Below are 114,047 nucleotides of genomic sequence, written 5' to 3'. Positions count from 1 at the left end.
CTGGTGTGCGCTGCGCCAGTCGCGCCGCCGCGCGTCAGCCGACAGCGGCCTGCCCGCGTACCTGCTCAACACGCGGCGGCTCCAGCTGTTCTCGACGCTCGCGCGGCACCGGCACATGCCGAGCGCCGCGCGTGCGCTCGGCGTCACGCAGCCGGCCGTCAGCAGCGCGATCAGGATTCTCGAGAGCGGCGCGGGTTTCGCGCTGTTCCATCGACATCCGCGCGGCCTGCTGCTGACGGCCGACGGCGAGACGTTCCTGCTGCACGTGCGGCGCGCGCTGAACGAACTGCGGCACGTCGCGGACGACGTCGCTGCGCTGCACGGCAGCATCCAGGGCATCGTGACCGTCGGTGCGCTGCCGCTCGGCCGCACGCTGATACTGCCCGAAGCGGTCGCGCGCGTCGTCACGCGCTTTCCGAAGGTGCGCGTGATCACCGACGAAAGCGCCTACGAGGCGCTCGTTGCCGGCGTGCGCGCGGGCGACGTCGACTTCATCCTCGGTGCGCTGCGCCCGAGCGATCCGGCGAGCGACCTCGAAAACGAGCGGCTGATGTCCGAGAACCTCGTCGTGCTCGCGCGACACGATCACCCGCTCGCCGACGTCCGGAACCTCGGGCTCGCGAGCCTCGCCGGCGCGCAATGGATCCTGCCGCGCAGCCACTCGCCCGCGCGCGGGCTGTTCGAATCGCTGTTCCGGCGCATGAAACTCAAGCCGCCGATGCCGACGGTCGAAAGTGCCGACCTCGCGGTGATTCGCGGCCTGCTGCTGCATAGCGACATGCTCGCGGTGCTGTCCGCGCAGCAACTGCGCTACGAATGCGACGCGGGGTTGCTGGCCGTGCTCGACGTGCCGATGCGCGAAACGGCCCGCGACATTGGCCTGATGACACGCACCGGCAGCCCACCGTCGCCGGCGGCACGCGCGTTGATCGATGCGATCCGTGTGGTCGCGACCGAAGTCGCGCGCACGCCGCACGCTACGACCGCTGCGCGATAACGAAAGCGCATGGCTGCCGCGCCGGATTCGCATCGCACCCACCCCATGCGTTGCCGCACAATTCGATCGATATACGCTGCGGCTACCGGCCGAAGCGCGACGCTGCCATCACGCGTCGCGATACCGGACGCCCAGCCCGCGCCTCACCTTCATCAGGAGCGACACGCATGATCGACCCGACGATAGCGTTCATCGGTTTCGGCGAAGCGGGCAGCCTGCTCGGACGCGCACTCGCCGCGCGCAACGTCCGCGTGACGATGTACGACCGGCAGCTCGACGATGCAAGGACGGCGAGCGCGATGCGCGACAAGGCTACGCGCGTGCAGGTCGAAGCCGCGTCGACGGTCGCCGCCGCGATCCGCGACGCGCAATGGATCGTGTCGGCCGTGACGGCATCGTCCGACGCGGAAGTCGCCGCCGCGGTCGCCGCGCACATCCGGGCGGACCAGACGTTCATCGACATCAACTCGGTATCGCCGGCGCGGAAGCAGCACGGCCAGCGGCTGATCGAATCCGCCGGCGGCCGTTACGTCGAAGCGGCGGTGATGGCGCCCGTGCCGCCGCACGGCCTCGCAGTACCGATGCTGCTGGCCGGTCCGTCGGCCGACGCGGTCGCACGCGAGCTGACCACGCTCGGCTTCGCTGCACAGGCCGTGTCGACACGCGTCGGCGCCGCATCGGCCGCGAAAATGTGCCGCAGCGTGATGATCAAGGGAATCGAAGCGCTCACCGTCGAATGCCTGAGCGCGGCCCGCGCGTATGGTGCGGATGCGCTGGTGCTCGCGTCGCTGCGGCAGACCTTCGACACGTTCGCGACGCGGCCCGACCTGCCCGGCTACCTGATCGGCCGCGTCGCCGAGCATGGCCGCCGGCGCGCGGCCGAGATGCGCGAAGTGTGCGACACGCTGCGCGAAGGCGGCGTTGCGCCGGAGATGAGCGAAGCATGCGCTCGCGTGCAGGACGGATTCATCGACAGGATGGCCGCCCGCGGCCTCGACTACCACGCGCTGCTGCCGTTCGACTGGAAGGCGGTGCTCGACCGGCTGGGTGATCGGCCGGTGTCGGCGCCGACACCGCCCAGGTACGGCGCCGGTCGCGATGACTGACCGGCGGCAGCGTGGCATCGCTCGGGCTCAACGCGTTGGGGCAAGCTAACGGGGGACCGCGTGGCGCCCCCCCTGGCAGCGATTCGGCGCCGCACGCATGATCGTGCCGCGCCGGCGCACTAGCGTTCGCGCAACGCCTCGGCGGCCCGGTTCAGCGGCTTGACGAGGTAGTCGAACACGGTGCGGCGCCCGGTGCGGATCTCGGCGGTCGCGACCATGCCCGGCAGGATCGGATGCCGCTTGCCGTCGCGGGTTTCCAGATACGCATGCTGCGTGAGCACGTAGACGCGGTAGTAATACACGCGCCGGTCGACCTGGTCTTCGATCGTGTCGGGCGAAATCCGCTCGACCTTCGCTGGCAGCGAGCCGTAGATCGACGATTCGAACGCCGTGATCTTCACGGTCGCGTCCTGCCCCGGATGAACGAACGCGATGTCGCGAGGGCTGAGGCGCGCCTCGATCAGCAACTGATCGTCGAGCGGCACGATTTCCATCAGCATGCCGCCCGGCGCAATCACGCCGCCGACCGTCGACACCCGGATGTCCTTCACGATGCCGCGCGCCGGCGCACGAATCACGGTTCGTCGCAATTGATCGGCACGGCCTTCGCGAACCTTGAGCAACGGTTCGAGATCGGCCATCGTCTTCGAGTAGTCGGCTTTCAGCGCGACGTAGTACTCGCTCTGCGCCGCCGCGAGCTTCGTCGAGAATTCGGCGGCCTTCTGCCGCAGCCGGAGCACTTCCACCTCGTTGGTCGCGCCGGTTTTCAGCAGCGGCAACGCAATCCGGAGCTCGTCCTCGGCGAGGCGCAACTGTTCGCGCAGGTTGGCGACGTTTTCGCGAAACGCGCGCCGGTTGGCGACGAACAGCTGACGCTCGCGCGCGGTCACGGCCTTCTCGTTCGCGAGTTCCGCCGGGAAGTCGATGCCGGGCAGGTCGTTCATCTCCGCATACAGCCGCGCGGCGCGGCCCTGCAATGCGGTGATCCGCTCCAGCGTTTCCTCCATCGACGCGCGCGCGAGCACCGGATCGAGCGTCGCGAGCCGCTGGCCCGCGTCGACGACGTCGCCCTCGCGCACCGCCAGCTCCAGCAGGATGCCGCCTTCGAGACTCTGGATGACCTGCCCTTTCGATGCCGGCGTGACCTTGGCTTCGCCGACCGCGACTTCGTCGAGGTTCGCGAACACGGACCACACCAGGAAGATCGCCAGCGCGGCGACGATCAGCCACAGCATCCGCCGGGCGGGTGCCGCTTCGCGCACGCGGTGCGCCGACCACGGAAAATCGCTCATTGCGCCTCTCCCGCCATCTGCGCCGCCACCGGACGCGAGCCGCCGGCCGCCGGCGCCGGCGTGCCGGCGCCGCGCAACGCGGCCAGCACCTCGTCTTTCGGACCGTCGCGCACCACGCGCCCGCCATCGAGCACGATGATGCGATCGACGATCGACAGCACCGGATAACGATGCGTCGCCACGATCAACGTGCGATTGCCCAGCCATTGCTGCAGGCGCTCGACGATCGCCCGCTCGGTCGCCTCGTCGAGCGAGGCGGTCGGCTCGTCGAGCAGCAACACGTTCGGCGAGCGCAGAATCACGCGGGCCAGCATCAGCGCCTGCTTCTGGCCGCCGGACAGGCCAAGGCCGCTTTCGCGCAGCTTCATGTCGAGGCCGTGCGGCTGCCGCAGCAGCAACTGGTCCGCGCACGCGACCTTCATCGCGGCGAGCATCGCGTCGTCACTGGCGAGCGGATTCGCGATCAACAGGTTCTCTCGCAGCGTGCCGTAGAAGAGGCTCGATTCCTGCAGCAGCATCCCGACGTCGCGACGGACATCGGCGACGTCGATCAGCGGCATCGGCGTGTCGTTGAACAGGATGCGCCCCTGCACCGGCGTCGCGAGCCCGCCGAACAGCCTCAGCAACGTCGACTTTCCCGCGCCGACCCGGCCGAGAATCGCAACCCGCTCGCCGGGCTCGATCGACAGATTCGGAATACTGAGCACGGGTTTTTCCTGCGGATCGAAGCTGTATCCGACCTGCTCGAAGCGATATCGGCCGACGAGCGCCGGCTTGTGATACGCATCGACCGCCGGATCGTGGTCGACCGGCAGCGCGAGCAGGTTGTCGAGCCCCTTCTTGCCCGCCCGTACGTTCTGGATGCGCGACAGCACGGCGGGAATCTGCCCCAGCGGCGCGATCGTGCGGCTCGTCAGGATCGAACAGGCGAGCACGGCGCCGAACGACAGGCTCGAGTCGAGGATGCCGTACACGCCGGCGACCAGCACGCCGGCGTAGGCAAGCTGCTGCACCGTCTGCGCGAGATTGACCAGCAAGCCCGCCAGCCGGCGCTGCTGCAAGCCGATATCGGCATTCACGCGATTCGTATGCGCCCACACCTGCCGGAATCGCGGCTCCGCCTGCAACGCCTTGATGTCTTCGGCGCGATAGATCGCTTCCATCAGGATCGCGTTGCGCAGCGCCGATTCCTCGAGCCCCCGGTTCGACAGCTTCGCCAGCGGGATCTGTGCAAGCACGCCCGGCAGGATCAGCAGCGGGATCGCCGCGAGCGGCACGAACGCGAGCGGCCCGCCGAGCAGCCAGATGATGAACAGGAACGTGACGACGAACGGGATGTCGATCAGCACGCCCATCGTGCTCGACGTCAGCAGCTCGCGCAGCTGTTCGAGGTCCCGAAGCTGGGCGACCAGCGTGCCCGGCGAGCGCGGCCGCGCGTCGTTGCGGATGTCGAGCACGCGCGCGAAGAACATCGCGGACAGCTTGAGGTCCGCCTGCTTGCCGAAATGATCGGCAATCGACACGCGCGCGGTACGCAGCAGCAGTTCCAGCGCGAGCGCGAGCACGACACCCGACGCCAGCACCCACAGCGTATGCGTCGCCCGCGCCGGGACCACGCGATCCCACACCTGCATCGCGAACAGCGACGTCGCGATCGCGAGCAGATTGCCGAACAGCGAGCCGGCGCCGAGATCGAGCAACACCTTCCATTGCGCCGAGAACAGATCGTGCAGCCAGGTGTCGGGTTTGACGGACAGGTAGCCGTCGACGCGCTCGTCGCGCCGCGCGACCCGCTCGTGGACGATCAGCACGCGGGCCGGCCACGCGGGCGGCGGCGCGTCCAGCTCGATCGCGCGTTCGAGCGGCTTGCCGTCGAACACGAACTGAACGACCGCACGCCCCGCCGCGACCGACACGATCACACCGACATGCGCATCGTCGAACACGGCGAGCGCCGGCAGCATCGCCGGCGTGAGCCGCGCCGGCGGCAATGCGACGAACTGCGCGGCCAGGCCTGCGGACGCGGCGACTTCGACGACGGCCGCGTCCGGATCTGCGACGCTCGCCCACGATGCCGCGCCGCGCACCTGCTCCGGCGAAACGGCGAGGCCGAGATGCCGCGCCGCGAAAATCAGCGGGTCGGCCCATCGGGCGATGTCGGCGCCGGCATCGCGGCCGGCGCGAAACGCATCATTCATGACGACTCCCCTCGTGTTCGCGCAGCAATTCGACGAACTTGCCGACTGCCACGTATGCCTTGATGCGCGCAATCGCGCCGTCGGCCAGCGCGTTGATCGACTCGACTTCCGATTCGAAGATGTCGCGCTCCGGATTCACGACATCGGTCAACGTACGCTTGTTCAGGATGTATTCCTGCCAGTACAGGTCGCGCGACGCCCGCGACAGCGCGGTCACCTTCTCGTAGCTGTTCAGGCGCGCCGCGGCGCCCGATGCTTCGATCTCCGCCGACTTGAGCGCGCTGCGCGTGACGAGCCGCCGGTTCTCGAGGCTTTCGCGGTTCGCGCGCAGTTCGGCTTCGGCGGCCGCGATCTGGTGTCTCGCCAGGCCGCCCAGCGAGTAATTGCCGCTCACCGCGAAACCGATCCACGTGTCGTTGGTGGCGTTCGGGCGGCCGCTCGATATCGAACGGCTCGCGCCGATACCGATCGACGGGAAGCGCTCCGACTGCGCGACCCGCACGCGCGCATCGGCCGCATCGACGGCCGCCGCCGCGGCAAGCACCGACGGCGTGCGCTCGATGTCGCCGCCGGCATAGCCGAGATCGCCGACGAAATCCACCGTGCCGCCGAGATTCGCCACGCGCCGCGGGCGCGCGCCGATCAGTTCGGTGAGCTTCGCGGCGGCGACGTCGAAACGCGTGTTGGCCTTCAGCACTTCCGCCTGCGCATGCAGGATCGCCAGTTCGACCAGGTTGCGGTCCGACGAAACCGATAGTCCGGCCCGTACGCGATCGAGGATCTTCGTGCGCGTGTCGCTCAGCGCGACGACCTGGCGCCGCGCGGCGGCGACGACGTCCTGGCTGGCGGCCAGTTCGACGAACGTCGACGCCGTCTGGTACGCGACCGTCTCGATCGTGTCGGCCAGCTGATACTGCTTCTGGCTGCGCGTCGCGTCCGCCGCGGAAATCCGGCCCGACGTGCGGCCGAAGTCGTACAGCAACTGCGACACGCCGATCGATGCGCGCGTGCCGGTACGGTTGCCGTTGCTGCCGAAGCTGCCGCCATAGCCGGGACGCACGCCGTAGTCGATCTTCGGGTACCAGGCCGCCTTCGCGACCTCGACCTCCGACACGCTTTGCGCCACTTCCGCATGCGCGCGGCCGATGTCCGGATGGCGCGCGATCGCGACGCCGACCGCGTCGCGCAGCGTCAGGCGATCGAGCGCGATGCGCAGCGTCTCGCCCGAGGCGCCGGCGGCATCCTCGGCATCCTCGGCGTGCCCGGCAGCGGGGACATCGAACGCGTCCGGTCTATCCGGCGTGATCGTCGTCACCCCTGCCGTCATCCCGTCATGCAGCGGCGAAACCGGCGCTTGCGGATCGATCGGCGCCATCGCGCGGGACAGGTTCGCGAGGACGATGCGCCGCGCCGGGTCCGCGGGCGGCAACGGCGGCGCCACGTGCCGGCGCGGTGCGGCAGCGGGCATGCCGGCCGGCAGCGGCACGAACGACGCCGTCGCCATCGCCGTCCGCACTGGCGCAGCGGCCGGCCTGGGCGGCGCGGGTGGCGATGAATGCGCTGACGGCGCCGCGGCCGCATGGACCGTGTCAACCGGTGCGCGCGCCGCGATCTCGAACGAATCGGTCAGCCGGCCGCTCGGCAGCGGCGACGACGACGCGAACGCCGCCGCTGCGGTGTCGAGCAGCGCGATCGCGAACAACACATGGCCTGGATGGAAAACGGCGCGCGCCGCGCAAACGGCGCGACGCAAGGTGTAGCTGAAACGAGCGGTTGTCTTGAGCATCATCGGGACGCCGGCGGCGAGCCGTCCGGCAAAGCAGACCCCGCTTGCCGCGGGGATGGATATGCGTCGGGCAAGCCCGCGTCGCGATGCGACGGGGGCTCGCCGTGTCGGAGAGGCAGGCCGGCCTCCCCGTTGCGCTACGGTCAGACGATGATCTGCTGGTTCGCGAGCAGGGTCTCCAGGTTGGTCGTCACGTTGTTCAGCGTGACGAGGGTTTCGGAACCGAACGCCGTCCCGGCGCCGTCGCGGTCGATACTGATCACCGTATCGGCGCCGACGTTCGTCACCGACAGGAACTGCCCGATCGTGTCGCCCGCATCGATCGTGGGCACGCCGTCCACGTAGTGCGCGGGGCCGTCCGCATCGGCCGTGTAACCGACCAGCAGCTTCGACAGATCGATCTTGTCGCCGCTCGTATCGTTCGGGCCGCTGGCCAGCTGAAAGTCGGTGATGACGTCCTGGCCGTTGCCGCCGGTGTTGTCCGCGCCGACGACTTCCCACAGGAACACGTCGGTGCCGGCGCCGCCCGTCAGCGTGTCGTTACCGGCGCCGCCGATCAGGATGTCGTTGCCGTTGCCGCCGTTGAGCGTGTCGTTGCCGGCACCGCCGCGCAGCAGGTCGTTGCCGTCGCCGCCGTTCAGCACGTCGTCCCCGCCGTAGCCGTACAGGCGGTCGTTGCCGGACGTGCCGGTGACGGTGTCGCTGCTCGACGTACCCTCGATGATCGACGCCGACTGCGTCGAGCCGAGCAGGTTCGCATTCAGCAACTGACCGGCCGTGGCCGACGCCGACAGGCCCGTCTTGTCGGTCGCGGAGATCGTCACGCTGTCGAGCGCACTGACGCTGATCAGCCCGCCGTTCAGCGTGATCGAACCGAGAAACTCGTTGAGCTTCAGGTTGTCGATCGTGCCGCCGTCGCTCGCCGTGATCGTCAGGTCGGACGACGGCCCGATCAAGCCGAGGATCCCGGGGTTGTTGACGACGTTGAAGTGCAGCCCCAACTCGTTCGCCAGCGCCTGGTTCGCGTTGAATTGCAGCGCGCCGAGGCCGATCAATCCGCCGTAGTGCAGCGTCACGTGATCGATGTTGTTGTTGTAGTCCGATGCGGCGAACGCCTGCTGCGTGCTGAAATCGATCAGGTTGAGCAGATTCGCGCCGATGATCCCGAGCAGGTTCCCCGACGACTGCGCCGATACGACCGGCGCGACGTTCGGATCGATCGTGAAGAGCTGCGAGGTCGTCGGGCCGAGGTTGCCCGCCGCATCGACGACGCGCACCGTCGCCGTGTAGTCGGCCGCGGACAACACGCCCGGTGCATACCAGGTCCAGTTCGTGCCGTTGACGGTCGCGTTGGTCCAGTGTGCGCCGCCGTCGAGGCTGACCTGGACGACCTCGCCCGCGCCGAGCGCCGCGTTCAGCGTGCCGCCCAGAGTCGGGGTCGTGTCGCCGGTGATCCAGTCGTTGGGCACGCCGGTGTTGTCGGTCAGGGTCGTGAGCGTGGCCGTCGCGGTCGGGGCGGTCGTATCGACCGTGATCGCGAACGATGCGCTCGGTACGCTGACGTTGCCTGCCGTGTCCGTTGCGGTGACGGTCAGATTGTGTGCGCCTTCACCCAGGCCGGTGGTCGGCGTGAACGTCCAGTTTCCGGACGGGTCTGCCGTCGTCGTGCCCAGCAACGTCGTGCCGTCATAGACGCTCACCGTGCTGCCTGCTTCCGCCGTACCTGCAAGCGTCGGCGTCGTGTCGTCCGTCGTTGCGCCAGTCGTCAGCAGGCCGACGATCGAACCGACGTCGTCCGTGACGGTGGCGATGATCGGTGCAGCCGGTGCCGTCAGGTCTGCAACCGTGACCGATGCGGACGGGCCGGTGTTGCCTGCCGCGTCGGTCGCGGTCACGCCGATCACCGTGCCGATCGGCAACGGGGTCGATGGCGTGTACGTCCATGCACCGCTCGGATCGGCCGTCACGGTGGCGTCCGGGGTGCCGTCGCCGTTCGTGTCGATGTTGACCGTTGCGCCCGCTTCGGCTGTACCCGACAGCGATGTGCCGTCCGTTGGGTTCACCGTCGGAATCGCCGGCGCCGTCGTGTCCACCGTCAGGTTGAATGCCGTGCTCGGCGTGCTTACGTTGCCTGCGGTGTCCGTTGCGGTGACGGTCAGGCTGTGTGCACCTTCACCCAGTGCCGTGCTCGGCGTGAACGTCCAGTTTCCGGAGGGGTCTGCCGTTGTGGTGCCCAGCAATGTCGTGCCGTCGTACACATTGATCGTGCTACCCGCTTCTGCCGTGCCAGCGAGTGTCGGCGTCGTGTCGTCCGTCGTTGCGCCAGTCGTCAGCACGCCGGCAATCGAACCCACGTCGTCCGTCACGCTAACGACGATCGGTGCCGAAGGTGCCGTCGTGTCGCCCGTTACCGTGACCGAAGCAGACGGACCCGTATTGCCTGCCGCGTCGGTGGCCGTCACGCCGATCACCGTGCCGACCGGCAGCGGGGTCGACGGCGTGTACGTCCATGCACCGCTCGGATCGGCCGTCACGGTGGCGTCCGGCGTGCCGTCGCCGTTCGTGTCGATGTTGACCGTTGCGCCCGCTTCGGCTGTACCCGACAGCGACGTACCGTCCGTTGCGTTCACCGTCGGAATCGCCGGGGCTGTCGTATCGACTGTGATCGCGAACGATGCGCTCGGAGCACTCACGTTGCCTGCCGTATCCGTTGCAGTCACCGTGATCGCATGTGCACCCTCTCCCAAACCCGTGCTCGGCGTGAAGGTCCAGTTTCCGGAGGGGTCCGCTGTTGTGGTACCCAGCAGCGTCGTGCCGTCATAGACGCTCACCGTGCTGCCCGCTTCTGCCGTGCCAGCAAGAGTAGGCGTTGCGTCATCCGTACTGCCGCCTGAAACGATCGCACCAACAACGGAACCCACATCGTCCGTCACGGTACCGATGATCGGTGCGGCCGGTGCCGTCACGTCACCCGTCACCGTTACCGATGCAGACGGACCCGTATTGCCTGCTGCGTCGGTGGCAGTCACGCCGATCACCGTGCCGACCGGCAGCGGGGTCGACGGCGTGTACGTCCACGCGCCGCTCGGGTCGGCCGTCACGGTGGCGTCCGGCGTGCCGTCGCCGTTCGTGTCGATGTTGACCGTTGCGCCCGCCTCGGCTGTACCCGACAGCGACGTACCATCTGTTGCGTTCACCGTCGGAATCGCCGGCGCCGTCGTGTCGACCGTCAGGTTGAATGCCGTGCTCGGCACGCTGACGTTGCCGGCGGTGTCCGTTGCGGTGACGGTCAGGCTGTGTGCACCTTCACCCAGTGCTGTGCTCGGTGTGAACGTCCAGTTTCCGGACGGGTCTGCCGTCGTGGTACCCAGCAGCGTCGTGCCGTCATAGACGCTCACCGTGCTACCTGCTTCTGCCGTGCCAGCAAGAGTAGGCGTTGCGTCATCCGTACTGCCGCCGGAAACGATCGCGCCAACAACGGAACCCACGTCATCCGTGACGCTAACAACGACCGGTGCGGCAGGTGCCGTCGTGTCGCCCGTCACCGTTACCGATGCAGACGGACCCGTATTGCCTGCCGCGTCCGTGGCGGTCACGCCGATCACCGTGCCGATCGGCAACGGGGTCGATGGCGTGTACGTCCACGCGCCGCTCGGGTCCGCCGTCACGGTTGCATCCGGTGTACCGTCGCCATTCGTGTCGATATTGATTGTTGCCCCTGCCTCCGCCGTTCCCGACAGCGATGTACCGTCCGTCGCGTTCACCGTCGGAATCGCCGGCGCCGTCGTATCGACCGTGATCGCGAACGACGCGCTCGGTGCACTGACGTTGCCCGCAGTGTCCGTTGCAGTGACGGTCAGGCTGTGTGCGCCTTCACCCAGCGCGGTGGTCGGCGTGAAGGTCCAGTTTCCGGAGGGGTCCGCTGTTGTGGTACCCAGCAGCGTCGTGCCGTCGTAGACGCTCACCGTGCTGCCTGCTTCCGCCGTGCCAGCAAAAGTAGGCGTTGCGTCATCCGTACTGCCGCCTGAAACGACCGCGCCAACAACAGAACCCACATCGTCCGTCACGGTACCGATGATCGGTGCGGCCGGTGCCGTCACGTCACCCGTCACCGTTACCGATGCAGACGGACCCGTATTGCCTGCTGCGTCCGTGGCGGTCACGCCGATCACCGTGCCGACCGGCAGCGGAGTCGATGGGGTGTACGTCCACGCGCCGCTCGGATCAGCCGTCACGGTTGCATCCGGCGTACCGTCGCCATTCGTGTCGATGTTGACCGTTGCGCCCGCTTCGGCCGTTCCCGACAGTGACGTACCGTCCGTCGCGTTCACCGTCGGAATCGCCGGCGCTGTCGTGTCGACCGTCAGGTTGAATGCCGTGCTCGGCGCGCTGACGTTGCCTGCGGTGTCCGTTGCGGTCACCGTGATTGCGTGTGCGCCCTCTCCCAAACCAGCGGTCGGCGTGAACGTCCAGTTTCCAGACGGATTCGCCGTCGTCGTGCCCAGCAGCGTCGTGCCGTCATAGACGCTCACCGTGCTGCCGGCTTCTGCCGTACCGCTCAATGTCGGCGTCGCATCATCAGTAGCACCACCAGAAGTGATCGCACCAACAACGGAACCCACGTCGTCCGTGACACTAACGACGACCGGTGCCGCAGGCGCCGTCGTGTCGCCCGTCACCGTTATCGATGCGGACGGACCCGTATTGCCTGCTGCGTCGGTGGCTGTCACACCAATCACCGTGCCGACCGGCAGCGGGGTCGACGGCGTGTACGTCCATGCACCGCTCGGATCGGCCGTCACGGTTGCATCCGGTGTGCCATCGCCGTTCGTGTCGATATTGACCGTTGCGCCCGCTTCGGCCGTTCCCGACAGCGACGTTCCGTCCGTCGCGTTCACCGTCGGAATCGCCGGCGCCGTCGTATCGATCGTCAGGTTGAATGCCGTGCTCGGCGTGCTTACGTTGCCTGCGGTGTCCGTTGCGGTGACGGTCAGGCTGTGTGCGCCTTCACCCAGTGCCGTGCTCGGCGTGAACGTCCAGTTTCCAGATGAGTCTGCCGTCGTCGTGCCCAGCAGCGTCGTGCCGTCATAGACGCTCACCGTGCTACCTGCTTCTGCCGTGCCAGCAAGGGTAGGCGTTGCGTCATCCGTACTGGCGCCGGATACGATCGCACCAACAACGGAACCCACATCGTCCGTCACGGTGCCGATGATCGGTGCCGCAGGTGCCGTCACGTCACCCGTCACCGTTACCGAAGCAGACGGACCCGTATTGCCTGCTGCGTCGGTGGCCGTCACGCCGATCACCGTGCCGACCGGCAGCGGGGTCGACGGCGTGTACGTCCATGCGCCGCTCGGATCGGCCGTCACGGTTGCATCCGGTGTGCCATCGCCGTTCGTGTCGATATTGACCGTTGCGCCCGCTTCGGCTGTACCCGACAGCGACGTACCGTCCGTCGCGTTCACCGTCGGAATCGCCGGCGCCGTCGTATCGATCGTCAAGTCAAAGGCCGCACTCGGCGCGCTCACGTTGCCTGCCGTATCCGTTGCAGTCACCGTGATCGAGTGCGCGCCCTCTCCCAAACCAGTAGTCGGCGTGAACGTCCAGTTTCCGGACGGATCTGCCGTCGTCGTGCCCAGCAGCGTCGTGCCGTCGTACACATTGATCGTACTACCCGCTTCTGCTGTTCCAGCGAGTGTCGGCGTCGTGTCGTCCGTCGTTGCACCAGTCGTCAGCACGCCGGCGACCGAACCCACGTCGTCCGTGACGCTAACGACGACCGGTGCCGCAGGCGCCGTCGTGTCACCCGTCACCGTTACCGAAGCCGACGGACCCGTATTGCCTGCCGCGTCGGTGACCGTCACACCAATCACCGTGCCGACCGGCAGCGGGGTCGACGGCGTATACGTCCACGCGCCGCTCGGGTCGGCCGTCACAGTGGCGTCCGGCATGCCGTCGCCGTTCGTGTCGATGTTGACCGTTGCGCCCGCTTCGGCAGTGCCCGACAGCGACGTTCCGTCCGTCGCGTTCACCGTCGGAATCGCCGGCGCCGTCGTATCGATCGTCAGGTCGAAGGCCGCGCTCGGCGCACTCACGTTGCCCGCCGTATCCGTTGCAGTCACCGTGATCGAGTGCGCGCCCTCTCCCAAACCCGTGCTCGGCGTGAAGGTCCAGTTTCCGGACGGATCTGTCGTCGTGGTACCCAGCAGCGTCGTACCGTCGTACACATTGATCGTGCTACCTGCTTCCGCAGTACCGCTCAGTGTCGGTGTCGCATCATCAGTAGCACCACCAGAAGTGATCGCACCAACAACGGAACCCACATCGTCCGTCACGGTACCGATGATAGGCACGGCCGGCGCCGTCGTATCCCCCGACACCGTCACCGAGGCAGACGGCCCCGTGTTGCCTGCCGCATCTGTAACCGTCACCCCAATCACCGTGCCGACCGGCAGCGGAGTCGACGGCGTATACGTCCACGCGCCACTCGGATCGACCGTCACCGTGGCGTCCGGCGTGCCATCGCCATTCGTATCGATGTTGACCGTCGCGCCCGCTTCCGCCGTCCCCGACAGCGACGTACCATCCGTCGCGTTCACCGTCGGCGCCGCCGGCGCTGTCGTATCGATCGTCAAGCCGAATGCCGCGCTCGGCGCACTCACGTTGCCTGCCGTATCCGTTGCAGTCACCGTGATCGAGTGTGCGCCCTCTCCCAAACCCGTGCTCGGCGTGAACGTCCAGTTTCCGGACGGATCTGTCGTCGTGGTACCCAGCAATGTCGTGCCGTCATACACATTGATCGTGCTGCCCGCTTCCGCGGTACCGCTCAATGTCGGTGTCGCATCATCAGTACTGCTTCCGGATACGATCGCGCCAACAACGGAACCCACGTCGTCCGTCACAGTGCCGATGACCGGAGCCGCAGGCGCGGTCGTGTCACCCGACACCGTTACCGAGGCCGACGGCCCCGTATTGCCTGCCGCATCGGTGACCGTCACCCCAATCACCGTGCCGACCGGCAGCGGAGTCGACGGCGTATACGTCCACGCGCCACTCGGATCGGCCGTCACCGTGGCGTCCGGCGTGCCGTCGCCATTCGTATCGATGTTGACCGTCGCGCCCGCTTCCGCCGTCCCCGACAGCGACGTACCATCCGTCGCGTTCACCGTCGGCGCCGCCGGCGCTGTCGTATCGATCGTCAAGCCGAATGCCGCGCTCGGCGCACTCACGTTGCCTGCCGTATCCGTTGCAGTCACCGTGATCGAGTGCGCGCCCTCTCCCAAACCCGTACTCGGCGTGAACGTCCACTTCCCGGACGAATCCGCCGTCGTCGTCCCCAGCAACGTCGTGCCGTCATAGACGCTCACCCTGCTACCCGCTTCCGCCGTACCGCTCAACGTCGGCGTCGTATCGTTCGTCGCACCGCCGATCGCAACCGGATGTTGTGCATCGTCGTTGACGGCCGTAATCGCAGGCGCTTCCGGCACGATCGTATCCACCACGATCCCGACCGTGCCCAGCTCGTTCGTATTGCCGCTGCTGTCGGTCTGCGTCACGGTGATCTGATGGGCGCCGTCGGGCAACGTACCGGGCGTGTACGACCAGTGCCCGTTCGCGTCCACAGTCACCGTACCGACCGTCTGACCATCGATCTGGATCGTAACCGTCGCGTTCGGCTGAGCACCCGAACCCGCGATCGTCGGCGACGCGCGCCCCGTGACGACATTGCCGTTGCCGCCAACCGGCTGCCCATCGATCGAGTCGATCGTCGGTCGCGCCGGTCCGGTCGGCGTTCCGCCGCCGCTACCGCTACTGCCACCATCCCCGCCGCCGCCGCTGGCCGCGGCCGCCGCAATGCCGCCGGCCGCGGCGACGCCACCGAGTATTCCGAGCAGGGCACCGGTCGACAACCCGTCGCCGATCGGCGCATAGACGAGCGCCGAATCGACGATACCGTCGCCGGTCGCCTGCAACCCGGGGCCGAACTGCACGAGAAACCGCCCGTCGTCCTGGACGAAGACGAGATTGTGATAATCCGCGCCGTTTTCGAAGAACGCCTGCACGCGTACCGTTCGGCCGTCCTTGAATTCGACGACCAGGTCGTTCCCGGAACGCGCGTAGTTGGCCACGTCCTCCTTGTGCGCCGACAGCAGGAAATTGGCTGGACCACCGGGCGACGCGACGACCTGCGAACCATTGGCGACCGGAACATCGACGTGATTGCTCAATACCGACGAGGAAACCATTGCCCGACTCCTTGTAGATAGGGATGACAAACCTGGCCCGTCGCCGACGGGCAAACGTTCAACCAAACGGGCGCGACGGGGCACGACGCGATTTCGCGCCGCTGCAAATCGGGTATCCGGCTCGCGCGGGACGCAACGAGCCGCTAGCCCACCCGAGGCGGTCTATAACGGAAAAGGAAGAAAGGAGCCGGGGCTGCTATGGAATCAGGGGCGAGTCCAGACGGCCGGAACAGCCGTTCGCCCTACGTGCCAGGCAATGGCCCGACACGGCGCGCCACCCCGCCGGACGTAAGTGTCTGATGGCCCTCGTGCCGCGGATTTTCTCCGTACGGCGATTTTTTGTTTGATATTGGATCTGCATCTCTACCGCCCTCGCCATATTAGTTATTTCCTTTTATCGCGAATAACCAACGATTCGCTTGATCAGAGCGAATTGTCGCGGTGCACCATTACTCTCTTTTATGTTACTGCTCGTGCCTGCATTTAGATTACACCGGTCTTTCACGTACATGATTGCACTCCGCTGCAGCTTTTACAAATATTTTCAGTCTTTCGTGCATATATTTTTCTCTCATCCTAAAAAGATGAACAATTTTCAGGATTGATTCGCCGAATTCGTTGCCATGACAATGATTCATCCAGACCGGGTTATCTCGAAAAGCCCGGCCCGCGCGGGTCTGCGCCCACTTCAGCGGAATGAAAGCAAGAGCAGATTTCGGTATGCAACTGTATTGAGACTGCGCATCCCGACGCATCGCATCCACCTATAAACCTCGTCGGCAAAAAGGATTTTCCGGAAAACCCAGAGACATCCCCGGCATCTCCGAATCCGACACCTATTTCTGCCGAGCACTGGCATCCAATTCGGCCTTCGCCGTAACGATATTCATTCACACCGAAAACCAGCCTCCCCAAACCGACCCGGCGGCCTCGAAAAGGAAACAAATAATGAGTTTTTGCCGAAATTGAATCCTCGTTACGAATAATCGATGCGCATTTTGTCCGCGCACCGGCCATCGCCGGCATCGCGCGGACACGCGTGCGTGGACCGCAGTCCTGAATTACCATCGTGCATCCTCACGCGGCGGGCTTGGCCGTCGTCGGTTCAAGGTCGGATATCCCGGATCAATCGATCGTGCTCGCTCTCATCATCGTCGCCGGCCTGTGGGCCGGCCTCCAGAACGCGCTCGCGGGCGGCGGTTCGTTCGTCACGCTGCCCGCGTTGATCGTGTCGGGAATGTCGCCGCTCGCGGCCAACATCACGTCGACGGTCGCACTGTTCCCCGGCCAGGTCACCACGGGCTGGGCTAGCCGGAACATGGTGAGCGGCGTGGGCAAGCTGCCGTTTCGCGCACTGTTCGCGATCAGCGTGGCCGGCGGCGCGCTCGGCGGCCTGCTGCTGCTGAAAACGCCGTCGTCGATCTTCTCGCAGCTGGTGCCGTGGCTCGTGATGTTCGCGACGGTCGTGTTCGCATGGGGCAGTTTCTTCCGCAAACCGGACACTGGCGCGCAACATCTCGGCCCCGTCGCGACCGGGGTCTCGCAGTTCCTGATCGCGGTCTACGGCGGCTACTTCGGCGGCGGCATCGGGTTCCTGATGATGGCCGCGCTGACGATGGCCGGCCTGCCGCCTCGTCGCGCGACGTCGACCAAGAACGCGCTGGCGGGCGTGATGAACGCGTCGGCGGTCGTGCTGTTCCTCACGTCGCCGCACCTGCACTGGCGCGCGGCGATCGCGCTCGGCGGCGGCGCGATCGTCGGCGGCCTGCTCGGCGCGTGGGCGCTGCATCGCGTGAACGAACGCGTGCTGCGGATCGCGATCGTCTGCATCGGCGCGCTGCTGACCGTCGGGTTGTTCGTCAAACCGATCTGAGCCCACGCTCGTCCCTGCCGCGATCGCGGCAATTGATGAGCAAACCGCAAGACGTCGTTCGCATATCTCGTTTGCCGTTGCGGCGGTGCCCGACCACAATCCCGGTTGTCGCGATCATCGCCCTCTCGCGGGCGCCGACCGGCACACCGTGGCCGTCATTTCGATTCACCGCCGTCGGTCCGGCACATCGCGTCACCCCACGCTCCCTCGACATCGGCGCCCGTGCGGCAGAACGCTTGCCGACGCGCCGTCCGATACGTTCCCGGCCAACAATAACTAGAGGTAGGAGATGCAGGACAACTCGTTGAGGCAAAGCCTCAAGCAACGGCACATCACGATGATCGCGCTCGGTGGCGTGATCGGCGCGGGCCTGTTCGTCGGCTCCGGCGCGATCATCGCAACGGCCGGCCCCGCGGCGATCCTGTCGTACCTGATCGGCGGCGTGATCGTCACGCTGGTCATGTTCATGCTCGGCGAAATGGCGTCCCGCAATCCCGACAGCGGCTCGTTCTCCACGTACGCGAGCAGCTATCTCGGCGAATGGGCCGGCTTCGCGGTCGGCTGGCTGTACTGGTTCAAATCGATGATGACGATCACCGTCGAAGCGATCCTGCTCGGCGCGATCCTCCACGATTTCCTGCCGTGGCTGCCTGTGTGGGGCGGCGCGCTGTTCATGCTCGTCACGCTGATCGCGAGCAACGCCTACTCGGTGCGCTCGTTCGGCGAAGCCGAATACTGGCTGTCGTTCGCGAAGGTCGCGACGATCGTCGTGTTCATGGCGCTCGGCGCATCGATCCTGCTCGGCTTCCAGCCGCGTATTCCCGCACCGGGGTTCGTGAACCTGACCGAGCACGGCGGCTTCATGCCGAACGGCATCTCGCCCGTGCTCGCCGGCGTGATGGTGGTGATCTTCTCGCTCGGCGGCAGCGAGATCGCGGCCGTGGCCGCGGGCGAATCGGAAAACCCGCGCAGGAACGTGATCCGCGCGATCAAGAGCGTGATCGTGCGCGTGATGGTGTTCTACGTCGGCTCGGTGTCGATCCTGATCCTGTGCATGCCGTGGACCGACAAGGTCAACCTGAAATCGCCGTACGTGTCGCTGTTCGGCATGGCGGGCTTCACGGGGGCGGCCGTCGCGATGAAGATCGTGCTGTTCGTGTCGTTCATGTCCGTGATGAACTCGTTCCTGTTCTCGAACTCGCGCATGCTGTTCTCGCTGAGCCAGCGCGGCCACGCGCCCGCGATGTTCGGCCGCACCAACGCGAAGGGCGTGCCGATGAACGCGCTCGTGCTGTGCCTCGCCATCTGCGTGTCGATCCTCGGCATTCACTTCGTGAGCGGCGGCGATCTGTTCCTGATGCTCGCGAAGAGCAGCGGCGCGTTCGTGATGATCGTGTGGATCTTCATCGTCGCCGCGCACTTCGCGATGCGCCGGCAGACGCGGCACGAGCAACGCGACCCGACGGCGTTCCGCGCGTGGTTCTATCCGGTGTCGAACTGGGTCGCGCTGCTGGCGTTGGTCGCCGTGCTGGGGTCGCAGGCGTTCAATCCGGATTCGCGCTTCCAGTTCTGGTTCACGGTGCTGACGGCGCTCGCGATCGTCGCGGCGTACTTCTTGCGGCGCAAGCAGCCGTCATTCGGGCAGGCAGCCGGCGCGAAGAGCCGCTGACGAGCGGGACGCCGACCGGCGCGCGCGCTCCGTTCAGCCGAACGGCCGCACGCCGATCAGCGGGCCGTGCAGGAACAGCGCGAACACGGCCCAGGCGACGAGCCCGGCGGCAACGGCCGCGACGTCGCCGGCCAACCCGCCGGCCGGATAGCGGACACCGTCGCGGCGATCCCGCGCACGCGACACGACAAAATCGACGATCGACCACACGAAGAACGCCCCGAACAGCACGACCGCGTGCACGGTGCCGTTCACGAGCAGATGCGCCACCGCCCAGACCATCACGCCGGCCAGCATCGGGTGCCCGACGAGCGTCTTGATCCGGTTGCGCGGCACATACGACGCGGCAATCAGCACGAACGCGACTGCGGTCAGCATGCCCGTCAGGTGGCGCACGCCGACCGGCGACACCCACAGCAACGTCGCGCCCGTACGGGCGATCCCGTACCCCCAGATGATCAGCGCGAAGCCGACGATCGACGCGATCGCGTAACCGCCCTTCCAGCCCCGCTCGCCGATCCGCTCGATCGTCGCGGACCGCCAGCCGTCGGCGACGATCCGGATCGAATGCACACCGAGGAAGATCGCTAAACCGAGAATCAGGACGAGCATCGGCTGTCTCCGTCTGGAATGATGAGTGGGGAAGCGTTCCGCGCGGCGTCCGGTGCGCCGTTCGCGGGGCCGGCGGCGAGGCCGGCGCAGGTCGCGCGAGGCACGGGCGCAACCCGCGCCGATCATAAACGCCGGGGCCGTCGTTGTGAAGCCTGCACGATGTGCGGTGCGTCAAGCTCGGTGCATGTGTGCGCCGGGTCGTGCGGGTACGCCCGAAAGAAAGGAAAACGAAAAATCGCGAGGCTGTCGCGCCGCGCGGTCGGTACTACGTCTGCTTGCGCTTCGTCGCGGGCTTCGCCGCCGGTGCCCGTGACGATTTCGACGCCGGTTCCGCTTTGCGCGCCGACGCCGGTTTCGATGTGGATTTCGCCGCTGGACCGGTCACCTTTTTCGACGCCGGTTTCGATGCGGGCTTCGCTGCAGCTTTCGGCGCGGCTTTCGCTCCTGCCGCGGATACCGTCTTCGACGCCACCCTCGCCTTGCGCTTCGGCGGCCCGGCCAGCAGCGCCGCGCGATATGCGCTGCGGCACCAGTCGAACAGCGCGCCCGCGTCCTCGAGCACGTCGGCCGGCGTTTCGTAATAGCCCTCGAGCGAGACGGTACGCGTGGGCCGCGCATACGAGAACGGCCCCATCCCCGCCGCGACGAACGCCGGGCGGTTCACATCGTCGACGCGCAGGAACAGCGACCCGCGCGACATGAAGCCGAACATCACGCCGTCGAGCCGCAAGGCCGCACCGCTGAAGAACCGTGCGACGGCGACCGTACCGAGCGGCGCAAGCTGATACGCGATTTCCTCGCCGTGCGCCTTCTCCGCCTGCCAGCTCATGCGGAAGCCTCGCAGCGCTGCGTCCATGCATCGAGCTCGGCCGCGTCGAAACCGACGGCCGCCGCGCTCTCGCGGATCTGCCGCCACGTCGCGCGGTCGACCGGAATGCCGGCCGTGCCGCGTACGGCGCGGCTCGCCTCTTCCGGCTCGCCGGGCACCTGCACCGGCGCATCGCCGGCCCGCGGCGACGCCTTCGCCCATGCGACGAAGGCATCGGCTTCGCGTTCGGCGTCGGCCGCGTCGAACGCTTTCGGATCGATCAGCACCGACAGCATCCCGTTGACGATCGCGCTCGTCTTCTGCAGCGTATCGCCGTACGTCGTATGCCCGCCCACGAGCGCGCCGCCGAAGATCTCGCACATCGCCGCGAGCGCATACCCCTTGTGCAGCCCGAACGGGAGCAGCGCGCCGAACGGCTGCTCGTGCATCACGGCCGGATCGTCGGTCGGCTGGCCGCGATGGTCGATCAGCGCCCCGGCCGGCACGCGCTTACCCTGGTTGTAAGCGACGCGCGTCTTGCCGTACGCGATCGCGCTCGTCGCGAAATCGAGCAACAGCGGCGGCTTGCCCACCCGCGGATACGCGGCGCAGAACGGGTTCGTGCCGAAACGCGGATCGGTGCCGTGCAGCGGCGCGACCAGCAGGTCGCCCGGCACGTTGACGAAATGGAACGACACGAGCCCCGCGCGCGCGCATTGCTCGGCCCAGTGCCCGATGCGGCCGAGATGATGGACGTCGCGCAGCCCGATCGCGCAAATGCCCATGCGCCGCGCGCGCTCGATTCCTTCGACCATCGCCTCGAACGCGATCACCTGGCCGAAGCCGCGGCCGCCGTCGATCGTCAGCACCGCGCCGCCGTCGCGGACGATCGACGCGTGCCCGTTCAGTTGCAACTGCCCTTCCCGCCACGACGCGACATAGTTCGGGATCATTCCGACGCCGTGCGAATCGTGGCCCGCGAGATTCGCGCCGACCAGGTGATCGGCGACGAGCGTCGCCTCGCGCGGATGGCTGCCGGCCCGTTCCCAGAGCGCCGCGACGAACGCATGCAGCGGTTCGGCGCGCATGCGCAGCGGTTCGGTATCGGGCGTCGGCAGTGCGGTCATCGGCAACACTCCATCAAGTCGGTTCGGGTCAGGCAGTCGGCGCGTCGGATATCGCGACGATCAGCGCGCGGTCGCGATCACGTCGGCCACGGCCGCCGTGAGCTTCTTCGCGTACGGCACGTGCAGGAACTCGTTCGGGCCGTGCGCGTTCGACTTCGGGCCGAGCACGCCGCACACCATGAATTGCGCTGCGGGGAAGCCCTCCTGCAGCACGTTCATCAGCGGGATCGTGCCGCCCAGGCCCATGTACGCGCAGTCGGCGCCGAAGTGGCGGCGCGACGCGGCGTCGAGCGACGACGCGAGCCACGGCGCGAGGTCCGGCGCGCTCCAGCCGGTCGCGGCGCCCGCGTCCGGCTTGAATGTGACCTTCGCGTTGTACGGCGGATCGAGTTCGAGCAATGCCTTCAGCTGCTGCACGGCCTGCGCGGCGTCGACGAGCGGCGGCAGCCGCAGCGACAGCTTGAACGCGGTGCGCGGACGCAGCACGTTGCCCGCATCGGCGAGCGCCGGCATGCCGGCCGCCCCGGTCACCGACAGCGACGGGCGCCACGTCGAATTCAGCAGCGCCTCGCGCGGATCGGTCGTGGTCGGCAGCACGGGTTTGCCGTCGGCGCCGCACGCCCACGGCAGCCCCTTCCATACCGTATCGCCGAGAATCGCGGCGGCCGCTTCGGCTTCGCGTACGCGGCTCGACGGAATCTCGCAATGAAACGCGCCCGGCAGCAGGTTGCCGTTCTTCGCGTCTTCGAGGCGTTCGAACAACTGGCGCATCACGCGGAAGCTCGACGGCGCGATGCCGCCGTAGACGCCCGAATGGACGCCTTCTTCCAGCACCTCGACCTGCAGGTCGCCGGACACGAGGCCGCGCAGCGACGTGGTCAGCCACATCTGGTCGTAGTTGCCGGCGCCCGAATCGAGGCACACGACGAGCGATACCTGGCCGAGCCGGTCGCGCAATGCGTCGACGTACGGCAGCAGGTCGTAGCTGCCCGACTCCTCGCAGGTCTCGATCAGACCGACGCAGCGCGGCCGCTCGATGCCCTGCTCGTCGAGCGCGCCGAGCGCCGCGAGGCTCGCGTAGATCGCATAGCCGTCGTCCGCGCCGCCGCGGCCGTACAGCTTGCCGTTCTCGAACTTCGGCGTCCACGGGCCGAGGTCCGCGCGCCAGCCGTCGAATTCGGGCTGCTTGTCGAGGTGGCCGTACAGCAGGATCGTGTCGGTGCTGCCCGAACGCGTCGCGGGCGTCTCGAAGAAAATCACCGGCGTGCGGCCGGGCAAGCGCACGATCTCGAGCTTCAGGCCCTTCACGGGCTGCCGTTCGGCCCACTGCGCGGCATCGGTGACGACGCGCTCGAGATACCCGCGCTTCGCCCAGTCGGGGTCGAATGCGGGGCTCTTCGCCGGAATCGCGATGTAGTCGGTCAGGGCGTGGAGGATTTCATCGTTCCACTTGCGCTCGATGAAGGTCACGAGCTTGTCATGGTCGAGGACGGGGGTAGTGTCGACGGAGGTCATGGTGGGGATGCCTGGATAGGGCTGACGAAAATCCAGATCATACGCCGATGCTCCCCTGCCGGCGCCCCCTTCCGCGCCGTTCAGACCGCCTTCGGAAACGCGTCGCGCAGGCGAGCGAACCGAGCCACCGGCTTCGCACACGGCAATCGCGAGCGGGCTCGACGAGCCGACCATCGGCGCCTGGATCGACGGCAAACGGGAAGGCGGCATCGGCCTCTTTTTTCGGAATGCGTGTCCGTCGCCACCGGTTGCGCTTTTCATCGTCGCGCAGCGAGCGCTCCCGCCCGGCGCCCGCTACGTGCCGCCGCGATCCATCCCGCGCCGGTACGCGGCCGGGCTCGTCGCCGCGACGCGCCGGAAATGCCGGCGCAGCGATTCCTCGGATCCGAACCCCGCGCGCGCCGCGACCTGCGCCAGCGACAACGCGGGCTGCGCTTCGAGCATGTCCTTCGCGACGTTCACGCGTTCGCGGATCAGCCACGCGAGCGGCGACATCCCCGTCGCGTCCGCGAACCGACGCTGCAACGTGCGCGTGCTCATCGCGGCCTGCGCGGCGAGCGATGCAAGCGTGTGCGGCTCGGCCGCATGCGCGCGCATCCAGTCGATCAGCTTCGCGAGCCGGTCGGTGCCGCCCGGTGCGACCGGACGCGGCACGAACTGCGCCTGGCCGCCGTCGCGATGCGGCGGCAGCACGAGGCGCTGCGCGACGCGGTTCGCGATCGCACCGCCATGATCGCGGCGCACGAGATGCAGCAGCATGTCGAGCCCCGCCGCCGAGCCGGCCGACGTGACGATCTGCCCTTCGTCGACGTACAGCGCATCCGGATTCACGCGCAGCGCCGGATAACGCGCCTGCAGGCGTTCCGCATACCGCCAATGCGTCGTCACGGTGAGGCCGTCGAGCACGCCGGCCGCCGCCAGCACGAACACGCCCGAACAGATCGAGCAGAGCCGTGCGCCGCGCCGGTGCGCGGCCCGCAGCTTCTTCAGCAACGGCTCGGGCGGCAGCTCGTCCGGATCGCGCCAGCCGGGAATCACGATGGTATCCGCGCGATCGAGCGTCGCGAGCCGGTAAGGCGCGGCAACGGTAATGCCGCCCGCCGCACGCACGGGCCCCGGCTCGCTCGCGCATACCGCGAAGCGATACCAGTCGACGCCCAGCTCGGGGCGCTCGAGCGCGAACAGTTCGACCACGCAGCCGAATTCGAACGTGCAGAGGCGATCGTAGGCGAGTGCGACGACGAGATGATTGTGCATGGCGCGATGTTACCGGAACTTGTCGATCGCGCCACTGCCGCGACGTGCGCCGAACCGCGATACTGCCCTCCATTGCGGCGCGTTCCGTGCCCGTTCAACCAGGAGAGCCTCACCATGTCCTATGTCACCGACGTCCCCGCCGCCGACAGCGTCGCCGCCCTCGCGCATTTCGAGGCATCGCTGCGCTTCGAGACCGATTGCTGGGACGTGCACGACGCACTGGCGTCCGGCGCGCCCGATTTCGTGCTGCTCGACGTGCGCGGCCCCGAGCAGTTCGCCGCCGGCCACGTGCCCGGCGCGCGCAACCTGCCGCACCGCAAGATCGTCGAAAGCAAGCTCGCCGGTTACCCGGCCGGCACGCTCTTCGTCGTCTATTGCGCGGGGCCGCACTGCAACGGCGCCGCACGTGCGGCGATCCGGCTCGCGCGCCTCGGCCGCCCGGTCAAGCTGATGATCGGCGGCGTGACGGGCTGGCTCGATGAAGGTTTCGCGCTGAGCAACGAAGTGCAGCCGGCGGACGCCGAAGCCGCCTGATCGTCACCGAAAGCGCAACAATCAATTGCCGGCACATAAACGGAAAAAGCGCGACAATCAGCCTCATTGCAGTTCGGACGGAGCAGCACCATGCATGATGCAGTCCTGATTCAAGTGGCCGGTTCAGTCGCAGCGATCGCGCTCTATTTCCTGCCGGCCGTCATTGCGGACCGGCGCGCCCGGCACGACAAGCTGACGATCGCGATGTTCAACGCACTGTTCGCGTGGACGGGCATCGGCTGGCTGATGACGCTGTACTGGGCGTGCCAGCCGAACCCGCGCACCGACGTCGCACAAACGATCCTCGCGAAGCGCCGCGGCGTCAGCATGCGGACCTTCTCGACCGGCCTCGTCGAACGCGTGCAACGCCGCGTCGCCGCCCAGGAGCAATGGGCGGAAAAGCAAGGTTGCCGTTGAGCCCCGCTTTCCCCTTCACCGTATCGCGTCGAACTTCGGCATCCTGACGTTGGTCGACGCGCGGTAATCCCATTTCAGCGCATCGCGCGGCGGCCAGCCGCCCGCGCGCAAGCGCGCCGCGAACGCCCCCGCCGTCACCGCCCGTGCGACCCGCTCGCCCGGACACCCGTGCGGCCCCGTGCCGAAGCCGAAATTCGGCCCCGTCGTGCGGCCGGGCATCAGCCGGTGCGGATCGCGATGCACGGCCGGATCGCGGTTCGCCGCCGCCAGCACGACGAGAATCGCATCGCCGGCCTCGACGCTCACGCCTTCGATCGTCGTGCGCGCCGCGACGAAACGGCGCGTGTTCTGTACCGGCGAATCGAAACGCCCGACCTCGGCGACGAATGCGTCGAGCGCGGCGGCGTCCGGCATCGCGCCTGCTTCGCCGTTCCATGCCACGAGGGCATTGCCGAGCCATGCGGCGCTCGCCTCGCACGTCTGCGACAGCAATCCGACGAGATTCGCGACCCGCGCGCCGCTCGCCTGCCAGCCCGACGCCCGGGCCGCCTGCTGCACGGCGGCGACCAGCGTGCCGTCCTCTGCATGCGACTGCGCGACGCGTTCCGTCATCCGGTCGAGCAGTTGCCGGGCGGCGTCGCTCGCGCGCGCCAGCGCCGCGGCATCCGACAGCGGCGACAGCGCGGCGACGAACTCGACGACCCGCGCCGCGATGTCGTCGAGCTGCGTTTCGTCGAAGCCGAGCAGATCGGCGACCGCGCACACCGGCACCGTCATGCACCATGCGTTCAGCGCGTCGGCATCGCCCGGCGCCGGCAGTCGCCGCGCGGCAAGCGCCTCGGCGCGATCGCGCAGCGCTTCCGTGTCGATCGGCGCAAACGCCGCGCGCAACGCCTGCTTCGGCACATCGTGTCGCGACGCGCCGTCGTTCATGCGCACCAGCTCGCCGAACAACGCGCCGGCCGTCGTGCCACGCAATGCGGGCGGCACCGGCGCGTCCAGCGGGCGCACCCGGCAGGCCGGATCGCCGAGCACGGCCGTCACGGCCGCCGCGCGGCTCGCGACCCACAGGCCGAGCGTGGCGTCGAACGCGAGCGGCGGCCCGTCGACGAGCGCTGCGTAATAGGGATAGGGATCGCGGTGCGTGACCGCTGCAATGGGATCGATCGGGTTCATGCGTCCAGTATCGGCGCAGCGCGCCGTCGCATGTTTCGGGGTGACGTGAAATGTCGTCGCACGGACGCCGCGCGCCGCGGCATCGCAGCGGCCGGCCGGCGTCAGGCCGCCGACCGGTCGCGGTGCGACTGCATGCGCAGCCGTACCCGCCCGGCCGAAATCGCGCGCGGCTCGGGCACCACCGTGTCGTGATGAAACATTTCCTGCCGGAACTCGCCGCTTTCGTCGAACCACTGGCAGATCAACCAGTCGCCGTCGTCGAACACGACCGGCCCGGCATACGTGATGGTCATGCGCGGCCCGCCCGTTTTCAGCGTCACGACGTCGCCCACGCGAAACCTGACGCGGTGATTTTCTCGGATCGTCATCGCTCTCTCAGCTTTTTATATATTGAATATATTGATATTCCCGGCGGCCCACTCACCGGTCATTGGAACGTGCCGCAGATTATCAATCAAATAATCATCCGGCAACTCCCGCGCACGGCAACGCGCTGAGCGGGAACCTGCAACAATGCGCGGGATCGTCGCGTATGACGACCCGCCGAGCGTCAGCGCCCGCGCGGCTTGCATGCCGATTGCGACCGATCGGGCGGAATGCGGAGAATAGACGACGATTTTTGCGCCGTCACCGACGATTAATTCCGACGCGAAACCGGTTGATTATTGTCAATCAACGTTATGCCGTAAACGGTTCCATCTTTTATTGGGGCTCATTCGTCGAACAAAATCGGCGAATTATCCGGTGCGGCAAACCAGCGGTTGATATCGCGCCCCGGCACGGCCGTCCGGGTAAAGGTGAACGTGCCGTCGCGCCTCATCTCCGTCGCCGCGCGCAGGAATGCGCCGAGCGCGGCCCGCGCCAGCGCGCCGCCGACGCTGACGCGCTTCACGCCGAGCGCCGCCAGTTCGTCGACGCTCAGCAACTCGCCCTGCAGACCCATGACGACATTGACGGGCGCGCCGACCGCCCGGGTCACCGCCGCGATCTCGTCGGCGTCGGTGATGCCGGGCGCATACAGCACGTCGGCGCCGGCGTCGCGATAGGCGACGAGCCGCGCGATCGTGTCGTCGAGGTCGCGCCGCCCGTGCAGGTAGTTTTCGCAGCGCGCGGTCAACGTGAACGGAAACGGCAGCGCACGCGCCGCGTCGACGGCCGCCGCGATCCGCTCCACCGACGCGTCGCGCGCGTAGATCGGCGTATCGGCGCGGCCGGTCGCGTCCTCGATCGAGCCGCCGACCGCGCCCGCCTCGGCCGCCAGCCGGATCGTTTCGGCCACCGTGTCGGGTGCGTCGCCGAAGCCGTTCTCGAGATCGGCGCTCACGGGCAGGCCGCCCGCGGCGACGAGATCGGCGATGTGAGCGAGCATCGCGTCGCGGTCGATCGCGTTGTCGGGTCGCCCTTTCGAAAACGCGTAGCCGGCGCTCGTCGTGGCGAGCGCCTCGAAACCGGCCATCGCGAGGAGGCGCGCGGTGCCGGCGTCCCACGGGTTCGGGATGATGAACGCGCCGGGGCGCGTGTGCAGCGCGCGGAAGGCTTCGGCGTGGCGGGCTTGCAGGTCGGAACGGGTCATCGCGAACTCCGGGGAAGGTGTTGACGAGTGAGCATACGCCGGTCGTGCACGCGACGTTTCAGCGTTCGCCGAAATGTCGTCGCGCAACAGGACAAACGCGCCGATGCCGAATGCAGGCCGCCACGCACGGCCGCCCGCGTCGGTTCACGTCGATGCGGACAGCCCGACGTCGACGCCGAGCAACACGTCGGTGACCGCCTCGGAGAACCGCATCGCGCGACCGTCGATCAGCACGCCATCCGGATTCGACGGATCGCGCACCGCCGGCGGCACGCCGTGCGCGACCAGCACGCGCGCGCACGCTTCCCAGTCGGGATCGCCGACGCCCTCCGGCTCGTTGACGGACGCCCAGGACAACGTACCGAGCGCATCGCTGCCGAAGCCGTGCAGGTCGCGCCAGCTTGCGCCGTGCGCGAGCAGGAACGCCAGCAGTTCGGCATCGCCGCGGAACACCGCGTGGTTCAGCGCACTCGCGTCCCAGTCGCCGCCGCGCGCGGCGATCGGCCAGCCCAGTTCGACCATCACCTTCACCGCATCGCGCGAACCCCATGCGGCGGCGTCCGGCAGCAGCCGCAGCCGGTCGTCGGACAGCGCACCGGGTAGCTCGCGATGGCGCGCCTGGATGCGTCGCGCTTCGTCGGCATCGGCGCGCGCGCAGGCCGCCACGAACGCGTCGTGTGCGTCGAGCACCTCCTCCGCGCCGGCCGCGCGCAACAGCGCCGCGACGTCGGACAACCCGGTCTGCATCGCGAGCCGGTACGCGCTCACGCCCGCGGCGGTCCGCGCGCGGGGATCGGCGCCGGCCGCCAGCAGCGCGGCGACATGACGCGCCGTACAACGCACGGCGATCGCGCGCAGCAACGGCGCACCCCACATCTTCGTCGGCCCGTCGCCGGCCGGCTCGTTCGGGTCGCCGCCATGCGCGAGCAGGCACTCGAGCGCGGCAGCGTCCGGCACGTCGAGCGCCCGCCGCAACGCATTCGTCCCGTTCATCCGGGCGCCGTGCTCGAGCAGCAGGCGCGTGCATGCCGGGTTCTCCACCGAGTGATACAGCGATTCGCCGTCGTTCGGATCGGCGCCGGCTTCCAGCAGCATCGCGGTGAGCGCCGGATCGCGATTGACGCCGGCGGCGCCATACAGCGCCGACAGCGGCGCCGACTCGTCGGGCTCCGCAAGCGAGGCCGGCGGCGTCCGGTTGCCGATCCGCTGGTTCGGATCGGCGCCCGCGTCGAGCAGATAGCGCGCGCACGTACGCAGCCGGGCCGCGAATTCGGGAAGCTGGCCGAGCCGCGAATGCGTGACGGCGACGAGCGGCGGCAACTTCAGCGCACCGCCGGCGCGCGCGATCCAGCCGGGATCGGCGGCCAGCGCCGCCTTCACCGCGTCGAGATCGCCCGACGCGCACGCGATCGCCGGGTCCGCCGATACGAGATCGGGACGATCGCGCAGCAATTGCGCGGCGACGCGCGGCCGGGCCGCGTCGAAGCCGCCGGTCACGTCGGCGCCGTACGCGAGGTCGAGCCAGCGGCGAATCAACGACGACCGCGGTTGCCGCGCGAGCGCATGCGTTTCGACGAACACGCCGAGATCGGCCCATGAAGCAAAACCGTACTCGCGCGCGATGCAGGACTGCGCGTCGTGCAGGCGGAGCCCGAGCGCGAGCGCCTCGTCATGCGTGCGATTCGCGGCCGCCGGCAGGGACTGGACGAAGCGCGCGACGGCCTCGGCGTCGCCCTGCCGGTACAGGCGCAACAATGCCTTGGCCTGCTTTTTCAGATGATCGGGATGGGCGTTGGAAGGCAGCTTTTTCATGCGGATCCTCGTGCGTGGATGGCCGAAGGTCCGCAATACCGCCAGCACAAAGGATGGGGGAAGACTGGATTTGCCGCGACAGGTGGGTTGAACCCTTTCCGCGGACCCGGAAGCGACCTGCATCGCTGGCCGGTATCGTAGGCGACGGCCGCCGGCGTCGTCAATCGTGCGGCGCGGCGGCGCTCAGCCCGCGAGTTTCTTCGTCAGGAAAATGCGGCTGTGCCCGACCGGGTAATCGTGGAGCTCGCCGAAGCGGACATAGCCGCGCTTCTCGTAGAACGGCCGCGCCTGGAAGTCGAACGTGTCGAGCCACGCACTGTGGCAACCGCGCGCGACGGCCTCCTGTTCGGCCAGATCCATGATGCGCGTGCCGGCGCCTTGGCCGCGCGCGGCCTCGGGCACCACGAGCAGGTCGACATGCAGCCAGCCGAACGCCGTGCCGCCCCACAGGCCGCCGACCACCGCGCCGGCCTCGTCGGTCACGATCACGGCCAGCGGCCGGGAGTCGACCGGGCCGGCCTGGCTTTCGTTGAAGCGGATGAGCGGCGCGACGATCTGCTTGCGCACCTCCGGGTCGCCTGCATCGGTCACGGCATAGGTCAACGTCATCGGTTGCGTGGGGTCGTGGATGAAAGTGGCCGGAAACCGTGCATGCCGCGCCCGTCAAACGACGTATGCGCCCTTCGCGTGCAGTTCCGCTTCGGTCCGCTCGAGCGCCGCGATCGCATCGCTGCCTTCGAGCGCCAGCAACTGCGCGACCAGCGCCTCGGCCATCGCATGCGCGGCCACCAGCGACGGAAAGAACGACGGGCTGTCGTGCGTGAAGATCAGTTGCGCGTCCGCGTGCAGCGCGATCGGCGACACCGCGCTGTCGGTGATCGCGACGATCCGGCTGCCCTGCGCCTTCGCGGCCTGCGCAACGCGCGTCGCTTCGGCCGAATACGGCGCGAAGCTGACGATCACCGTCACGTTCTGCTTCGCGATCGTGCGCAACTCCATTTCGAGGGAACCGGCGACGCCGTTGAGCAGCGACACGGTCGGACGAAACAGCCGGTAGCCGTAGACGAAACCGAAGGCCACCGGGTAGCACGAGCGAAACCCCGCCACGTGCACGTGCGACGCCTTGCGGATCAGCCTCGCCGCATCCGCGAGCGCGTGCTCGTTCTGCGCGGCGGTCGCCGACAGGTTGTGCTGCTGCGCGGCGAGCAGATCGTGCGCGAGCGACGCCTTCGCGTCGGGCCGCACGAGCGAGCGCGCACGCTGCGTGAGCGGTTCGGGACGCGTGCGCACGCGCGCGACGCACAGGTCGCGCAGCTCGTTCCAGCCGGGGAAGCCGAATTGCTGCGCGAGCCGCACGAGCGACGCAGGCTGCACCTGCGCGCGCTGCGCGACCTTGCGCATCGACGACGTGGCGACTTCGTCGGGATGATCGAGCAGGAAGGCGGCGCCCGCCTGAAATTGCGGGCTCAGCTCGGAAAATTGCGCCCGGATCCGGGACGCGAGTTCGTCGAAATTGGCGGCCATCTTGGTGGGAACGGAAACCGGTCGCCCATGGTATCACCGGCCCCGCGCCCACCGTCAGCGCAGCACTTCGACGTGATCGGCGTCGACCTTCACGCGGCCCGACCATTTGCGCTCGAATTCGCCGGTCAGCTTCACTTCGTGCTTGTCGCTGACGGGCTGGCCCGCGGCCCACAGCTTGGGGTCGATCTCGACGCGGATCGTGCCGGTCGCGTCGGCGAACTCGTAATCCTCGCCGCCGACGTGCTTGACGATGCGCCCCTGCAACTGCACGTGCTGGTCGTCGCGGCCGTTGGCGAGCAGCTCCTTCACGGTCGTCGTGGTCAGCGCGGACGGCCCCGTGTATTGCGCGTAGACGGCGGCAGGCAGCGCGACGAGCGCGACCGCCAGGATTCTGGCCAGGTGTTTCATGATCTCGGTCCTCTTCTTCGATGTGGCGCCGCGCTCCGTTGAACGCGACGGCGCCAGCTTACGGACCGTAAGATTAAGCAAACCTGAAGGGCATGCCGGAGCGACACGGTGCCGCATTGGACCAGTACGAACGCGGGCCGTGCACGGCGCGTATTTAAGCTCGGCCTAAGACGCGTGCGCTTATCATGAGAACCCCGGGCGCCGCGGCGCCCCCGTCGGAGAGACACGAATCCATGCGCGTACTGCTCGTCGAGGACGATCCGCTGATCGGCAGCGGGCTCGAACAGGGCCTCAAACAGGAAGGCTTCGCGGTCGACTGGGTGAAGGACGGCGACGCCGCGTCGCTCGCGTTGCGTGCGACCGGCTACGGGCTGCTGCTGCTCGATCTCGGGCTGCCGAACCGCGACGGCCTGTCGGTGCTCGCCGCGCTGCGCCGCCGCGACGAAAACCTGCCCGCGATCATCATCACCGCGCGCGACGGCGTGCCCGACCGCATCGCAGGCCTCGACAGCGGCGCGGACGACTATCTCGTCAAGCCGTTCGCGCTCGACGAGCTGCTCGCCCGCATTCGCGCGGTCAGCCGCCGCCATGCAGGCCGCGCGCAGACGACGCTCGCGATCGGCCCGCTGCGGCTCGATCCCGTCAAGCACCTCGTCTGGCTCGACGACGACGAAGTGCCGCTGTCGCCGAAGGAATTCGTGCTGCTGCACGAGCTGATGCGCGAACCGGGCGCGGTGATTTCGCGCGAACAGTTCGAGGAACGGCTGTACAGCTGGGGCGAGGAAATCGAGAGCAACGCGGTGCAGGTGCATATCCACAACCTGCGCAAGAAACTCGGCCACGACATGATCCGCACGGTGCGCGGCGTCGGCTACCGGATCGGTGACGGCACGTGACGCGCCTGCAACGCGCGGTCGCGGGCTGGCGCAACGCGTCGTTGCGGCGACGCCTGCTGACGTGGCTACTGCCGGCCGCGTGCGTGATCGGCCTGGTCGCGAGCGCCGGCACCTACTGGGGCGCGCTGCGCGAACTCGACGATCTGCTCGACGACCAGATGCGCAGCATGTCGAAACAGATCGTCGTCGGCCCGAACGGCGAGCTGTCGTTCAGCAACCACGCCAAGGGCAAGCACGGCTTCGAAGCGAGCGACCCCGATGCGGTGCTGTTGCAGGTATGGCGCAACGGCGCGCTCGTGTATTCGACCGACCGCGACTCGAAGCTGCCACCGCCCGCGCAGCAAGGCATCGCGAGCGTCGACGTCGGCGGCCAGCCGTGGCGCACCTATGTGACCGAGCGCGGCGGCACGACGATCCGGCTCGCGCAGGCGCGGCATGCGCGCTGGGAGGCGATCGCAGGCATCGCCGTCCACCTGCTGTGGCCCGTGTTCTCGATGCTGCCGCTGCTCGCGCTCGGCCTGTGGTTCGGCATCGGCGCGGGGTTGCGGCCGTTGCGGGCAATCGCGTCCGGCCTGAAGCGCAGGAATGCGAACAACCTCGAGCCGGTCGACGTCGCATCGATGCCGAACGAGGTCCGCCCGCTTGCCGAGGCCATCAACGACCTGCTCGCCCGCCTCGACCGCTCGTTCACGTTGCAGCGGCACTTCATCGCCGATGCCGCGCACGAGCTGCGCACGCCGATCATGGGGCTGTCGATCCAGTCGCAATTGCTGCAACGTGCGGCGACTGCCGAGGAACGCGAGCACATCCTCGCGCAGATCCATGCGGGCACGACGCGCCTCGGCCACCTCGCCGAACAGTTGCTGACGCTCGCACGCCTCGAGCCCGACGCGCAGGCGGCCGCCGGCGCGTCGGCGCCGGTCGATCTCGCCGCGCTGTGCCGCTCGGTGGTGTCGGACCGCGCGCGCGTCGCCGACGCGCACCGGATCGATCTCGGTGCGATCGTCGGTGCGCCCGTGACGACGGCGGGCAACGCCGACACGTTGCGCGTGCTGCTGAACAATCTCGTCGACAACGCGATCCGCTATGCGGGCGAAGGCGCGCGCGTCGACGTGTCGGCGCGCATGGACGGCGCGACACCCGTACTCGAAGTCGCCGACGACGGCCCCGGCATCCCGGAGGCCGAACGCGCGGACGTGTGGGAACGCTTCTATCGCGGCGAAGGCGCGCAAGCCGCCACGTCGTCGGGCAGCGGGCTCGGGTTGTCGATCGTCAAGCGGATCGCCGAACAGCATCGCGCGACCGTCGCGCTCGGGACCACGCGCGGCGGGCGCGGGCTGACCGTCACGGTGCGCTTCCCGCAGCCGAGCTGATACGCGGGCGGCTTGTCCACAGATTATGTTGGCAAGCGTGTGGACAACCGTCCAGCAACGGCAACAAGCCATTGATCGGAAAGGGTTTGTCGTGCGTGCGCGGCAAATGCGCCGGACCGGGGCAAGCGCGCGCCCGCGTTGGTTCTCGTCGCCGTCTGGCAAGCCGACGCGGAATTCATGAAGCGTCAGCCGGGATTCATCTCGACGCAGCTTCATCGCGCGCTCGGCGACAGCCCGATCTACCTGAACTACGCGGTCCGGGATTCGACGCGAAGCCGTCGGCCTGTCCGTCGTCCGCCGTCTCCAGCCCGCACCTGTTCCAGAAGGTCGGCGTGGCCGGTATCTGCACGGCGTGAGCCGGCGTGCGAAGCGTGGCAGCGCGTGGCATCGGCCGAATCGCGAATGCGGACTTCTCCACAGAAAATGTTGGCAAGCTTGTGGATATCCTGCGCACCGCGGCGCTAAACCCTTGATCCGATGGACTTTGGCACGCGTGATGCAGACAAGGCCCGGACAATGGCCATCGCCTTCACCGCTTCGCCGCACATCGCATCACGATGCCACGACGATGTACGTCAGATGGGCGTCGTAACCACTGCACGCATACCGGACCGGCGCTGCGCCACTTACCCACAAATTTTGTTGGCAAGCTTGTGGATATCCTGCGCAAGCCTGCGCTAACCCGTTGATCGGCCTGCGATTCGTGCCGCGCGTCACGGTTTCGGCAATGCGCGGCATCGGCATGCGCGAACACGGACGATCGGGCGCCCGCGCAGCGCCCTGCCGATGCCTTGACGCCCGTGCCCGCAGCGCATCAAGATCACGCAAGCCGCACGCGGGCCGCGCATCGTCGGCCATGCGTGTGGCCGCCCCGGGCCGGCCGTGCCGCCGGCACCGTATCGCGACACCTCACTCCGAGGAAGACCATGGAACACTTCACCGCGTGGCAATGGCTCGTCTCGCTCGTGCTCGTCGCCATCGTCGTCTATCCGTACGTCCGCATCGTGCGGCGCACCGGGCATTCGGGCTGGTGGATCCTGACGATGTTCGTCCCGGTGCTGAACTTCATCATGTTGTGGGTGTTCGCGTTCGCGCGCTGGCCCGCCGTCGACGATCGGCAGCCCTGAGCGTTGCGGTCGCGGCCGCGCGCGAGCTTGTCCACAGATTGTGTTGGCAAGCATGTGGATAGCCCGCGCATACCGCGATCAAGCACTTGATCCGAAAGACTTTGTCCGCGCCGCCTCGAAAACGGCACGACGACACCCGATCGCTCGTTGCAGGCCGCGCCGGCACGTGACGCGCCGGCTGCCGTGCTTGTCCACAGATTGTGTTGGCAAGCGTGTGGATAGCCTGCGCATACCGCGATCAAGCGCTTGATCCGAAAGACTTTGTTCGCGCCGCCTCAAATACGGCACGACGGCGCGCGTCGCGCCGGACGCCGCGGCGCGCGGGCTTGTCCACAATTTTTGTTGGCAAGCATGTGGATATCCTGAGCATGCGCGACCTAAGTCGTTGATCCCACAACGTTTGATCGTGCGGGTCACGACTGCGGCACGGCGCGCCCGCGGCGCTCGCCACGCGCCGTGCCGCGCCGCTCAACCGAACGTCCGCGCGACGATGCGCGCGACCGACGCGATCACGTCGTCCTTCGCCCGTGCGTCGGCTCGCGTCTGCGTGTAGTACACGACCAGCACGATCGGTGCGCGCGACGTCGGCCAGATGACGCCCGCGTCGTTGGTCGTTCCGTAATCGCCGGTACCGGTCTTGTCGCCGACCGTCCATCCGGCGGGCACGCCCGCGCGAATTCGCTTGTCGCCGACCTTGTTGCCACGCAGCCACGCGACGAGCTGCGCACGCTGCGCCGCTGGCAGTGCGTCGCCGAGCGTCAGCACGCGCATGCTGGCGGCCATCGCGGCGGGCGTCGTCGTGTCGCGCGGGTCGCCCGGCAGCGCGGTATTCAGTTCGGTCTCCCATCGATCGAGACGGAACATGTCGTCGCCGATCGAACGCGCGTAGGCCGTTACCGCCGACGGTCCGCCGATCAGCTTCATCAGCAGGTTCGCGGCCGAGTTGTCGCTGTACTGGATCGCGGCCTCGCACAGCGCGGCGACCGTCATGCCCGCGCCGACATGCTTCTCCGACACCGGCGAATAATTGACGAGATCGGCCTTGGTATACGTCACGCGCTGTTGCAGCAGGCCCGGCCGCTCGACGCTCTGCGCGAGCACCGCCGCACTCAGCATCGCCTTGAACGTACTGCAGAACGGAAAGCGCTCGCCCGCGCGATGCTCGATGACGCGGCCGCTCGCCGTGTCGATCGCGCACACGCCGAGACGGCCGCCCGCGTCGCGCTCGAGATCGGCGAGCATCGTCGCCGCCGCGACGGGCGCAATGGCGTCCGCGGCCGCCGCCGCTGCCGCCGCGGCCGGGTCGGGCGCCGCAGCCTGCCGCGACGCGCACGCGGTGACGGTGAGAACGAGCGGCGCCGTCGCGGCTGCCAGCAACAGGGTTCGACGTTTCGATGAGTGGGTCATGTCGGTTGTCTCGTGGTGGAATGGCGGCGAAACGGTGTGGCGTGTCGAAATCGGCCGGCCGCCGAGACAGCACTATCGAGACTTTACGGTTACCCGACAAGCAACGATAATTGAGCGCTGACAAAAGAAATTCTTATGACCAAACTCCGCCCTCATCTCCCGCTCAATGCGTTGCGCGCGTTCGAATCGTCGGCGCGCCACCTGAACTTCACGCGCGCCGGCCTCGAGCTGAGCGTGACCCAGGCCGCGGTCAGCCAGCAGGTGCGCTCGCTGGAGGAGCGGCTCGGTTGCACGTTGTTCACGCGATTGCCGCGCGGCCTCGGGCTGACCGACGAGGGGCGCGCATTGCTGCCGGTGCTGAGCGACGCGTTCAGCCGCATCGAGACTGTGCTCAAGCAGTTCGACGGCGGGCGCTTCCACGAGGTGCTGACGCTCGGCGTCGTCGGCACCTTTGCCCTAGGCTGGCTAATGCCGCGACTGAAGCAGTTCGGCGACACGCACCCGTTCGTCGAGCTGCGGCTGCGGACCAACAACAACGTCGTCGACCTCGCCGCCGAGGGCCTCGATTTCGCGATCCGCTTCGGCGTCGGCAATTGGCCGGCGACGCGCAACGAGCAACTGCTCGATGCGCCGCTCACCGCGCTGTGCACGCCGGACATTGCGCGGCGTCTCGCGCAGCCGGCCGACCTCGCGAACGAAACGCTGCTGCGCTCGTACCGCACCGACGAATGGCTCGGCTGGTTCGACGCCGCACAGCTCGAGCCGTGGGCCGTCAACGGGCCGGTGTTCGATTCGTCCCGGCTGATGGTCGAGGCCGCGATACAAGGTGCGGGCGTCGCGCTCGCGCCCGCCTGCATGTTCGCGCGCGAACTGCAGCTCGGCCAGCTCGCGCGGCCGTTCGACATCGACGTGCGCGCGGGCGGCTACTGGCTCACGTCGCTGAAGTCGAAACCGCTGACGCCCGCGATGACGCTCTTTCGCGACTGGATCGTGGCGGAAGCGGCCGGCGCGGCGCCCATCGAATAAAGCGGCCGCGCTTGTCCACAGAATGTGTTGGCAAGGATGTGGATATCCTGGGTATCCGGGGCCTAAGCCTTTGATCGCGCACGCATTCGTGCGCCGATGCGCGGCGCGGGCAGCCTTTGCGCACGGGCTTCGCGCACCCGTCGCATTCCGGCCGGATCCTCAACGCCTGCGACGCAATCGATTGCGAGTTGTCCACAGATTTTGTTGGCAAGCCTGTGGATATCCGCCCGATCGGGCGCGTAACATCTTGATACAGAAGGGGATTCAGTTCACGGACCTTGGCCGGTCAATGGTGTGGCACCGCAACGATTGTCGAACCGCACGCCGCGCACGCGTGGCGCACCCGGCCGATGGCCGGGCGGTTCTCCACAGATTGTGTTGGCAAGCTTGTGGATATCCTGCGTATCGGGCACCTAACTGATTGAGCGCACGGGGTTTTGTGCTGCGTCTGCCGAATCGGGCAGCGCCAGCCCCGCGCCGCCCGTGCGTCAATGGCGGTCGAGACCGCCGCGCAATTCGCTCGCCTTGTCGCGCAGCGCTTCGTAGCCCGAACGCGCATGCTCGGGCAGGTCGGGATCGCCGATCAGTGCGCCGAGCGTTTCGATCAGGCTGAACAGGATGCCCTTCGCCGCGCCGACCGCGATGCTCTGCGATTCGATCGACTTGTGCAGGTGGTCGACCGCCGCTTCCAGATTCTCGAGCTTGTGCTCGCCGTCGTCGGGCCGATTGTCGGTCGTCATCGTCTACCTCCGCCATCGTTCAAGGGTCACGTCACGATTCTATGCCGCTGCGCGCGAACGTGGCGCGACATCGCGCAACGTTCGCGCGGCACGCCGCTACAGCACCGCGACCACCTTCACGCGGCCCGGCTGCTCGGCTGCGGCGACGACCTGGCCGTCGACGCGGCGGAACGTCAGCGACACGGTTTCGTCGCCGACGCGCAGCGCATCGATCCGCAGCCAGTCGACGCCTTCCGGCAATGCCGGACGCTCGACGCGCACCTCGTGGCGCGACGCGTCGATGCTCACGCCGAGGCACGCCTGCAGCATCATGAACGGCGCGCCGGCCGCCCACGCCTGCGGCAGGCAGGCCACCGGGTACGCGGTCGGCGGTTCGCCGCGCCGGCGCGGGAATCCGCAGAACAGCTCCGGCAAGCGCATCTCGAAGCTCACCGCCGCCTCGAACAGCGCGCGCAGCAGATTCACCGCCGCCGTCTTGTCGCCGTAGCGCGCGAGGCCGCGCGCGATGAGCGCATTGTCGTGCGGCCACACCGAGCCGTTGTGATAGGCCATCGGGTTGAAACGCGGCTGTCCGGCCGCGAGCGTGCGGATGCCCCACCCCGTCTGGAACAGCGCCGAGCCGAGCACGCCGGCGACCGCCGCGCCGCGCTCGGCGTCGGGCAGCCCGAACGCAAGCAGGTGGCCCGCGTTCGACGCGAACACGCGGCACAGGTCGCCATGGCCGTCGAGCGCGATCCCGTAGAAATTGCCTTCCGGCATCCAGAACAGCGCGTCGACCTGCTCGCGCAGCGTCTTCGCGCGCAACGCGTAGCGCGTCGCGTCGGCCGCATGGCCGCGCCGGTGCGAGCACGCCGACATCGCGTCGAGCGCCGCGCATGCATAGGCCTGCACTTCGACGAGCGCGATCGGCCCGTCCGGGAAACGGCCGTCCGCGTGGAACACCGAATCGTGGCTGTCCTTCCAGCCCTGGTTCGCGAGGCCGCGCTCCGACGTGCGCTGATAATCGAGCAGTCCGTACGGATTGCGGTCGCACTTGTCGATCACCCATTGCGCGGCGCGCTCGAGCGCGGGCCACAGCTCGTCGATCAGCGCATCGTCGCCGGTGCGCTCGACATAGGCGCCCGCGAGCACGATGAACAGCGGAGTCGTATCGACGCCGCCGTAGTACAGCGCGAACGGCACCTCGCCCGTCGCGGCCATCTCGCTGCGGCGGAACTCGTGCATGATCTTGCCGGGCTCCGCGTCGCGGAACGCGGAGGTCTCGCGCGCCTGATGCTCGGCGAGAAAACGCAGCACGCCGCGCGCGAGCGACGGCTGCAGCCACAGCATCTGCAGCGACGTGATGATCGCGTCGCGACCGAACGGCGTCGAGAACCACGGGATGCCCGCATACGGGTACGGCCCCGTGTCGAGCTGCGTGGTGAGCAGCCCGAGATCCGCGAGCGAACGATCGAGCCATGCGTCGAACAGCGGATTGCCGGTGTTCACGCGCGCCATCGACTCGCGCCGCGCCCGCATCTCGCGATGCACGCCGACAAGCGCGGTGCGCAGCGCGACGCGGCCGCATCCGGGCCCTTCGCCCTGCGCGGGGCCGAGCGTCGCGTCGACGGTCAGGTAGATCGACACGCACGCCTGCGCGGCGATCGTCAGCGTGTAGTCGGCGCGATCGACCGACAGCGCGTCGGGCGCCGGCGAGAAATGCACGGTCACGTTGCGCTCCACGCGGTCGAGGCCGTCGTAGCGCAGCCGCACCGCGCCGGCGTCGACGCGCGGCGCACCCACCGTGCCGCGCTTCGGCCGCTGCGTGCCGCGCACTTCGAACATGTCCTTGAAATCGGCCGCGAACGACAGCGACAGCGGCACCTCGGCTTCGCTCGCGCCGTAGTTCGTCAGCGTCAGCGCTTCGTACAGCACGTCGCCCGCGAGCACGCGCATCCGCTCGATGTGGATCACGCCCTCGGGTGTCTCGTGGCCGCCGAGCGGCGGCAGCGGGCGGTTCGTCAGGTGCGCGGTGAACGACGCATTGTCGGCGCTCGTCGCGCCCGACAGCAGCGACGGCGCACGGCCGCCGAACGTCAGGCGCCAGGTCGACAGCACGCGCATGTCGTCGACGAACAGGCCGTCGTCATGCCCGCCGATGTCGCCGAGCGCGTCGCTGACCACGAACGCGTCGCCGGATTTCAGCACGTACTGGTTGTTGCGCGCGATCGCCTGCGGATCGGCTTCGGGCGCGATGAAAGCGGGACCCGACGCGGTGGTCGGGGCAATCGGCGCGACTTGCGGCGCCTGCGTCGTCGTGGCTTCGGCGTGATTCGGCATCGATGCTCCTGTGTCGAGGCGCAACGCGCGGCGCGCGTCGCGTGTTTCGCACAGGATAGGCCAGAACGGCGCACGTGCGCAGCGCCGAAACGGCCGCGACGGGATACGACGAAGCACCGTCGCATGGCGTCGCGTACAGGCACGTCGATTGCCGGTCGGAATGGCCGCAGGATCTTGCCGAGGATCGCGTTGTCGCGCACGCCAGTGTCATACCGGCCGCTGTAACGCGAGGCCGAGCGTCAGGCGCTGCGTGACGTTCGCGACGATGTCGGCTTCGAGCACCGCGCCGTCGCGAGCAATCGGCACGCCCGACAGACGGAACGACGTGCCGCCGTCCGCGAACGTGAATGCCGACGACGGCCGCACGGTGCCGAACGCATGCCGTCAGCCGACCGTGCCGCGTGCGGTGAACGTGCCGCTCGCGATCGCGCCGAGCGGCGACGCCGCACGCAGGCGGCGCGTCGAGACGCCGACGCGGGTCGCCTCGCCGCCGGCGCGCAGCACCCGCGCCCGTCCGTGCAACGGACGATGCCGGCCACGCGGGCCGGCAACAGGGAGATCGAAAGAATGTGAAGCCTGCACTGCGGCGCCCGACCGGCACCGCCCCGGCTCAATCGACCGGGCACATCGCGAGCCGCCCCATCGCCTCGCCGGCGCCGCGCACCGCACAGGTGGCCGGCTCGTCGGCGATCCGCGCGACCAGCCCGGTCTCGTCGTACAGCAGGCGTTCGAGCCCGGCGAGCAGCGCGCCGCCGCCGGTGAGCACCACGCCGCGATTCGCGATATCGGTCACGAGTTCGGCCGGCGCGTTTTCCAGCACCGACTTCACCGCGCCGATCACCTGCTTGAGCGGCGCGGCCAGCGCGTCCGCGACGTCGTGATTGGACAGCTCGACCGAACGCGGCAGGCCGTCGCCGATGCCGCGGCCGACGGCGCGGGTCGACGTGCGCGGCACCGCGCTGGTGGCCGAGCCGATCGTCTTCTTCACGTGCTCCGCCGTCTGCTCGCCGAGCAGCACGCCATACAGGTTGCGGACATGGTTGACGATCGCCGCGTCGAACTGGTTGCCGCCGACGCGAATCGCCTCGCGGTACACGATGCCGCCGAGCGCGATGACGGCGACTTCGGTCGTCCCGCCGCCGATGTCGATGACCATCGAGCCGACCGCCTCGGTCACCGGCAAACCCGCGCCGAGCCCGGCCGCGAGCGATTCCTCGATCAGTTCGACCTCCGATACGCCGGCCGCGAACGCGGCCTCGCGGATCGCGCGGCGCTCGACGGCCGTCGCGTCGGACGGCACGCACAACGTGACCTCGACGCGGCGGCCGAAGCGCGAGCGCGTGCGCGACATGTCGATGAAGCTGCGAATCATCTGTTCGGCCGCGTGCGCGTCCGCGATCACGCCGTGCCGCATGGGCCGCACGGATTCGAGATGCCCCGGTTCGCGGCCGAGCAACGCCTTCGCGAGCTCGCCGACGGCCTCGAGCGTCGGCCGCGCGTCGGTTGCGCCGCCCTTGCGGAAGCAGACGACCGACGGCTGGTTCAGCACCACGCCGCGTTCGTGCGTATAGATCCGCGTACTTGCCGTTCCCAGGTCGATCGCAACGGGTTGCGCAAACAACTTTCCGAACAGCGGAGTCGACATATTTCAAACCTTTGTGAGGGAACGGGCCGGGACAGCCGCGCCGCACGTTTTGCCGCGCGTCCATGCCGTCCCATCACGAGCTTAGCGGCAAATCGTTCCGATACTTTAGGCAATTCCCATGATTTTTTCGCGACGAAATTGCCGAATGTGGCGTTTCGGGTACGTCCGGCTACGCAACGGCCTCTCGCGTCGGGCCTGTAAAACACGGTAATCTCTCGGTCTTGCCTGCTCCCGGCAGGCCTCAGACGCACGATCACGCCAGGTATGTTCGCCATGACAGCGACCGTTTTCTTCCGCTGGGCGCCGGTGCGCCCGCTCTGCACGACGCTCGTTGCCTTCTGGTGCTGCACGGTCGCCGCGCAACCGCTGCCGGCCACCGAAGCCGCCGCTGCCCAGACCGTTGCCGCTGCCGCCGACGCGCCGGCTGCCGCCGCACCTGCCGCACCCGCCGCGTCGGCGCACAGCTGCACGGCCGACGGCGGCCCGGCCGGCCGGCCGTCGATCGGCCTCGTGCTGTCCGGCGGCGGCGCGCGCGGCTACGCACACCTCGGTGTCCTGAAAGTGCTGGCGGACAACCGGATTCCGATCGACTGCATCGCGGGCACCAGCATGGGCGCCGTGGTCGGCGGCCTGTATGCGAGCGGGATGGCGGCCGACGAGATGCAGAAGCGGCTGTCGGAGGTCAATCTGGCGGATATCGCGTTCGACGTGACGGACCGCGCGGACCTGCCGCAAACCAGCCGGGAAGACGAACGCCTGTACATCAACGGGCTGACGCTCGGCTTCGGCAAGAAAGGCGTCAAGGCGCCGGTCGGGCTCGTACAGGGCAACCGGCTGCAGGCGCTGCTCGCGGACTGGACGGCCGCCGTGCCGACCAACCAGCCGTTCGACCACCTGCCGATCCCGTACCGCGCGGTCGCGACCGACCTGCAGACGGGCCAGATGGTCGTGCTCGACCACGGCTCGCTGCCGCTCGCGATTCGCGCGAGCATGGCGATGCCGGGCCTGTTCGCGCCGGCCGAGATCAACGGGCGCGCGCTGGTGGACGGCGGGCTCGTCAGCAACCTGCCCGTCGACACCGCGCGCCAGATGGGCGCGAACATCGTGATCGCCGTCGACATCGGCTCGCAACTGCGCCCGCTCGACGCGCTCGCGTCGCCTGCCGACGTGATGCAGCAGATGGTCGGCATCCTGATCCGCCAGAACGTGACCGCGCAGCGCAAGCAGCTCGACGCGCACGACGTGCTGCTCACGCCGGACCTCGGCTCGCTCGCGTTCACCGATTTCCAGAACGCGAAGCAGGCGATTGCCGCCGGCGAGGCCGCCGCGACCGCGGCGCTGCCGAAACTGCGGCGTTTCGCGCTCACGCCGGAACAGTACGCGGCTTACCGGTCCGCGCACGCGCAGCCGCTCCCGCCGCCGATCCGGATCACGCGCATCGACATCAAGACGAGCGGCGGCGTGCCGAAGCGCGTCGTCAGCAACGCGCTGCACGTGAAACCCGGCGACATCTACGATCCGAAGACCGTCAGCCAGGATCTGCTCGGGCTCACGACCGGCGGCAACTTCGAGAGCGTCACGCAGCAGATCGTGAGCCGCGGCGACGACAACGTGCTCGAGATCAACGCGCGCGAGAAGTACTGGGGGCCCAACTTCCTGCTGTTCGGGCTCGGCATGTCGAGCAGTTCGACCGACGAAGGCGGCTTCCGCCTGCACGTCGGCTACCGGCGGCCGTGGCTCACCGAATCGGGGCTCGAATTCCGCGCGGACACGACGATCGGCAGCGACCTGCAGTCGGCACGCGTCGAATTGCGCCAGCCGCTGTCGACCGCGTACGGCGTGTATCTGTCGCCGTACGCCGAATACCAGCGTCGCTATGCGAACCTGTACGACAACTCCGGCGACGTGAAGATCACGCAGTACCTGATGCAGACGGCACGCGCGGGAATCGATCTGGGCCTGCCGATCGCGCGGCTCGGCGATTTCCGGATCGGCGTCGGTTACGTGACCGGGCACGGCTCGCCGACCTACAACGTGCCGTTCGACGACGGCAGCGGCCAGACGCTGCTGTGGCCGAGCTTCACGTCCCAGGCGCTGGTCGCGCGGGCGCGGCTCGTGATCGATCAGCTCGACGATCCGATGTTCCCGCGCAAGGGCTATTTCGGCGAACTGCGGGTCGACCGCTCGCTCGTGTCGCGCAACGGCGGCTCGGCGCAGGAATTCGACGACGGGATCAACAACGCGCCCTATACCGAGATCTACGGCAAGGCGATGATTGCGCAGCAGTTCGGCCGACACAGCGTCAGCGCGACGATCGAAGGCGGCAAGAGCATCGGCGGCACCAACCTGATCAACGCGTTCAACTTCACGCTCGGCGGCTTCCAGCATCTGTCCGCCTATGCGGCCGATCAGCTGAACGGCAACGAGCTGGCGTACGGGCAGATCACGTACATGAACCAGTTGATGACGTTCAATGCATCGCCGATCAAGGCGCTGTCGGTGGGCGCCAGCGCGGAAGTCGGCAACGTCTGGTCCAGCGGCCAGCAGATCGGCGGCGGCTCGCTCAAGCAGAGCTACACGTTCTTCACGAGCCTGTCGACCGCGTTCGGGCCCGTCTACATCGGCGTCGCGCTCGCGCCCGGCGGCCGACGCAACTTCTACCTGCAACTCGGCCGCACCTACTGAGCATGCGCGGATGCCGCTTCGGCGGCGTCCGTGGCGCGCGTGCGCCCGCCGGCAGCCTGCGTCTTCGCGATTGCCGTCGATCGGCCCGCGCGCAGCGTGGCGCTAGACCGGCCAGCTGATCTCGAACCGCGCGCCGCCGAGCTCGACCGGATCGACGACCGCGATCCGACCGTTGTGCGCGTGGAGCACCTGTCGCGTGATCGACAGGCCGAGCCCGTAGCCGCCGGTGCGACGGTCGAGGCGCACGAACGCGTCGAAGATCCGTTCGCGCTCGCTCTCGGGCACGCCGGGGCCGTCGTCCTCGACGAAGATCCCGATGTTGCCGTGCAAGAGCGAGATCCCGACGACGATCCGCGATTTCGCGTACTTGCTCGCGTTGCGCAACAGGTTGCGCATCGCATACGACATCAGCCGCCGATCCATCTTCACGCGCAGATCCGGCCCGATCGCGATGCGCGACTCGATCGTGCGATCCGGATACAGCAGTTGCGCGTCGTTCACCTGGTGCTCGAACCACGCGACCGGCGCGGTCATCTCGAGGTTCGACTGCAACGAGCTGTATTCGAGCCGGGCATACGTGAGGCTCATGTCGATCAGCTCCTCGAGCTCGGTCACGTCCTGCGCGATGCTCTCGAGCGCGCCCTGGTATTCGGCCGCCGAACCCGGTTCGCGCAGCATTTCGAGCGCGAAGCGCACGCGCGCGAGCGGCGTGCGCAGTTCATGCGAGATCCCGTTCGTCAGATCGCGCTGCGCGGCGATCAGCCGTTCCATGCGCATCGCGAGCGCATTCAGCGTGCGCGCGAGCGGGCCGATGATCACGCTGTGCGATTCGCGCGCGCGGGTGTTGAAGCGCCCGCCGGTGAAGTCGATCGCGCGCTCGCGCACCATCACCAGATCCGACCACACCGGCCGCATCCACCGGTACGCGGCAAGCGCGGGCGCCGTGAACACGAACGCCAGCACGATCCAGATGTCGCCCGGCAGCGAGTCGAACGCATGCCACACGACCTGCGGCGACAATTCGACGGACAACGCGAGCGCGGGCACCAGCGCGGTCAGCAAGACGAGGCCGAGCAGATGCACGTAGGTGCGCACGTACAGGCGCGACCAGCTCGGAATGCGGTCGGCGCGCGTGTCGGTCCACGCGCGACGGAAATGCAGCCAGCGCCATTTGACGTAGCGCAGCGTCGGCAGCGGCGGTGCATCGGGGCGAGAACGGGTTCGTCGGATCATCGCGGCTCCCGGCCGGCGGGCGGAATGCCCGCGCGGAACGTGACGGCGTCGCACGACGGCGGCGTCATTCCCACGCGTGCTTGCTGAATTGATAACCCTTGCTGCGGATCGTCTTGATCCGCTGCGGGTTGCTCGCGTCGTCGCGCAGCTTGCGGCGCAGCTTCGAGATGCGCCCGTCGATCGTGCGGTCGAGACCGTCGAATTCGACGCCGCGCAGCTGCAGCATCAGATCGTCGCGGCTGACGACTTCGCCCGCATGACACACGAGCGCCCACAGCAGGTCGAATTCGGCCGACGTCAGGTCGGGCGTGCTGCCGTCGGGCAGCACGACGGTGCGGTCGGTGCGGTCGATCGAGAACTTGCCGAACGCGTAGCGCTCCGGTTGCGGCGCGGTGCTCTCGGCCGCGCGCACGGGCGCGCGGCGCAGTTGCGCCTTGATCCGCGCGAGCAGGATGCGCGGCTCCACCGGCTTGTGCACGTAGTCGTCCGCGCCGAATTCGAGGCCGAGCAGCTCGTCGAACGGCTCGTCGCGCGCCGTCACCATGATGATCACGCCGTCGTACTGCTTGCGCGCCTCACGGCAGATTTCGAAGCCGTCCTTGCCCGGCAGGTTCACGTCGAGGATGACGAGATCGGGACGAATGGACAGGATCGCCGGCACCGCGGCGTCACCATGCAGCACAGTATCGACTTCGTAGTCGTTCTTGCGCAGGTAGCCGGCGATCAGCGTGGACAGGCGGGTGTCGTCTTCGACGAGCAGGATGCGAAAAGACATGGGCGGCGTTCGGATCATCGGAGAAGCCGCGGCGGCGGCGCCGGCCGGTGCCGGACGCCGGCCAGCGGCCGAAACGTACCGCATGATACTGCGCCCGCCGCTCGCCTGTTTGCCGGTCTTGAAAATAAGGGCGCGATTTCGGCCGCGCTTGACGAATCGGCGCCGGGACGGTTCCATACGGGCTCGCCGGAATCCGGCCTGCCTCTACCCTGCCTGACGCGATGAATTACCAGACGATCCTCGAACGCATCCACGCCGAACTCGCCCCCTGGATTGGCCGGGGACGGGTGGCCGACTACATTCCCGAACTCGCGAAAGTGCCCGCCGACAAGTTCGGGATGGCCGTCGTGACGCTCGACGGAAACGTTTACACCGTCGGCGATGCGCACGAGCGCTTCTCGATCCAGAGCATCTCGAAGCTGTTCGCGTGCACGCTCGCGTTCCAGTTGCTGGGCGACGCGCTGTGGGAACGGGTCGGCCGCGAGCCGTCCGGCACCGCATTCAATTCGCTGGTCCAGCTCGAAAGCGAGCGCGGCAAGCCGCGCAACCCGTTCATCAACGCGGGCGCACTGGTCGTCACCGACGTGCTGTGCCGCCGCTTCGTGAAGGCCGAGACGGCGCTCGTCGAATTCGTGCGGCGGCTGATCGGCGCGAACGACATCGACTACGACTCGCGCGTCGCAACATCGGAGTTGCAGCACGCGGAGCGCAACCGCGCGATGGCGCATTTCATGGCGAGCTTCGGCAACATGCAGATGCCGCCCGACACGGTGATCGACGCGTATTGCCGCCAGTGCGCGATCACGATGAACTGCGTCGAGCTCGCCAGCGCCGCGCTGTTTCTTGCGAACGGCGGCGTCGCGCCGGCGACCGGCGAGCGGATCGTCGATTCGAGTTCCGCGAAGCGGCTGTCGGCGCTGATGCTGACCTGCGGGACATACGATGCGGCCGGCGATTTCGTGTATCGCGTCGGGCTGCCGGCGAAGAGCGGCGTCGGCGGCGGGATCGTCGCGGTGCTGCCCGGGGAGATGGCGGTGTGCGTGTGGGCGCCGGGGCTGGATGCGAACGGGAATTCGTTGGCGGGGACGCTGGCTTTGGAATGGTTGACGACTTATACGGGCAGGTCGATTTTCTGAGGTGGCGAAATTGAGCGCGTCTTATTTGGCGCAATGGCGGCAGGTAAATATCGGCATATCCTTCCGAAGGCCCATACAAAATTAAAAAATGAAAATATTGCTCATCGCTTCACTAGGAATTTCATTGTTTTCTCAAACACCCGCAGCCTTTGCGGATAATGACAACGGGAAAAAGATATTCCTGGCGAGATGCGCCATGTGCCACGGAGCAGACGCCCGAGGAACGGGACCATTGGCCAATAAAAGCAGTCCGCCTACGCCCGATCTTACGACACCCGCTTTCAAAAAACGGCTTAGTGATTATCCGGGTGTTATCGTTTCATCCATCATACTTCGCCCAAACGGAGATCTGATTCCGAAAACCTTGCGGGAAAATGGCATAAAGCTGCCCCCACATCCATGGACGGTTAAAGATTTTCGCGATCTGAATCAATATATGACTGAATTGATTTCAAAGAAATAGCACGGTGACCCGAGATGGATCGGCCGGGCGATTCATCCATTCGTTGCATCGACGGGCCGAACCCGCACAGTACGGCGGTCGCTCGCCGGGATATCGTGGCTGACAGGTCGTCGGCCGACGCTCACGCGTGAGCGTCAGTCCGGCATCCCGTTATGGTCTCCGAGCGGCCGGGTGGGCCAGTCCACCCATCGGTCCGCGCGGGTCAGTTCGTACGCTTCGTTGAGCGGGTAACGAATGCGGTTGTCGTCGCGAGGACGTTCGCCGATCACCATCAACCTGACTTCATCCTTCGTATTGTTGATGAAGGTGTGACAAATTCCGGTACCTGCCGGAAACGCGACGGAATCGCCCTCGGCAATGGGGTGAAGCACGCCGTCGATCCATACATCGGGCTTGCCTTCGAGCACGTACACAAACTCCTGCTCGGTACTTTCGGCGTGCGGATATGATGTCCGCCGTCCGGGCAGAAGTCTGACATGATGGATCCCGATACGCGTGATGCCGAGTGCGGCCGAAAGCGGCGCATCGAGCGCCATTGGCTCGGTATCGCCGCGATAGGAATGCGCATCCGGTTCTTCGAGTTCAGTCCAGTGCTTGATGAAATCTGGCCGGCTCATCGGGTGTTCTCCTTTAAGAGGAACGTCCATGATAGCGGCTTGCGGAAACGACAAAAATGCGTTCGTGGCGCGGCATTTCGGATGTTGGGCTGCAACCGTCGCGCGTGGCCGTTTTGCCGATCCCGGCCGTTGGCGGCTGCGTGGCGCCCGCATGGTTCATTCCGAAGGAATCACACCCGAACTTATATTTCCGCCGGTCCGGGCACGCTGGTGCCGACGTGACTCGCGACATATACCGCACCACCGTTTTTCCGACATTCCGAAGCGATTACTGGAGAACGCCACGCATGAATCCGGACAACGCATCAGCAATCGCAACCCCTGCCCGCGCGGACGCCGGCAGCAGTTCCTCCTCGCCGATCCCGCCCATCGTGCCATCCAAAACCGCGCTGCTGGTCATGCATTACCAGACCGATATCCTCGGGCTCTTCCCGTCGGTCGCGCCCGAGCTGCTCGCCAATACGCGCCGTCTCTGCGACGCGGCGCGAGCCGCCGGCATCGGCGTCTGGTTCGCGAATCTGCGCTTCCGCCCCGGCTATCCGGAAGTCAGCCCGCGCAACAAGAACGGCCAGGGCATCAAGCAGCTCGGCCTCTTCATCGACGACGCCCCGTGTCCCGAACTGGCCAGGCAGCCCGACGAACCGCTGATCGTCGCCCATCGCGCGAGCGTATTCTTCGGCACCGATCTGCAGGCGCGGCTCGTCGCACAGGGCGTCGATTCGCTGATCATGGTCGGCATCGCATCGACCGGCGTGATGCTGTCGTCGATCGCCCACGCGAGCGACGCCGATTTCGGCCTCTACACGGTCAAGGATTGCTGCTACGACCCGGACCCGATCGTCCACGAGCATCTGTTCGCCACCGCGTTCGAATCGCGCACGACGGTGCTGTCGCTCACGGAGGCGCTGCGGCTGCTGGCGTGACGACGGACTCGTCGCACCGCCGTTCGACACCATGCATCCGACGGCGGGCTTACCGCGCGGCCACGCCGATCCCCGCCAGAATGAGATCGATGCCGGCCAGGAACTGCGCGCGCTCGTCGTGCGCGGCCAGTTGCTCGGCCACCTTCCGCACGAACGGGTACTGCGCCGGTTCGAGCTGCGCCCACCGCTCGGCCACAGTCGCGACGATCGCCTGCTGCCCCGCCTCGCGCGGATGCAGCCGCGCACCGGCCGCGTATTGGCCGGCCAGCCCGAAGATGTAATGCATCAGCGCCGACGCCGCATTGAATTGCGCGGACTCGGGCACACCCAGCGCCTGAAGCTGACCGCCGATGCGCTCCAGGATCCTCGGCACCGCGTGCTGCCACGGCTCCCGGAACAACTGCGCCCCCACCCACGGATGCGCGCCGAACGCGTCGAACAAGCGCAGCGCGACGCGCCGGATCGCGTCCGCCGCATCGCCGTCGCGCTCCGTCGGCACGTCCGTCAGCGCAGCCTCGATCACTTGATCCGCGGCCGCCGCGAGCAGGTCCTGCTTGTCGGCGACATGCCAATAGATCGCACCGCTTCCGGTCGCCAGGTGCGCGGCAAGCGCGCGAAACGTCAGCGCGCCCTCGCCTGAATGGTCGAGTATCCCGATCGCGGCCTCGACGATCCGCTCTTTCGACAGCGCGTCCGCGCGCCGCTCGGTCCGGTTGCTGGTTTTCATGCGCGCTAGCTTGACACATCTGGAACATCGTTCCAATATCCCGCCGATGGAACGACATTCCATTACTTTCCCGGAGGGGTGCTCTGCTGGCGCGTAGGGCCTTCTCGACCACACCGGGCCCACCCTGGCCCGAAACCGAGCCACCGATGAATGAGCCCGTGACCCATGACGTCGCGATCGCCGGAGCCGGCCCTGTCGGCCTGTTTCTCGCGTGCGAATTACGCGTCGCCGGCGCCTCCGTGCTGGTGGTCGAACAGGCGGACGATCCGGAATCCCCGCTGAAGCATCTCCCGTTCGGCATGCGCGGCCTGTCCGCGCCGAACATCGACGCGTTCTACCGTCGCGGCTTGCTCGACGGCATCGCGCTACCGTCCCGTGCAAAGGACACCGCGCACTGGATGCAGCAATCGCGTCGGCCGGCCGGCCATTTCGCCGGCATCCAGTTCTTCCACGACGACGTCGATACGTCGCAGTGGCCATATCACCTGCCCGGCCCGGCCGGCACGCACATGGCGACGGACATGGCGCGGGTCGAATCGGTGCTGACCGCCCGCGCGCACGCAACGGGCGTCGAGATCCGGCGCGGCCTCGCCGTCGAAGGCTTCGATCAGTCGGACGATGGCGTCACGCTGCACGCAGGCGGCGAGACATTCCACGCACGCTGGCTCGTCGGCTGCGACGGCGGGCGCAGCGCGGTCCGCAAGGCCGGCGGCTTCGCGTTCGCCGGCACCGACGCCGAGTTCACCGGCTACTCGATCGAAGCCGAGTTCGCCGATCCGGGCACGCTGCTGCCGGGCCGTCACCACACGGCGGCCGGGATGTACACCTACACGCCGCCCGGAACCGTCGCGCTGGTCGAATTCGACGGCGGCGCATTCCACCGGAGCGGGCCGGTGACGCGCGAGCATGCGCAGGCCGTGCTGCGCCGCGTGTCTGGCACCGGCGTCACGTTGACCGCGCTTCGGCTCGCCGCCACGTGGACCGATCGCGCGTACCAGGCATCGACGTACCGCAACGGCCGCGTGCTGCTCGCGGGCGATGCCGCGCACATCCACTCGCCGCTCGGCGGGCAAGGGCTCAATCTCGGGCTCGGCGACGCGATGAATCTCGGCTGGAAGCTGGCCGCGACGATCCGCGGCGACGCGCCGGACGGGCTGCTCGACAGCTACACGGACGAACGGCATCCGGTAGGCGCGCGCGTGCTCGACTGGTCGCGTGCGCAGGTCGCGCTGATGCGGCCGTCCCCGGGTTCGCGCGCGCTCGCGGCGATCATGCGCGATCTCGTCGACACGCGCGACGGCGCGACGTACTTCGCCGAACGCCTGTGGGGCGTGTCGCTCGCGTACGATCTCGGCGGCGGCCATCCGCTCGTGGGCCACGGCGTTCCCGACTTCGAACTGGCCGACGGCACGCGGCTCGGCGAACACGTCAGGCACGGCAAGGGCGTGCTGCTGGACTTCGATGCGAACCCATCGCTTCGGGCACTGGCAAGCCGATGGCGCGACCGGATCGCGTATCTCGCGAGCGACGCGAAGGACCGGCTCGACTTGCGTGCGGTGCTGGTGCGCCCCGACGGCTTCGTCGCATGGGCCGGCGACGACGATGCGGACGTGGACGCATTCACGCATGCGGCCACGCGGTGGTTCGGCGTGCCGTCCGCGGCGCGTTGAGCACAGCCGCCCGGCGCAGGCAGCGGTGGTGTCTTGCCGACCGACAAACCTGCATGCGCGCCGTCAACGGCACGCGCGACATGCTCGAAGCCCATACCGCCCGTCCCGCCGCGGCCCTGACCGCTCGCGACGTGCGCGATATCGCGCACGTCAGCCGCGCCCCGTCACTTCGCGATGAACACACCCGACGTCGGGCACGTGCCCTGCGTATTGCCGTCCGTCACGAGCGACGCCGCGCTCGGAAACTGCGCGGTCGCATTCGTCTTCACCGCGATCCAGGCTTCGGTGAAGTAGCTCACGCCGTTCGTCTTCGTGCACTTCAGCGACACCGCGCTACGCGTGTTGCTGCCGAACGCGCCTTCGAACGCCGACAGCAACTGGTTACGCGTGACCGTCTTGCCCGCGTTCGCTTGCAGGAACGCGTTGAACGACGTGTTGCCCAACCGGCTGATCATGCCCGACGCCTGATTCCAGTAAGCATCGGGCGTCGCCGAATTCGAACACGTGCCGTGCTTGAACCATTCGTGCTTGTCGAGACACGATGCGACGCCCGGCATGTACGTCGACAGCGTGTTGCGGGTCGCGCTGCTGATCGGGTATGCGTCCATGCTGCACCACTGGTGCGCGTTGTCGAGGTCGATGTCGCTCTGCGGCACGCCGCAATAGAACGGCTGATTGCCGTCGTAGCGGTTCGGCCACAGCCCGTGCAGCGACAGGCTCGTCGCCGCATACGAGCCGGCGAGGTTCGTGCATTCCGGCGTGTCGTGCGACGCGCAGAAACCCGGCTCCCACGACGCGGCGAGCAACAGGTAGTCGTAGCTGGTCTGCGCGGCGGCGTGCAGTGAAACGGAAGCGACGGCGAGTGCGGCAGCGGCGCGGGCGAGCGTCTTGAGCATGGCGTGTTTCCTCGGAAAGGGCTTGCGGTCGCGGGATGCGCCGCAAGGTTGTCGAATGTCTGCCCGCGATTGTTGCCGACGCAACATGGCACGAATGTGAAGGTGGACGAAAGAATGCGCGATCGCTCACGTGCCGAGCTGCGTGCACGCGCGCGCCGACGCTTCGGGGCCCTCGAGCGCGAGAATCTGCCACACGCCGATGCTGACGCGCTGGCGCGCCGCCGTCGACGCATCGGCCAGCAACGCCTCGACACGCGGTGCGACGTCGGGCGCCTTCTGCCGCAGCGCCGCGTGGTGCCGCGCACGCGACGCCGGTTCGGGCTCGTACACGTCGCAAAGGCGCACCATGCCGGCGAGGCCGGCCAGATCGTCGTCCTTGTCGATCGCGGCCGGCTCGACGGGCGCGAGCCCCTTGCGCTCTTCCGGCGGCAGCTTGTTGCGCGCGCCTTCGTCGATCGTCGTGGCGGAAGCCGGCGGCAGGCCACCGATCGCCGCGACGATCCGGCTGCCCGCGGCGATCATGTCGCCCTGGCACGCGATCTTCTCGGCGGCCGCGACGTTCGAGCAGAACGACACCGACGTCCGGTACACGTCGTTGCTCATGCGCGGCACTTCGTCCGTGTCCGCCTGCGCGAGACCGGCGCTCGCCAGCGTCAGCGCGGCGGGAATCAGGATGCGGAACGCCTTCGTGTTGTTCATTGTCGTCGTCCGCGGGGGCTGATGGCAGGCAATATCGCGGCGCCGCGCGAAGGCGCGCCTCGTGACGCCGGGCCCGCGTCCGGCGCCACGCGTTTCACTTCATCGACGCCGCCTCCGATCCGCCGGGCGACAGCGCCGCGCTGTCCTGCTCGCGCCACGCGCGGCGCGACGCCATGATCGCGCTCACGGCCGAGCGCGCGACCTTCCACCACGCGAACGGACGCGGATCGGCGAGCATGCTGAGCGCGCGCGCATAGTCGAGCGTGAGCCCGGGCGTCCACGCCATCGTCACCGCACGCTTGCGGATCTGCGCGGCCACCCACAGCTCGGGCGTGAGCAGCAGCCGCACGAACGCGCCCCACCCGGCCCGCGCGCCCTTCAGCCGCCACACCGCGCCGTCGAGCGCGGCTTCGAGCGCATTCGACACAGAGCTCGAGCAGTTGCGGTGCGTGAGGTTGTACGTCGTGTTCTGCCGGTACGACGACCAGAACGCATCGAGCTTAGCCGGATCGTAGTTGCGGATGCGCACGCGCACCGTCGACGGACACCACGCTTTCGACTCGGTCGCATAGTCGGGCTGGAACAGGCCCGGCACATCGTTCTCGCGCGTCGCACGCAGGATGCGCGTGAATTCGTCCGGAGAACGATCGATTTCGACGCCCGGATACAGGCTGATGTAGATGCCCTCCGGCGACTCCAGCGCCGCATGGCCGGTCGAGATCACGCCGTTGACGTCCACCGCCGCGATGTAGCGGTCGATCACCGGATAACGCTGCGCTTCGGCCTTCGACGTGCCGGTCGGCGTCCACACGTGCACGGTGAGCGCCCGCTCGCCGTCGGCCGGCGGGCCGTCCCATTCGGATTGCGCGAACTGCGGCAGGTCCGGCGCATCGTCGAGATCCGGCGCCAGCGCCGGCGCGGGCGACGTCGCGAACGCCGGGTTGCGTGTCAGCCGCCGCACGCGTGCGGCAAGGCTCAGCATGTGCATCCCGCCGAACGTCAGCAACAGGCCGAGGCAGTACGGCACGGTGCCCACGTAGTGTGTCGGGTACGGCTGGAAGAAGAAGATCGCCAGCAGGATCTCGACGACGCCCCATGCGAACGCGACGTGCCAGCGGCGATAGCGCACCATCCATGCGGACGTGCATTGCAACAGCCCGTCGACGAGAAACAGCGTGCCGAAGATCATCGACAGCAGGAAGTGGCCGTGATGATGGCCGGCGAACACGAGCCCCGCGGCCACCACCACCGCGATGCCCTTCACGTAGCGCAGGATGCGCTGCCCGCCGACCCCGCTGCCGGCCACCGCGAGCGTCGCGAGTCCCTCGACCAGGAACAGCCATGCGAACAGCTCGATCGGAAAATGCAGCGCGCCGTCGAGCGCATCGACGAAAATGCCGACGCCCGCGACGACCCACAGCCAGCCCAGCACGGTCAACCCGCGCCAGCGGGTTCGCAGATATTCGATGCCCAGCAGCAGCAACACCAGTCGTACCATTGCGCCCTCGTATCTTTTTCGGGAGACGCGCGGCCTCGCGCTCCCTGTCGTTGCGACCGCGCGTCGGGCGACGCACCGGCCGGAAGGCGGTCATCGTTGCCGGCGCGTCATGTCGTCCACACGATCGATGGCGGCCGGCACGCGCCGCTCTGGCCGAATAATAAGATATGGTGAGACCGGTTGAAAGCCTCTCGAAAACGATTCCGACGGGGCGCGCCCGGCAACGTTGCCACAGGAGCATCGTCATGAATGCCTCACCGCTTCATCCGTCCTCGCTCGGCCCGCAACTCAAACGCTGGCGCGCGCTGCACCGCGTGAAGCAAAACCATGCGGCCGAGCTGTTCGGCGTCGCGCAATCGACGATCTCGCGCTGGGAGGCCGGCCTCCAGCAGATGTCGCCCGACGAGCGCGCGACGGCCGAACGGCTGCTCGCCGCGCGCTTCGATTCCGCCGGCGACCACGCACTCGCGCGGCTGATCGCCGGCAGCGCGGGCCGCATGCATCTCGTGTGCGACCTCACGCACCGTCTGCTTGCCAGCTCGCCGGCGCGCGCGGCCGAGTTCTCGCAGCCGCTTTCGACGCTGCTCGACACGTCGCTGTGGCGCTACGCGACGCCGGAAATCGTTCGCATGGAAGCCGCGCTCGCCCCGCTCGGCTGGCACGACCGCGCGGGGCCGCCGAGCGTCGAGTTCGACACCGGCGCGAATGCGTCGCGCGTCGTGCCGATTCGCGGCAGCCGGTGCCGGTGGACACGGATGACGTTGTCGGACGGCTCGGCCGTGCGGCTCGTGGAAACGCTCGACGCGCACTGACGCCCACGCATATTTCATGCGTGGACGAAGCGCGGCCGGCCGGCGTACGCTTGACGGCTCATCGCAAGGATGCCGACCATGAATCCCGAGACGATCCACGCGCGGCTCGCTTTCCTGCGCGAAGCCGAACGCCTGAAGGACGTGCTGCGCAGCGGCTACACGTCGGCCGGGCGCCCCGAAAGTACGGCAGAGCACAGTTGGCGGCTGTGCCTGATGGCGCTCGTGTTCGCCGACGCGCTGCCGGGTGTCGACACGCTGAAGCTACTCAAACTGTGCGTCGTCCACGACCTCGGCGAGGCGCTGCACGGCGACATTCCCGCGATCGAGCAGGACGCACACCCCGACAAGAGCGCGCACGAACGCGACGACCTGCTGACGCTGAGCGCGCCGCTCGATCGCGCGGTGCGCGACGAGATCGTCGCGCTATGGGATGAATACGAGGCAGCCGCCTCGCCGGAAGCCCGCGCGGCGAAGGCGCTCGACAAGCTCGAAACGATCCTGCAGCACAACCAGGGCAGCAATCCGCCCGATTTCGACTATGCGTTCAATCTCGGCTACGGGCGTCGCTACACCGACGCCGCGCCGCTGTTCCGCGCGATCCGCGAGATCGTCGATGCCGACACGCAGCGCAGGATCGACGCGGGCGATTGCCGCGCGTAAGTGCGCGGCACGGCGGTAGCACAAGACACCCTGTTGCCGTACCCGTCGCCGACTGTTCGGTGCGTCCCTGGTCACTAGCGGCGCGCGAACCTCTCCACCCAGAAGCCATTTCCGACTGACACGACGGGCAAAGCCGCCGCGCGTCGCATTCGGTACCGGCACGGACGGGCTACATATCTGCCCGCCTTCTCTACCGTGCGCCCCACGCGAAGGCCATCTGTTCAATGCCTTCGCCCCCATCCGGGCAGTCCGCCCGCTGCTTTTGCCGGACTGGACACACCATCCACGCCATTCTCCAACGGCGCTCCAATTTCCTGCCCGGATAAGCGAAACCCTTGGCCCTGACGCTCGCGAGGATTCCGAATCACCCCTCATTGCAATCGGAAAACGTCGACCAGTCCGATTTGACAAATTTAACAAAAATGACAATCGGCAACAATTTGATTATCTCTAAAAAATAAATACTTGAAAAACAAACACCATAAAAATTAACCTATAAAAACACAGGAATACTAAATTGAAATTTGTTAATAAATCTCAAAGCCATATCCACGACATCAAACAATCGCTGTCTTTCCTCAACCCGTCACAAAGGAGGTTTCGATGCATTCCAAACAAAGTTTCTCCCCTCGGAAGGCCACCAGATTGGTTGCAGTCACCTTTGGCATCGTCATTGCCTTGCTCCATCCTGGCAGTGCTGCAGCCGACGGACTTGCGAGCAAAATCCTCGAAGGTCCGAACACTTCCAATCAACGAGCATTCACAAGTTGCTCTGTTTTCTACACAATGTGCATTCAGCGATACGGTAGCAGACCCGGCAGCACGGCTGGCATGACACGATGCGCAGATTGCTTGAATAACTGCAATCGCTCGAATGGATGGTGGCCGATGATCAGCGGTTGTGCCGTATAACGACAGTGACGTGCTTCGTCGCGAGTAGTTGTGTCGACAGCGCTCAACCGCACAAAAATCCGTCGTTCGCTCGCGACGAGGTTGAAATTTCTACCCAAGATCAAGGCGTACCAATGCTCCGAAACAAAGATCACCAAAATATGATCCATGCATCATTCTCGGACATCACGTCCAATGTCATCGCATCTGCAATTTCGGAAGGAAGGTTGATGGGGTCACATGTTCTTATTGGCGGAGACTGGCACCTCGGCCCTCTCAAAGAACGCAACGTCTCGACCCTGTCGGCGTGGTTTTACGATAATTTCGGATATATCCCAAGCGACTTGACCATCGACACCCCTATCATCCCCACCAACGAGTCGATCAAAATATGTGCATGGGTAAATCCATCATCATCAATCGAATATGCGAATTTCATACACTGGATAAACCATGATCCTCCACGGGATTTCCTGTTGGTTTCGATCCCGGAAGAGAGTGCCCACCCTGCTGCGGAGAACTTCCTCGATCTCACCAAGCTTCTCGACAACGCAGTTGAAATAAAATCGATCGATGTCAATCCCTACATCACAGAATGGAGCTCCCTCGCCGAGGAAAACGCCGATTTCAGAATGATCAACGAAATTGGAAAAATTCAATCATTCCGATCAACGGATTTCGACGCATACATCATCAACTCCATAGCCAGGAAGTGGGAGCCCACACCGATAGTAGTATTGCGCATAATAGAAACAATCCAATCGGAAAGACGTGATTTTCCGGGAGACATTTTTCTCTATCATCGACTCGAGAAATTCTTCTTGAATGGCATCATCGAGAAGCAAGCCGAAGTCAGCATCACACAAACACAGATACGGATTGCGAGTTCCTGGCATCTCCGTTCATCAGCCATGCAAATTTCAGACTCCATACGCCATGCCGAATAATATAAAGTTCCTCCCAACATCACTCTTTACACTTGCGCTCGCCACTGCGCACACCGAAGCAGCTTCCGCCGATGTAGAAGCGAACTTGCAACGGGAATTGCAAGCCAAACTGCCCGAACTGAAGATAGAGCAAGTTATCCCGTCAAAAATCGACGGACTATATGAGGTCACCGCAAATTCACGAATTTTCTACAGCAATTCATCGGCATCGCACGTTATTATCGGCAACCTGTTCGACACCAACAGCCAGGAAAACATAGCAGAAACACAACTCAACAAGATTAACAGCATAAACATCAATGACCTTCCATTCCAATATGCCATCAAACATAAAAATGGAACCGGAGAGCGCGTGATCGCTACATTCTTCGATCCAAACTGCTCGTTTTGCAAGAAAATGAGTCCCGAGCTAGACAAGATTCCCAACGTCACCGTATACATTTTCCTGTACCCCGTTCTTTCTACCGACTCCGTCGCTAAATCCGAAATCATTCTGTGCGCCGACAATCGACTCCAAGCATGGAAGCAATGGATCGACAGAAGGAAAACCACCGCCCCCCGCAAGCGTTGCCAGCCCACCATCACGAAAGAACTCCTTTCGCTGGGAAAGAAGCTCAATATAAGGGGAACGCCCACCACGTTCCTGCCTTCCGGGGAAAGAGTCGCGGGATTTATTTCCGGGAAAGATTTGGCTGACAAGATTGATCGCAATAACCGCGTGGAGCTTAGAACCCCAACCCACCCCTGAAGTTTGAAGGGGCATTCCGCGATCACGGTAGCACGGATCGAATCCGGGTGAAGATCCTCTCCGCATCCTTGTATTGACCTGCCACTCCATGAATTGAAACACAGACAAAGTCGACAGATACGCCGCGCAACTGCCGGCACAATTCAGCACAATTCCTACACGAATTCACGAAATTACCTCGATTATCATGGCCGCCTGACTCGAACCAGCATCGCCGCGCCGTATCCATCCGACTCCTCTATCGATCTGCACTGCATGCCACGATTGCAGGACCATCCCGATTAGCCATCCACGCCGCCGACGCCCGACTCATCAACGCCGTATTCTCATGAATAAGAAGATCCGCCGCCGGCTCACCATACTGGTCATCAGCGGTGCAGCCATTGCCACTGCCGTCTTAGCAATAACGATCGCCACGCCCGACAAGCATCCGCAGTACCTGTCCGCGCCCGTCACGCGCGGCGATCTCGAGAACGCGGTGCTCGCGACCGGCGCGCTGCAGGCGTTCAGGCAAGTCGACGTCGGCGCGCAGGTGTCGGGGCAGTTGAAGACGCTGAAGGTCAAGCTCGGCGACAAGGTCACGAAAGGCCAGTGGCTCGCCGAGATCGATCCCGTGATCTCGGAAAACGCGCTGCGCCAGGCGCGCGCCAGCGAAGAAAGCCTGCGCGCGCAGCAGCAATCGACCGCCGCGCAACTGACACAGGCCGAGCTCGCGTTCCGCCGCCAGCAGGCGATGCTGCCCGACGATGCAACGTCACGCGAAGCGTTCGAGGCCGCGCGCGCGGCGCTCGACGTGCAGCGCGCGGCGCTCGCATCGCTCGCCGCGCAGATCCGTTCGGCCCGCATCCAGATCGAGACCGCACAGGCCAACCTCGGCTACACGCGCATCGTCGCGCCGATCGACGGCGAGGTCGTCGCGATCGTCACGCAGGAAGGCCAGACCGTGATCGCGCAGCAGCAGGCGCCGGTGATCCTGAAGCTCGCGAATCTCGACACGATGACCGTGAAGGCGCAGGTATCGGAAGCCGACGTGATCCGCGTGAGCGCCGGCCAGAGCGCCTATTTCACGATCCTCGGCGAACCGGACAAGCGTCATTACGGCAAGCTGCGCGCGATCGAACCGGCGCCGCAGAACTACGCCGACGCGCAAAGCACGTTCGGCGGCGGCGCGGGCGGCGGCGCGAAGCCCAACAGCGCAGTGTTCTACAACGCACTGTTCGACGTGCCGAATCCCGAGCACCGGCTGCGCATCGCGATGACCGCGCAGGTCAACATCGTGCTCGGCAACGCGCGCAACGCGCTGATCATTCCGGCCGCCGCGCTCGGCGAGAAGCGCAAGGACGGCACCGTCGCGGTACGCGTGCTGCGCGCCGACGGCAGCACCGAAACGCGCCACATCCGCATCGGCATCAACAACAACGTGCGCGTCGAAGTGCTGGCCGGCCTGAAGGACGGCGAGCGCGTCGTGATCGGCGAAGCGTCGACGGACGAACGCGCGCCATTGTCGGACGTGGTGTAACGATGAGCCAGCCTCTGCTGAAACTCGCCGCCGTCACGCGACGCTTTCCGGCCGGCGACAAGGACGTCGTCGTCCTGAACAACGTCAGCCTGTCGATCGACGCGGGCGAGATCGTCGCGATCGTCGGCGCGTCGGGGTCCGGCAAGTCGACGCTGATGAACATCCTCGGCTGCCTCGATCATCCGAGCGAAGGCACGTACACGGTCGGCGGACGCGACACGCACATGCTCGACAGCGACGAGCTCGCGCAGTTGCGCCGCGAGCACTTCGGCTTCGTGTTCCAGCGCTATCACCTGCTGCCGCACGTCGACGCGGTCGCGAACCTCGAAATGCCGGCGATCTATGCGGGCACCCCGCGCGCCGAGCGGCATGCCCGCGCCCGTGCATTGCTCGCGCGCCTCGGGCTCGCCGATCGCGCGCATCACCGGCCCGGGCAACTGTCCGGCGGCCAGCAGCAACGCGTGAGCATTGCACGCGCGCTGATGAACGGCGGCCAGGTGATCCTCGCGGACGAACCGACCGGCGCGCTCGACACGAAAAGCGGCCAGGACGTGATCCGCATCCTGCACGAACTGAACGCGCTCGGCCATACGATCGTGATCGTCACGCACGACAAGGACGTGGCGCGCCACGCGCGGCGCATCATCGAAATCAGCGACGGCGAGATCGTCGCCGACCGGCCGAACCGCCACTACGCGGAAGCGCTCGCGCAATCCGGCGTCGGGGCAGCCGCAACGGCCGAAACGGCGCCCGATGGGCGGTCCGCACCGGCTTCCGGGGATGCCCCGGCCGCCAGCACCGACACCGCCCCCGCCCCACGCACCCGACGCTTCGCCGCCGGCACCGGCCGCTTCGGCGAGGCGTGCCGGATGGCCTGGATCGCGCTCGTGTCGCACCGGCTGCGTACGCTGCTGACGATGCTCGGCATCATCATCGGCATCACGTCGGTCGTGTCGATCGTCGCGGTCGGCGAAGGCGCGAAGCGTTACATGCTCGACGAGATCGGCAGCATCGGCACCAATACGATCAGTCTTTATCCGGGCACCGACTGGGGCGACAGCCGCGCGGACGCGATCCAGACGCTCGTGCCCGACGACGTCGCCGCGCTCGCGGAGCAACCGTACGTCGACAGCGCGACACCCGAGACGTCGCGCACGCTGCTGCTGCGTTATCGCAACATCAACGTGAATGCGCTCGTCAGCGGCGTCGGCGAGCGCTACTTCCAGGCGCGCGGGATGCGCTTCGCGCTCGGCGTCGCGTTCGACGACGACGCGGTGCGCCGCCAGGCGCAGGTGGTCGTGATCGACCAGAACACGCGCCGCAAGCTGTTCGGCGCGGCGCGCAATCCGGTCGGCGAAGTGATCCTCGTCGACAACGTGCCGTGCGTCGTGATCGGCGTGACCGCCGACAAGAAAAGCGCGTTCGGCAGCGTGAAGAGCCTGAACGTGTGGGTGCCGTACACGACCGCGAGCGGGCGCCTGTTCGGCCAGCGCTATCTCGACAGCATCACCGTGCGCGTGCGCGACGGGCAGCCGAGCGCCGCCGCCGAGAAAAGCCTCGAGAAACTGATGATCCAGCGCCACGGCCGCAAGGACTTCTTCACGTACAACATGGACAGCGTGGTCAAGACCGTCGAGAAGACCGGCCAGTCGCTGACGCTGCTGCTCTCGCTGATCGCGGTGATCTCGCTCGTCGTCGGCGGGATCGGCGTGATGAACATCATGCTGGTGTCGGTCACCGAGCGGACGCGCGAGATCGGCATCCGGATGGCGGTCGGCGCGCGCCAGTCCGACATCCTGCAGCAGTTCCTGGTCGAGGCCGTGCTCGTGTGCCTGCTCGGCGGCACGATCGGCATCGCGCTGTCGTTCGGGCTCGGCGCGCTGTTCTCGATGTTCGTCGCGCAGTGGAAGATGGTGTTCTCGGCCGGCGCGATCGCGACCGCGTTCGTGTGCTCGACGCTCACCGGTGTGATTTTCGGGTTCATGCCCGCGCGCAACGCGTCGCGGCTCGATCCGATCGATGCGCTCGCGCGCGACTGACGAAACATGGCCATCACGCATTCCTCCCCGCTTCACCGTCTCGGCGCATTCGCGTGCGTGGCCGTGCTGCTCGCCGGCTGCGCGGGCGGGCGCCACGATCCGCTGCCGGCCGTCGCGATGCCCGCGAACTGGGCCGCCCCGGTCGCGGCCGACGCGCCGGCCGCCACGCGCGACTGGTGGCGCAGCTTCGGCGACCCGCAACTCGATGCGCTGATCGACGACGCGCTGCGCGCCAACGGCGATCTCGCGATCGCGGCGATCCGCGTGTATCGCGCACGGTTGCAGGCAGGGCTCGTCGATACGAACCTGACGCCCAACGTGACGCTCGGTGCGAACGGCGCCGTGTCGCGCACGCTCGATACCCACCGAACGAGCCGGTCGAGCGACCTCGCCGGTTCGCTCAGCTACGAAATCGACCTGTGGGGCCGGCTGGCCGCGCTGCGCGATGCCGCGCGCTGGGAAGCCGACGCGACGGCCGCCGATCTCGAAGCCGCGCGACTGTCGCTGATCGGCACGACCGCGGCGCTGTACTGGCAGATCGGCTATCTGAACCGGCAGATCGCGCTCGGCGACGCGAACATCGCGTATGCGGTGCGCACGCTCGCGCTCGTCCGGTCGCGGCACACGGCCGGCGCCGTGTCGGGGCTCGATCTCGCGCAGGCCGAACAGAGCCTCGCCGCGCAACGCGCGGCGCAAACGCAACTGATCCAGCAGCGCACCGAGAACCGGCACGCGCTCGCGATCCTGTTCGACCGGCCGCCGCAGCAGCTCGCCGCCGAGCCGGCCGCGCTGCCCGACGCCGCGCCGCCCGACGTGGCGGCCGGCCTGCCCGCGAGCCTGCTCGGCCGGCGTCCCGACCTGCGTGCGGCGGAATTCCGGCTGCGTGAGTCGCTCGCGCAGGTCGACGCGACGCGCACGAGCTTCTACCCGACCTTCACGCTGACCGGCAGCGCCGGCACGACGAGCACGAGCCTCGAGCGCGTGCTGACGAACCCGGTCGGCACGCTCGGGCTCGGCCTCGCGCTGCCGTTCATCCAGTGGAACACGATGCAGTTGCAGATCAAGGTGTCGAAGTCGCAGTACGAGGAAGCGGTGGTCGGGTTCCGCCAGCGGCTTTATACGGCGCTCGCGGAAGTCGAGAACGCGCTGTCCGCACGCGTGCAGCTCGAACGCGAGGCCGAACAGCGTGCGCTGTCGCTCGCCCAGGCGCAGCGCGCCGAGCGGCTGGCCGCCGCGCGCTTCGCGGCCGGCGCGACCGCCGTGCAACCGTGGCTCGACCAGCAGCAGGTCCTGAGGAGCGCGCAGAGCGCCGACGAACTGACGCGCCTGAACCGGCTCAACAACCAGATGAAGCTCTACCGCGCGCTCGGCGGCGGGGCCTCCTGACCGGCCGTCCTGTGCCGACCGCCGGCCGCGTCATTCGCACACGGCCGCCCCGCGCCGCGCCGGCGCGAACGCCACCATGCTCGCGGTCGCGAGCACGGCCACGCCCGCCGCGCCGTACACCATCACCCAGCCGAACCCATGCACGAGCGCAGCGTGCAGCGCCGCGCCGGTCGGGTCGGCCTGCGCGAGCGCCGGCGCGACGGCCTGCAGCCCGTCGGTGCGACCCGACGCGATTTCCTGCGCGAGCCGGCGCAGCGCCGCATCGCCGATCGCGCCGGCCGGCCCGCGCTTCAGGCTCGCGACGATCCCCGCCACCAGCACGAAGCCCATCGCCGCGATGTTCAGCGCGAGCGAGATCATCCGTGCGCTCATGTCGATGCCCGACGCCATCCCGGCCCGCGCACTCGGCACCGCGCCCGTCGTCGTGTTGGTGACGGGCGTGTTGGTCAGCCCGAGCCCGATGCCGGCGATCGCGCAGCCCGGCAGCATCGTCAGCCAGCTCGCATGATCGGCCGCGCTGCCCAGCCGCATCAGCACGAAACCGGCCGCGATCGTGAACAGGCCGCCCGGAATCACGACGCCCGGGCCATAGCGCAGGGCGAGCCGTTCGCCGAACGGCGGTGCGATCAGCGTCGGCAGCGTGTACGCGAGCAACGCGAGGCCGGCCGTCACGCTGTCGTAGCCGAGCGCGACCTGGAACCAGATCGGCAGGTAGATCATGAACGGCCAGAAGCTGAAGTTCATCCCCATCGAGCCGAAGATCGCGCCGGTGAACGCGCGAATCCGGAACACCGAGAAGTCGAACATCGGCCGCGCGCTGCCGCGCTCCACGGCGACGAAGCCGGCCAGCGCGAGCGCGGTCGTGCCGAGCACGCCGAGGCCGGCTCGGCTCGTCAATCCGAGTTCGGCGCTTTGGGTGATGTAGAACGCGAGACCGAGCACCGCGAGCGACAGCGTGACGATGCCCGCGACGTCGAGCGAGCCCGCATGCGGATCGCGCGATTCCCGCACCGCGCCGCCGATCAGCGCGAGCGCGACGGCCGCGAGCGGCGCATGCACGAGGAACACCCACGGCCAGCTCGCCAGCGCGACGATCGCGCCGCCGACGATCGGCCCGAACCCGAGCCCGATGCCGAACACGATGCCCCAGATCCCGAATGCGCGGCCGCGCTCGCGCCCTTCGCGGAACTGGTGCGACAGCACGGCGATCTGGCAGATCAGCATCGCGCCGCCGCTCGCGCCCTGCAGCAGCCGGCCCGCGACGAGCACCGGCACGTTCGGCGCGAGCCCGCACAGCAGCGACGTCGCGCCGAACAGCACGGTGCCGATCACGTACACGCGCTTGCGGCCGAACCGGTCCGCGAGCGTACCGGCCGCCATCAGCACCGTCGTACACGCGATCGTGTACGCGTTCATGATCCACTGCATGCCGTTGAAATCGCCATGCAGCACGTGTTCGAGCGTCGGCAGGATCACCGGCACGCTCGAGATTTCGAGGCCGAACATCAGCGACGTGAGACAGACGGCCGCGAGCGCGACCGCATTCCTGCGAGAGTCGGATAGCGTCATGCGTATTGCGCGGCGGCCCGACGACGGGCCGCGCGCCTCCAGGTCAGTAGGATTCGCCGCGTGCGGCCGGCGACGCACGCTGAACGGGAATCGGTACTATAGTGAGAATTCGTCTCCCCATTGACGCGTACATTTCCATGCACTGGGGAATCTCAGGACCCAATCGACTCACACCCGCCATGACCGACAGACTCGACGGCGTAACGACCTTCGTCCAGGTCGTGGAATCGGGCAGCTTCGCGCTGGCCGCGGAGCGGCTCGACATGACGCGTTCCGCGGTCGGCAAGGCGATCGCGCGGCTCGAGAAGCGGCTCGGCGCACGGCTGCTGCAGCGCACGACGCGCAGCCAGAGCCTGACCGACGACGGCCAGGCGTACTACGACCGCTGCGTGCGCGCGCTGGCCGAACTCGAAGCGGCGGAAGCCGATCTCGACTGCGGCCGCCACGAGGCGCGCGGCAAGCTGCGGCTGAGCGTGCCGCTCGCGTTCGGGCACCACTGCGTGACGCCGATCGTGCTCGACCTCGCGCGCTCTTATCCGCACCTGCGAATCGACGTGTCGATCACCGACCGCTTCGTCGATCTCGTCGAGGAAGGGATCGACCTCGCGGTGCGGATCGGCACGCTCGCGGACAGCACGAGCCTCGCGGTGCGGCGGCTCGGCACGCAATACGGCAGCCTCGGCGCGGCGCCGTCGTATCTCGCGCGCTACGGGACGCCGAAGACGCTCGACGACCTGAAGCACCACCGGACGATCGCGTATTCGCGATCGGGCGTGGTGCAGCCGTGGGACTTGCGCGCGCCGGACGGCTCGACGGTGCGGATCGACATGCCGCATCAACTGAGTTTCGACGACGTGCAGGCGATCGCCGCGGCCGGTGCGTCGGGGTTCGGGATCGCGTGGCTGCCGAGCTGGCTGCTCGACCATTACGTGAAGCGCGGGGAGATGGCGGTCGTGCTGGATCGCTGCTTCGTCTGCGAAGGGGACATTCACGCGATCTGGCCGAAGACGCGCTACCTGCCGCGCAAGACGCGCTGCGTGATCGATGCGCTCGCGCAGGCGGTGCCGCCGATGATCGAGCGCCCGGAGCCTGCAAACCACAAGAAAGCAGGCTGAAGCCGACGCGCCGCACGGGCGCGTCGGGTCATTACGCGGCCGTCATGCGCCGATCACGCCGCGCCGAGATCGGCGAGCGGATGCGCGAACAGCTTCCACGGCGACGTCAGGAAATGCCGCACGCGCTCGGCGCGCAGCTCGACGAGCGACGCGGGTGCCCAGCGCGGCTTGCGATCCTTGTCGACGAGATGCGCGCGCACGCCTTCGCAGAAATCGCCTTCCTCGATCGCGCGCGCCACGATGCCGAGCTCCATCCGGAACGATTCCGCGAGCGTCATCTGCCGGCCGCGCAGCAGCGCCTCGCGCGTCACCGCGAGCATCGTCGGCGAATGGCTCGCGAGCGCATCGAGCGTCGCCTGCAACCATTGACGGTGCTCGCGCGCCAGCTCGTCGCGCGCCAGGTCTTGCGTGAGCGTGGCGACGATCCGCTCGACGGTCGAGCGCTTGTCGAAGTGGCGGACGATCCACGGCATCTGGCCGTCGAGCGCCGAATGCGGCACCACATTGCACGGCGGCTCAAATACCTTGCGCAACAACGGCAGCGCATCGCCGTCCCACTTCACGCTTTCGATGCGCGTCTCGAACGTGTCGAGCCACGCGGACGGCACGCACAGGTCCGCGAGCTTCGCGCTCAGCGCGTCGGCGCCCGACAGCATCGCGCCGGTCAGCCCCACGTACAGTTCGAGTTCGGCCGGCATGCGCGACAGGAAATGCGTCGCCCCCACGTCGGGCACGAGGCCGATGCGCGTCTCCGGCATCGCGATCTTGCTGCGCTCGGTCGCGACACGCAGCGCCGCGCCCTGCGCGAGCCCCATGCCGCCGCCCATCGTCACGCCGTCCATCAGCGCGACCACCGGCTTCGGGAACGTGTGGATCGCGTAGTCGAGCCGGTATTCGTCGACGAAGAACGGCAGCCAGGTCTCGCGCTGCGCGACCATCCTGTACAGCGCACGCACGTCGCCGCCCGCGCAGAAGCCCTTCTCGCCCGCGCCGCGCAGCACGACCGCGACGATCTGGTCGTCGTGGCGGCAACGCTCGAACAGCGCCGTGAGTTCGCCGATCATTGCGTACGACAGCGCGTTGAGCGCGGCCGGCCGGTTCAGCGTGATCAGCGCCACGCGGTTCACCACGCGATACAGCACCTCGGGCGCATGCTCCGCGAATGCGTCGTGATTCGTCACCGGCGTGCTCATCGTTGCGACTCCTCATCGGTTCGCCACTGCGGCGCGCGCTTGCCGAGGAACGCCGCCACGCCTTCGCGCGGATCGGCCGTGTCGAACAGGTCGACGAAGCGTTCGCGCTCGACCGCGAGCGCCGCGCCGCGCGGCACGCCGCGGCGGGCGAGGCCGATCAGCTCCTTGCTGTAGGCGAGCGCGTGCGGGCTTTGCCGCGCGACGTTGCGCGCCAGCGCGAGCGCCGCGTCGCGCGCGGCGCCGCTTTCCACCACGTCCTCGACGAGGCCGATCCGCAGTGCGGTGGCCGCATCGACGCGCGCGCCGGTCAGGATGATCTTCTTCGCCCAGCCTTCGCCGACGAGCCAGGGCAGCGTCTGCGTGCCGAGCCCGCACGGCAGCAGGCCGACCGACGGTTCGGGCAGCGCCATCTGCACATGCGTCTCCGCGATCCGCAGGTCGCACGCGAGCGCGCATTCGAGGCCGCCGCCCATCGCATAGCCGTTGATCGCCGCGATCGTCACGACGCGCGCATCGTGCAGCGCCTCGAACGCCGCGCCGAAGCACGACGCCATCGCACGTGCGACCGCACGATCGCCGTCGGCGAACGTGTTGAGGTCGGCGCCCGCGCTGAAGAACTTCGGGCCGTCGCCGGTGATCACCAGCGCGCGCACGCGCGGGTTCGCATTCAGTTCGGCGACGGTGGCCTGCAATTGCCGCAGCCCGTCGGCGGTAAAGGCGTTCGCGGGCGGACGCTTGAGCGTCGCGCACGCGATCGCGCCGTCGTCGACGTAGTCGAGTTCGATCATGAGGCGTCCTTCTTCGTGGCCGGTTGGTACAGGCGGATCACCGCCGAGAAATCGAGCTGGCCGTCGCCGCGGCTGCTCATCGTCTGGTACAGCTGCTGCGCGAGCGCGCCGAGATAGACGGGCTGGCGCGCCTGCTTCGCCGCATCGTTCGCGAGGCCGAGATCCTTCAGCATCAGGTCGGTGCCGAAGCCGCCGGAGTAGCCGCGCGACGACGGCGCGGTCTCGATCACGCCCGGATACGGGTTGTAGGTGTCCGAACTCCAGCAGCGGCCCGTCGACGTGTTGACGATGCCGGCCAGCACCTTCGGGTCGATGCCGAGCGCGACGCCGAGCGACATCGCCTCCGACACCGCCGCCATCGAGATGCCGAGCACGAGGTTGTTGCAGACCTTCGCGACCTGCCCCATGCCCGTCGCGCCGCAGTGGACGATGTTCTTGCCCATGCCGGCGAGCACGGGCTTCACGCGCTCGAAATCCGCATCGCTGCCGCCGACCATGAAGGTCAGCGTGCCGGCCGCCGCGCCGCCGGTGCCGCCCGACACCGGCGCATCGACGAACGCGCCGCCGTGCTCGCGCACCAGCGCGCCGAACGCCTGCGCGCTCGCCGGGTCGATCGTGCTCGAATCGATCACCGTCGCGCCCGCGCCGAGGCCGGCCAGCACGCCGTGCTCGCCGGACAGCACCGAGCGCACGTGCGGCGCGGCCGGCAGCATCGTGATCACGAACGTCGCGCCCGACGCCGCATCGCGCGGCGACGCGGCCGCCTGCGCGCCGGCGTCCTGCAGCGCGCGCAACGCGTCGGCGCTCAGGTCGAACGCGTGCACGTCATGGCCGGCTTTCAGCAGGTTCAGCGCCATCGGCGCGCCCATGTGGCCGAGGCCGATGAATCCGATTTTCATGTTCGTTTCCTCCACCGCTCAATGCAGCCGGATCGTCGTATTCACCGGGCCGGCCGTCGTGTCGTCGTCGAACCAGCGCGCGGTGACCGTCTTGGTCTGCGTGTAGAACTGCACGACCTGCTTGCCGTACGGGCCGAGATCGCCGAGCTTCGAGCCGCGCGAACCGGTGAAGCTGAAGAACGGCACCGGCACCGGAATCGGGATGTTGATGCCGACCTGGCCGACGTCGATCTCGCTCTGGAATTTGCGCGCCGCCGCGCCGCTCTGCGTGAAGATGCCCACGCCGTTGCCCATCGGGTTCGCGTTGACGAGCGCGATCGCGTCGTCGAGCGTGTCGACCTCCATCACGACCAGCACCGGCCCGAAGATTTCATGCGTGTAGATCGACATGTCGGTCGTCACGCCGGAGAAGATCGTCGGGCCGATGAAGTTGCCGTCCTCGTAGCCGGGCACCTTCACGTCGCGACCGTCGAGCTCGAGCTTCGCGCCTTCCTTGATGCCCGCGTCGATCAGCGTCAGGATCCGCGCCTTCGCGCCGCGCGACACGACCGGGCCGACGTCGGTGCCCGCTTCGGCGCCCGCGTTGACCTTCAGCGCCTTCGCCTTCGCGACGATGTCGGGCAGCCACTCGCGCGCCGTGCCCACCAGCACCGCGACCGAGGTCGCCATGCAGCGCTGGCCGGCCGCGCCGAAGCCCGCGCCGACGAGCGCGTTGATCGCCTGCTCGCGGTTCGCGTCGGGTAGCACGATCGCGTGGTTCTTCGCGCCCATCATCGACTGCACGCGCTTGCCGTGCTGGCCGCCGAGGTTGTAGACGTGCGTGCCGACCGCCGTCGAACCGACGAACGAGATCGCCTTCACGAGCGGATGCGTGCAGATCGCGTCGACGACTTCCTTGCCGCCGTGCACGACGTTCAGTACGCCTTTCGGTATGCCGGCCTCGAGCGCGAGTTCGACGAGTTCCATCGTCGACATCGGGTCCTGCTCCGACGGCTTCAGCACGAACGTGTTGCCGCACACGATCGCCATCGGGAACATCCACAGCGGAATCATCGCGGGGAAATTGAACGGCGTGATGCCCGCGCACACGCCGAGCGGCTGGCGCAGCGTGTAGGTGTCGACGCCGCCCGCGACGTTCTCCGCGAATTCGCCCAGTTGCAGCGTGCCGATCGAGCATGCGTGCTCGACCACTTCGAGGCCGCGGAAGATGTCGCCTTCGGCATCGGGAATCGTCTTGCCCTGCTCGGCCGTCAGCGTCTTCGCGATGCGCTGCTGGTTCGCGCGCACCAGATCCTGGAACTTCAGCATGATGCGCATGCGCGCGGCGATCGGCGTGTTCTTCCACGTCGCATACGCGGCGTGCGCGGCCTGCACGGCCGCGTCGACTTCCGCGACGGTCGCGAACGGCACGCGCGCGAGCACCTGCTGCGTCGCCGGGTTGACGACGTCGCGCCACTCGTCGGTGGCGGACTCGACGAAAGCGCCGTCGATCAGCAGCTTGACCGTCGGCACGTCTTGCCCCGTACGGGGCGTCGGATTCGCGTTCATCAGCGTTTTCTCCTTGCAGTGGGTCGCGGCGTGGCGGCATGCCGCCGCGCGACCGGTTCGATTCGGCTGCGGGCGGCCGCCGCGGCATGCGGCGCGCGCGGCCCGCGGCCGGTCATTTCAGTTCGGCGGCGAAATCCTCTTCCCAGTATTCGCCGGGCATGCGCGCGGTCGCGTCGTCGCCGCGCTCGATCTCGCGGCGGCGCAGTTCGACGCGGCGAATCTTCCCCGAGATCGTCTTCGGCAGCTCCGCGAATTGCAGGCGGCGGATGCGCTTGTACGGCGCGAGCTTCTCGCGCGAGAAACGGAAGATTTCCAGCGCGAGCGCGGGGCTTTCCTCGTAGCCCTGGCGCAGCGTGATGAACGTTTTCGGCACCGACAGCCGTACCGGGTCCGGGCTCGGCACGACAGCCGCCTCGGCGATCGCCGGATGCTCGATCAGCACGCTCTCGAGTTCGAACGGGCTCAGCCGGTAGTCGGACGACTTGAACACGTCATCCGCGCGGCCGACGTACACGTAGTAGCCGTCGTCGCGACGCATCGCGATGTCCGACGTGCGGTAGTGGCCGTCGCGCATCGCATGGGCCGTCGCGTCGGGATTGTTCGCATAGCCGTTCATCAGCCCGACCGGGCGCGCGGCGCCATCGCCGAGCGGCAGCGCGACCTCGCCTTCGCTGACGGGCGCGCCGTCCGGATCGAGCAGCGCGATCCGGTAGCCGGGCAGCGGCCGGCCCATCGAGCCCGCGACCACCGGCTGGCCCGGCGAGTTGCCGATCAGGCAGGTCGTCTCGGTCTGGCCGTAGCCGTCGCGGATCGAGATATTCCAAGCCTTCTTCACGCGCTCGATGATCTCGGGATTCAGCGGCTCGCCCGCGCCGACGATCTCGCGCAGCTTCACGTCGAACGACGCGAGCGGCTGCTGCACGAGCATGCGCCACACGGTCGGCGGCGCGCACAGCGTGGTCACCCGGTATTTGACGAGCGCATCGAGCACGACCCTCGGCTCGAAGCGCGCATAGTTGAACGCGAACACGCACGCCTGCGCATTCCACGGCGCGAAGAAGCAGCTCCACGCATGCTTCGCCCAGCCCGGCGAGCTGATGTTCCAGTGGATGTCGCCCGGCTGCAGGCCGACCCAGTACATCGTCGACAGATGGCCGACCGGATAGGTGCGGTGCGTATGCTCGACGAGCTTCGGCTTGGACGTCGTGCCCGACGTGAAGTACAGCAGCATCGGATCGTTCGCGTGCGTGACGGCGTCCGGCTCGAACGCGGCGCTCGCCGCATAGCCATCGTTCATCGCGAGCCAGCCCGCGCGCGGCGCGCCGGCGACGATCTTTTGCGCGAGGCCGAGATCGGGCTGCTCGAACTTCGCGGTTTCGTTCTCGTCGACGATCGCGTATTTCGCGCCGCCGATGCGCACGCGGTCGCGCACGTCGTCGGGCGACAGTTGCGTGGTGGCGGGCAGCACGATCGCGCCGAGCTTCATCGCGGCCAGCATCGCGTCCCACAGCTCGACGCGGTTCGGCAGCATCAGCAGGATGCGGTCGCCGCGCACGACGCCGATCGAGCGCAGCCAGTTCGCGATCCGCGACGAACGCTCGGACATCTGCGCGAACGAATACGGATCGCCCGTGCCGGTCGCCGCATCGACGATCCACAGCGCGGGCTCGTCGTTGCCGCGCGCCATCGGGTCGAAGTAATCGAGCGCCCAGTTGAACGCGTCGAGCACCGGCCATTCGAACTCGCGGTACGCGGTGTCGTAGTCGGTGCGATGGCGCAGCAGAAAGTCGCGTGCGTCCAGGAATGCCTGTACCGTCATGTGTCGTCTCCGTCCAGTCTCCATGCCCAGCGGTCAACCGGCGCACGTGCTGCAGCACCTGCCCGGCTCCGTGTTGCACGGCGCACGGTCACGTCGTTGCGTGCCGCGTTCGCCGCGCTGCCCTCGTGCTTGCGTTGTATGCCTGCTTGTTCGACCGTTTGTTCGACTGCGTGATACCCCGGATGAGCGCGCGCCGCGACTCAAAGCTGTCGCGCGATCACCATCCGCTGCACTTCGCTGGTGCCTTCGTAAATCTGCGTGATGCGCGCGTCGCGATAGTGACGCTCGACCTCGTAATCGACCAGATAGCCGTAGCCGCCGTGAATCTGGATCGCGTCCGAGCACACGCGCTCGGCCATCTCGGACGCGAACAGCTTCGCCTGCGACGCTTCCGACAGGCACGGCAGCCCGGCCGTGCGCAGCTTCGCCGCGTGATGCACGAGCAGGCGCGCGGCGTTGATCTGCACGGCCATGTCGGCGAGCTTCTGCTGGATCGCCTGATGCTCGGCGATCGGCTTGCCGAACTGCACGCGCTCGCCCGCATAGCGGCGCGCCTTGTCGAACGCGGCGCGCGCGATGCCGAGCGCCTGCGCGGCGATGCCGATGCGCCCGCCTTCGAGGTTCGACAACGCGATCTTCAGCCCTTCGCCGCGATTGCCGAGCAGGTTTTCCTCGGGAATCGCGCAGTTCTCGAACGTGATCGGGCACGTGTCGGACGCGCGAATGCCCATTTTCTTCTCGGGCTTGCCGACGATGAAGCCCGGCGTGTCGGTCGGCACCAGGAACGCGGAAATGCCGCGCTTGCCGGCTTCCGGATCGGTCATGGCAAAAACGATCGCGACGCCCGCGCGCTGGCCGTTGGTCACGAACTGCTTCGCGCCGTTCAGCACCCACTTGCCGTCGCGCAACTCGGCGCGCGTGCGCAGGTTGTTCGCCTCGGAACCGGCATGCGGCTCGGTCAGGCAGAATGCGCCGATCACGCGGCCGGCCGCCATGTCGGCCAGCCAGCGATCCTTCTGCGCGGGCGTGCCGAAGCCGAGGATCGGCCCGCAGCCGACCGAGTTGTGCACGCTCATCATCGTCGCGCACGCGGCGTCGCCGGCCGCCACTTCCTCCATCGCCAGCGCATAGGCCACGTAATCCGTATACGAGCCGCCCAGCTCCTGCGGCACGATCATCCCGAGCAGGCCCAGTTCGCCGAGCTGCGCGACGATCGCGTCGGGCAGGTGCGCGTCGTGGTCCCACTGCGCCGCGTTCGGCGCCAGCACCTCGGTGGCAAAAGCGCGCGCGGCATCGCGGATCATCCGCTGGTCTTCGGTGTAAAGCTCGTCCATGGTGCTGCAGTCTCCCGCGGCCGCCGGGCGCGACCGTCCTTGCGTTTCGATGCAACAAGTGTAGGCAAGCACGCGCGACTGTTCGATGCTCGCGTCGCTCATTTACACTGAGCGTTTTTGCCATACCGGCGACACCGATGAAGCAGGAAGACAAGGGAACCGTCGCGATCGCCCTCGTCGCGTACAGCGTCGCGCTGGCCACGCGCCGCGGCGTCGCGGCCGAGCCGCTGCTCGCGCAGGCCGGCATCGCGCCCGCGCTGCTCGGGCAGCCGCGCGCACGCGTGTCCGCGCAGCAATATGGCGCGTTGTGGAACGCCATCGCGCGCACGCTCGACGACGAGTTTTTCGGGCAGGATCGTCACCCGATGCGCAGCGGCAGCTTCATCGCGATGAGCCAGGCCGCGCTGTCGGCCCGCGACGGGCTGCACGCGATGGCGCGCGCGGTGAACTTCATGCACTGCGTGCTCGACGACCTGCACGCCGAGCTCGACGCGAATCCGCAGCGCGTACGGCTGCGTTTCGTGCACCGCAACAACGGCGCGACGCCCGCGATGTTCACGTACGCGACCTATTTCATCATCGTCTACGGCCTCACCTGCTGGCTGATCGGCCGGCGCATTCCGCTGCTGCATGCGAGCTTCCGTTGCGACACGCCGCCCGCCGATCACGAATATCCGTCGATGTTCTGCGACGACATGCGTTTCAACGAGCCCGATTCGTATGTCGATTTCGATCCCGAATTCGCGACGCTGCCGGTCGTGCAGAACGCGAAGACGCTGAAAACGTTTCTGCGCAACGCGCCGGCCAGCTTCATCGTCAAGTACCGCAACCCGAACGCGCTCGCGCAGCGCGTGCGCGCGGTGCTGCGCGGGATGCCGCCCGCCGCGTGGCCGGGCGCGGGCGGGATGGCCGCGCGGCTGCACGTGGCCGAGGCCACGCTGCGCCGCAAGCTGCACCAGGAAGGCCACGCGTACCAGTCGATCAAGGACACGCTGCGGCGCGATCTCGCGTTCGAGGCGCTGGCCGACCCCGCACGCACGATCGCCGACGTCGCGGCCGCGACCGGATTCGCGGAGCCGAGCGCGTTCTACCGCGCGTTCCGCAAATGGAGCGGACGCAGCCCGGCCGACTATCGCGACGAAGTGCTCGCGCGCGGCGGCGGCGCCAGCTGAATCCGGCCGGCGCGGCCGCACCTTCGCGCTTTCCGCGGAAACCGCCTAATCTTCAGGTATCGGGCCCACGCCCTTTCCGCAAGCCGGACGGCACGCGGTCGTGCGCCGCCCGGACGTCCCGATGCGCTTTCACCGTCATGGGCCGCCGCCGGCCTCTGCCGCGCCCGACGGCCGCCCCCGTCACCCGCTGTCCGCGCGGGTCGCGCGCGCCGCGCTGTTCGCGGCGCTGCTCGTCGTATGCGCCGCGGTCGCCGCGCCGCCATTGGCCGACGCGCCGGCCGCGCGTCCGGTTGTCGTGATTCCCGTCAACGGCGCGATCGGCCCGGCCAGCGCCGATTTCATCGTGCGTTCGCTCGACCGCGCGGCCCGCGAGCACGCGCCGCTCGCGATCCTGCAGCTCGACACGCCCGGCGGTCTCGATACGTCGATGCGGCAGATCATCAAGGCCATCCTCGGCTCGCCGGTGCCGGTCGCCGCGTTCGTCGCGCCGGGCGGCGCGCGGGCGGCGAGCGCGGGCACCTACATCGTCTATGCGAGCCACTTCGCGGCGATGGCGCCCGGCACCAATCTCGGCGCGGCGTCGCCCGTGCAGTTCGGCATCGGCGGCGCCGCGCCGCCGGGCGCGGCCCCCGGTGCATCGGGTGCATCGGGCGCATCGGGCGCGTCCGCCACGGCCGCCGCGCTGCCGACCGACACGCAATCGACCGAGATCCGCAAGGCGATGCTGGACGCATCCGCGTACATCCGCGGCCTCGCGCAGTTGCGCGGGCGCAATGCGCAATGGGCCGAGCGCGCGGTGCGCGAGGCCGTGAGCCTGTCGGCGAACGAGGCGCGCATGCAGCACGTCGTCGACCTGATCGCGCAGGATCCGGCCGATCTCGCGCGCCAGCTCGACGGCCGCGCCGCGACGACCACCGCCGGCACGCTGCATCTCGCGACCGCGCACGCGCCGCTCGTCGTGCTCGCGCCGGACTGGCGCAGCCGCTTCCTGGCGATCATCGCCGATCCGAACGTCGCGCTGATCCTGCTGACCATCGGCATCTACGGCCTCTTCTTCGAATTCGCGAACCCCGGTTTCGTGCTGCCGGGCGTCGCCGGCACGATCTGCCTGCTGGTCGGGCTGTTCGCGATGCAGTTGCTGCCGGTCAGCTACGCGGGGCTCGGCCTCGTGCTGCTCGGGCTCGGCTGCCTCGTCGCCGAGGCATTCCTGCCGACCTTCGGCGTGCTCGGGTTCGGCGGAATCGTCGCGTTCACGATCGGCGCGCTGATGCTGATCGACACCGACGTGCCCGGCTACGGAATTCCGTGGCCCGTGATCGCGAGCCTCGCGCTCGGCGGCGGGCTGCTCGTCGCGGGCGTGTCGAGCGTCGCGCTGCGCGCGCGGCGCCGCCCGGTCGTGACGGGCGCAGAGGCGATGCTCGGCAGCATCGGCGAAGTGCTCGACGACGGCCTGCATCCGGACCAGCCGAACGACGCGGCCGGCGCGCCGCCGTCGGCCGCCGGCTGGGCGCGCGTGCACGGCGAGCGCTGGCGCGTGGCCAGCCGCACGCCGCTGGCCGCCGGCTGCCGCGTGCGCGTCACCGGCCGCCACGGGCTGACGCTGACGGTCGCGCCGCTCTACGACGTGCCCGCCCCCGCCCATCCCCAGGGAGAACCTTCATGATCGGTTACACGTTCGGCTTCAGCAGCGTCCTGGTCGTCTTCGTCGTGGTGCTCGTCGTGTCGTCGATCCGCATCTTCCGCGAATACGAGCGCGGCGTCGTGTTCATGCTCGGTCGGTTCTGGAAAGTGAAGGGGCCGGGGCTGGTGCTGATCATCCCGATCGTCCAGCAGGTCGTGCGGATCGACCTGCGCACCGTCGTGTTCGACGTGCCGCCGCAGGACGTGATCACGCGCGACAACGTGTCGGTGAAGGTCAACGCGGTCGTGTATTTCCGTGTCGTCGATCCGGAGAAGGCCGTGATCCAGGTCGCGCACTTCTTCGACGCGACGAGCCAGCTCTCGCAGACGACGTTGCGTTCGGTACTCGGCAAGCACGACCTCGACGCATTGCTGGCCGAGCGCGAGCAACTGAACGCCGACATCCAGAAGACGCTCGACGCGCAGACGGACGCGTGGGGGATCAAGGTGTCGACGGTCGAGATCAAGCACGTCGACCTGAACGAGACGATGATCCGCGCGATCGCGCGGCAGGCCGAAGCCGAGCGCGAGCGGCGCGCGAAAGTGATTCACGCGGAAGGCGAATTGCAGGCGTCGGAGAAGCTGCTGCAGGCCGCGCAGCGGCTCGCGCAGCAGCCGCAGGCGATGCAGTTGCGCTACCTGCAGACGTTGACGACGATCGCCGCGGACAAGAATTCGACGATCGTGTTCCCGCTGCCGATCGATCTGCTGGGGGCGTTGCTGGAGCGGTTGGGGGGAAAGCGGGAGGATTAACGGCGCTGAATTGCGTATGGACGATACCCCGGCAATCGTGCAATGGAGCGTTGCACGATTGCGGCGGGCGCGGCCCGGTCGCTCGATACCCGGCTTCCCGTTGATGCCTGATCGTCAGGATCGTGACGCCATCATCATCGACCCTGTACATCACCACGTATCCGCTGTCGCCGAAATCGATCGGCCATTCGCGAAAAACCGTATCGAGTTCGTCGACGGGACGGCCGAGCCGGGGCTGTCGAACCAGAACGTCGACGCCAGTACGAATCGCCTTGATCGGACGACGCGCGGCCGGCGGATCCTGGTCGGCGAGAAAACGATGAAGGCCGACAATCGCTTGCTGGACAGTTCGCGTCCAGATCAATCGTGACACTCGGGCGGCTCCGCTGCTTCACCGGCCTCGAGCTTCTCGAGATACGCGTCCATCTCCTCGTGGGTCACGTGCAGCCCCGTCGACTGATAATCTGCCCATGCCTGCATCGCTTCCTGCTTGAACGACTCGCGCTTTTCCTCGCGCGCCACATATTGCGCGATCGCCTCGCGCATGATCCAGTGCGGCGTGCGCCGACGCTGTTCGGCCAGATGGCGCACCCGCTCCTGAAGGGTCGGATCGAGTTTGATCGAGGTTGCCACGATAAAAAGTATCCAGAGGTATTACCTTGGAATATTGCAGGTCGGGCCTCGCTCGACAAGCAATATCGGATGGACGCCGACAAGTATCCAGACCATCGCTGCGCTAGAGCCTTCCTTCCATTTCACCCCTCCATTAGGACAAATCCTCACCCCACGGGGCTGGCGCGTTTTCCGGAACCGTCTATGATAATTACATTGCTCAATGGCACATTAAATGCTGACTGAATAACGCATGACGGCGGATGCCGACGGGCGCATTCCGGATCGGCACCCCGCGAAGAACAGGACTCGAGTAAGCGCCGATGCGCCAACTCCGGTCGACCCATGGAGACGCATCATGACCGCCCACCACCCGCTGCCGGAAGTCCATCTCGACGAGTTGCCGCAATTCCGCGCGGTCCAGCAGCTGGCGTACCGCTGCGTCGAAACCGTCGGCGCGATGCTGTACCCCGGCATCACCGAGAAGGAAGCCGCGCGCCTCCTGACCGAATGGCTGCAGGACAACGGCGTGCACGACTGGCTGCACAAGCCGTTCGCGTGGTTCGGCGACCGCACCGCGTTCGAGGGCTTCTCGGGCCTCAAGCACATGGGCGGCTTCAATCTCGCGTTCTTCCCGAGCAACCGCCAGCTCGAAACCGACATGCCGGTGATCCTCGACGTCGCGCCGGTGCTCGACGGCATCGTCGCCGATGTCGGCTACGCGCACTGCCTCGGCCGCAACCCGATCCTCGAGCAGTTGCAGGACGATCTGATGGACCATCGCGACATGATCGTGCGGCTCGTGAAGGCGCGCCGGCCGATGGCGGAAGTCGCGCAGGAAGTCGACGCGCTGTGCCGCCGCCAGGGCGTCGAGCCGCGCCACAAGGCCTACCCGTTCAAGGTGCTCGCGCATCGTGTCGCGAAGATCCACAAGCTGTCGAAGCCGCGCTTCGTCGCCCGCTTCGGGCTGAACGCGACGCGCAACCTGCTGCTCGACCAGGGCCGCGCGGCGAAGCGGCAAGGCTGGTCGCCGCTGTGGTCGATCGACCGCCGCTCCGAGCATGCGCCCGTGCCGGGCCTGTGGGCCGTCGAGCCGCATCTCGGCTTCGCCGGCGTCGGCGCGAAATTCGAGGAGCTGCTGGTGATCACCGACGACGACGCGTACTGGCTCGACGACGATCTGCCGCACGTGCGCCGCTGGCGCCGCCGCCAGGCCGAACGCGCGCACGCCGCGGCGAACGTGCCGGCCGCCGCCTGACCCACCCGCTCCCGCCTCCCGACTCCCTGAACGACGGACTCACGATGCAGCCTCTTTCCGACGAAGCGCCGCTGGCCCTGTTCGAATCGGTTCACGCCGAAACGGCGGTCGCCTCCGGCGACCTGACGCTCGCGGTCAGGACCTGGGGCGACCCGGCCCGCTCGCCGGTCGTGCTCGTGCACGGCTATCCCGACGACAGCAGCGTCTGGCAGCACGTCGCACCGCTGCTCGCGCGCCGGCACTACGTGATCGCGTACGACGTGCGCGGCGCGGGCCTGTCCGGCGCGCCGAAGCGCACGGCCGACTACCATCTCGCGAAGCTGACCGACGATTTCGTCGCGGTGATCGATGCGCTCTGCCCGGGCCGCGCCGTGCACCTCGTCGCACACGACTGGGGCTCGATCCAGGGCTGGGAATTCGTCACCGATCCGCGCCTCGCCGGCCGCATCGCGTCGTACACGTCGTGCTCGGGGCCCTGCCTCGACCACGTCGGCTTCTGGCTGCGCGAGCGCGTGCTGCGCCCGACGCCCGCGTCGCTGGCCACGCTCGGCGGCCAGCTCGTGCGCTCGTGGTACGTGTATCTGTTCCACCTGCCGTTCATTCCCGAGCTCGGCTGGCGGCTGTGGCTCGGCCGCGCGTGGCCGGGCCTGCTGCGCCGGCTCGAGAAAACGTCCGCCGCGCCGCGCCCGACCCAGGCCGACGACGGCGCGCGCGGCGTACGCCTCTATCGCGCGAACTTCATCCGCTGCCTGTTCGCGCCGCGCGAGCGCTATGCGCACGCACCGGTGCAGACGATCGTGCCGCTCGGCGACAAATACGTGAGCCCCGCGCTGTCCGAGAACCTGGCGCGCTGGGTGCCGCAGTACTACCGCCGCGAAGTCGCGGCCGGCCACTGGCTGCCGCTCGCCGATCCCGCCCGCTTCGCGGATCTCGCCGGGCAATTGATCGACGCGGTCGAATCCGGCAACGAACCGCCTGCGCTCGCGAACGCGCGCCGCCGCGCAACCAGCGGGCGCTTCGACGGCAAGGTCGCGGTCGTCACCGGCGCGGGCAGCGGGATCGGCCGCTGCGCGGCGCTGGCCTTCGCTCGCGAAGGCGCGACCGTCGTCGCATGCGACATCGATCTCGCGAGCGCCGAGCGCACCGCGCTACTCATCGGGCTGACCGGCGCGCACGCGCATGCGAAGCGTGTCGACGTCGGGTCCGCGGACGAAATGGAAGCGCTCGCGACCTGGGTCGGCGGCGAACTCGGCGGCGCGGACATCGTGATCAACAACGCGGGCATCGGCATGGCCGGCGGCATCCTCGACACGGGCACGCGGGACTGGGAGCGCATCCTGCACGTGAACCTGTGGGGCGTGATCCATGGCTCGCGGCTGTTCGCTCGGCAGATGGCCGCGCGCGGCACCGGCGGGCACATCGTCAATACCGCGTCGGCCGCCGCGTTCGGCCCGTCGCGCGACCTGCCCGCCTATGCGACGACGAAGGCCGCGGTGCTGATGCTCAGCGAATGCATGCGCGCGGAACTGGCGGAGCAAGGCATCGGCGTGACGGCCGTGTGCCCCGGCTTCGCGGAGACCGGAATCATGGCGTCGACACACTACGCGGGCGCCAGCGCACAGGACGAAGCGCGGCTGCGCAAGCGCGCGACCAGGCTGTACCAGATGCGCGGCCTGAAACCCGAAACCGTCGCGCGGGCGATGGTCGACGGCGTGCTGCGCAACCGCCCGGTCGTCGCGGTCGGCGGCGAAGCGCACGCGATGCGTTTCGTCGGCCGCTTCATGCCGTGGCTGGGCAGGATGATCGCCCGCGTCAGCATGGCATCGCATTGACGGCGCACGACGCCGCACAGGGACAGGGAGACGACATGACCGATACCGCCGACTACCACAAGATCAAGGCCCGGCACGTGAAGTTCGACTTCAGCGACACGCCGATCACCTGGGTGCCGAACGATCCGGGCAGCACGCACATCATCAACACGCTGAACCTGCTGTTCCCGGAAGGCGAACTGTGGTTCTGCCGCGTGTACAACAAGGCGCTGCCGCTGATCGCCGATGCACGCCTGCGCGACGAAGCCGAAGGCTTCCTGCGGCAGGAGGCCGTGCATTCGCGCTCGCACGGCGGCGTGCTGAAGCACTATTACGAGCGCCACGGCATCGACACGAAGCCGTTCACGCAGAAGCTCAACCGGTTGTTCACGCGCGTGCTCGGCGAGCAGCCGCTGGGGCTGAAGATCGGCCATACGCGCTTCTGGCTGCGGCAGCAACTGGCCGTGATCGCGTCGCTCGAGCATTTCTTCGGCTATCTCGGCAACTGGGTGCTCAACGCGCACGGCCTCGACGAAGGCCGCGCCGACCCGACGATGGTCGACCTGCTGCGCTGGCACGGCGCCGAGGAAGTCGAGCACCGCACCGTCGCGTTCGACATCTACCGGCACATGGGCGGCACCTATCCGGAGCGCTGCGTGCACATGGCGTTCGTGATCGTGCTGCTGCTCTACTACATCACGACCGGCGCGAAGTTCATGTACCGGCGCGACCCGGACGCTGGCCGCTATCCGGGCTTCGTGCTCGCGTGGCGGCAGGGTTCGCGGCGCGGGCACCTGCCGTCGTTCTGGAAGGTGATCGGCGCGGCGCTGCGCTATTTCAAGCCGGGCTATACGCCGCACCACGAAGGCTCGACCGAACAGGCGCTCGCCTACCTCGCGCGCTCGCCTGCCGCGCAGGCGGCCGCGCACGGCGGCAACTGGGGCACGACGAAAGGTGCGTGAGCGGATGCGCGGGCGGCGTCGCAAGCGGGGGCGCGATGGCGCCGCCGGGCGGCGTCCGCCGAAATGCGTACAATCGCGGCTTCAATTCCCGGAGGTGCCGCGATGGCCATGAAGAAAACCGATCTAGAAAAGAACAAGGCGCTCAAGCTGACGCACGCGATGAAGCAGTCGAGCTCCTCGCGTTTCGGCAAGGGCGCCGACGAAGCGACGAAGCTGGACCGCCGCGCACAGCGCAAGCTCGACCAGGAACAGGGCCTCGTGCCGTTCGCGTGCAAGCTCAACGCCGAGCTCGTCGAGCAGCTGAAGGCGCGCGCCGCCGACCATCCGAACGGGATGACGGGCCTGCTGTCCGAACTGCTCGTGAACGGGCTCGCGCAACGCGACGCGTGATCGCCGTCCATCTCGAAAATAGTCGTTGACAACGCCGCGCGCCGACAACAGAATCGTTCGCATGCCTACGTTCAAGCTCATCGCCATCGCGAATCATTGCCCGGTGAACATTCGAAAGAATGGATCACGGGAGGCGCTTGTGCGTTAGCAATCGAGCAGTACCGCATGTCACACAAGGCCTCGCCGGAAACGGATGAGGCCTTTTTGTTCTGGTGCACGTCATCCGTCCGGCTCACTGAATGGAGAAGACGATGGACCAGGCAAGCCCGCTGTTCGAACGCCGCGATCGGCGCCACGCCGGCACGATCGCGTTACCGACCGTCGTGATCCGCTTCGCGGTCGCGCCGCGCACGACACTGACCTGGCGCGCGCCCAGCGATGCGGAAATTCGTGCGCACGGCGCGCCGCTGTGGATCACGCGCCCACCGAGCGTCGACGACTACTGGGTGCGCCCCGGCGACGTGCTGCGCATCGCACGCGGCGATCGCATCTGGCTCGGCACCGACGATGACGCGGCGGCCGAAGCGTCGATCACGACGGCCTACGTGCGGCGCGGCGAGCGGCTGAGACGCGCGCTCGCGCCACTACGGCGTTTGCTCGTCGGACGATGGCGAAGAAGGGATTGACGAGGTGAGCGCGCGCGACGGCAAACCGTGGCGCGCGGAATCACGGTATCCGGAAACGGACGCGCCCGCGACGCAACGCGCCGCAGGTGCGCATCGAAGGACGCGGCACGCCGATGCGTGCCGCGCGCGCTCGCGCGCCGTGCGCAGCGACGGGATGCAGCGGGTGCATCAGGTGCTGGCGGCGAGACGCGGGCCCGTGCTGCGGGGCGTGGAATCGACGTCGGGACGTTGCGCGGCCTGCGAGGTCACCCACGGATCGATGCCCTGCTTCTGCACCTCTTCGAGGAATGACACACGTGTGCGCCAGTAATCCGCCTGTAATTTCGCATCGATGACGCGCTGTTCGGCTGCGAACAGTTCCATGCGCGCCGTCACGAGCATCGACGCGGCGGTTTTTTCCGGCGTGGGGGCGTGTCGCATCGCCCAGCGGCTGATCCAGTTCAACATGCTGACCTCCGTGATTACGGACGAACCCGCATCGGGCAATCGCAACCGGCCGTGCCTAACCGGCCGTGCTTGACCAGCCGTGCCTGCCCAAACGCGCAACGGCCTTGACCGCCATTCACCGCCTGGCCTGCACGGACTGCGACTCCCCGCGTCGGCAATGACCGGCCGCGTGTGCATGCGCGGTGTATCTATCCTAGAAAGACTTGCCGGTTTACGCGATGGGGTCTTGCAATCTTTTACACAGAAACCACAGTCGCCCCCGCATCGCGAAATGACAGTTGCGGACGGGACGGCTTCGGCGCACGATTGCCCGATACCTTCAATCGCCTGGACTGACGAATGGCCGCTGCACGCGGCCGCCGCGCGAACGCACCGGCCGCGCACGCACGTTCGCGTGCACGCGCCGCATGCACCGCGTTCGTGCAGCATGCGGGCGCCCCGTTTCAGTCGCATGTCATCGCGCCGGCCGCGTGCGGCGCTGCCGGCGTGCCGTTGCGCACGCATCGGCTGGCGTCGTGCGCCGGCCCGTGCCCCTTCCACTCGTTTCCCCCGTTTCAGCCATTTCTGCCGGCCCGTGGCCCGCGAACCGGTAAAATGCGCGCCTTCGTCGCGCGGGCGGGCTGCCCGACCGTTCGCGCGCAGGCAATCGATCGTGCCCTCCAACTATATCGTCCGAGCTATCCGCGCTATTACAATCCGCCGATAGCCGGACAATAGTGGCTGGTTACAGTGAGCCGGCCGCGCTGCCTGTACAACAAATCGGCACAACAATCAACACGACAACCCGACCGGAGAAACGCCTTCATGGAATCCATCAAGCGGTATTTCGGCTTCGCTGAAGCCGGCACCGACTTCCGCACCGAAATACTCGCGGGCGTCACCACGTTCCTGACGATGGCCTACATCATCTTCGTCAACCCCGCGATCCTCGGCGACGCCGGCATGCCGAAGGAATCCGTGTTCGTCGCGACCTGCCTCGTCGCGGCGCTGGCGTCGATCATCATGGGGCTGTACGCGAACTACCCGATCGCCTGCGCGCCCGGCATGGGCCTGAACGCGTATTTCGCGTACACGGTCGTCAAGGGAATGGGCTTCACGTGGCAGGCCGCGCTCGGCGCGGTGTTCATTTCCGGCTGCCTGTTCCTGCTCGTCACGCTGTTCCGCGTGCGCGAGGCGATCGTCAACGGCATTCCGAAATCGCTGCGGATTTCCATTACCGCCGGCATCGGCCTGTTCCTCGGCATCATCTCGCTGAAGACGTCGGGCGTGATCGTCGGCAACCCCGCCACGCTCGTCACGCTCGGCGACCTGCACAAGCCCACGACGATCCTCGCGATCGTCGGCTTCTTCACGATCGTCACGCTCGACCACCTGCGCGTGCGCGGCGCGATCCTGATCGGCATCATCGGCGTGACGATCCTGTCGTTCTTCTTCGGCGGCAACCAGTTCCACGGCGTGTTCTCCGCGCCGCCGTCGATCGATGCGACGCTGTTCAAGCTCGACATCCGCGCCGCGCTGTCGACCGGCATCATCAACGTGATCCTCGTGTTCTTCCTCGTCGAGCTGTTCGACGCGACGGGCACGCTGATGGGCGTCGCGAATCGCGCGGGCCTGCTCGTCGAAGGCAAGATGCACCGCCTGAACAAGGCGCTGCTCGCCGACAGCACGGCGATCGTCGCGGGCTCGGTGCTCGGCACGTCGTCGACCACCGCGTATATCGAAAGCGCGTCGGGCGTGCAGGCCGGCGGCCGCACCGGCGTGACGGCCATCACCGTCGCGGTGCTGTTCCTCGCGTGCCTGTTCATCGCGCCGCTCGCCGGCGTCGTGCCGGCCTACGCGACCGCGCCCGCGCTGCTGTACGTGTCGTGCCTGATGCTGCGCGAGATGGTCGAGGTGCCGTGGGACGACGCGACGGAAGCCGTGCCGGCCGCGCTGACCGCGCTGCTGATGCCGTTCACGTACTCGATCGCGAACGGTGTCGCGTTCGGCTTCATCGCGTACGGCGGCCTCAAGCTGCTGACGGGCCAGGGCCGCACGGTCAAGCCGATCGTGTGGATCATCGCGGCCGTGTTCCTGTTCCGCTTCTTCTATCTCGGCAGCGAGTAAGCGAAGCGCATCGCTGCACTGCGCGATGAAATGAAAGAACGCCACCTTCGGGTGGCGTTTTTCGTTTTCGCACGATTCGTCTGCGATCCTGACGAACCCGCGCGCACGCTCCTATCGACGCTCGATCATCCCGCACGGCTCGCATACGAAAATGCCGCCCGGCCCCGCCGAACGGCATTGCGTGAAGGCAACGTCTTCGCGTGCGCCGCACGGAGGCGCGCGCCGCCGGACGTGCGTCGTGTCGTCAGCGCCAGTTGGCCTCGTAGAAACGCACGTAGCCGCTGCGCAGCGTCACGCATTGCGCGCGCGTTTCCGACAGCAGGCGCCGCGCGGCCGCCTCGATGCGCTCGCGGTGCTGGTCGAATGCGCCGACCATGTCCTCGAAGCGCGGCGATGCCGCGCCGAAGTGGTCTTCCAGCGCTTCGGCGGTGATCTGGCATTGGACGCGCTCGCCATTGACCAGAGCCGTGAACGCCAGCATCAGGTCACGCCCCGAATACTCAGGCTTCTCGTTCGTGAAATGGATCTGCATGGAAGCCGCCTCGACCGGTAGAAAACGAATGACCGTGTCCGTCGTCCGCCACCGGCCGGACGAAATGGACACGGGCTCGCCGGCGGAGGCCCCGACCGCGGGGTGTGGCGCGGTCGATGCATGCCGGTTGAATTCCACTTTAGACGGTTTCGCGCGGGAGACAAAAATTTCGGTGTGCGTCGTTCCGACGCGCATTTCGTCTGATCTGCGCGGCATCCGGCACCGTTTCGCCAACGGACCGTCAGTGCGGATCGGTCGGCCAGACGTTGAGCGCGATCGCGGCGGTCGTGACGCCCACCGCGATCGCGGCCGCTCCGTATCTCACCGCGTCGGTCAGGTCGAACAGCAATCCGTGGATCGCCACGGCAATGCCGCCCAGCATGATGAAGGTGGCGATGGCCGCCAGCACGACTCTCAGTTCCGCCCGAACCATGATGCGTCTCCCGAACGGATGCATGTCGCGTCGCATGCTTGTTGCAGTGCGGAACACGGCGCGTGCGTGCTCCATTTCCATCATTGCAGGCGGGTGCTTAAAAGCAAGGGGATTTTGTTCGCGGTCGCACATCGCACGTGGCGCTTGTATGATGATGCGTACCCGGACGGACGACTGTCGCGCCGAATGGTGCACCGCGAGCGGAGCCGCACTCCGCCGCCGATTCCGATCCGATCGGCCCGACGGCCCCGGGAACAGGAGACAAACCATGCCGCAACCCTTCGTGCTGCCCGCCGCCGCGGGGCGTACCGACCTGCTCGCGCAGGCGCATGCGCGTTCGACCGCGGTCGGCCTGCGCGCGCACGAACGCCCCGATTTCTCGCCGCTGTCGCGCGTCGCGCTGCGCGAACTGCTCGACACGAACCACACACTGTTCTCGCATGCCCGCCCGGTGATGGAGGATCTCCACGCGCAGATCGCCGAGACGCAAAGCCTGGTGCTGCTGACCGACGCCGACGGCGTGATCCTGCACAGCATCGGCGACGCGGACTTCATCGAGAAAGCCAACCGCGTCGCGCTGTGCAACGGCGTGTCGTGGGCCGAAGGCGCGCGCGGCACCAACGCGATCGGCACCGCGCTCGCGTCGGGCCAGGCCGTCGTCGTGCACGGGTCCGAACATTTCCTGCGCGCCAACCACATCCTTACCTGCGCGTGCGCGCCGATCGCCGATCCGTTCGGCCGCACGCTCGGCACGCTCGACGTGAGCGGCGACCCGCGCGGCGCCAGCCCGCATACGCTCGCGCTGGTGCGGATGTCCGCGCAACTGATCGAGAACCACCTGTTCGCGAACCAGTGCGGCGAAGCGCTGCGGCTGCGCTTTCACGCACACGAGGATTGCGTCGATTCGCTGTTCGCGGGGCTCGTCGCGTTCGGCCCCGACGGCGGGCTGATCGCCGCGAACCGCAGCGCCCAGTTCCAGCTCGGCGCGTCGTTCGACGCACTGCAGCACCAGGCCAGCGACGCGTTGTTCGGCATGCGCTTCGGCCAGCTCGCGCAGCAAGCCGCGCGCGCGCCGGGCGCCACGTTCCGCCTCACGCTGTCGACCGGCGTGCGCGTGCTCGCGCGCTGCGAATTCCCGGAAGCGCAGAAACCGACCGTCGCCGTCAGGCCGCCCGCGCCGGCTGCGCGCGTGCGTGCGCCGGACCCCGACGCGATCACGTTCGCGACGCTCGACACCGGCGACGCGCGCATGGCCGCCGTGCTCGAACGCGTCGCGAAGATCCGCGGGCGCGACCTGCCGCTGCTGATCCTCGGCCAGACCGGCACCGGCAAGGAATGGCTCGCCCGCGCGCTGCACCAGGCGTCGCCGCGCGCGGACGGCCCGTTCGTCGCGGTCAACTGCGCGGCGCTGCCCGATTCGCTGATCGAGGCCGAGCTGTTCGGCTATGAAGACGGCGCGTTCACGGGCGCGCGCAAGCGCGGCAGCCCCGGCAAGATCGCGCAGGCCGACGGCGGCACGCTGTTTCTCGACGAAATCGGCGACATGCCGCTCGCGCAGCAGGTGCGGCTGATGCGCGTGCTGCAGGAGCGCGCGGTGATGCCGCTCGGCGGCGCACGCGCGGTGCCGGTCGACGTGCGCGTGGTCTGCGCGACGCACCGCGACCTGCGCGCGATGATCGCGGACGGCACGTTCCGCGAAGACCTGTTCTACCGGATCAACGGGCTCGCGGTCACGCTGCCGGCGCTCGCCACGCGCACCGATCTGCCGGCGCTCGTCGAGCGAATCCTCGCGCGGCTCGCGCGCAGCGAGCCGATGCCGCGCCGCCTCGCGGCCGACGTGCTGGACGCGTTCGCGCGCCACCGCTGGCCCGGCAATCTGCGGCAGATGACCAACGTGCTGCGCACGGCCGGCATGCTCGCCGAGGACGAAGACGAGATCACGCTCGCGCATTTGCCGGACGATTTCTGGCTCGATTGCGACGCCGCCGCGGCTGCGCCGGAAGCAGCCGCGCCGGCCGGCAAGCGCGAAGGCACGACGCTGCAAAGCCATCAGGCCGCGATGATCGATGCGGTGCTCGCGCGGCATGGCGGCAACGTATCGGCGGCCGCGCGCGAACTCGGTCTCGCCCGCAATACCGTGTACCGGTATCTGCGACGGCACTGACGCCCACGCCGGGCGGCCGCCGGCCGCCGGCGGGTTCGGGTATGCTTGGCGCGTCGCCGCCGAACCGCTGCCCGCTTCAGTCATGACCGATCCAGAACATCCGTCCCTCGTGCGCATCGAGCCGCTCGGCGCAACCTTCGACGCACCCGATTCGCTGACGGTACTCGAAGCCGCCGCGTTCGCCCGCGTGTCGCTGCCGCGCTCCTGTCGCAACGGCACGTGCCGAAGCTGCCTTTGCCGGATCGTCAGCGGCAGCGTACGCTACACGATCGAATGGCCGGGGCTGAGCCGCGAGGAAAAAACGGACGGCTATACGCTGCCGTGCGTGGCCGTTGCCACGTCGGACCTCGTGCTCGACGTGCCCGACGCGGCCATGCTCGACTAGACGCGGCGCCGACCGCGCGCGTCGCCCCTGCAACGCTCGATCCTGCATGGAGAACACGATGATCCAGCAAACCGATCGCATCGAAAAACAGGCGCTGCTCAGTGCATCGCCCGACCGCGTCTGGGCAGCCGTCGGCAATTCCGGCGAATTCGGGCAATGGTTCGGCGTCTCGTTCGACGGCCCGTTCGAGGCCGGCCAGCCGCTGTTCGGCCGCATCACGCCCACCCGCGTCGACGAGGACGTCGCGAAAGCGCAGGAGCCCTATGCGGGCACCGTGTTCGAAATCGTCGTCGATCGCATCGAGCCGCAACGACTGCTCTCGTTCCGCTGGCATCCGTTCGCGATCGACCCGCACGTCGATTACGCGTCCGAGCCGATGACGCTCGTCACGTTCACGCTCGCGGCGCAGGCCGGCGGCACGCTGCTCACGGTCACCGAAACGGGTTTCGACCAGTTGATCGAAGCGCGTCGCGCGACGGCGCGCGCCATGAACGACCAGGGCTGGGCCGCGCAGATGACGCTGATCGCGAAATATCTGGCGCTGCACGCGTAGCGCGCCGCTACGCCGCACGTTCGGGCCGGCCGACGCATCGACGTGCGTGGCATAATCGGCGGCATCGTCGTCCACCCGCCGCCGCGCATCGCATGCTGAATCGTCGTCTCCGGAAGATCGGCAGTCTGCTCGGGATGCTCGCCATCCTGATGACGGCGCTCGCGCCGACGATCTCGCAGGCGCTGACCACGCAAGGCCGCGTCGACGCGCTGCTGGCCGGCTACTGTTCGTCCGCGCCGGCCGCCGGCGACCGCTCCGCCGATGCGTCGACGAAAAGCCTGCAGGCGCATCTCCACGCATGCGGCTACTGCAGCCTGCTTGCTCATACTCCCGCGCTGCCCGCCCCCGAACTGACGTTCGCGGCCCACGTGCACGCGATCGAGCATCGCGCGGCGACCCGCTTCGAAAGCCTGCGCCGCGCGCTGCCGCTCACGGCCGCGCAACCGCGCGCCCCGCCGCTCGCGTCCTGATCCGTCGTCATTGCGCGCGATGCCGTCGTGCATCGCGCAGCCTGCGCACGCCGCCCGCGTGCGCGACGTGTCACGTTTCGAAGGACGATCATGTCTCACCATGCTGCGCGCGGCGTCGTGCCGTGCGCGCGGTTGGCCGCCGCCGGTTCGAATGACCGCGATGACCGCGCCTGCATTCGCCCGCATGCGCATGTCCGACCGCGCACGGCCGCGCCAATCGTCGCCGACATCGATGCCGCTCGCGCAGCCGTCCGTCGAATCCGTCTTTTCCATCCGATTCGTCACTCGCTCATCCAGCCATGAAAACCACCCCTTTCGTTCGCGGCGCACTCGCCGCACTCGGCTTCGTCGCCATCCAGGCCGCCCATGCGCATGCGCTCCCGAAAATGCAGGACCCGGCCCCCGACGCCACGCTGTCGAGCGCGCCGCACGCAGTCACGATCGACTTCGGCGAGGCGCTCGAGCCGGCGTTCAGCTCGATCGCCGTGACCGACAGCCACGGGCAGTCGGTCGTCGACGGGAAGTCGGCCGTCGACGCCGGCAACCGGAAGCGGATGCGCGTCGCACTGGCCGATCTGAAGGCCGGCACGTACACGGTCGCGTGGATCGCGGTGGCCAGCGACGGCCATCGCACGCACGGCCGCTACACCTTCAAGGTGAAGTAACGCACGCGATGCGCATCGGCGCACCGTGCCGATCGCATTCGCATCGATGCCCTCGGCATCGCACTCGATCAGGAGAACACACGATGAAACGCACGATTTCGACCGGCCTGCTCATGGCGCTGGCGCTGCACGTGTCCGCTACGTTCGCCGCGCCGGCCCTGCAGGCCGACGCGTGCTGGATCCGCACGATGCCGGCGACGGTGCCGTCCTCCGGCTACTTCACGCTGAAGAACGACGGCGACACACCCGCGACGCTCGTCGGTATCGACACGCCCGCCTACGGGATGGCGATGATGCATGAAACGCAGACGAGCGGCAGCACCGCGAAGATGGTCCACGTCGACTCGGTCGTCGTGCCGGCGCACGGCACGGTCGCCTTCAAGCCGAAGGGCTATCACGCGATGCTGGAAGCGCCGCGCCAGGCCGTCGCGCCCGGCGCGAAGGTGCCGCTCCGGCTGCATTTCGCGGACGGCTCGATCGTGTCCGTGACCTGCGACGCGAAGGCGCCGACCTACGCCGGCCAGTAACGCCGCCTGCCCCTCGACCGAAGGAGACGCACATGAAAGACCGCCTGCCGCTCGCCGACCTGATCGTCCGCTACCGGACGCCGCTGAATGTCGCGGTACTGATCGTCTGCGGCTTATGGGCCGCGTGGATCGCGTGGATGACGCGACCTGCCGCCATCGATACGCCGCCGTCGATTCCCGCGTACTGCATGCGCGACGCGCGCTGACGCGCCGAGACGGCACGGTTGCGGCGGCGGCCCGCGCCATTATTGGCGTGGCATCATCGCTTCATCCCGACCGCCGCAACCGCCTTTCGGAGCGCCGCATGTCCATTCAGACCTGGATGCTGTTTGCCGCAGCCTATCTCGCCACGACGCTGTCGCCGGGGCCCAACGTGCTGCTCGTGATCCGCAACACGGTGCGCTACGGCACGCACGGCACCGTCGCGACGATCGCCGGCAACCTCGTCGCGCAGGGCGTGGTCGTGCTGCTGGTCGCGCTCGGCGTCGGCGCGGTGCTGGCGGCGATGCCGCCGCTGTTCGTCGCGATGAAGGTGATCGGCGCCGCGTATCTGATGGTCCTGGGTGTCCGGCAGTTGCGCGGCGATAGCAAGACCGCCGCATCGAGCGGCGCGGCGGAAATCGTCGCGCCCGATCGCCGGAAACTGTTCCGCGAAGCGCTGTTCGTGTCGGGCAGCAATCCGAAGACGATGATCTTCCTGTCCGCGTTCATGCCGCAGTTCATCGTGCACGATCGCCCGCTCGCGCTGCAGTTCGTCGTGATGTACGCGACGATCGCCTGCACGGTCGTGATCGTTCACGGCGTCTATTCGGCCGGCGTGCGCCGCCTGCATCGCGGTTTCGGCATGAGCCGCGCGGTGCGCGCGCTCAAGCGCGCGAGCGGGCTGCTGTTCGTCGGGCTCGGCATCAAGCTGCTGACCGCTCGGCAGGCGTAGGCCGGCCCGATCCCGTCAGTGCATGCGCGCGGCCAGGGCGGCCGCGATCTCGTCGAACGACGGCCGTGCATCGACGTCCTCGTTCACGCACGCCGCCGCAAGCGCATCGAGCGCGCCGGCACGCGGTTCGCATCGCTCGAGCAATTCGCCGAGCAGATAGCCGAACGCGCGCACTTCGAGCCGCTCGAACCGGGCGCCGCGTGTGCGATCGTTCACGTCGTACGGCGACGCCGCCCCGAAATCCCCGAGCAACGCGCCGCCTGCGCCGTCGTGCAGGATGTTGTGCGCGTACAGATCGCCGTGCATGATGCCGCGCGCGTGCAGATGGCCGGCCGCCGATGCGATGCCGTGCGCGATCCGCAGCGCCTGCGCCGGATCGAATCTCGCATCGGCGGCATAGACGTCGCGCGTGCAGGACGCGAAGCTCGGCGGCCCGGCGAGATTCGTCAGCGCGGGATCGACCAGCTCCATCACGAGGCCGTGCGTGCCGTCCGGATGCCCGCGCACCTTGCCGATCACCGGGATCAGATGCGGATGGCGGCCGGCATGCAGGCACGCGGCCATTTCGCAATCGGGCAGGCCGTCGCTCGTGACCGCGCCCTTGAACAGCTTGACCGCGACCGTGCGCGGCGGATGGCCGTTCGCCCGCCATTGCGCGCGATAAATGACACCCGACGCGCCCTCGCCCAGTTTCCGCTCACATGAAAGCGCCGCCCAGTCGATCTCCGCGACGTCCGGCCCGGCAGACGCCGCGGCCTCCGGCGCCGCGCCGAACGGGTTGCCGGCCACGGCGAGCCATGCGAGACGCGGCAGGTGCAGCAACCAGTCGGGCAACGCATCCAGCCGGTTCGCCGACAGGCGCACCAGCTCCAGCGCGCGGCAGCCGGCCATTTCGGCGGGTAGCGTCCGTAACTGGTTGCCGGCAAGCATGAGCTTTTGCAACCGCGCACAGTCGCCGATGTCGGGCGGCAGTTCGTCGATGGCGTTGTCGGTCAGGATCAGCCAGCGCAGCGCACGCGGCAGCGCGCCGCGCGCCACGGTGCGGATCCGGTTCGCCTTGAAGCCGATCATGTCGAGCCGATCGCACGCGCCGAGCACGTCGGGGAACGCGGTGAAGCGGTTGCCCGACGCGAACAGGATGCGCAGACGATGCAGCCGCGGCAGATCGTGCGGCAGCGCCGACAACGCATTGCCGGTCAGGTCGAGCACTTCGAGCGTGTCGGCCAGATCGAAAATCTCGCGCGGAAATTCGGTCAGTCCGCACGCGAGCTTGAGTTGCCGCGCGCCCGACAGTTGGCCGGCCTGCAGCTGTTCGAGGGTGTGTATCACGGGGAGAAAACGGGTGGCGGTTGCGGTGATCGTCGGGTCGATCGGACGAATTCTACCGGGATCGATCGCGTGCACGCACACGACCTCGTCACACCCCCTTCACAAACGCGCGATGTGACGTTAGAATTGCGCCCCTTGCAGTGCCGACGTGGTGAAATTGGTAGACACGCTATCTTGAGGGGGTAGTGGCGAAAGCTGTGCGAGTTCGAGTCTCGCCGTCGGCACCAGATGCGCTTTCAGCGCATTCCGAGCATGATCCGAAACCCGCGACAGCACATGGCTTCGCGGGTTTTTTGTTGCCGGCTACGCGAGCAACAGAAAATTGCGCACCACCGCCGACGGCTCGTCGCAGCGCGACGCAATGGCGAGCCTGGCGCGAAACCGGTTACCGGCGAACGGCCGGTACACGACCCCGGGCACCTGCACCTGCGTAATCGCTTTCGGCACGACCGACACGCCGAGCCCGGCCGCCACCAGCGTCACCGCGGACGCCATCTGCGGCGCCGGTTGCGCCATGCGCGGCTCGAACCCGGCGGCCCGGCACGCGACGACGATGTCGTCGAACAGCGTGCCGCCGGCCGCGCGCGGCACCTGCACGAACGACTCGTCGGCCAGCTCGGTCAGATCGATGCGCCGACGCTGCGCCAGCCGATGCGCGACGGGCAGCGCGACGAACATCGGCTCCTCGTCCCAGTCGGCTACCCGCAGCGTCGCGGCGACGCGGCGCTCGGGCCGCACGATCGCGACGTCGAGACGCCCGGCCTCCAGCGCCTCCAGTAGCACGCCCGACGTCGCTTCCTGCAACGTCAGCTCCGCATCCGGATACGCCTCGCGAAAACGGCGAATCAGATCCGACACTTTCGGATTGAACGCGGCCGTGCCGGTGAAGCCCACCCGCAAATGACCGGTTTCCCCGCGTGCGGCGCGCCTCGCCGCCCGCGCCGCGCGCTCGGCATCGTCCAGCACGCGGCGCGCCTCTTCCGCGAAGACCTCGCCCGCCAGCGTCAGCTCGGCGCCGCGCGCGGTGCGTTTGAACAGCTCCACGCCGAGTTCGCTCTCGAGCGCCTTGATCTGCTGGCTCAACGGCGGCTGGCCGATGCCGAGCGTTTCGGCGGCCTTCGTGAAATTCGACGCGGCCGCGACGGCCAGAAAGTAGCGCAGATGCCGGAGTTCCATGCGTGACGTGACCTCGCGGTGAGTCGGGCTGGCCTGTCAGCCAGTGTTAAAACATATTGCTGCGGTTCATTTCATATATTGGACATATACATGACCGTGCGCAAGAATTCGTGTATTCCGTCGCACATCGAGTGCCCCCATGTCCTCCGCTTCGATTTCCCGATCCATGCCCGGCACGCAACCATCCGCGCCCGATGCGCTGCCGGCCGGCGTGTCCCCGCGCTCGGCCGCGTACAAGCGCATCGCGTTCGCGCTTTTCCTCGCCGGCTTTGCCACTTTCTCGCTGCTGTACTGCGTGCAGCCGCTGCTTCCCGCGTTCGCACGCGAGTTCGACGTCGGCGCGGCGTCGAGTTCGCTGTCGCTGTCGCTGTCGACCGGGATGCTCGCGGTGTCGATCCTGTGTGCCGGCGCGCTGTCCGAACGGGTCGGGCGGCGCGGGCTGATGTTCGCGTCGATGACGCTGGCCGCGGTGTTCAACCTGCTCGCCGCGCTGTCGCCGAACTGGCACCTGCTGCTGGTCTGTCGTGCGCTCGAAGGCTTCGCGCTGGGCGGCGTGCCGGCGGTGGCGATGGCCTATCTCGCGGAAGAAATCGCCGCCGACGGGCTCGGCTTCTCGATGGGGCTCTATGTCGGCGGGACCGCGTTCGGCGGCATGATCGGACGGATCGGGATGAGCGCGCTCGAGGAGCACTTCTCGTGGCGCACGGCGATGCTGTCGATCGGCGTCGTCGACCTGCTCGCGGCGCTCGCGTTCGTGATGCTGCTGCCGGCCTCGCGACGCTTCGTGAAGCGCACCGACCTGACGCTGCGTCACCACCTGCGGCTGTGGCACGCGCAACTGCGTCATGCACGCCTGCCGTTCGTGTTCGCGATCGGCTTCCTGATGATGGGCGCGTTCGTGACGATCTACAACTACGCCGGGTTCCGGCTCATGGCGGCGCCGTTCAACCTGAGCCCGACCGCATGCGGGCTGATCTTCGGTGCGTACCTGTTCGGGATGGTGTCGTCATCGAGCGCCGGCGCGCTCGCCGATCGTCTCGGGCGGGGGCCGGTTCTGGTCAGCGGCATCGTCGTCTTCGCGGTGGGTCTCGCTCTGACGCTGTCGCACTCGCTCGCCGCGATCGTCGTCGGCATCGTGCTCGTGACGATCGGCTTCTTCGTCGCCCATTCGGTCGCGAGCGGCTGGGTCGGCGCGCTCGCGGGCGCCGCGAAAGGGCACGCGGCCTCGCTGTATCTGCTCGCCTACTATGTCGGGTCGAGCGTGCTCGGCTCGGTCGGTGGCGCGTTCTGGCAACGCGGCGCGTGGACGAGCGTCGCCGCTTATGTCGCGGTGCTGCTCGTCATCGCAGTGCTGGCGGCGCGGCGCTTGAGCCGCGCGTGATGCGACGCCCGACGACAATCGCGGCATCGTCGCCGATTCCGAACCGGCCGGTGAATATCAGGAAACCGAACTGAAGCTGTCGGGCATGCAGGCGGCGATCCGCGTGCGCGATGCGACGGCGAAGATGCCCGGCTCCAGGCAGGTGTCGGGCCTCGTCGATGGTCGACTGATCCGCGCCGCCCGTCACAGCAACGGCAGCGTTTGCCGGATATGGTCGGCGAATGCCGCCGTCAGGTGCGACGGCCGCTTCCGGTCGAACCTCAACGTGATGCCGACGGCCGGCAACGGCGGCAAATGCGGATCGCCGTTGACGATCGCGAGGTCGGCCGGCACCGCCGTCTGCGTCATCACCGCGAACGCCTGGCCCGAGCGCACCAGCGCGATCAGCCCGGCGAGGCTGCTGCTCGCATACGCGACGCGATAGTCGCGGCCGGCGCGGTCCAGCGCGTCGCGAGCCGCGAGATGATCGAGCGTGTCGCGGTCGGACAGCGCGAGCGGCAGCGGATCGAAATGCGCGGGTTCGAGCCCCGGATAGCCGATCCAGACCAGCTGCTCGCGGCGAACGATGTCGTCGGTCGCGCCGTCGTCCGGCACGGAAATCATCGCCAGATCGACCGCACGCTTCTCCAGGTGTTCGACGAGCCGCGGCGTGGGCGCGCAGACGACTTCGACGATCGCCTGCGGATGCTGGCTCGAGAACTGCCGCAGCAGCGACGGCAGCCACACCTCGGCGTAATCGTCCGGGCAACCGAACCGGATGGTCCCCGACAACCCCGTGCCGCACAGGTCGGCCATCGCCTCGTCGTGCAGCCGCAGGATGCGCTGCGCGTACACGAGCAGCCGCTCGCCCGGATGCGTGAGCACCACGCCACGGCCGGTGCGCTGGAACAGCGGCTGATCGACGGCCGCTTCGAGCCGCTTCATCTGCTGGCTGAGCGCGGATTGCGTGCGGCCCACGCGCGCGGCCGCGCGGCTCAACGCGCGCACCTCGGCGATCGCGACGAACGAGCGCAGCAGGTCGATTTCGAGCGAAAGCGCCAAGGTATTAGCTCCTTTTCTAGCTTGCATTAGCACTATTCGTTTCCATCAAACCAGACGCGCGCCTAGACTGCAAGCGATCCCCGCCCTTTTGCCCGGAGCCGCCCGATGTCCCTGAACGACGACGCAACCTTCTGGCGCAACGCCAGGCAGCACCTGGTCCGCTACGGCGGCACCTTCGAGCCGATGATCGTCGAGCGCGCGAAAGGCAGCTTCGTCTACGACGCCGACGGCCGCGCGATCCTCGATTTCACGTCGGGCCAGATGAGCGCGGTGCTCGGCCACAGCCATCCGGAGATCGTGTCCGTGATCGGCGAATACGCGGGCAAGCTCGACCACCTGTTCAGCGGCATGCTGTCGCGGCCGGTCGTCGATCTCGCGACGCGCCTGGCCGACATCACGCCCGCTGGGCTCGACCGCGCGCTGCTGCTCAGCACCGGCGCGGAATCGAACGAGGCGGCGATCCGGATGGCGAAGCTCGTCACCGGCAAGTACGAGATCGTCGGGTTCGCGCAGTCGTGGCACGGGATGACGGGCGCCGCCGCGTCGGCCACGTACAGCGCCGGCCGCAAGGGCGTCGGCCCGGCGTCGGTCGGCTCGTTCGCGATTCCCGCGCCGTTCGCGTACCGGCCCCGCTTCGAACGCAACGGCGCCTACGACCCGCTCGCCGAACTCAACTACGCGTTCGACCTGATCGATCGCCAGTCGAGCGGCAACCTCGCCGCGTTCATCGCGGAGCCGATCCTCAGTTCGGGCGGGATCATCGAATTGCCGGAAGGCTATATGGCCGCGCTCAAGCGCAAGTGCGAGGAACGCGGCATGCTGCTGATCCTCGACGAAGCGCAAACGGGCGTCGGTCGCACCGGCACGATGTTCGCGTGCCAGCGCGACGGCGTGACGCCCGACATCCTGACGCTGTCGAAGACGCTCGGCGCGGGGCTGCCGCTCGCGGCCCTCGTGACGTCCGCGGCCATCGAGGAACGCGCGCACGAACTCGGCTATCTGTTCTATACGACGCACGTGTCCGACCCGCTGCCGGCGGCCGTCGGCCTGCGCGTGCTCGACGTCGTGCAGCGCGACGGCCTCGTCGCGCGCGCGAACACGATGGGCGAGCGGCTGCGGGGCGGCCTGCTCGACCTGATGGAACGCTTCGACTGCATCGGCGACGTGCGTGGGCGCGGGCTGCTGCTCGGCGTCGAAATCGTCAAGGATCGCCGCACCAAGGAGCCGGCGGACGGGCTCGGCGCGAAGATCACGCGCGAGTGCATGAACCTCGGGCTCAGCATGAACATCGTGCAGTTGCCCGGCATGGGCGGCGTGTTCCGGATCGCGCCGCCGCTGACCGTCAGCGACGACGAGATCGATCTCGGCCTGTCGTTGCTGGAGCAGGCGATCGCGCGCGCGCTGTAACGGCACGCGACAGCGCCGTTCTTTGCAGGGCGATCCGCCGCGCCGGCTCGACCGACCGGCGCAACGGGTTCATGTTTCGCATTCCAGATCGATCAGCGGGCTTCGGCGGCCCAAGCTTCGGCATCGGCGCCGGCAGGGATACGCATCGGGCTCGACGGATCGGTCGCCGCGCGCCACACGGCTTCGGCGACGTCCTGCGCATGGGTGATCGGCGCAGACGCATCGAGCATCCGCGCCACGGCCTTGCCCGCGAAGTCCCCATACGCTTCGTGCTCGAAGCCGTGCATGTTGGCCCGTGCGTTGTCGGCGAACCGCGTGTCGGGCGCGCGGCCCGGCAGCACGAGATGCGCGCGCACGCCGAACGGCGCGAGTTCGAGCGCCATCGATTCGGTGAATGCATTCACCGCCGCCTTGCTTGCGCGATACGCGCTGACCAGCGGCAATACCTTCAGCGTGACGCTCGACGTGACGTTCACGATCACGCCGGCGCCCCGCGCGCGAAATTGCGGCAGCACGGCCTGCGTCACCGCGATCGTGCCGATCGTGTTGGTGTCGAACAGCGCGCGCACCGTGTCGAGCGGCGTGAGTTCGGCCGGTGCGGCCGCGCCGAAGCCCGCGTTGTTGACGAGCACGTCGATCGGGCCGGCGGCATCGATCGCGGCGCGAATGCTGTCCGCGTTCGTCACGTCGAGCGGCAGCACGCGCAAGCGCTCCGACGGCGGCAGCACGTCGCCGTCGGGCTTACGCATCGTCGCGACGACCTGCCAGTCGCGCGCCAGAAAATGGCGGGCGATTTCGAGGCCGAAGCCGGAAGAACAGCCGGTAATCAATACGGTCTTCATACGAACTCCTGGGATGTGTTGAGCACCTGTCCGTACGATAGATGGCCGCCGCCGTATTCGCTACAATCGACAATCCGCTTTTCTTTTGCGAGAGTCCGGCGATGATCGACCCGCTGACCGAAGTCGTGACGCTGCTGCAACCCGGCGCGCGGCATTCGAAGTACGTGCGCGGCGCGAGCCCGTGGGCGATCAATCGCACGGTCGCCGGCGAGCCGTTCTATTGCGCGATCCTCGACGGCGGGTGCCGGATCGCGATCGACGGGCACGCACCGATCGAACTGCTGCCCGGCGATTTCATGCTGATTCCGGCGGCCTACGGCGTCGCGATGTCGAGCCTCGAACCGCCGCCGCCGGGCGTCGACACCGCGCCGCCGGTCATGCTCGATCACGGCGAATACCGGATCGGCGATCGCGCGAACCCGGTCGACATGCGAATGATGGCCGGCAACTGCAGCTTCGGTTCGCCCGATGCGTCGCTGCTGGTGTCGCTGCTGCCCCGCTTCGTGCACGTACGCGGCGAGCCGCGGCTGACCACGCTCGTGCAACTGGTGCGCGACGAATCGCGCGCGCAGCGGCCCGCCCGCGAGATCGTGCTGGCGCGCCTGCTGGAAGTACTGCTGATCGAGGCGATGCGGTTCACGAGCGGCACGCACGCGTCGCCCGGGCTCGTGCGCGGGCTCGCCGACAGCCGCCTCGCGGCCGCGCTGCGCCGGATGCACGAACGCCCCGCGCATCCGTGGACGATCGTCGAACTCGCGAAGGAAGCCGCGCTGTCGCGCTCGACGTTCTTCGAGCGCTTCAGCCGCGCGGTCGGCGTCGCGCCGATGGAATACCTGCTCACATGGCGCATGGCGCTCGCGAAGGATCTGCTCCGCCGCAACGAAGGCCGCATCGCGGAGATCGCGGCGCGCGTCGGCTACAGTTCCGCGAGCACCTTCAGCGTCGCGTTCGCGCGGCACGTCGGTCGGCCGCCCGCGCAATATGCACGCGACGAACAGGCGGCGACGAACGAACCATGAACCGCATCCGCCTTCCCTGTTCCGCCGCCTGCCACTGCGCTCCATCGCGCCACGACGACGTGCGAGGCGCGCGATGACGACCGACGCAAAGACCGTCGACACGGCCGACCACTGGCTCGTCGCGCGCCGCGATGCGGAAACCGGCATCGAAAGCCTGCACGCCCATTTCAACGGCCACGCGTACGATGCGCACGATCACGACGACATGCTGGTCGGCTTCACCGAACAGGGCGTGCAACGCTTCCAGTGTCACCGCTCGCTGCATACCAGCGTGCCGGGCCGCGCGATCCTGATCGAGCCGGGTGCGATGCACGACGGCCACGCGCCCGAAGCCGGCGGGTTCACGTACGGGATGCTGTACCTGCCGCAGGTGTGGGTCGAGCGCGCCGCGCGCCGGCTGGACCTGCCGGGCCTCGGCAGCGTCGAAGCCACGTTCGGCCATACGCTCGTCGACGATCGCGGCCTCGTCGACGCGATCCGGAACGCCTTCTTCGCGATCCACGACAACGAAGGCCGGCTCGCGCGCGACCAGACGCTCGACCGCCTGCTGATGCGCCTCGGCAGCCAGCTGGGCAGCCCGCTCGCGCTGGAGAGCAGCGCCGTGCCGCCCGCGATCGCGCGCGTGCGCGACCTGCTGCACGCACACATGGACGGCAACATCGGCCTCGACGAACTCGCGAGCGTCGCCGGCATCGACCGGTTCCGGCTCACGCGGATGTTCCAGCGCGCGTTCGGCACGTCGCCGCACGCGTACCTCGTGCGCTTGCGGCTGCGTGCCGCGCGCAAGCTGCTGGCCGCCGGCCGTACGCCCGCGCAGGCGGCCGCCGACGTCGGCTTCGCCGACCAGAGCCACCTCGGCCGCTGGTTCCGCCGCGCATACCGGATCACGCCGGCCGCGTACCGGCAACTCTGCACAAACGTTCCAGACTGATCGCGCACGCCGTCCGATCATGGACGCTCCAACCGGGAGCAAGCATGTTCGATACCAAAGTAGCGCTGATCGTGCGCGACGATCTCGCCGCGTGGCAGAAACTCAACGTGGTCGCGTTTCTCGCGACGGGCGTCGCGGCCGGCGCGCCGGACGCACTGGGCGAGCCTTACGAGGATGCGGCCGGGCGCCGCTACGGCCGGATGCTCGGCCAGCCGATGCTGGTGTTCGCCGCCGATCTGAACGGATTGCAGGCAGCGCACCGTCAGGCGCTGTCGCGCGAGTTGACGATCGTGCCGTACGTGCGGGCGATGTTTTCGACCGGGCACGATGCGGCCAACCGCGCGGCGTTTCGCGCCGAGGATGCGGAGCATCCCGATCTGGTCGGCCTGGCGTTGCACGGGCCGAGGAAGGCCGTCGACAAGGCGGTGAAGGGGCTGGCGTTGCATGCGTGAACGCCGGCGTGCCCCGCCCGCCGCCTGCCGGCCGCCGTCGCCGCTCAGCGATGCGCGAGCACGTTGACGAGTTTGCCGAACGGATCGCGCACGTAAAACCGCCGCACGCCCCACGGCTCGTCGGCCGGGCCGTATTCGACGGGCACGCCGGCCACACGAACGCGCGCGAGCGCTTCATCGACATCGTCGACCTCGATCGACAGATCGGGCGTCGGCGTGCCCGACCCGCCCTGCGACGCGAAGCTGATCTGCACGTCCATCCGCTCGGCATTGCCGTAGGTCGCGATCCAGCCGTGGTCCATCAGCAGGTCGAGGCCGAAGATGTGCTGATAGAAGCGCTTGGCGTCGTCGACGGATCGCGTGTCGACGTTGGCGACGATTCGTTTGACTTTCATCGGATTCCTTCACGATTCGGGCAGTCTCGCGAAGCTACACCGGAATCATTCGCGCGACCAGCGCGTCGGCGGCCGGCCGTCTTCATGTCCGCGCAGCGCGGCCGCGCGGCCCGCGCGCCGTGCTTGCCGGCCAGCCAGACGCCGATCGCGACGACGACGATGCCGACGTAGGTCGTCGCGTCGATCCGGTCGCCGAACATCCACGCGGCCCACACCAGCGTTACCGGCGGTTCGAGATAGACGAGCGTCGCCACGCGCGTCGCCGGCATCCGCCCGAGCAGCGCCCACAACGACAGATAAGCGATGAAAGTCGAGAACACAGTGAGCCACACGACCGACACCCACACGTTCGGCTGCGTCGGCACGTGCAGGTCGCCCGTGGCGATCCCGCACGCCGCGAACAGCACGAGGCTCACGCAGCCCTGCACGAACAACGACAGGACCAGCCCGTCCTCGTTACTGCGCACGTCGGTCAACGCGCGGCGGCGCTGATAGATCGTCGCGATCGACAGCCCGAACGCGGACACCAGCGGCAGCAGGTACATCACGATCCCGACCGACCCGGCCGGCAGCGCGTATTGCCCGCCGATCACGATGCCCACGCCGACGAACCCGACGACGAGCCCGGCCCACTGGCGCGCTCCGCTGCGCTCGCTGCCGCCGAACGACGCCATCGCCGCCGTGATGAGCGGCTGCAGCGCCGCGACGATCGCCGCGATGCCCGGCGGCAGCCCATGCTGGATCGCGGTGTACACGCAGGCCAGATAAAGAAACTGCGACAGGAAGCCGATCACCGCGTGATAGCGGATTTTTTCGAGCGTCAGGCGCCCGATCCGTCGATTGACGACGATCGCGACGCACAGCGTGACGAGCAGGAACCGCCAGAACAGCAGGTTGAACGCGCCGGCCGTCTCCGCGCCGAGCTTGGCGCCGATGAACCCGGAACTCCACGACAGGACGAAAACGAGTTGAAGCAGGAATAGCTGCATGGAGCGACGATTCTCGGAAAGTGGCCGGGGCAAGCGCGGGCCGCGCAACTGCGCCGGACGAATCGGTTCGAGCCGTTGACCCGAGAATATGGGTTGCTCGATAATTCCGTCAATCGACATTACCTGAATCATCGATTCGGAAAAACCAAATCATGCCGCGCACCCTGGACGTCGACCTGCTGCGTACCTTCCACGCCGTCGCGAAGCTCGGCCGCTTCAAGGATGCGGCCGTTCATGTGAACCGCAGCCCGTCGTCCGTCACCGCACAGATTCAGAAGCTGGAGGAGATGGTCGCGCAGCGGCTATTCACGCGGAACAACCAGGCGGTCGAACTTACGCAGTTCGGCCACAAGCTGCTGAGCGACACCACCGAGTTTCTGCTGAGCCACGACCGGCTCGTCGAGTCGCTGTCGCCGCAGATATTGACCGGCAAGCTGCGGCTCGGCATCCCCGATTCCTACGCGGCGCACTTCATGGCGGAATTCCTGCCGCGCTTCGCCGCCGACCGGCCACTGCTCGAACTGACGGTCGAAGCGCGCTCCAGCGAAGAGTTGCAGCTACTGTTCTCGCGCGGCCAGCTCGACATCACGATCGCCGTGGTACCGAAAGCGCCGCCGCACGCCGAGCTGCTCGGCAAGACCCATCCGGTGTGGGTCGCCGCGCGCACGTTCAAGTTCGATCCCGACGCGCCGCTGCCGATCGCGGTGCAACTACAGGGCTGCCCGTACCGCGACGCCGCATTGCGTGCGCTGAAGAAGGCGAAGATCGCACACCGGATGCTGCTCGAAAGCGCCAGTTCGCCGGCGGTCGAAGCGTGCATCGCGAACGGCCTCGCGGTCGGCCTGATCGAGCATGAGCGCGTGTCGGGCAACCTGACGAGCCGCGTCGCCGGAATCGTGCTGCCCGATCTCCCGCCGCACCTGGTCACGGTGCTGACCGACGACAGCAATCGTGCCGCGCGGCATCTGCGCGACGTGCTGAAAAGCACGTTCAGGATCGGATAGGGAAGACGAGGCCGGGAACCGGCCTCGCCAGCGGACGCGAACAGCCAGGCAAAACTGCCGCCAGCCCGTTGCAGGCCGGCGGCTTTCTCTCGTCAACCGCCGAGATACGCCTGCTTGATCCGGTCGTTCGCGAGCAGGTTCGCGCCCGTGTCGGCCAGCACCACGCGCCCCGTTTCGAGCACGTAGCCGCGATCGGCCACGCCGAGCGCCTTGTTCGCGTTCTGCTCGACCAGGAACACCGTGACGCCTTCGTCGCGGATCGTCCGGATGATGTCGAAGATCTGCGCGATCACGAGCGGCGCGAGGCCGAGCGTCGGCTCGTCGAGCAGCAGCAAACGCGGCTTGCTCATCAGCGCGCGGCCGATCGCCAGCATCTGCTGCTCGCCGCCCGACATCGTGCCGGCCCGCTGCGCCGCGCGTTCCTTCAGGCGCGGAAACAGCTTGAACACGTGCTCGATGCCGTCGTCGATCTCGTGACGGCTCGCGAAGAAGCCGCCCATCTTCAGGTTCTCGAGCACCGTCAGGCTCGGGAACACGCGCCGCCCTTCGGGCGAGATCGCCATCCCCTGCCGCATGATCTGGTGCGTCGACATCGCGGTGATGTCGTTGCCTTCGAACAGCACGCGGCCCGACGATGCGCGCGGCGTGCCGCACACCGTCATCATCAGCGTCGTCTTGCCGGCGCCGTTGCTGCCGATCAGCGTGACGATCTCGCCCTTGTTCACCTCGATCGACACGCCCGCGAGCGCCTCGACCGCGCCGTAGTGCGTATGGACCTGTTCCAGCTTCAGCATCACTCTTCCCCCAGATACGCCTTGATCACGCGCGGGTCGTTGCGGACCGCTTCCGGCGTGCCGATCACGATCGGCCGGCCGTGCTCCATCACGAGGATGCGGTCGGACACGCCCATCACGAGGCTCATGTCGTGTTCGATCAGCAGCACCGATACGCCGAACTCGCGGCGCAGCTTGTCGATCAGATGCTGCAGCTCGATCTTTTCCTGCGGGTTGAGGCCGGCCGCCGGCTCGTCCAGCATCAGCAGGCGCGGCTCGGTGATCATGCAGCGGGCGATCTCCAGACGCCGCTGGTGCCCGTACGACAGCGTGCCCGCCGGCCGGTTGGCGACCGACGTCAGCCCCATCCGGTCGAGCCACACGGCCGCGCGTTCGAGCGCTTCCTTCTCGGCGTGACGATACGCGGGCGTCGCGAACAGGCCGTGCAGCAGCCCCGACTTCACCTTGCGATGCTGCGCGACGAGCAGGTTCTCGACCACCGTCAGCGACTTGAACAGGCGGATGTTCTGGAATGTCCGCACGAGGCCCTTCAGCGCGATCTTGTGGCTCGGCAGCCCCGCGATCGCGTGGCCGTCGAGCACGACGTCGCCGCCGGTCGGCTTGTAGAAGCCGCCGACGCAGTTGAACACCGTGGTCTTGCCCGCGCCGTTCGGCCCGATGATCGCGAACACCTCGTCGCGGCGCACGTCGAAATCGATGCCGTCCACCGCGAGCAACCCACCGAAGCGCATCTGCAGCCCGGCGACCTTCAACAGTTCTGCATTCGCGCTCATTGCGGGAGCTCCACGTGGGGGCGGCTCGCAGGCAGCAGGCCCTGCGGACGCCACATCATCATCAACACCATCACCAGACCGAAGATCAGCATCCGGTACTCGGCGAAGCCGCGCGCGACTTCCGGCAGCACGGTCAGCAGGATCGCCGCGAGAATCACGCCGAGTTGCGAACCCATCCCGCCGAGCACGACGATCGCGAGGATCAGCGCCGATTCGATGAAGGTGAACGATTCGGGATTCACGAGGCCCTGACGCGCCGCGAAGAACGCGCCGCCGATGCCCGCGAACGCCGCGCCGAGCGTGAACGCCGACAGCTTGATGCGCGTCGGGTTCAGGCCCAGCGAACGGCATGCGATCTCGTCGTCGCGCAGCGCTTCCCACGCGCGGCCCATCGGCATGCGGATCAGGCGGCTCGTCACGAACAGCGTGAAGCCGACCAGCAGCAGCGCGATCAGGTACAGGAAGATCACCATGTGCTCGCCGCTGTATTCCAGCCCGATCAGTTCATGGAAGGTCTTCGCCCCTTCGACGCTCGCCGAGCGCGCCATCTCGAAGCCGAACACCGTCGGCTTCGGAATGCTCGAGATGCCGTCCGGGCCGCCGGTGAGGCTCGTCAGGTTGTTCGCGAGCAGGCGAATGATTTCGCCGAAGCCGAGCGTGACGATCGCGAGATAGTCGCCGCGCAGGCGCAGCACCGGGAAACCGAGCAGGAAACCGAACGTCGCCGCGGCGATCGCCGCGATCGGCAGACACTCCCAGAACGACAGCCCGAAATACTGGTTCAGCATCGCGTACGTATAGCCGCCGACCGCATAGAACCCGACATAGCCGAGATCGAGCAGCCCCGCGAAACCGACCACGATGTTCAGCCCGAGGCCGAGGATCACGTAGATCAGCGCGAGCGTCGCGACGTCCACCGCACCGCGCGAGCCGAAGAACGGCCACACGAGCCCCACCGCGAGCAGCACCCAGATGATCGCACGCTGCTGCCGCGCGCCCATCGCAGGCGCCGCCGGCAGCTTCACGGCCGCTTTCGCGCGCATCAGCCACGGCTTGAACAACTGGAACAGGAATACCGCCGCCACGGCGATCCACACCGGGCGCCAGTGCGGCGTCAGCACGACCTGGTAGCCGTCGAGCTTCAGTTGCAGCCCGAGCACCGGAATCGTGAGGATCGCCGTCAGGATCGCGGCGGCCACCGCATTCTTCAACGCCTGGCCGATCGAAGCATCGGCGGCCGGGCGGCGAACGGAAATGACTTGACTCATCTGCGTCTCCCTCAAACCTTTTCGATGTCCGACTTGCCGAGCAGGCCGGTCGGGCGGAAGAGCAGGATCAGCACGAGCAGGCCGAACGCGACGACGTCCTTGTACTCGGCCGGCATGTAGCCCGCGGCAAAGGTTTCGGCCAGGCCCAGCAGCACGCCGCCGAGCATCGCGCCCGGGATGCTGCCGATCCCGCCGAGCACCGCGGCGGTGAACGCCTTGATGCCCGCGACGAAGCCGATATACGGATTCAGCTTGCCGATCGTCAGCCCGATCAGCACGCCGCCGACGGCCGCCAGCATCGCGCCGAGCACGAACGTGAACGAGATCACGCGGTTCGTGTCGATGCCGAGCAGGTTCGCCATCTTCATGTCTTCGGCGCACGCGCGGCACGCACGGCCCATCCGCGAATGCGAGATGAACAGCGTGAGCGCGATCATCAGCACGAGCGTCACGCAGACGATCAACAGGCGAGCATACGGAATCGTCACGTCGTAGTCGCCGCCGAGATGGATGTCGAACGCGCCGGAGATCAGCACCGGCACGGACACGTCGCGCGCGCCCTGGCCGATCTGCACGTAGTTCTGCAGAAAGATCGACATGCCGATCGCCGAGATCAGCGGCACGAGCCGCGGGCCGCCGCGCAGCGGCCGATACGCGACGCGCTCGACCGCGAAACCGTACAGGCCGGTGACGATCACCGACACGATCAGCGCGGCGCCGAGCACGAGCGGCAGCGGATAGCCGGCGGAGATGCCGATTGCGGTCAGGGTCACGAGGCCCACATAGGCGCCGATCATGTAGATCTCGCCATGAGCGAAGTTGATCATGCCGATGATGCCGTAGACCATCGAGTAGCCGATGGCGATCAACGCATAGATCGCACCCAGCGTCAGGCCGTTGACCAGTTGCTGGGCGAATTGAGGAAAGAAGTCAGTCATGTGCGGGAAGCTCCCGTTGGCGCTGCGTCGCAAGCCGTCGCCGGATCACGGCGGTCGGCCGCGCGCAACGCACGGTGTCGTCTCGGGCCGCCCGTTGGCCGCGGAACGGCCAAATGCGCACGCGCTCCGCCCGGGTGACGGGCAGAGCGCGTGCGCGGGGCGGGTACTCCGTATTACTTGGCGGCGGTCTTCGTCGCGTCCTTGTGCCACGTGTAGACAACGAACTTGAACGCCTTCAGGTCGCCCTGGGCGTCATACGCGACCTTGCCGATCGGCGTGTCGAACGTCGTCTTGTGCATGTACGCGGCGACCTTCGTCGGGTCGGTCGTCTTCGCGCCCGCGATCGCGTCGGCGATGATCTTCACCGCGGCGTACGACGGCATCTGGAACGGGCCGTTCGGATCGCGCTTCTTGTCCGCGAACGCCTTCACGAGCGCCGCGTTGACCGGATCGGCCGAGAAGTCGGCCGGCAGCGTGACCAGCATGCCTTCCGAAGCCGGGCCGGCGATCGCCGTCACGTCCTTGTTGCCAACGCCTTCCGGCCCCATGAACGTCGCCTTCACGCCCTGCTCGCGCGCCTGGCGCATCAGCAGGCCCATTTCCGGGTGGTAGCCGCCGAAGTAGACGAAATCGACGCCTTGCGACTTCAGCTTCGTGATGATCGCCGAGTAGTCCGAATCGCCGGCGTTGATGCCTTCGAACAGCACGACCGGGATCTTCGCGGCTTCGAGGTCCTTCTTCACCGACGACGCGATGCCCTGGCCGTACGACTGCTTGTCGTGCAGGACCGCGACCTTCTTCGGCTTCACGTTGTTGATGATGTAGTGCGCGGCGGCCGGGCCTTGCTGGTCGTCGCGGCCGATCGTGCGGAAGATGAAGTGACGCTTCTTGCCTTCGGTCAGCTGCGGCGCGGTGGCCGACGGCGTGACCATCACGATGCCTTCGTTCTCGTAGATATCCGACGCGGGAATCGTCGAACCCGAGCACACGTGGCCGATCACGTACTTGATCTTCTGGCTGACGATCTTGTTGGCGACGGCGACGGCCTGCTTCGGTTCGCACGCGTCGTCCATCAGCACGACTTCGAACTTGTTGCCGCCCGCGCCGCCTGCCGCGTTGATCTGTTCGATCGCGGTCAGCGCGCCGGCCTTCACCATGTCGCCGTATTGGGCGACCGAGCCGCTCATCGGACCAGCGATGGCGATCTTCACGGTTTCCGCTTGCGCGGCGGCGGCGCCCGCGGCGAACAGCACGGCGGCGACGGAAATGGACGTAAGACGGGACAGCGTCATCTGGGAGCTCCTCGATGTTGTTTAGTCATACGGGCAAAGGCGGCATGACTTGCGCAATCGAACAGCACCCGGGGCGAGGACATGGGACACGCCCGAGACACATAGAAGACGGAACTCCGGCGGAATGTTGCGTAGCGGGGCCCGGCTCTTGCAGTCCCCGAAGGGGACGTCTGGTTCGGAAAGACATCGTGATGCGTCTTGCATTGCGCAAGCGTTTCGCCTGCCCCGCTTGCCAAATCGCTGGTTCGGAGGGATGGTCCGACAGCTGTTGGCAAGGCAGCCGAAATTATATGGGCGTTTTTCAATCGTCTGTCAAAAATGCCTGTCGATTGAGGGAAAACACGTACGTTTTCGAGATGAGTGGGTGGCGACTGCGGCGCAACCTCGGCGGGGCGAGAACGTTTGCTTCGAGTGCAATCGGGTTGCTATTCGGCACGGGAATCGGGGCGGATTCCTTGTTGGGCGGGGTTTTCGGCGATGAGGAATTCGCGCCGGCGCATTTTTCGAGCTGCCGGCGGCCCGGGCGCTGGAAATCAATCGACTGATGATTGTGGGCGTGCGCACCAGGACGGGGCGCTGCGCGAGGCGGGAAAAATTTCCGTTTAGCGGGAAAACTAAACAAACTGAAAGCTTTTTGATATATCCGTGAAATAATGCGAACTCGTTTCCGCAATCCAGCCAGCCTTCGTGCAAGTCACGCCCGCCGCGCCTCGCAATCGCCTCAGGGCCGCGCCGACACCCGCTCGTCGCCCAGCAGCCAGCCAGTGATCTGCCGTTTTGTTCAATGCACATCACCTGCTTCGGATCGCCCATGAATTGCCCCGTCCGCCTGTATTCCGCCGCCGCGATCGCGTGCGCGCTCTCTGTTTCGACTGTCCATGCTTCGGGATGCGATGCGCTGACCGATCGATCGGCCGGTGCCAATGTATTTCGATCGGAGCGGCGTGCTGCTGCTCGGGAGGATGGGCACGCGGCGCGAACGAGCCGCCGACGGGTGCAGTTCGCCGCGCCTGCCGAACGGAGCCCGTTCGATACGCCGGATACGCGGCCGTTGCGGGCGACAAGCGATGCGCTCGTGGCATCGCCGCCTTCTTTTAAACACGAACCCGATTTTGTCTCGGCTCCGAACCGTATCGCGCTCGGCGCGGGCGGGAGCGATAGTTTGGGTCGCGTAGTGCCCGCGTATGAGCAGCGCGAGCAGAACTGGAACGAATACCTGCGCGCGAACGGCTCTCGGTCAGTTGGAAGTGGAGGTGCGTATGCGCCCCAGCGGCCGTACGATGCGCCGCGCGGTCCGCACGGCGCGCCGAATCCGTTCGATCCGTCGGTGCCGCAACCGGAGACGCGGACGTTCTACGACAACGGATCGGGGACGAAATGCACGGCTACCGGCGGTGCGGGGACGTCACGGTCGTCTTGCGATATTGCTTGGTGATGCGGGGTTTAGGGTGGCTGGAGTTACGGCTGCTCTACCCTGTCCGGCGCGCTGCGCGATGTCGCGCAGCGCGGCCGCATCTCGCGGCGTTGCGCTTACAGCTGCGTGATGATCAGCCTGCCTGGCTCAATATCGATCCCCGCCTTGCGGCCCGGAACAAAACACGCATCGTTGATCAGCCACATTCCACCAATCTTCATGTACGGATAAAACGTCTCCGGCCTCGGATCCATGGTCTTCGGGGTACCCCACATCTCCTGGATCGTGACGAAACGTTCCGTCTTCGGTGGTCGTGCTTTATGATTCGGCTTAGCCATGGGCAACTCCTTGAAAGTTGGCTGTGGTTAGCGGGTCGTGAGTGTTGGTAGCACTTGCGGCCCGCGCTCGTTTACCGCGGCGGTTTTATGGTTCGGATTCCTCCTTTGTTCGTGGATCAATGGGAGCGGCGCTTCGATAGAGGATCAGCACGTGTGGCACTTCCGTTCGCGCGCGCTGCAGGCAACACGATCATCATCAGCTGGACATTACACATTAAACCATTGTTTGCGCGTATTTAAGCGCACGTTGGCCATTGGGCATAGGTACGCGGCTTGGTCAGTTTTCTGGTTATTGCGCGTGTTGACACTAATCGCGAGCATGTCGACGCCTGTGCCATCTATTCGGAACACGATTGAGCCGAGCGTGACGATTTGAAACAGTTCTACGAGTTCGGACTCGACGATGTGTGCCGGGCTCGATACTTGTGTAGCCATTGCAAGGTCTTTTGAGTGCGCGCTTGTGAATTCCACTTGTGCTCAGCGTGGGCCTATCCGTCACCCTCATTCGGCAGGGAAGCCCCCTTTTTTATAGCCGCTCCACAAGACCTTAACTGGCCAACCATCCGGTTTCCCGGCCAACATGCTCTTTGCGATCAGTTCGACGTCGTCTGAAACTCTTCCCGCGATGTCAGAATTTCCCGAGGCTCGAAACGAGAGCTTGAATGCCTTCTCTCTAATTAAATTCAAGAATTTCTTGTCGTCGGCCACGAGGTCGAATCCATTGACCTCGTTAAACGCCTGCATCCAGAGATCATCGAATGATGCGGCGTTCCTTTTGTCAAGTAGCTCATCGAAATCCAGGGCAGTAAAAAAATCGAAAAATCCCGGCTTGGATATCTCCGAATCGATGCTATTCAAAATCTCATTTGGCATTCCATAATCCCTATTCTTGTGTCGGTGGCACTACAGCGGCGCTACCGTCAGTATAGATTCTCCGCACCCTCCGGACGGAGGACAACTGCCATTGAGCTTCCAGATCCGCCGACCATACGCGTCGAACTCGAAGCGACGGGGTCTACGGCACTAAACCGCGTCATGCCAGCATTGCCGCACACGGCGTGGCCCCTTCGATCCCACCGCGCGACGGTGTCGCTCGTTGCTCCCTGAATACGCCGGGTATGATGTGGCAGAACGATACGGCCGATGCGGACCGTCCGAGACGGCGATCACAGTGGAAGAAAGGTCACGGCCACCATCGGCGCTCGCTCGTGGAAAACGCGATGTATCGCCTGAAGACGCTCACCGGTACGGCTATGGGCACGGCGAACAGAATCACAAGCGACCGAGGTCGCTATCCGCATGGGCGTATTCCAACATGGGGCGTATCCTTGAGTTCGTAAGCCCTGTGTACTTCGATCTCCTCGTTTTGAACTACACCACCAAGCCTACGTCAGAAAATCAAACGTCCCGACGAAGCGCACGCGGGAGGCAGGACGGACGCATTCTGCGTTCTCGTACTGGAAGTTATAAAGTAGGATCAGACCATTATCGTCCGCACTGCGCATAGCTTCGAGCTGAAGAATCAGCACGTCGGCAAAACTATCGATCCAAGAAAATCCCACAAGATTCTCTCGGAGGCTTAGATTCGGTTGCAGCATGTCCGCCTCGCGAAAGCCATCGTCAAACCAATCAATTCCAGTATCGTCTCGAAACCAATTGGAAGAGTCCCCGTTCTCGTCGTAGGCGTTCTCGATGTAGTCCGCAAGATCATCCTGGTCAGTGAACTTCCCGA

General features: G+C 67.4%; 100 protein-coding genes, 1 tRNA gene and 5 pseudogenes (2 of these 106 cut by a window edge). 51 read left to right on the top strand and 55 right to left on the bottom strand.

Going from position 1 to position 114,047, the window contains the following annotated elements; all coding sequences use genetic code 11:
• Together WS96_RS08630 and WS96_RS08625 are read left to right on the top strand one after the other, a co-directional pair.
• Window positions 1-997, top strand: partial view of a LysR family transcriptional regulator gene (locus WS96_RS08630; RefSeq protein WP_059831873.1) — the 3' portion only. Its footprint begins 257 nt before the window's first position; the window shows 997 of its 1,254 coding nt (coding positions 258-1,254); the start codon falls outside the window, past its left edge; it ends in the stop codon at window positions 995-997.
• A gap of 167 nt (window positions 998-1,164) precedes the next feature.
• On the top strand, window positions 1,165-2,103 hold the full coding sequence (locus tag WS96_RS08625) for an NAD(P)-dependent oxidoreductase (RefSeq protein ID WP_059831871.1): 939 nt from the start codon (window positions 1,165-1,167) through the stop codon (window positions 2,101-2,103).
• Window positions 2,104-2,222: 119 nt separating this feature from the next.
• Here the strand turns inward: WS96_RS08625 and WS96_RS08620 are convergent, their stop codons facing one another.
• From WS96_RS08620 to WS96_RS08610, 3 genes are read right to left on the bottom strand one after another with little or no spacing between them, the layout of a single operon-like run.
• Window positions 2,223-3,395, bottom strand: coding sequence for an HlyD family efflux transporter periplasmic adaptor subunit (locus WS96_RS08620; RefSeq protein ID WP_059831869.1), 1,173 nt, complete (start codon window positions 3,393-3,395; stop codon window positions 2,223-2,225).
• Window positions 3,392-5,593 carry a type I secretion system permease/ATPase gene (locus WS96_RS08615; RefSeq protein ID WP_059831867.1) on the bottom strand — a complete coding sequence of 734 codons (2,202 nt, stop codon included), beginning with the start codon at window positions 5,591-5,593 and terminating at the stop codon, window positions 3,392-3,394. The genes WS96_RS08620 and WS96_RS08615 overlap by 4 nt, the downstream gene beginning before the upstream one ends.
• Window positions 5,586-6,980, bottom strand: coding sequence for a TolC family protein (locus WS96_RS08610; protein ID WP_257127973.1), 1,395 nt, complete (start codon window positions 6,978-6,980; stop codon window positions 5,586-5,588). Before WS96_RS08610 ends, WS96_RS08615 begins: the two co-directional genes overlap by 8 nt.
• Between WS96_RS08610 and WS96_RS34455 the strand changes: the two genes are divergently transcribed.
• Window positions 6,895-7,353 carry a hypothetical protein gene (locus WS96_RS34455; protein WP_257127974.1) on the top strand — a complete coding sequence of 153 codons (459 nt, stop codon included), beginning with the start codon at window positions 6,895-6,897 and terminating at the stop codon, window positions 7,351-7,353. The two genes, WS96_RS08610 and WS96_RS34455, sit on opposite strands and share 86 nt — an antisense overlap.
• A 169-nt stretch (window positions 7,354-7,522) precedes the next feature.
• Here the strand turns inward: WS96_RS34455 and adhA are convergent, their stop codons facing one another.
• Window positions 7,523-15,625, bottom strand: coding sequence for a cable pilus-associated adhesin AdhA (gene adhA, locus WS96_RS08605; protein ID WP_059831865.1), 8,103 nt, complete (start codon window positions 15,623-15,625; stop codon window positions 7,523-7,525).
• Window positions 15,626-16,113: 488 nt separating this feature from the next.
• Window positions 16,114-16,389 (bottom strand): hypothetical protein, encoded by a 276-nt coding sequence (locus WS96_RS33600; protein ID WP_156443607.1) that lies wholly within the window; start codon window positions 16,387-16,389, stop codon window positions 16,114-16,116.
• Window positions 16,390-16,760: 371 nt separating this feature from the next.
• Between WS96_RS33600 and WS96_RS08600 the strand changes: the two genes are divergently transcribed.
• Window positions 16,761-17,498, top strand: a complete 738-nt coding sequence (locus tag WS96_RS08600) for a sulfite exporter TauE/SafE family protein (protein ID WP_059831863.1) — start codon at window positions 16,761-16,763, stop codon at window positions 17,496-17,498.
• Between the two features lie 289 nt (window positions 17,499-17,787).
• A complete protein-coding gene (locus WS96_RS08595; RefSeq protein ID WP_059831862.1) occupies window positions 17,788-19,167 on the top strand; it encodes an amino acid permease in 1,380 nt (459 codons plus the stop codon).
• A gap of 33 nt (window positions 19,168-19,200) precedes the next feature.
• Here the strand turns inward: WS96_RS08595 and WS96_RS08590 are convergent, their stop codons facing one another.
• From WS96_RS08590 to ftrA, 5 genes are all read right to left on the bottom strand, one after another.
• Entirely contained in the window at window positions 19,201-19,779 is a 579-nt protein-coding gene (locus tag WS96_RS08590; protein WP_059831860.1) for an NnrU family protein, read from the bottom strand.
• Between the two features lie 265 nt (window positions 19,780-20,044).
• Window positions 20,045-20,608, bottom strand: a complete 564-nt coding sequence (locus WS96_RS08585; RefSeq protein ID WP_059832131.1) for a TfoX/Sxy family protein — start codon at window positions 20,606-20,608, stop codon at window positions 20,045-20,047.
• On the bottom strand, window positions 20,605-21,714 hold the full coding sequence (locus WS96_RS08580) for a malate/lactate/ureidoglycolate dehydrogenase (protein ID WP_059831858.1): 1,110 nt from the start codon (window positions 21,712-21,714) through the stop codon (window positions 20,605-20,607). The genes WS96_RS08585 and WS96_RS08580 overlap by 4 nt, the downstream gene beginning before the upstream one ends.
• Window positions 21,715-21,774: 60 nt before the next feature.
• Complete coding sequence (locus WS96_RS08575; protein ID WP_034204382.1) at window positions 21,775-23,229, bottom strand: M20 family metallopeptidase; 1,455 nt, start codon at window positions 23,227-23,229, stop codon at window positions 21,775-21,777.
• A 294-nt stretch (window positions 23,230-23,523) separates the two neighbouring features.
• Window positions 23,524-24,486 (bottom strand): transcriptional regulator FtrA, encoded by a 963-nt coding sequence (ftrA, locus tag WS96_RS08570; RefSeq protein ID WP_059502511.1) that lies wholly within the window; start codon window positions 24,484-24,486, stop codon window positions 23,524-23,526.
• A 114-nt stretch (window positions 24,487-24,600) separates the two neighbouring features.
• On the opposite strand from ftrA, the gene WS96_RS08565 reads away from it, so the two are divergent.
• Complete coding sequence (locus tag WS96_RS08565) at window positions 24,601-25,020, top strand: rhodanese-like domain-containing protein (protein WP_059823236.1); 420 nt, start codon at window positions 24,601-24,603, stop codon at window positions 25,018-25,020.
• A 90-nt stretch (window positions 25,021-25,110) separates the two neighbouring features.
• The gene (locus tag WS96_RS08560) at window positions 25,111-25,437 is read left to right on the top strand and encodes a superinfection immunity protein (protein WP_059831856.1); all 327 of its coding nucleotides are present in this window, start codon (window positions 25,111-25,113) and stop codon (window positions 25,435-25,437) included.
• 15 nt (window positions 25,438-25,452) lie between these two features.
• On the opposite strand, the gene WS96_RS08555 is transcribed toward WS96_RS08560, so the two are convergent.
• From WS96_RS08555 to WS96_RS08525, 7 genes are all read right to left on the bottom strand, one after another.
• Window positions 25,453-26,613, bottom strand: coding sequence for a cytochrome P450 (locus WS96_RS08555; protein WP_059831854.1), 1,161 nt, complete (start codon window positions 26,611-26,613; stop codon window positions 25,453-25,455).
• A 101-nt stretch (window positions 26,614-26,714) separates the two neighbouring features.
• Window positions 26,715-26,981 (bottom strand): YodC family protein, encoded by a 267-nt coding sequence (locus tag WS96_RS08550; protein WP_059831852.1) that lies wholly within the window; start codon window positions 26,979-26,981, stop codon window positions 26,715-26,717.
• Window positions 26,982-27,325: 344 nt separating this feature from the next.
• The gene (locus tag WS96_RS08545) at window positions 27,326-28,186 is read right to left on the bottom strand and encodes an isocitrate lyase/PEP mutase family protein (RefSeq protein WP_059831851.1); all 861 of its coding nucleotides are present in this window, start codon (window positions 28,184-28,186) and stop codon (window positions 27,326-27,328) included.
• Window positions 28,187-28,330: 144 nt separating this feature from the next.
• Window positions 28,331-29,998, bottom strand: coding sequence for an ankyrin repeat domain-containing protein (locus tag WS96_RS08540; protein ID WP_059831849.1), 1,668 nt, complete (start codon window positions 29,996-29,998; stop codon window positions 28,331-28,333).
• Between the two features lie 183 nt (window positions 29,999-30,181).
• Window positions 30,182-30,607, bottom strand: a complete 426-nt coding sequence (locus tag WS96_RS08535) for a GNAT family N-acetyltransferase (RefSeq protein WP_059831848.1) — start codon at window positions 30,605-30,607, stop codon at window positions 30,182-30,184.
• A 54-nt stretch (window positions 30,608-30,661) separates the two neighbouring features.
• Window positions 30,662-31,522 carry a MurR/RpiR family transcriptional regulator gene (locus WS96_RS08530; protein WP_034204373.1) on the bottom strand — a complete coding sequence of 287 codons (861 nt, stop codon included), beginning with the start codon at window positions 31,520-31,522 and terminating at the stop codon, window positions 30,662-30,664.
• A gap of 54 nt (window positions 31,523-31,576) precedes the next feature.
• Window positions 31,577-31,930 (bottom strand): YgiW/YdeI family stress tolerance OB fold protein, encoded by a 354-nt coding sequence (locus tag WS96_RS08525; RefSeq protein WP_059831846.1) that lies wholly within the window; start codon window positions 31,928-31,930, stop codon window positions 31,577-31,579.
• 233 nt (window positions 31,931-32,163) lie between these two features.
• On the opposite strand from WS96_RS08525, the gene WS96_RS08520 reads away from it, so the two are divergent.
• From WS96_RS08520 to WS96_RS08510, 4 genes and pseudogenes are all read left to right on the top strand, one after another.
• Window positions 32,164-32,826 (top strand): response regulator, encoded by a 663-nt coding sequence (locus WS96_RS08520; RefSeq protein ID WP_034204371.1) that lies wholly within the window; start codon window positions 32,164-32,166, stop codon window positions 32,824-32,826.
• Window positions 32,823-34,199 carry an ATP-binding protein gene (locus WS96_RS08515; RefSeq protein ID WP_059831844.1) on the top strand — a complete coding sequence of 459 codons (1,377 nt, stop codon included), beginning with the start codon at window positions 32,823-32,825 and terminating at the stop codon, window positions 34,197-34,199. The genes WS96_RS08520 and WS96_RS08515 overlap by 4 nt, the downstream gene beginning before the upstream one ends.
• 147 nt (window positions 34,200-34,346) lie before the next feature.
• A pseudogene (locus WS96_RS34450) lies at window positions 34,347-34,555 on the top strand (antibiotic biosynthesis monooxygenase family protein); the annotation flags it as partial.
• A gap of 570 nt (window positions 34,556-35,125) precedes the next feature.
• Window positions 35,126-35,326 (top strand): hypothetical protein, encoded by a 201-nt coding sequence (locus tag WS96_RS08510; RefSeq protein ID WP_059831843.1) that lies wholly within the window; start codon window positions 35,126-35,128, stop codon window positions 35,324-35,326.
• 468 nt (window positions 35,327-35,794) lie between these two features.
• On the opposite strand, the gene blaPEN-B is transcribed toward WS96_RS08510, so the two are convergent.
• A complete protein-coding gene (blaPEN-B, locus tag WS96_RS08505) occupies window positions 35,795-36,733 on the bottom strand; it encodes a PEN-B family class A beta-lactamase (RefSeq protein ID WP_059831842.1) in 939 nt (312 codons plus the stop codon).
• Between the two features lie 135 nt (window positions 36,734-36,868).
• On the opposite strand from blaPEN-B, the gene penR reads away from it, so the two are divergent.
• Window positions 36,869-37,759 (top strand): beta-lactamase transcriptional regulator PenR, encoded by an 891-nt coding sequence (gene penR, locus WS96_RS08500; protein WP_034204367.1) that lies wholly within the window; start codon window positions 36,869-36,871, stop codon window positions 37,757-37,759.
• Between the two features lie 488 nt (window positions 37,760-38,247).
• Here penR and WS96_RS08495 read toward each other — a convergent pair whose 3' ends face one another.
• The 4 genes and pseudogenes from WS96_RS08495 to WS96_RS08485 all read right to left on the bottom strand — a co-directional run bounded on the left by WS96_RS08495 (window position 38,248) and on the right by WS96_RS08485 (window position 42,463).
• Window positions 38,248-38,499, bottom strand: a complete 252-nt coding sequence (locus tag WS96_RS08495; protein ID WP_006482135.1) for a hypothetical protein — start codon at window positions 38,497-38,499, stop codon at window positions 38,248-38,250.
• 96 nt (window positions 38,500-38,595) lie between these two features.
• Window positions 38,596-40,818, bottom strand: coding sequence for an amylo-alpha-1,6-glucosidase (locus WS96_RS08490; RefSeq protein WP_059831840.1), 2,223 nt, complete (start codon window positions 40,816-40,818; stop codon window positions 38,596-38,598).
• Between the two features lie 158 nt (window positions 40,819-40,976).
• Window positions 40,977-41,334 (bottom strand): annotated as a pseudogene (locus tag WS96_RS34875) (autotransporter domain-containing protein); the annotation flags it as partial.
• A gap of 94 nt (window positions 41,335-41,428) precedes the next feature.
• Window positions 41,429-42,463, bottom strand: coding sequence for a rod shape-determining protein (locus tag WS96_RS08485; protein ID WP_059831838.1), 1,035 nt, complete (start codon window positions 42,461-42,463; stop codon window positions 41,429-41,431).
• A gap of 273 nt (window positions 42,464-42,736) precedes the next feature.
• On the opposite strand from WS96_RS08485, the gene WS96_RS08480 reads away from it, so the two are divergent.
• Complete coding sequence (locus WS96_RS08480) at window positions 42,737-45,148, top strand: patatin-like phospholipase family protein (RefSeq protein ID WP_059832129.1); 2,412 nt, start codon at window positions 42,737-42,739, stop codon at window positions 45,146-45,148.
• 102 nt (window positions 45,149-45,250) lie between these two features.
• On the opposite strand, the gene WS96_RS08475 is transcribed toward WS96_RS08480, so the two are convergent.
• Window positions 45,251-46,381 carry an ATP-binding protein gene (locus WS96_RS08475; RefSeq protein ID WP_034204363.1) on the bottom strand — a complete coding sequence of 377 codons (1,131 nt, stop codon included), beginning with the start codon at window positions 46,379-46,381 and terminating at the stop codon, window positions 45,251-45,253.
• Window positions 46,382-46,445: 64 nt separating this feature from the next.
• The gene (locus WS96_RS08470) at window positions 46,446-47,156 is read right to left on the bottom strand and encodes a response regulator (protein WP_059793443.1); all 711 of its coding nucleotides are present in this window, start codon (window positions 47,154-47,156) and stop codon (window positions 46,446-46,448) included.
• 221 nt (window positions 47,157-47,377) lie between these two features.
• Here WS96_RS08470 and WS96_RS08465 point away from each other — a divergent pair, with 221 nt between their 5' ends.
• Both WS96_RS08465 and WS96_RS32055 read left to right on the top strand, forming a co-directional pair.
• A complete protein-coding gene (locus WS96_RS08465; RefSeq protein WP_059831836.1) occupies window positions 47,378-48,292 on the top strand; it encodes a glutaminase in 915 nt (304 codons plus the stop codon).
• An 88-nt stretch (window positions 48,293-48,380) separates the two neighbouring features.
• Window positions 48,381-48,755, top strand: coding sequence for a cytochrome c (locus tag WS96_RS32055; protein ID WP_082720220.1), 375 nt, complete (start codon window positions 48,381-48,383; stop codon window positions 48,753-48,755).
• A 134-nt stretch (window positions 48,756-48,889) separates the two neighbouring features.
• Here WS96_RS32055 and WS96_RS08460 read toward each other — a convergent pair whose 3' ends face one another.
• Window positions 48,890-49,372: a cupin domain-containing protein gene (locus WS96_RS08460; RefSeq protein WP_034204359.1), complete on the bottom strand. Its 483-nt coding sequence runs from the start codon at window positions 49,370-49,372 to the stop codon at window positions 48,890-48,892.
• 287 nt (window positions 49,373-49,659) lie between these two features.
• Here WS96_RS08460 and WS96_RS08455 point away from each other — a divergent pair, with 287 nt between their 5' ends.
• Window positions 49,660-50,295, top strand: coding sequence for an isochorismatase family cysteine hydrolase (locus tag WS96_RS08455; protein WP_059831834.1), 636 nt, complete (start codon window positions 49,660-49,662; stop codon window positions 50,293-50,295).
• Between the two features lie 49 nt (window positions 50,296-50,344).
• Here the strand turns inward: WS96_RS08455 and WS96_RS08450 are convergent, their stop codons facing one another.
• The gene (locus tag WS96_RS08450; protein ID WP_059831832.1) at window positions 50,345-51,022 is read right to left on the bottom strand and encodes a TetR/AcrR family transcriptional regulator; all 678 of its coding nucleotides are present in this window, start codon (window positions 51,020-51,022) and stop codon (window positions 50,345-50,347) included.
• Between the two features lie 146 nt (window positions 51,023-51,168).
• Between WS96_RS08450 and WS96_RS08445 the strand changes: the two genes are divergently transcribed.
• A complete protein-coding gene (locus WS96_RS08445) occupies window positions 51,169-52,692 on the top strand; it encodes an FAD-dependent monooxygenase (protein WP_059831830.1) in 1,524 nt (507 codons plus the stop codon).
• A gap of 164 nt (window positions 52,693-52,856) precedes the next feature.
• Here WS96_RS08445 and WS96_RS08440 read toward each other — a convergent pair whose 3' ends face one another.
• The 3 genes from WS96_RS08440 to WS96_RS08430 form a co-directional block, all read right to left on the bottom strand.
• Window positions 52,857-53,588: a ribonuclease T2 gene (locus tag WS96_RS08440; protein ID WP_034204357.1), complete on the bottom strand. Its 732-nt coding sequence runs from the start codon at window positions 53,586-53,588 to the stop codon at window positions 52,857-52,859.
• Window positions 53,589-53,714: 126 nt separating this feature from the next.
• On the bottom strand, window positions 53,715-54,287 hold the full coding sequence (locus WS96_RS08435) for a hypothetical protein (RefSeq protein ID WP_059831828.1): 573 nt from the start codon (window positions 54,285-54,287) through the stop codon (window positions 53,715-53,717).
• A 94-nt stretch (window positions 54,288-54,381) separates the two neighbouring features.
• Complete coding sequence (locus WS96_RS08430; RefSeq protein WP_059831827.1) at window positions 54,382-55,785, bottom strand: HdeD family acid-resistance protein; 1,404 nt, start codon at window positions 55,783-55,785, stop codon at window positions 54,382-54,384.
• Between the two features lie 245 nt (window positions 55,786-56,030).
• Between WS96_RS08430 and WS96_RS08425 the strand changes: the two genes are divergently transcribed.
• From WS96_RS08425 to WS96_RS08395, 7 genes are all read left to right on the top strand, one after another.
• Complete coding sequence (locus WS96_RS08425; RefSeq protein ID WP_059831825.1) at window positions 56,031-56,597, top strand: helix-turn-helix domain-containing protein; 567 nt, start codon at window positions 56,031-56,033, stop codon at window positions 56,595-56,597.
• Window positions 56,598-56,675: 78 nt separating this feature from the next.
• Window positions 56,676-57,257 carry an HD domain-containing protein gene (locus tag WS96_RS08420; RefSeq protein ID WP_059831823.1) on the top strand — a complete coding sequence of 194 codons (582 nt, stop codon included), beginning with the start codon at window positions 56,676-56,678 and terminating at the stop codon, window positions 57,255-57,257.
• 881 nt (window positions 57,258-58,138) lie between these two features.
• A complete protein-coding gene (locus WS96_RS08415; RefSeq protein WP_257127968.1) occupies window positions 58,139-59,095 on the top strand; it encodes a DUF3658 domain-containing protein in 957 nt (318 codons plus the stop codon).
• Window positions 59,085-59,843 (top strand): DsbC family protein, encoded by a 759-nt coding sequence (locus WS96_RS32050; RefSeq protein WP_179949924.1) that lies wholly within the window; start codon window positions 59,085-59,087, stop codon window positions 59,841-59,843. The genes WS96_RS08415 and WS96_RS32050 overlap by 11 nt, the downstream gene beginning before the upstream one ends.
• Before the next feature lie 328 nt (window positions 59,844-60,171).
• A complete protein-coding gene (locus WS96_RS08405; RefSeq protein ID WP_059831817.1) occupies window positions 60,172-61,362 on the top strand; it encodes an efflux RND transporter periplasmic adaptor subunit in 1,191 nt (396 codons plus the stop codon).
• Window positions 61,363-61,364: 2 nt separating this feature from the next.
• Entirely contained in the window at window positions 61,365-63,401 is a 2,037-nt protein-coding gene (locus WS96_RS08400; protein WP_059831815.1) for a MacB family efflux pump subunit, read from the top strand.
• A 6-nt stretch (window positions 63,402-63,407) separates the two neighbouring features.
• Window positions 63,408-64,787: an efflux transporter outer membrane subunit gene (locus WS96_RS08395; RefSeq protein WP_059831814.1), complete on the top strand. Its 1,380-nt coding sequence runs from the start codon at window positions 63,408-63,410 to the stop codon at window positions 64,785-64,787.
• 30 nt (window positions 64,788-64,817) lie between these two features.
• Here WS96_RS08395 and WS96_RS08390 read toward each other — a convergent pair whose 3' ends face one another.
• On the bottom strand, window positions 64,818-66,356 hold the full coding sequence (locus WS96_RS08390; RefSeq protein ID WP_059831812.1) for an MFS transporter: 1,539 nt from the start codon (window positions 66,354-66,356) through the stop codon (window positions 64,818-64,820).
• Window positions 66,357-66,535: 179 nt separating this feature from the next.
• Here WS96_RS08390 and WS96_RS08385 point away from each other — a divergent pair, with 179 nt between their 5' ends.
• Window positions 66,536-67,471, top strand: a complete 936-nt coding sequence (locus WS96_RS08385) for a LysR family transcriptional regulator (protein ID WP_059831811.1) — start codon at window positions 66,536-66,538, stop codon at window positions 67,469-67,471.
• Between the two features lie 53 nt (window positions 67,472-67,524).
• Here the strand turns inward: WS96_RS08385 and WS96_RS08380 are convergent, their stop codons facing one another.
• The 6 genes from WS96_RS08380 to WS96_RS08355 form a co-directional block, all read right to left on the bottom strand.
• Complete coding sequence (locus tag WS96_RS08380; RefSeq protein WP_059831809.1) at window positions 67,525-68,664, bottom strand: enoyl-CoA hydratase/isomerase family protein; 1,140 nt, start codon at window positions 68,662-68,664, stop codon at window positions 67,525-67,527.
• Window positions 68,661-69,452 carry an enoyl-CoA hydratase gene (locus WS96_RS08375; protein WP_059831807.1) on the bottom strand — a complete coding sequence of 264 codons (792 nt, stop codon included), beginning with the start codon at window positions 69,450-69,452 and terminating at the stop codon, window positions 68,661-68,663. Before WS96_RS08375 ends, WS96_RS08380 begins: the two co-directional genes overlap by 4 nt.
• A complete protein-coding gene (mmsB, locus tag WS96_RS08370) occupies window positions 69,449-70,351 on the bottom strand; it encodes a 3-hydroxyisobutyrate dehydrogenase (RefSeq protein WP_059832127.1) in 903 nt (300 codons plus the stop codon). Before mmsB ends, WS96_RS08375 begins: the two co-directional genes overlap by 4 nt.
• A gap of 18 nt (window positions 70,352-70,369) precedes the next feature.
• On the bottom strand, window positions 70,370-71,899 hold the full coding sequence (locus WS96_RS08365) for a CoA-acylating methylmalonate-semialdehyde dehydrogenase (protein ID WP_059831806.1): 1,530 nt from the start codon (window positions 71,897-71,899) through the stop codon (window positions 70,370-70,372).
• 112 nt (window positions 71,900-72,011) lie between these two features.
• Window positions 72,012-73,718 (bottom strand): AMP-binding protein, encoded by a 1,707-nt coding sequence (locus WS96_RS08360; protein ID WP_059831804.1) that lies wholly within the window; start codon window positions 73,716-73,718, stop codon window positions 72,012-72,014.
• A 200-nt stretch (window positions 73,719-73,918) separates the two neighbouring features.
• Window positions 73,919-75,052 carry an acyl-CoA dehydrogenase family protein gene (locus WS96_RS08355; protein WP_059831802.1) on the bottom strand — a complete coding sequence of 378 codons (1,134 nt, stop codon included), beginning with the start codon at window positions 75,050-75,052 and terminating at the stop codon, window positions 73,919-73,921.
• 137 nt (window positions 75,053-75,189) lie between these two features.
• Here WS96_RS08355 and WS96_RS08350 point away from each other — a divergent pair, with 137 nt between their 5' ends.
• The 3 genes from WS96_RS08350 (at window position 75,190) to WS96_RS08340 (ending at window position 78,657) form a co-directional block, all read left to right on the top strand.
• Window positions 75,190-76,224: an AraC family transcriptional regulator gene (locus WS96_RS08350; RefSeq protein WP_059831800.1), complete on the top strand. Its 1,035-nt coding sequence runs from the start codon at window positions 75,190-75,192 to the stop codon at window positions 76,222-76,224.
• Window positions 76,225-76,345: 121 nt separating this feature from the next.
• Window positions 76,346-77,887 (top strand): NfeD family protein, encoded by a 1,542-nt coding sequence (locus tag WS96_RS08345; RefSeq protein ID WP_059831798.1) that lies wholly within the window; start codon window positions 76,346-76,348, stop codon window positions 77,885-77,887.
• Window positions 77,884-78,657, top strand: a complete 774-nt coding sequence (locus tag WS96_RS08340; protein ID WP_059831796.1) for a slipin family protein — start codon at window positions 77,884-77,886, stop codon at window positions 78,655-78,657. Before WS96_RS08345 ends, WS96_RS08340 begins: the two co-directional genes overlap by 4 nt.
• Window positions 78,658-78,808: 151 nt before the next feature.
• On the opposite strand, the pseudogene WS96_RS32045 reads toward WS96_RS08340, so the two are convergent.
• Both WS96_RS32045 and WS96_RS08330 read right to left on the bottom strand, forming a co-directional pair.
• A pseudogene (locus WS96_RS32045) lies at window positions 78,809-79,030 on the bottom strand (type II toxin-antitoxin system RelE/ParE family toxin); the annotation flags it as partial.
• Window positions 79,018-79,290 (bottom strand): CopG family ribbon-helix-helix protein, encoded by a 273-nt coding sequence (locus WS96_RS08330; RefSeq protein ID WP_059831792.1) that lies wholly within the window; start codon window positions 79,288-79,290, stop codon window positions 79,018-79,020. The pseudogene WS96_RS32045 and the gene WS96_RS08330, both read right to left, overlap by 13 nt.
• Window positions 79,291-79,627: 337 nt before the next feature.
• Here WS96_RS08330 and WS96_RS08325 point away from each other — a divergent pair, with 337 nt between their 5' ends.
• The 5 genes from WS96_RS08325 (at window position 79,628) to WS96_RS08305 (ending at window position 84,316) form a co-directional block, all read left to right on the top strand.
• Window positions 79,628-80,527 carry a M24 family metallopeptidase gene (locus WS96_RS08325; protein WP_059831791.1) on the top strand — a complete coding sequence of 300 codons (900 nt, stop codon included), beginning with the start codon at window positions 79,628-79,630 and terminating at the stop codon, window positions 80,525-80,527.
• A 44-nt stretch (window positions 80,528-80,571) separates the two neighbouring features.
• The gene (locus WS96_RS08320) at window positions 80,572-82,359 is read left to right on the top strand and encodes an SDR family oxidoreductase (RefSeq protein ID WP_059831789.1); all 1,788 of its coding nucleotides are present in this window, start codon (window positions 80,572-80,574) and stop codon (window positions 82,357-82,359) included.
• A 35-nt stretch (window positions 82,360-82,394) separates the two neighbouring features.
• A complete protein-coding gene (locus WS96_RS08315) occupies window positions 82,395-83,300 on the top strand; it encodes a metal-dependent hydrolase (RefSeq protein WP_034204335.1) in 906 nt (301 codons plus the stop codon).
• A gap of 102 nt (window positions 83,301-83,402) precedes the next feature.
• Window positions 83,403-83,690 (top strand): hypothetical protein, encoded by a 288-nt coding sequence (locus WS96_RS08310; protein ID WP_059831787.1) that lies wholly within the window; start codon window positions 83,403-83,405, stop codon window positions 83,688-83,690.
• 251 nt (window positions 83,691-83,941) lie between these two features.
• Entirely contained in the window at window positions 83,942-84,316 is a 375-nt protein-coding gene (locus WS96_RS08305) for a DUF2917 domain-containing protein (RefSeq protein WP_059832126.1), read from the top strand.
• Between the two features lie 168 nt (window positions 84,317-84,484).
• Here the strand turns inward: WS96_RS08305 and WS96_RS08300 are convergent, their stop codons facing one another.
• A complete protein-coding gene (locus tag WS96_RS08300; protein ID WP_034186190.1) occupies window positions 84,485-84,763 on the bottom strand; it encodes a hypothetical protein in 279 nt (92 codons plus the stop codon).
• Window positions 84,764-85,567: 804 nt separating this feature from the next.
• Between WS96_RS08300 and WS96_RS08290 the strand changes: the two genes are divergently transcribed.
• Window positions 85,568-86,869 (top strand): NCS2 family permease, encoded by a 1,302-nt coding sequence (locus tag WS96_RS08290; RefSeq protein WP_059831783.1) that lies wholly within the window; start codon window positions 85,568-85,570, stop codon window positions 86,867-86,869.
• Window positions 86,870-87,113: 244 nt separating this feature from the next.
• Here WS96_RS08290 and WS96_RS08285 read toward each other — a convergent pair whose 3' ends face one another.
• Complete coding sequence (locus tag WS96_RS08285) at window positions 87,114-87,401, bottom strand: DUF1488 domain-containing protein (protein ID WP_006480750.1); 288 nt, start codon at window positions 87,399-87,401, stop codon at window positions 87,114-87,116.
• A 241-nt stretch (window positions 87,402-87,642) separates the two neighbouring features.
• Window positions 87,643-87,918, bottom strand: a complete 276-nt coding sequence (locus tag WS96_RS08280) for a DUF2964 family protein (protein WP_249189237.1) — start codon at window positions 87,916-87,918, stop codon at window positions 87,643-87,645.
• Window positions 87,919-88,102: 184 nt separating this feature from the next.
• On the opposite strand from WS96_RS08280, the gene WS96_RS08275 reads away from it, so the two are divergent.
• From WS96_RS08275 to WS96_RS08245, 8 genes are all read left to right on the top strand, one after another.
• On the top strand, window positions 88,103-89,998 hold the full coding sequence (locus WS96_RS08275; protein WP_059831781.1) for a sigma-54-dependent Fis family transcriptional regulator: 1,896 nt from the start codon (window positions 88,103-88,105) through the stop codon (window positions 89,996-89,998).
• A gap of 82 nt (window positions 89,999-90,080) precedes the next feature.
• Window positions 90,081-90,383 carry a 2Fe-2S iron-sulfur cluster-binding protein gene (locus tag WS96_RS08270; RefSeq protein ID WP_059831779.1) on the top strand — a complete coding sequence of 101 codons (303 nt, stop codon included), beginning with the start codon at window positions 90,081-90,083 and terminating at the stop codon, window positions 90,381-90,383.
• Window positions 90,384-90,441: 58 nt separating this feature from the next.
• Entirely contained in the window at window positions 90,442-90,936 is a 495-nt protein-coding gene (locus WS96_RS08265) for an SRPBCC family protein (RefSeq protein ID WP_059832124.1), read from the top strand.
• 92 nt (window positions 90,937-91,028) lie between these two features.
• On the top strand, window positions 91,029-91,406 hold the full coding sequence (locus WS96_RS08260) for a DUF2946 domain-containing protein (protein WP_059831777.1): 378 nt from the start codon (window positions 91,029-91,031) through the stop codon (window positions 91,404-91,406).
• A gap of 299 nt (window positions 91,407-91,705) precedes the next feature.
• On the top strand, window positions 91,706-92,071 hold the full coding sequence (locus WS96_RS08255) for a copper resistance CopC family protein (RefSeq protein WP_059831775.1): 366 nt from the start codon (window positions 91,706-91,708) through the stop codon (window positions 92,069-92,071).
• 83 nt (window positions 92,072-92,154) lie between these two features.
• Entirely contained in the window at window positions 92,155-92,598 is a 444-nt protein-coding gene (locus WS96_RS08250) for a copper chaperone PCu(A)C (RefSeq protein WP_059831773.1), read from the top strand.
• 32 nt (window positions 92,599-92,630) lie between these two features.
• The gene (locus WS96_RS34015; protein ID WP_006486739.1) at window positions 92,631-92,804 is read left to right on the top strand and encodes a hypothetical protein; all 174 of its coding nucleotides are present in this window, start codon (window positions 92,631-92,633) and stop codon (window positions 92,802-92,804) included.
• Window positions 92,805-92,902: 98 nt separating this feature from the next.
• Window positions 92,903-93,532: a LysE family translocator gene (locus WS96_RS08245; protein WP_059831771.1), complete on the top strand. Its 630-nt coding sequence runs from the start codon at window positions 92,903-92,905 to the stop codon at window positions 93,530-93,532.
• Between the two features lie 15 nt (window positions 93,533-93,547).
• On the opposite strand, the gene WS96_RS08240 is transcribed toward WS96_RS08245, so the two are convergent.
• On the bottom strand, window positions 93,548-94,861 hold the full coding sequence (locus WS96_RS08240; protein ID WP_059832123.1) for a leucine-rich repeat-containing protein kinase family protein: 1,314 nt from the start codon (window positions 94,859-94,861) through the stop codon (window positions 93,548-93,550).
• Window positions 94,862-95,003: 142 nt separating this feature from the next.
• On the opposite strand from WS96_RS08240, the gene WS96_RS08235 reads away from it, so the two are divergent.
• Window positions 95,004-95,088 (top strand) — tRNA-Leu (locus WS96_RS08235).
• A 76-nt stretch (window positions 95,089-95,164) separates the two neighbouring features.
• Here the strand turns inward: WS96_RS08235 and WS96_RS08230 are convergent.
• Window positions 95,165-96,037, bottom strand: a complete 873-nt coding sequence (locus WS96_RS08230) for a LysR family transcriptional regulator (RefSeq protein ID WP_059831769.1) — start codon at window positions 96,035-96,037, stop codon at window positions 95,165-95,167.
• A gap of 139 nt (window positions 96,038-96,176) precedes the next feature.
• Between WS96_RS08230 and WS96_RS08225 the strand changes: the two genes are divergently transcribed.
• Window positions 96,177-97,418, top strand: coding sequence for an MFS transporter (locus WS96_RS08225; protein ID WP_059831768.1), 1,242 nt, complete (start codon window positions 96,177-96,179; stop codon window positions 97,416-97,418).
• A gap of 183 nt (window positions 97,419-97,601) precedes the next feature.
• Here the strand turns inward: WS96_RS08225 and WS96_RS08220 are convergent, their stop codons facing one another.
• Entirely contained in the window at window positions 97,602-98,486 is an 885-nt protein-coding gene (locus WS96_RS08220; RefSeq protein WP_059831766.1) for a LysR family transcriptional regulator, read from the bottom strand.
• A 78-nt stretch (window positions 98,487-98,564) separates the two neighbouring features.
• Here WS96_RS08220 and WS96_RS08215 point away from each other — a divergent pair, with 78 nt between their 5' ends.
• A complete protein-coding gene (locus WS96_RS08215) occupies window positions 98,565-99,866 on the top strand; it encodes an aspartate aminotransferase family protein (RefSeq protein ID WP_059831764.1) in 1,302 nt (433 codons plus the stop codon).
• A gap of 92 nt (window positions 99,867-99,958) precedes the next feature.
• Here the strand turns inward: WS96_RS08215 and WS96_RS08210 are convergent, their stop codons facing one another.
• On the bottom strand, window positions 99,959-100,708 hold the full coding sequence (locus WS96_RS08210) for an SDR family oxidoreductase (protein WP_059831763.1): 750 nt from the start codon (window positions 100,706-100,708) through the stop codon (window positions 99,959-99,961).
• Window positions 100,709-100,749: 41 nt separating this feature from the next.
• Here WS96_RS08210 and WS96_RS08205 point away from each other — a divergent pair, with 41 nt between their 5' ends.
• The 3 genes from WS96_RS08205 (at window position 100,750) to WS96_RS08195 (ending at window position 103,110) form a co-directional block, all read left to right on the top strand.
• Window positions 100,750-101,727: an AraC family transcriptional regulator gene (locus WS96_RS08205; protein ID WP_059831761.1), complete on the top strand. Its 978-nt coding sequence runs from the start codon at window positions 100,750-100,752 to the stop codon at window positions 101,725-101,727.
• 73 nt (window positions 101,728-101,800) lie between these two features.
• Window positions 101,801-102,658 (top strand): AraC family transcriptional regulator, encoded by an 858-nt coding sequence (locus WS96_RS08200; protein ID WP_059831760.1) that lies wholly within the window; start codon window positions 101,801-101,803, stop codon window positions 102,656-102,658.
• Between the two features lie 44 nt (window positions 102,659-102,702).
• Window positions 102,703-103,110, top strand: coding sequence for a DUF2000 domain-containing protein (locus WS96_RS08195; protein WP_059831758.1), 408 nt, complete (start codon window positions 102,703-102,705; stop codon window positions 103,108-103,110).
• 44 nt (window positions 103,111-103,154) lie between these two features.
• On the opposite strand, the gene WS96_RS08190 is transcribed toward WS96_RS08195, so the two are convergent.
• Together WS96_RS08190 and WS96_RS08185 are read right to left on the bottom strand one after the other, a co-directional pair.
• Window positions 103,155-103,505, bottom strand: a complete 351-nt coding sequence (locus WS96_RS08190) for a VOC family protein (RefSeq protein WP_059831756.1) — start codon at window positions 103,503-103,505, stop codon at window positions 103,155-103,157.
• Between the two features lie 68 nt (window positions 103,506-103,573).
• Window positions 103,574-104,494: pseudogene (locus tag WS96_RS08185) on the bottom strand (DMT family transporter); the annotation flags it as partial.
• A gap of 152 nt (window positions 104,495-104,646) precedes the next feature.
• On the opposite strand from WS96_RS08185, the gene WS96_RS08180 reads away from it, so the two are divergent.
• Window positions 104,647-105,498, top strand: a complete 852-nt coding sequence (locus WS96_RS08180; protein WP_059831755.1) for a LysR family transcriptional regulator — start codon at window positions 104,647-104,649, stop codon at window positions 105,496-105,498.
• 92 nt (window positions 105,499-105,590) lie between these two features.
• Here WS96_RS08180 and WS96_RS08175 read toward each other — a convergent pair whose 3' ends face one another.
• The 5 genes from WS96_RS08175 to WS96_RS08155 form a co-directional block, all read right to left on the bottom strand.
• Window positions 105,591-106,292 carry an ABC transporter ATP-binding protein gene (locus WS96_RS08175; protein ID WP_006484776.1) on the bottom strand — a complete coding sequence of 234 codons (702 nt, stop codon included), beginning with the start codon at window positions 106,290-106,292 and terminating at the stop codon, window positions 105,591-105,593.
• Window positions 106,292-107,065: a high-affinity branched-chain amino acid ABC transporter ATP-binding protein LivG gene (gene livG, locus WS96_RS08170; protein ID WP_059831753.1), complete on the bottom strand. Its 774-nt coding sequence runs from the start codon at window positions 107,063-107,065 to the stop codon at window positions 106,292-106,294. Before livG ends, WS96_RS08175 begins: the two co-directional genes overlap by 1 nt.
• On the bottom strand, window positions 107,062-108,333 hold the full coding sequence (locus WS96_RS08165) for a high-affinity branched-chain amino acid ABC transporter permease LivM (RefSeq protein WP_034204314.1): 1,272 nt from the start codon (window positions 108,331-108,333) through the stop codon (window positions 107,062-107,064). Before WS96_RS08165 ends, livG begins: the two co-directional genes overlap by 4 nt.
• 11 nt (window positions 108,334-108,344) lie before the next feature.
• Window positions 108,345-109,271 (bottom strand): high-affinity branched-chain amino acid ABC transporter permease LivH, encoded by a 927-nt coding sequence (gene livH, locus WS96_RS08160; RefSeq protein WP_034204313.1) that lies wholly within the window; start codon window positions 109,269-109,271, stop codon window positions 108,345-108,347.
• Window positions 109,272-109,444: 173 nt separating this feature from the next.
• On the bottom strand, window positions 109,445-110,563 hold the full coding sequence (locus tag WS96_RS08155; protein WP_059831752.1) for a branched-chain amino acid ABC transporter substrate-binding protein: 1,119 nt from the start codon (window positions 110,561-110,563) through the stop codon (window positions 109,445-109,447).
• Window positions 110,564-111,347: 784 nt separating this feature from the next.
• Between WS96_RS08155 and WS96_RS32025 the strand changes: the two genes are divergently transcribed.
• Window positions 111,348-111,998, top strand: coding sequence for a hypothetical protein (locus WS96_RS32025; protein ID WP_082720217.1), 651 nt, complete (start codon window positions 111,348-111,350; stop codon window positions 111,996-111,998).
• A 95-nt stretch (window positions 111,999-112,093) separates the two neighbouring features.
• Here the strand turns inward: WS96_RS32025 and WS96_RS08150 are convergent, their stop codons facing one another.
• Together WS96_RS08150 and WS96_RS08140 are read right to left on the bottom strand one after the other, a co-directional pair.
• Window positions 112,094-112,315: a hypothetical protein gene (locus WS96_RS08150; protein ID WP_059831750.1), complete on the bottom strand. Its 222-nt coding sequence runs from the start codon at window positions 112,313-112,315 to the stop codon at window positions 112,094-112,096.
• 501 nt (window positions 112,316-112,816) lie between these two features.
• A complete protein-coding gene (locus WS96_RS08140) occupies window positions 112,817-113,188 on the bottom strand; it encodes a hypothetical protein (protein WP_059831746.1) in 372 nt (123 codons plus the stop codon).
• 134 nt (window positions 113,189-113,322) lie between these two features.
• Between WS96_RS08140 and WS96_RS34440 the strand changes: the two are divergent.
• A pseudogene (locus WS96_RS34440) lies at window positions 113,323-113,647 on the top strand (IS5/IS1182 family transposase); the annotation flags it as partial.
• 53 nt (window positions 113,648-113,700) lie between these two features.
• On the opposite strand, the gene WS96_RS08135 reads toward WS96_RS34440, so the two are convergent.
• A protein-coding gene (locus WS96_RS08135) for an immunity 22 family protein (protein WP_059831744.1) crosses the window boundary here: on the bottom strand, window positions 113,701-114,047 show its 3' portion. It continues 31 nt past the right edge of the window; only the last 347 of its 378 coding nucleotides appear in the window; the start codon falls outside the window, past its right edge — the gene reads right to left on this strand; its stop codon occupies window positions 113,701-113,703.

Source organism: Burkholderia sp. MSMB1835 (assembly GCF_001526365.1).
GTDB lineage: Bacteria > Pseudomonadota > Gammaproteobacteria > Burkholderiales > Burkholderiaceae > Burkholderia.
This window is presented reverse-complemented; position numbering and strand designations above follow the sequence as displayed.

What these genes read in the sequence shown, in the direction of transcription:
- WS96_RS08625 (WP_059831871.1), top strand. Translation starts at nt 1,165, where the DNA reads ATGATCGACCCGACGATAGCGTTCATCGGTTTCGGCGAAGCGGGCAGC.
- WS96_RS08620 (WP_059831869.1), bottom strand. Translation starts at nt 3,395, where the DNA reads ATGAGCGATTTTCCGTGGTCGGCGCACCGCGTGCGCGAAGCGGCACCC.
- WS96_RS08615 (WP_059831867.1), bottom strand. Translation starts at nt 5,593, where the DNA reads ATGAATGATGCGTTTCGCGCCGGCCGCGATGCCGGCGCCGACATCGCC.
- adhA (WP_059831865.1), bottom strand. Translation starts at nt 15,625, where the DNA reads ATGGTTTCCTCGTCGGTATTGAGCAATCACGTCGATGTTCCGGTCGCC.
- WS96_RS08595 (WP_059831862.1), top strand. Translation starts at nt 17,788, where the DNA reads ATGCAGGACAACTCGTTGAGGCAAAGCCTCAAGCAACGGCACATCACG.
- WS96_RS08590 (WP_059831860.1), bottom strand. Translation starts at nt 19,779, where the DNA reads ATGCTCGTCCTGATTCTCGGTTTAGCGATCTTCCTCGGTGTGCATTCG.
- WS96_RS08585 (WP_059832131.1), bottom strand. Translation starts at nt 20,608, where the DNA reads ATGAGCTGGCAGGCGGAGAAGGCGCACGGCGAGGAAATCGCGTATCAG.
- WS96_RS08580 (WP_059831858.1), bottom strand. Translation starts at nt 21,714, where the DNA reads ATGACCGCACTGCCGACGCCCGATACCGAACCGCTGCGCATGCGCGCC.
- WS96_RS08575 (WP_034204382.1), bottom strand. Translation starts at nt 23,229, where the DNA reads ATGACCTCCGTCGACACTACCCCCGTCCTCGACCATGACAAGCTCGTG.
- ftrA (WP_059502511.1), bottom strand. Translation starts at nt 24,486, where the DNA reads ATGCACAATCATCTCGTCGTCGCACTCGCCTACGATCGCCTCTGCACG.
- WS96_RS08565 (WP_059823236.1), top strand. Translation starts at nt 24,601, where the DNA reads ATGTCCTATGTCACCGACGTCCCCGCCGCCGACAGCGTCGCCGCCCTC.
- WS96_RS08560 (WP_059831856.1), top strand. Translation starts at nt 25,111, where the DNA reads ATGCATGATGCAGTCCTGATTCAAGTGGCCGGTTCAGTCGCAGCGATC.
- WS96_RS08555 (WP_059831854.1), bottom strand. Translation starts at nt 26,613, where the DNA reads ATGAACCCGATCGATCCCATTGCAGCGGTCACGCACCGCGATCCCTAT.
- WS96_RS08550 (WP_059831852.1), bottom strand. Translation starts at nt 26,981, where the DNA reads ATGACGATCCGAGAAAATCACCGCGTCAGGTTTCGCGTGGGCGACGTC.
- WS96_RS08545 (WP_059831851.1), bottom strand. Translation starts at nt 28,186, where the DNA reads ATGACCCGTTCCGACCTGCAAGCCCGCCACGCCGAAGCCTTCCGCGCG.
- WS96_RS08540 (WP_059831849.1), bottom strand. Translation starts at nt 29,998, where the DNA reads ATGAAAAAGCTGCCTTCCAACGCCCATCCCGATCATCTGAAAAAGCAG.
- WS96_RS08535 (WP_059831848.1), bottom strand. Translation starts at nt 30,607, where the DNA reads ATGACGTTGACCTATGCCGTGACCGATGCAGGCGACCCGGAGGTGCGC.
- WS96_RS08530 (WP_034204373.1), bottom strand. Translation starts at nt 31,522, where the DNA reads ATGGCCGCCAATTTCGACGAACTCGCGTCCCGGATCCGGGCGCAATTT.
- WS96_RS08525 (WP_059831846.1), bottom strand. Translation starts at nt 31,930, where the DNA reads ATGAAACACCTGGCCAGAATCCTGGCGGTCGCGCTCGTCGCGCTGCCT.
- WS96_RS08520 (WP_034204371.1), top strand. Translation starts at nt 32,164, where the DNA reads ATGCGCGTACTGCTCGTCGAGGACGATCCGCTGATCGGCAGCGGGCTC.
- WS96_RS08510 (WP_059831843.1), top strand. Translation starts at nt 35,126, where the DNA reads ATGGAACACTTCACCGCGTGGCAATGGCTCGTCTCGCTCGTGCTCGTC.
- blaPEN-B (WP_059831842.1), bottom strand. Translation starts at nt 36,733, where the DNA reads ATGACCCACTCATCGAAACGTCGAACCCTGTTGCTGGCAGCCGCGACG.
- penR (WP_034204367.1), top strand. Translation starts at nt 36,869, where the DNA reads ATGACCAAACTCCGCCCTCATCTCCCGCTCAATGCGTTGCGCGCGTTC.
- WS96_RS08495 (WP_006482135.1), bottom strand. Translation starts at nt 38,499, where the DNA reads ATGACGACCGACAATCGGCCCGACGACGGCGAGCACAAGCTCGAGAAT.
- WS96_RS08490 (WP_059831840.1), bottom strand. Translation starts at nt 40,818, where the DNA reads ATGCCGAATCACGCCGAAGCCACGACGACGCAGGCGCCGCAAGTCGCG.
- WS96_RS08485 (WP_059831838.1), bottom strand. Translation starts at nt 42,463, where the DNA reads ATGTCGACTCCGCTGTTCGGAAAGTTGTTTGCGCAACCCGTTGCGATC.
- WS96_RS08480 (WP_059832129.1), top strand. Translation starts at nt 42,737, where the DNA reads ATGACAGCGACCGTTTTCTTCCGCTGGGCGCCGGTGCGCCCGCTCTGC.
- WS96_RS08475 (WP_034204363.1), bottom strand. Translation starts at nt 46,381, where the DNA reads ATGATCCGACGAACCCGTTCTCGCCCCGATGCACCGCCGCTGCCGACG.
- WS96_RS08470 (WP_059793443.1), bottom strand. Translation starts at nt 47,156, where the DNA reads ATGTCTTTTCGCATCCTGCTCGTCGAAGACGACACCCGCCTGTCCACG.
- WS96_RS08465 (WP_059831836.1), top strand. Translation starts at nt 47,378, where the DNA reads ATGAATTACCAGACGATCCTCGAACGCATCCACGCCGAACTCGCCCCC.
- WS96_RS32055 (WP_082720220.1), top strand. Translation starts at nt 48,381, where the DNA reads ATGAAAATATTGCTCATCGCTTCACTAGGAATTTCATTGTTTTCTCAA.
- WS96_RS08460 (WP_034204359.1), bottom strand. Translation starts at nt 49,372, where the DNA reads ATGAGCCGGCCAGATTTCATCAAGCACTGGACTGAACTCGAAGAACCG.
- WS96_RS08455 (WP_059831834.1), top strand. Translation starts at nt 49,660, where the DNA reads ATGAATCCGGACAACGCATCAGCAATCGCAACCCCTGCCCGCGCGGAC.
- WS96_RS08450 (WP_059831832.1), bottom strand. Translation starts at nt 51,022, where the DNA reads ATGAAAACCAGCAACCGGACCGAGCGGCGCGCGGACGCGCTGTCGAAA.
- WS96_RS08445 (WP_059831830.1), top strand. Translation starts at nt 51,169, where the DNA reads ATGAATGAGCCCGTGACCCATGACGTCGCGATCGCCGGAGCCGGCCCT.
- WS96_RS08440 (WP_034204357.1), bottom strand. Translation starts at nt 53,588, where the DNA reads ATGCTCAAGACGCTCGCCCGCGCCGCTGCCGCACTCGCCGTCGCTTCC.
- WS96_RS08435 (WP_059831828.1), bottom strand. Translation starts at nt 54,287, where the DNA reads ATGAACAACACGAAGGCGTTCCGCATCCTGATTCCCGCCGCGCTGACG.
- WS96_RS08430 (WP_059831827.1), bottom strand. Translation starts at nt 55,785, where the DNA reads ATGGTACGACTGGTGTTGCTGCTGCTGGGCATCGAATATCTGCGAACC.
- WS96_RS08425 (WP_059831825.1), top strand. Translation starts at nt 56,031, where the DNA reads ATGAATGCCTCACCGCTTCATCCGTCCTCGCTCGGCCCGCAACTCAAA.
- WS96_RS08420 (WP_059831823.1), top strand. Translation starts at nt 56,676, where the DNA reads ATGAATCCCGAGACGATCCACGCGCGGCTCGCTTTCCTGCGCGAAGCC.
- WS96_RS32050 (WP_179949924.1), top strand. Translation starts at nt 59,085, where the DNA reads ATGCCGAATAATATAAAGTTCCTCCCAACATCACTCTTTACACTTGCG.
- WS96_RS08405 (WP_059831817.1), top strand. Translation starts at nt 60,172, where the DNA reads ATGAATAAGAAGATCCGCCGCCGGCTCACCATACTGGTCATCAGCGGT.
- WS96_RS08400 (WP_059831815.1), top strand. Translation starts at nt 61,365, where the DNA reads ATGAGCCAGCCTCTGCTGAAACTCGCCGCCGTCACGCGACGCTTTCCG.
- WS96_RS08395 (WP_059831814.1), top strand. Translation starts at nt 63,408, where the DNA reads ATGGCCATCACGCATTCCTCCCCGCTTCACCGTCTCGGCGCATTCGCG.
- WS96_RS08390 (WP_059831812.1), bottom strand. Translation starts at nt 66,356, where the DNA reads ATGACGCTATCCGACTCTCGCAGGAATGCGGTCGCGCTCGCGGCCGTC.
- WS96_RS08385 (WP_059831811.1), top strand. Translation starts at nt 66,536, where the DNA reads ATGACCGACAGACTCGACGGCGTAACGACCTTCGTCCAGGTCGTGGAA.
- WS96_RS08380 (WP_059831809.1), bottom strand. Translation starts at nt 68,664, where the DNA reads ATGAGCACGCCGGTGACGAATCACGACGCATTCGCGGAGCATGCGCCC.
- WS96_RS08375 (WP_059831807.1), bottom strand. Translation starts at nt 69,452, where the DNA reads ATGATCGAACTCGACTACGTCGACGACGGCGCGATCGCGTGCGCGACG.
- mmsB (WP_059832127.1), bottom strand. Translation starts at nt 70,351, where the DNA reads ATGAAAATCGGATTCATCGGCCTCGGCCACATGGGCGCGCCGATGGCG.
- WS96_RS08365 (WP_059831806.1), bottom strand. Translation starts at nt 71,899, where the DNA reads ATGAACGCGAATCCGACGCCCCGTACGGGGCAAGACGTGCCGACGGTC.
- WS96_RS08360 (WP_059831804.1), bottom strand. Translation starts at nt 73,718, where the DNA reads ATGACGGTACAGGCATTCCTGGACGCACGCGACTTTCTGCTGCGCCAT.
- WS96_RS08355 (WP_059831802.1), bottom strand. Translation starts at nt 75,052, where the DNA reads ATGGACGAGCTTTACACCGAAGACCAGCGGATGATCCGCGATGCCGCG.
- WS96_RS08350 (WP_059831800.1), top strand. Translation starts at nt 75,190, where the DNA reads ATGAAGCAGGAAGACAAGGGAACCGTCGCGATCGCCCTCGTCGCGTAC.
- WS96_RS08345 (WP_059831798.1), top strand. Translation starts at nt 76,346, where the DNA reads ATGCGCTTTCACCGTCATGGGCCGCCGCCGGCCTCTGCCGCGCCCGAC.
- WS96_RS08340 (WP_059831796.1), top strand. Translation starts at nt 77,884, where the DNA reads ATGATCGGTTACACGTTCGGCTTCAGCAGCGTCCTGGTCGTCTTCGTC.
- WS96_RS08325 (WP_059831791.1), top strand. Translation starts at nt 79,628, where the DNA reads ATGACCGCCCACCACCCGCTGCCGGAAGTCCATCTCGACGAGTTGCCG.
- WS96_RS08320 (WP_059831789.1), top strand. Translation starts at nt 80,572, where the DNA reads ATGCAGCCTCTTTCCGACGAAGCGCCGCTGGCCCTGTTCGAATCGGTT.
- WS96_RS08315 (WP_034204335.1), top strand. Translation starts at nt 82,395, where the DNA reads ATGACCGATACCGCCGACTACCACAAGATCAAGGCCCGGCACGTGAAG.
- WS96_RS08310 (WP_059831787.1), top strand. Translation starts at nt 83,403, where the DNA reads ATGGCCATGAAGAAAACCGATCTAGAAAAGAACAAGGCGCTCAAGCTG.
- WS96_RS08305 (WP_059832126.1), top strand. Translation starts at nt 83,942, where the DNA reads ATGGACCAGGCAAGCCCGCTGTTCGAACGCCGCGATCGGCGCCACGCC.
- WS96_RS08300 (WP_034186190.1), bottom strand. Translation starts at nt 84,763, where the DNA reads ATGTTGAACTGGATCAGCCGCTGGGCGATGCGACACGCCCCCACGCCG.
- WS96_RS08290 (WP_059831783.1), top strand. Translation starts at nt 85,568, where the DNA reads ATGGAATCCATCAAGCGGTATTTCGGCTTCGCTGAAGCCGGCACCGAC.
- WS96_RS08285 (WP_006480750.1), bottom strand. Translation starts at nt 87,401, where the DNA reads ATGCAGATCCATTTCACGAACGAGAAGCCTGAGTATTCGGGGCGTGAC.
- WS96_RS08280 (WP_249189237.1), bottom strand. Translation starts at nt 87,918, where the DNA reads ATGATGGAAATGGAGCACGCACGCGCCGTGTTCCGCACTGCAACAAGC.
- WS96_RS08275 (WP_059831781.1), top strand. Translation starts at nt 88,103, where the DNA reads ATGCCGCAACCCTTCGTGCTGCCCGCCGCCGCGGGGCGTACCGACCTG.
- WS96_RS08270 (WP_059831779.1), top strand. Translation starts at nt 90,081, where the DNA reads ATGACCGATCCAGAACATCCGTCCCTCGTGCGCATCGAGCCGCTCGGC.
- WS96_RS08265 (WP_059832124.1), top strand. Translation starts at nt 90,442, where the DNA reads ATGATCCAGCAAACCGATCGCATCGAAAAACAGGCGCTGCTCAGTGCA.
- WS96_RS08260 (WP_059831777.1), top strand. Translation starts at nt 91,029, where the DNA reads ATGCTGAATCGTCGTCTCCGGAAGATCGGCAGTCTGCTCGGGATGCTC.
- WS96_RS08255 (WP_059831775.1), top strand. Translation starts at nt 91,706, where the DNA reads ATGAAAACCACCCCTTTCGTTCGCGGCGCACTCGCCGCACTCGGCTTC.
- WS96_RS08250 (WP_059831773.1), top strand. Translation starts at nt 92,155, where the DNA reads ATGAAACGCACGATTTCGACCGGCCTGCTCATGGCGCTGGCGCTGCAC.
- WS96_RS34015 (WP_006486739.1), top strand. Translation starts at nt 92,631, where the DNA reads ATGAAAGACCGCCTGCCGCTCGCCGACCTGATCGTCCGCTACCGGACG.
- WS96_RS08245 (WP_059831771.1), top strand. Translation starts at nt 92,903, where the DNA reads ATGTCCATTCAGACCTGGATGCTGTTTGCCGCAGCCTATCTCGCCACG.
- WS96_RS08230 (WP_059831769.1), bottom strand. Translation starts at nt 96,037, where the DNA reads ATGGAACTCCGGCATCTGCGCTACTTTCTGGCCGTCGCGGCCGCGTCG.
- WS96_RS08225 (WP_059831768.1), top strand. Translation starts at nt 96,177, where the DNA reads ATGTCCTCCGCTTCGATTTCCCGATCCATGCCCGGCACGCAACCATCC.
- WS96_RS08220 (WP_059831766.1), bottom strand. Translation starts at nt 98,486, where the DNA reads ATGCAAGCTAGAAAAGGAGCTAATACCTTGGCGCTTTCGCTCGAAATC.
- WS96_RS08215 (WP_059831764.1), top strand. Translation starts at nt 98,565, where the DNA reads ATGTCCCTGAACGACGACGCAACCTTCTGGCGCAACGCCAGGCAGCAC.
- WS96_RS08210 (WP_059831763.1), bottom strand. Translation starts at nt 100,708, where the DNA reads ATGAAGACCGTATTGATTACCGGCTGTTCTTCCGGCTTCGGCCTCGAA.
- WS96_RS08205 (WP_059831761.1), top strand. Translation starts at nt 100,750, where the DNA reads ATGGCCGCCGCCGTATTCGCTACAATCGACAATCCGCTTTTCTTTTGC.
- WS96_RS08200 (WP_059831760.1), top strand. Translation starts at nt 101,801, where the DNA reads ATGACGACCGACGCAAAGACCGTCGACACGGCCGACCACTGGCTCGTC.
- WS96_RS08195 (WP_059831758.1), top strand. Translation starts at nt 102,703, where the DNA reads ATGTTCGATACCAAAGTAGCGCTGATCGTGCGCGACGATCTCGCCGCG.
- WS96_RS08190 (WP_059831756.1), bottom strand. Translation starts at nt 103,505, where the DNA reads ATGAAAGTCAAACGAATCGTCGCCAACGTCGACACGCGATCCGTCGAC.
- WS96_RS08180 (WP_059831755.1), top strand. Translation starts at nt 104,647, where the DNA reads ATGCCGCGCACCCTGGACGTCGACCTGCTGCGTACCTTCCACGCCGTC.
- WS96_RS08175 (WP_006484776.1), bottom strand. Translation starts at nt 106,292, where the DNA reads ATGCTGAAGCTGGAACAGGTCCATACGCACTACGGCGCGGTCGAGGCG.
- livG (WP_059831753.1), bottom strand. Translation starts at nt 107,065, where the DNA reads ATGAGCGCGAATGCAGAACTGTTGAAGGTCGCCGGGCTGCAGATGCGC.
- WS96_RS08165 (WP_034204314.1), bottom strand. Translation starts at nt 108,333, where the DNA reads ATGAGTCAAGTCATTTCCGTTCGCCGCCCGGCCGCCGATGCTTCGATC.
- livH (WP_034204313.1), bottom strand. Translation starts at nt 109,271, where the DNA reads ATGACTGACTTCTTTCCTCAATTCGCCCAGCAACTGGTCAACGGCCTG.
- WS96_RS08155 (WP_059831752.1), bottom strand. Translation starts at nt 110,563, where the DNA reads ATGACGCTGTCCCGTCTTACGTCCATTTCCGTCGCCGCCGTGCTGTTC.
- WS96_RS32025 (WP_082720217.1), top strand. Translation starts at nt 111,348, where the DNA reads ATGCACATCACCTGCTTCGGATCGCCCATGAATTGCCCCGTCCGCCTG.
- WS96_RS08150 (WP_059831750.1), bottom strand. Translation starts at nt 112,315, where the DNA reads ATGGCTAAGCCGAATCATAAAGCACGACCACCGAAGACGGAACGTTTC.
- WS96_RS08140 (WP_059831746.1), bottom strand. Translation starts at nt 113,188, where the DNA reads ATGCCAAATGAGATTTTGAATAGCATCGATTCGGAGATATCCAAGCCG.